The organism is Shewanella donghaensis (assembly GCF_007567505.1).
GTDB lineage: Bacteria > Pseudomonadota > Gammaproteobacteria > Enterobacterales > Shewanellaceae > Shewanella > Shewanella donghaensis.
Genome location: NZ_CP041783.1, coordinates 1,845,488 through 1,960,830, shown reverse-complemented (window position 1 = coordinate 1,960,830; position 115,343 = coordinate 1,845,488). Strand labels below are relative to the sequence as shown.

92 protein-coding genes and 8 tRNA genes (2 of these 100 running past the window's edge) are annotated in these 115,343 nt (G+C 40.2%); 66 read left to right on the top strand and 34 right to left on the bottom strand.

Annotated features, from left to right (window positions below; all coding sequences use genetic code 11):
* Nucleotides 1-141, top strand: the 3' end of a protein-coding gene (locus FPK91_RS08400; protein ID WP_144210408.1) for an alpha/beta fold hydrolase. 780 nt of this gene lie to the left of the window's left edge; 141 of the gene's 921 nt are visible here — the last part of the coding sequence; the start codon falls outside the window, past its left edge; the stop codon is at nt 139-141.
* A gap of 70 nt (nt 142-211) precedes the next feature.
* Here the strand turns inward: FPK91_RS08400 and FPK91_RS08395 are convergent, their stop codons facing one another.
* Nucleotides 212-2,587 (bottom strand): PilZ domain-containing protein, encoded by a 2,376-nt coding sequence (locus FPK91_RS08395; protein WP_144210407.1) that lies wholly within the window; start codon nt 2,585-2,587, stop codon nt 212-214.
* Nucleotides 2,588-2,773: 186 nt separating this feature from the next.
* On the opposite strand from FPK91_RS08395, the gene radA reads away from it, so the two are divergent.
* Together radA and FPK91_RS08385 are read left to right on the top strand one after the other, a co-directional pair.
* A complete protein-coding gene (radA, locus tag FPK91_RS08390) occupies nt 2,774-4,147 on the top strand; it encodes a DNA repair protein RadA (protein WP_144210400.1) in 1,374 nt (457 codons plus the stop codon).
* A 197-nt stretch (nt 4,148-4,344) separates the two neighbouring features.
* Nucleotides 4,345-5,154: a type 2 periplasmic-binding domain-containing protein gene (locus FPK91_RS08385; protein ID WP_144210398.1), complete on the top strand. Its 810-nt coding sequence runs from the start codon at nt 4,345-4,347 to the stop codon at nt 5,152-5,154.
* Between the two features lie 127 nt (nt 5,155-5,281).
* Here FPK91_RS08385 and FPK91_RS08380 read toward each other — a convergent pair whose 3' ends face one another.
* Complete coding sequence (locus FPK91_RS08380; protein ID WP_144210396.1) at nt 5,282-5,641, bottom strand: PilZ domain-containing protein; 360 nt, start codon at nt 5,639-5,641, stop codon at nt 5,282-5,284.
* A gap of 202 nt (nt 5,642-5,843) precedes the next feature.
* Complete coding sequence (locus tag FPK91_RS08375; protein WP_144214269.1) at nt 5,844-7,121, bottom strand: YjiH family protein; 1,278 nt, start codon at nt 7,119-7,121, stop codon at nt 5,844-5,846.
* A 509-nt stretch (nt 7,122-7,630) separates the two neighbouring features.
* Between FPK91_RS08375 and FPK91_RS08370 the strand changes: the two genes are divergently transcribed.
* The gene (locus FPK91_RS08370) at nt 7,631-8,344 is read left to right on the top strand and encodes a hypothetical protein (protein WP_144210394.1); all 714 of its coding nucleotides are present in this window, start codon (nt 7,631-7,633) and stop codon (nt 8,342-8,344) included.
* Here FPK91_RS08370 and FPK91_RS08365 read toward each other — a convergent pair.
* Together FPK91_RS08365 and ubiU are read right to left on the bottom strand one after the other, a co-directional pair.
* Nucleotides 8,341-9,222 carry a U32 family peptidase gene (locus tag FPK91_RS08365; RefSeq protein WP_144210392.1) on the bottom strand — a complete coding sequence of 294 codons (882 nt, stop codon included), beginning with the start codon at nt 9,220-9,222 and terminating at the stop codon, nt 8,341-8,343. The two genes, FPK91_RS08370 and FPK91_RS08365, sit on opposite strands and share 4 nt — an antisense overlap.
* Nucleotides 9,223-9,227: 5 nt before the next feature.
* Nucleotides 9,228-10,229, bottom strand: a complete 1,002-nt coding sequence (ubiU, locus tag FPK91_RS08360) for a ubiquinone anaerobic biosynthesis protein UbiU (protein ID WP_144210390.1) — start codon at nt 10,227-10,229, stop codon at nt 9,228-9,230.
* A 135-nt stretch (nt 10,230-10,364) separates the two neighbouring features.
* On the opposite strand from ubiU, the gene ubiT reads away from it, so the two are divergent.
* Nucleotides 10,365-10,886: a ubiquinone anaerobic biosynthesis accessory factor UbiT gene (gene ubiT / locus FPK91_RS08355; protein WP_144210388.1), complete on the top strand. Its 522-nt coding sequence runs from the start codon at nt 10,365-10,367 to the stop codon at nt 10,884-10,886.
* Nucleotides 10,887-10,990: 104 nt separating this feature from the next.
* On the opposite strand, the gene FPK91_RS08350 is transcribed toward ubiT, so the two are convergent.
* Complete coding sequence (locus FPK91_RS08350; RefSeq protein WP_144210386.1) at nt 10,991-11,242, bottom strand: YfhL family 4Fe-4S dicluster ferredoxin; 252 nt, start codon at nt 11,240-11,242, stop codon at nt 10,991-10,993.
* A gap of 4 nt (nt 11,243-11,246) precedes the next feature.
* The gene (trhP, locus tag FPK91_RS08345; RefSeq protein ID WP_144210384.1) at nt 11,247-12,638 is read right to left on the bottom strand and encodes a prephenate-dependent tRNA uridine(34) hydroxylase TrhP; all 1,392 of its coding nucleotides are present in this window, start codon (nt 12,636-12,638) and stop codon (nt 11,247-11,249) included.
* Between the two features lie 235 nt (nt 12,639-12,873).
* Between trhP and FPK91_RS08340 the strand changes: the two genes are divergently transcribed.
* Both FPK91_RS08340 and FPK91_RS08335 read left to right on the top strand, forming a co-directional pair.
* Nucleotides 12,874-13,716, top strand: a complete 843-nt coding sequence (locus FPK91_RS08340; RefSeq protein WP_144210382.1) for an HDOD domain-containing protein — start codon at nt 12,874-12,876, stop codon at nt 13,714-13,716.
* An 81-nt stretch (nt 13,717-13,797) separates the two neighbouring features.
* Nucleotides 13,798-15,291, top strand: a complete 1,494-nt coding sequence (locus tag FPK91_RS08335; RefSeq protein ID WP_144210380.1) for a putative bifunctional diguanylate cyclase/phosphodiesterase — start codon at nt 13,798-13,800, stop codon at nt 15,289-15,291.
* A gap of 112 nt (nt 15,292-15,403) precedes the next feature.
* On the opposite strand, the gene FPK91_RS08330 is transcribed toward FPK91_RS08335, so the two are convergent.
* From FPK91_RS08330 to ettA, 7 genes are all read right to left on the bottom strand, one after another.
* Nucleotides 15,404-15,853: a thioesterase family protein gene (locus FPK91_RS08330; protein ID WP_405127346.1), complete on the bottom strand. Its 450-nt coding sequence runs from the start codon at nt 15,851-15,853 to the stop codon at nt 15,404-15,406.
* A gap of 233 nt (nt 15,854-16,086) precedes the next feature.
* Nucleotides 16,087-19,860, bottom strand: coding sequence for an EAL domain-containing protein (locus tag FPK91_RS08325; protein WP_144210378.1), 3,774 nt, complete (start codon nt 19,858-19,860; stop codon nt 16,087-16,089).
* 395 nt (nt 19,861-20,255) lie between these two features.
* A complete protein-coding gene (locus FPK91_RS08320; RefSeq protein ID WP_144210376.1) occupies nt 20,256-20,729 on the bottom strand; it encodes a LabA-like NYN domain-containing protein in 474 nt (157 codons plus the stop codon).
* A gap of 26 nt (nt 20,730-20,755) precedes the next feature.
* Nucleotides 20,756-23,857: a multidrug efflux RND transporter permease subunit gene (locus tag FPK91_RS08315; RefSeq protein WP_144210374.1), complete on the bottom strand. Its 3,102-nt coding sequence runs from the start codon at nt 23,855-23,857 to the stop codon at nt 20,756-20,758.
* The gene (locus tag FPK91_RS08310) at nt 23,857-24,975 is read right to left on the bottom strand and encodes an efflux RND transporter periplasmic adaptor subunit (RefSeq protein ID WP_144210372.1); all 1,119 of its coding nucleotides are present in this window, start codon (nt 24,973-24,975) and stop codon (nt 23,857-23,859) included. The genes FPK91_RS08315 and FPK91_RS08310 overlap by 1 nt, the downstream gene beginning before the upstream one ends.
* A gap of 299 nt (nt 24,976-25,274) precedes the next feature.
* Nucleotides 25,275-26,420 carry a hypothetical protein gene (locus tag FPK91_RS08305; protein ID WP_144210370.1) on the bottom strand — a complete coding sequence of 382 codons (1,146 nt, stop codon included), beginning with the start codon at nt 26,418-26,420 and terminating at the stop codon, nt 25,275-25,277.
* Nucleotides 26,421-26,960: 540 nt separating this feature from the next.
* A complete protein-coding gene (gene ettA / locus FPK91_RS08300) occupies nt 26,961-28,628 on the bottom strand; it encodes an energy-dependent translational throttle protein EttA (protein WP_144210368.1) in 1,668 nt (555 codons plus the stop codon).
* A 188-nt stretch (nt 28,629-28,816) separates the two neighbouring features.
* Here ettA and glyA point away from each other — a divergent pair, with 188 nt between their 5' ends.
* The 9 genes from glyA (at nt 28,817) to FPK91_RS08255 (ending at nt 36,454) form a co-directional block, all read left to right on the top strand.
* Nucleotides 28,817-30,073: a serine hydroxymethyltransferase gene (glyA, locus tag FPK91_RS08295; RefSeq protein WP_144210366.1), complete on the top strand. Its 1,257-nt coding sequence runs from the start codon at nt 28,817-28,819 to the stop codon at nt 30,071-30,073.
* A gap of 155 nt (nt 30,074-30,228) precedes the next feature.
* Entirely contained in the window at nt 30,229-30,678 is a 450-nt protein-coding gene (nrdR, locus tag FPK91_RS08290; RefSeq protein WP_144210364.1) for a transcriptional regulator NrdR, read from the top strand.
* Nucleotides 30,679-30,798: 120 nt separating this feature from the next.
* Nucleotides 30,799-31,953: a bifunctional diaminohydroxyphosphoribosylaminopyrimidine deaminase/5-amino-6-(5-phosphoribosylamino)uracil reductase RibD gene (gene ribD, locus FPK91_RS08285; protein ID WP_144210362.1), complete on the top strand. Its 1,155-nt coding sequence runs from the start codon at nt 30,799-30,801 to the stop codon at nt 31,951-31,953.
* A 64-nt stretch (nt 31,954-32,017) separates the two neighbouring features.
* Nucleotides 32,018-32,674 carry a riboflavin synthase gene (locus FPK91_RS08280; RefSeq protein WP_144210360.1) on the top strand — a complete coding sequence of 219 codons (657 nt, stop codon included), beginning with the start codon at nt 32,018-32,020 and terminating at the stop codon, nt 32,672-32,674.
* A 117-nt stretch (nt 32,675-32,791) separates the two neighbouring features.
* Nucleotides 32,792-33,895: a bifunctional 3,4-dihydroxy-2-butanone-4-phosphate synthase/GTP cyclohydrolase II gene (gene ribBA, locus FPK91_RS08275; RefSeq protein WP_144210358.1), complete on the top strand. Its 1,104-nt coding sequence runs from the start codon at nt 32,792-32,794 to the stop codon at nt 33,893-33,895.
* A gap of 121 nt (nt 33,896-34,016) precedes the next feature.
* Nucleotides 34,017-34,496 (top strand): 6,7-dimethyl-8-ribityllumazine synthase, encoded by a 480-nt coding sequence (gene ribH / locus FPK91_RS08270; protein ID WP_144214265.1) that lies wholly within the window; start codon nt 34,017-34,019, stop codon nt 34,494-34,496.
* 14 nt (nt 34,497-34,510) lie between these two features.
* Entirely contained in the window at nt 34,511-34,915 is a 405-nt protein-coding gene (gene nusB, locus FPK91_RS08265) for a transcription antitermination factor NusB (protein WP_144210356.1), read from the top strand.
* A 91-nt stretch (nt 34,916-35,006) separates the two neighbouring features.
* On the top strand, nt 35,007-35,963 hold the full coding sequence (gene thiL / locus FPK91_RS08260) for a thiamine-phosphate kinase (RefSeq protein ID WP_144210354.1): 957 nt from the start codon (nt 35,007-35,009) through the stop codon (nt 35,961-35,963).
* On the top strand, nt 35,963-36,454 hold the full coding sequence (locus FPK91_RS08255) for a phosphatidylglycerophosphatase A family protein (protein WP_144210352.1): 492 nt from the start codon (nt 35,963-35,965) through the stop codon (nt 36,452-36,454). Before thiL ends, FPK91_RS08255 begins: the two co-directional genes overlap by 1 nt.
* A gap of 148 nt (nt 36,455-36,602) precedes the next feature.
* On the opposite strand, the gene recN is transcribed toward FPK91_RS08255, so the two are convergent.
* From recN to barA, 4 genes are all read right to left on the bottom strand, one after another.
* Entirely contained in the window at nt 36,603-38,264 is a 1,662-nt protein-coding gene (gene recN, locus FPK91_RS08250; RefSeq protein WP_144210350.1) for a DNA repair protein RecN, read from the bottom strand.
* Between the two features lie 127 nt (nt 38,265-38,391).
* A complete protein-coding gene (locus FPK91_RS08245; RefSeq protein ID WP_144210348.1) occupies nt 38,392-39,357 on the bottom strand; it encodes an AEC family transporter in 966 nt (321 codons plus the stop codon).
* 122 nt (nt 39,358-39,479) lie between these two features.
* A complete protein-coding gene (locus FPK91_RS08240; RefSeq protein WP_144210346.1) occupies nt 39,480-40,094 on the bottom strand; it encodes a YjaG family protein in 615 nt (204 codons plus the stop codon).
* A complete protein-coding gene (gene barA / locus FPK91_RS08235; protein WP_144210345.1) occupies nt 40,084-42,915 on the bottom strand; it encodes a two-component sensor histidine kinase BarA in 2,832 nt (943 codons plus the stop codon). The genes FPK91_RS08240 and barA overlap by 11 nt, the downstream gene beginning before the upstream one ends.
* Before the next feature lie 101 nt (nt 42,916-43,016).
* Between barA and rlmD the strand changes: the two genes are divergently transcribed.
* The 14 genes from rlmD to FPK91_RS08165 all read left to right on the top strand — a co-directional run bounded on the left by rlmD (nt 43,017) and on the right by FPK91_RS08165 (nt 57,955).
* Nucleotides 43,017-44,357, top strand: a complete 1,341-nt coding sequence (gene rlmD / locus FPK91_RS08230; RefSeq protein ID WP_144210343.1) for a 23S rRNA (uracil(1939)-C(5))-methyltransferase RlmD — start codon at nt 43,017-43,019, stop codon at nt 44,355-44,357.
* 304 nt (nt 44,358-44,661) lie between these two features.
* Complete coding sequence (gene relA / locus FPK91_RS08225; RefSeq protein ID WP_144210341.1) at nt 44,662-46,875, top strand: GTP diphosphokinase; 2,214 nt, start codon at nt 44,662-44,664, stop codon at nt 46,873-46,875.
* Nucleotides 46,876-46,988: 113 nt separating this feature from the next.
* On the top strand, nt 46,989-47,807 hold the full coding sequence (gene mazG, locus FPK91_RS08220) for a nucleoside triphosphate pyrophosphohydrolase (RefSeq protein WP_227006718.1): 819 nt from the start codon (nt 46,989-46,991) through the stop codon (nt 47,805-47,807).
* A gap of 223 nt (nt 47,808-48,030) precedes the next feature.
* Nucleotides 48,031-49,668, top strand: a complete 1,638-nt coding sequence (locus FPK91_RS08215) for a CTP synthase (protein ID WP_144210337.1) — start codon at nt 48,031-48,033, stop codon at nt 49,666-49,668.
* 232 nt (nt 49,669-49,900) lie between these two features.
* The gene (eno, locus tag FPK91_RS08210; protein WP_144210335.1) at nt 49,901-51,202 is read left to right on the top strand and encodes a phosphopyruvate hydratase; all 1,302 of its coding nucleotides are present in this window, start codon (nt 49,901-49,903) and stop codon (nt 51,200-51,202) included.
* Nucleotides 51,203-51,293: 91 nt separating this feature from the next.
* Complete coding sequence (ftsB, locus tag FPK91_RS08205) at nt 51,294-51,596, top strand: cell division protein FtsB (protein ID WP_144214263.1); 303 nt, start codon at nt 51,294-51,296, stop codon at nt 51,594-51,596.
* A gap of 6 nt (nt 51,597-51,602) precedes the next feature.
* Nucleotides 51,603-52,319 carry a 2-C-methyl-D-erythritol 4-phosphate cytidylyltransferase gene (gene ispD, locus FPK91_RS08200; protein WP_144210333.1) on the top strand — a complete coding sequence of 239 codons (717 nt, stop codon included), beginning with the start codon at nt 51,603-51,605 and terminating at the stop codon, nt 52,317-52,319.
* A 14-nt stretch (nt 52,320-52,333) separates the two neighbouring features.
* Nucleotides 52,334-52,813 carry a 2-C-methyl-D-erythritol 2,4-cyclodiphosphate synthase gene (ispF, locus tag FPK91_RS08195; protein WP_144214261.1) on the top strand — a complete coding sequence of 160 codons (480 nt, stop codon included), beginning with the start codon at nt 52,334-52,336 and terminating at the stop codon, nt 52,811-52,813.
* Between the two features lie 96 nt (nt 52,814-52,909).
* Nucleotides 52,910-54,028 carry a tRNA pseudouridine(13) synthase TruD gene (truD, locus tag FPK91_RS08190; RefSeq protein ID WP_144210331.1) on the top strand — a complete coding sequence of 373 codons (1,119 nt, stop codon included), beginning with the start codon at nt 52,910-52,912 and terminating at the stop codon, nt 54,026-54,028.
* A gap of 3 nt (nt 54,029-54,031) precedes the next feature.
* The gene (surE, locus tag FPK91_RS08185) at nt 54,032-54,781 is read left to right on the top strand and encodes a 5'/3'-nucleotidase SurE (protein WP_144210329.1); all 750 of its coding nucleotides are present in this window, start codon (nt 54,032-54,034) and stop codon (nt 54,779-54,781) included.
* Nucleotides 54,778-55,413: a protein-L-isoaspartate(D-aspartate) O-methyltransferase gene (locus FPK91_RS08180; RefSeq protein WP_144210327.1), complete on the top strand. Its 636-nt coding sequence runs from the start codon at nt 54,778-54,780 to the stop codon at nt 55,411-55,413. Before surE ends, FPK91_RS08180 begins: the two co-directional genes overlap by 4 nt.
* A gap of 59 nt (nt 55,414-55,472) precedes the next feature.
* A complete protein-coding gene (locus FPK91_RS08175) occupies nt 55,473-56,384 on the top strand; it encodes a peptidoglycan DD-metalloendopeptidase family protein (protein ID WP_227006717.1) in 912 nt (303 codons plus the stop codon).
* Nucleotides 56,385-56,460: 76 nt separating this feature from the next.
* Nucleotides 56,461-57,441: an RNA polymerase sigma factor RpoS gene (gene rpoS / locus FPK91_RS08170; RefSeq protein WP_144210322.1), complete on the top strand. Its 981-nt coding sequence runs from the start codon at nt 56,461-56,463 to the stop codon at nt 57,439-57,441.
* 106 nt (nt 57,442-57,547) lie between these two features.
* A complete protein-coding gene (locus tag FPK91_RS08165; protein WP_144210320.1) occupies nt 57,548-57,955 on the top strand; it encodes a hypothetical protein in 408 nt (135 codons plus the stop codon).
* 121 nt (nt 57,956-58,076) lie between these two features.
* Here FPK91_RS08165 and mutS read toward each other — a convergent pair whose 3' ends face one another.
* On the bottom strand, nt 58,077-60,656 hold the full coding sequence (mutS, locus tag FPK91_RS08160; protein ID WP_144210318.1) for a DNA mismatch repair protein MutS: 2,580 nt from the start codon (nt 60,654-60,656) through the stop codon (nt 58,077-58,079).
* Nucleotides 60,657-61,077: 421 nt separating this feature from the next.
* Between mutS and recA the strand changes: the two genes are divergently transcribed.
* The 17 genes from recA (at nt 61,078) to FPK91_RS08075 (ending at nt 76,053) form a co-directional block, all read left to right on the top strand.
* Nucleotides 61,078-62,139, top strand: coding sequence for a recombinase RecA (gene recA, locus FPK91_RS08155; protein ID WP_144210316.1), 1,062 nt, complete (start codon nt 61,078-61,080; stop codon nt 62,137-62,139).
* 465 nt (nt 62,140-62,604) lie between these two features.
* Nucleotides 62,605-65,229, top strand: coding sequence for an alanine--tRNA ligase (gene alaS, locus FPK91_RS08150; protein ID WP_144210314.1), 2,625 nt, complete (start codon nt 62,605-62,607; stop codon nt 65,227-65,229).
* A gap of 436 nt (nt 65,230-65,665) precedes the next feature.
* Nucleotides 65,666-65,869 (top strand): carbon storage regulator CsrA, encoded by a 204-nt coding sequence (csrA, locus tag FPK91_RS08145; RefSeq protein ID WP_144210312.1) that lies wholly within the window; start codon nt 65,666-65,668, stop codon nt 65,867-65,869.
* Between the two features lie 226 nt (nt 65,870-66,095).
* Nucleotides 66,096-66,187, top strand: a tRNA-Ser gene (locus FPK91_RS08140).
* Nucleotides 66,188-66,208: 21 nt separating this feature from the next.
* Nucleotides 66,209-66,285: transfer RNA gene (locus tag FPK91_RS08135), tRNA-Arg, on the top strand.
* A gap of 32 nt (nt 66,286-66,317) precedes the next feature.
* A tRNA-Arg gene (locus tag FPK91_RS08130) sits at nt 66,318-66,394 on the top strand.
* Nucleotides 66,395-66,427: 33 nt separating this feature from the next.
* A tRNA-Arg gene (locus tag FPK91_RS08125) sits at nt 66,428-66,504 on the top strand.
* A 21-nt stretch (nt 66,505-66,525) separates the two neighbouring features.
* Nucleotides 66,526-66,602 (top strand) — tRNA-Arg (locus FPK91_RS08120).
* A gap of 6 nt (nt 66,603-66,608) precedes the next feature.
* Nucleotides 66,609-66,700, top strand: a tRNA-Ser gene (locus FPK91_RS08115).
* A gap of 68 nt (nt 66,701-66,768) precedes the next feature.
* Nucleotides 66,769-66,845, top strand: a tRNA-Arg gene (locus tag FPK91_RS08110).
* Nucleotides 66,846-67,653: 808 nt separating this feature from the next.
* On the top strand, nt 67,654-67,893 hold the full coding sequence (locus FPK91_RS08105; protein WP_144210310.1) for an OadG family protein: 240 nt from the start codon (nt 67,654-67,656) through the stop codon (nt 67,891-67,893).
* A gap of 17 nt (nt 67,894-67,910) precedes the next feature.
* Entirely contained in the window at nt 67,911-69,689 is a 1,779-nt protein-coding gene (gene oadA, locus FPK91_RS08100) for a sodium-extruding oxaloacetate decarboxylase subunit alpha (RefSeq protein ID WP_144210308.1), read from the top strand.
* A gap of 8 nt (nt 69,690-69,697) precedes the next feature.
* Nucleotides 69,698-70,828 (top strand): sodium ion-translocating decarboxylase subunit beta, encoded by a 1,131-nt coding sequence (locus tag FPK91_RS08095; RefSeq protein WP_144210306.1) that lies wholly within the window; start codon nt 69,698-69,700, stop codon nt 70,826-70,828.
* A gap of 648 nt (nt 70,829-71,476) precedes the next feature.
* Nucleotides 71,477-72,793: a CmpA/NrtA family ABC transporter substrate-binding protein gene (locus FPK91_RS08090; protein ID WP_227006757.1), complete on the top strand. Its 1,317-nt coding sequence runs from the start codon at nt 71,477-71,479 to the stop codon at nt 72,791-72,793.
* Between the two features lie 89 nt (nt 72,794-72,882).
* Nucleotides 72,883-73,872, top strand: a complete 990-nt coding sequence (locus FPK91_RS08085; RefSeq protein ID WP_144210302.1) for an ABC transporter permease — start codon at nt 72,883-72,885, stop codon at nt 73,870-73,872.
* Between the two features lie 38 nt (nt 73,873-73,910).
* A complete protein-coding gene (locus FPK91_RS08080) occupies nt 73,911-74,753 on the top strand; it encodes an ABC transporter ATP-binding protein (RefSeq protein ID WP_144210300.1) in 843 nt (280 codons plus the stop codon).
* A gap of 46 nt (nt 74,754-74,799) precedes the next feature.
* On the top strand, nt 74,800-76,053 hold the full coding sequence (locus FPK91_RS08075) for an alginate export family protein (RefSeq protein ID WP_144214259.1): 1,254 nt from the start codon (nt 74,800-74,802) through the stop codon (nt 76,051-76,053).
* Nucleotides 76,054-76,175: 122 nt separating this feature from the next.
* Here the strand turns inward: FPK91_RS08075 and FPK91_RS08070 are convergent, their stop codons facing one another.
* Nucleotides 76,176-77,423 carry a dicarboxylate/amino acid:cation symporter gene (locus tag FPK91_RS08070; protein ID WP_144210298.1) on the bottom strand — a complete coding sequence of 416 codons (1,248 nt, stop codon included), beginning with the start codon at nt 77,421-77,423 and terminating at the stop codon, nt 76,176-76,178.
* 361 nt (nt 77,424-77,784) lie between these two features.
* Between FPK91_RS08070 and FPK91_RS08065 the strand changes: the two genes are divergently transcribed.
* The 6 genes from FPK91_RS08065 (at nt 77,785) to FPK91_RS21210 (ending at nt 85,711) form a co-directional block, all read left to right on the top strand.
* On the top strand, nt 77,785-78,207 hold the full coding sequence (locus FPK91_RS08065; RefSeq protein WP_144210296.1) for a YqaA family protein: 423 nt from the start codon (nt 77,785-77,787) through the stop codon (nt 78,205-78,207).
* Nucleotides 78,208-78,373: 166 nt separating this feature from the next.
* Entirely contained in the window at nt 78,374-81,217 is a 2,844-nt protein-coding gene (locus tag FPK91_RS08060; protein WP_144210294.1) for a M16 family metallopeptidase, read from the top strand.
* Between the two features lie 264 nt (nt 81,218-81,481).
* On the top strand, nt 81,482-83,074 hold the full coding sequence (gene gshA / locus FPK91_RS08055; RefSeq protein ID WP_144210292.1) for a glutamate--cysteine ligase: 1,593 nt from the start codon (nt 81,482-81,484) through the stop codon (nt 83,072-83,074).
* Complete coding sequence (locus FPK91_RS08050; RefSeq protein ID WP_144210289.1) at nt 83,074-83,502, top strand: hypothetical protein; 429 nt, start codon at nt 83,074-83,076, stop codon at nt 83,500-83,502. The genes gshA and FPK91_RS08050 overlap by 1 nt, the downstream gene beginning before the upstream one ends.
* A 156-nt stretch (nt 83,503-83,658) precedes the next feature.
* Complete coding sequence (locus tag FPK91_RS08045) at nt 83,659-84,276, top strand: transglycosylase SLT domain-containing protein (RefSeq protein WP_144210287.1); 618 nt, start codon at nt 83,659-83,661, stop codon at nt 84,274-84,276.
* Nucleotides 84,277-84,535: 259 nt separating this feature from the next.
* Nucleotides 84,536-85,711: a methyl-accepting chemotaxis protein gene (locus tag FPK91_RS21210; RefSeq protein ID WP_144210285.1), complete on the top strand. Its 1,176-nt coding sequence runs from the start codon at nt 84,536-84,538 to the stop codon at nt 85,709-85,711.
* Nucleotides 85,712-85,799: 88 nt separating this feature from the next.
* Here the strand turns inward: FPK91_RS21210 and purK are convergent, their stop codons facing one another.
* Nucleotides 85,800-86,915 (bottom strand): 5-(carboxyamino)imidazole ribonucleotide synthase, encoded by a 1,116-nt coding sequence (gene purK / locus FPK91_RS08035; RefSeq protein WP_144210283.1) that lies wholly within the window; start codon nt 86,913-86,915, stop codon nt 85,800-85,802.
* Nucleotides 86,915-87,406, bottom strand: a complete 492-nt coding sequence (gene purE, locus FPK91_RS08030) for a 5-(carboxyamino)imidazole ribonucleotide mutase (protein WP_144210281.1) — start codon at nt 87,404-87,406, stop codon at nt 86,915-86,917. The genes purK and purE overlap by 1 nt, the downstream gene beginning before the upstream one ends.
* Nucleotides 87,407-87,738: 332 nt before the next feature.
* Here purE and FPK91_RS08025 point away from each other — a divergent pair, with 332 nt between their 5' ends.
* The 6 genes from FPK91_RS08025 to FPK91_RS21255 all read left to right on the top strand — a co-directional run bounded on the left by FPK91_RS08025 (nt 87,739) and on the right by FPK91_RS21255 (nt 96,100).
* Nucleotides 87,739-88,488: a hypothetical protein gene (locus FPK91_RS08025; protein WP_144210279.1), complete on the top strand. Its 750-nt coding sequence runs from the start codon at nt 87,739-87,741 to the stop codon at nt 88,486-88,488.
* A 112-nt stretch (nt 88,489-88,600) separates the two neighbouring features.
* Complete coding sequence (locus tag FPK91_RS08020; RefSeq protein ID WP_144210277.1) at nt 88,601-89,878, top strand: YfbK domain-containing protein; 1,278 nt, start codon at nt 88,601-88,603, stop codon at nt 89,876-89,878.
* A 131-nt stretch (nt 89,879-90,009) separates the two neighbouring features.
* Complete coding sequence (locus FPK91_RS08015; RefSeq protein ID WP_144214256.1) at nt 90,010-90,573, top strand: sigma-70 family RNA polymerase sigma factor; 564 nt, start codon at nt 90,010-90,012, stop codon at nt 90,571-90,573.
* Nucleotides 90,566-91,453 carry a hypothetical protein gene (locus FPK91_RS08010; protein WP_144210275.1) on the top strand — a complete coding sequence of 296 codons (888 nt, stop codon included), beginning with the start codon at nt 90,566-90,568 and terminating at the stop codon, nt 91,451-91,453. Before FPK91_RS08015 ends, FPK91_RS08010 begins: the two co-directional genes overlap by 8 nt.
* 257 nt (nt 91,454-91,710) lie before the next feature.
* Nucleotides 91,711-94,992: a S41 family peptidase gene (locus FPK91_RS08005; protein ID WP_144210273.1), complete on the top strand. Its 3,282-nt coding sequence runs from the start codon at nt 91,711-91,713 to the stop codon at nt 94,990-94,992.
* A gap of 940 nt (nt 94,993-95,932) precedes the next feature.
* Nucleotides 95,933-96,100, top strand: a complete 168-nt coding sequence (locus tag FPK91_RS21255; protein ID WP_144210271.1) for a DUF1801 domain-containing protein — start codon at nt 95,933-95,935, stop codon at nt 96,098-96,100.
* Between the two features lie 92 nt (nt 96,101-96,192).
* On the opposite strand, the gene FPK91_RS07995 is transcribed toward FPK91_RS21255, so the two are convergent.
* The 5 genes from FPK91_RS07995 to rpsU all read right to left on the bottom strand — a co-directional run bounded on the left by FPK91_RS07995 (nt 96,193) and on the right by rpsU (nt 100,927).
* Nucleotides 96,193-96,269 (bottom strand) — tRNA-Ile (locus FPK91_RS07995).
* A 216-nt stretch (nt 96,270-96,485) separates the two neighbouring features.
* On the bottom strand, nt 96,486-98,306 hold the full coding sequence (rpoD, locus tag FPK91_RS07990; protein WP_144210269.1) for an RNA polymerase sigma factor RpoD: 1,821 nt from the start codon (nt 98,304-98,306) through the stop codon (nt 96,486-96,488).
* 142 nt (nt 98,307-98,448) lie between these two features.
* Nucleotides 98,449-100,176, bottom strand: a complete 1,728-nt coding sequence (gene dnaG, locus FPK91_RS07985; protein WP_144210267.1) for a DNA primase — start codon at nt 100,174-100,176, stop codon at nt 98,449-98,451.
* A gap of 84 nt (nt 100,177-100,260) precedes the next feature.
* Nucleotides 100,261-100,704 carry a GatB/YqeY domain-containing protein gene (locus tag FPK91_RS07980; protein WP_144210265.1) on the bottom strand — a complete coding sequence of 148 codons (444 nt, stop codon included), beginning with the start codon at nt 100,702-100,704 and terminating at the stop codon, nt 100,261-100,263.
* A 7-nt stretch (nt 100,705-100,711) separates the two neighbouring features.
* Nucleotides 100,712-100,927, bottom strand: coding sequence for a 30S ribosomal protein S21 (gene rpsU / locus FPK91_RS07975; protein ID WP_055024252.1), 216 nt, complete (start codon nt 100,925-100,927; stop codon nt 100,712-100,714).
* Nucleotides 100,928-101,208: 281 nt separating this feature from the next.
* Between rpsU and tsaD the strand changes: the two genes are divergently transcribed.
* Entirely contained in the window at nt 101,209-102,222 is a 1,014-nt protein-coding gene (gene tsaD, locus FPK91_RS07970; protein WP_144210263.1) for a tRNA (adenosine(37)-N6)-threonylcarbamoyltransferase complex transferase subunit TsaD, read from the top strand.
* Between the two features lie 112 nt (nt 102,223-102,334).
* Here the strand turns inward: tsaD and plsY are convergent, their stop codons facing one another.
* Nucleotides 102,335-102,943: a glycerol-3-phosphate 1-O-acyltransferase PlsY gene (plsY, locus tag FPK91_RS07965; protein ID WP_144210261.1), complete on the bottom strand. Its 609-nt coding sequence runs from the start codon at nt 102,941-102,943 to the stop codon at nt 102,335-102,337.
* A 239-nt stretch (nt 102,944-103,182) separates the two neighbouring features.
* On the opposite strand from plsY, the gene folB reads away from it, so the two are divergent.
* The 4 genes from folB to FPK91_RS07945 all read left to right on the top strand — a co-directional run bounded on the left by folB (nt 103,183) and on the right by FPK91_RS07945 (nt 105,908).
* On the top strand, nt 103,183-103,536 hold the full coding sequence (gene folB / locus FPK91_RS07960) for a dihydroneopterin aldolase (RefSeq protein ID WP_144210259.1): 354 nt from the start codon (nt 103,183-103,185) through the stop codon (nt 103,534-103,536).
* Between the two features lie 64 nt (nt 103,537-103,600).
* Nucleotides 103,601-104,116 (top strand): 2-amino-4-hydroxy-6-hydroxymethyldihydropteridine diphosphokinase, encoded by a 516-nt coding sequence (folK, locus tag FPK91_RS07955; RefSeq protein ID WP_144210257.1) that lies wholly within the window; start codon nt 103,601-103,603, stop codon nt 104,114-104,116.
* 31 nt (nt 104,117-104,147) lie between these two features.
* The gene (locus FPK91_RS07950) at nt 104,148-104,948 is read left to right on the top strand and encodes an undecaprenyl-diphosphate phosphatase (RefSeq protein ID WP_144210255.1); all 801 of its coding nucleotides are present in this window, start codon (nt 104,148-104,150) and stop codon (nt 104,946-104,948) included.
* Between the two features lie 129 nt (nt 104,949-105,077).
* Nucleotides 105,078-105,908 (top strand): methyltransferase domain-containing protein, encoded by an 831-nt coding sequence (locus FPK91_RS07945; protein WP_144210253.1) that lies wholly within the window; start codon nt 105,078-105,080, stop codon nt 105,906-105,908.
* A gap of 171 nt (nt 105,909-106,079) precedes the next feature.
* Here FPK91_RS07945 and FPK91_RS07940 read toward each other — a convergent pair whose 3' ends face one another.
* Both FPK91_RS07940 and FPK91_RS07935 read right to left on the bottom strand, forming a co-directional pair.
* Complete coding sequence (locus FPK91_RS07940) at nt 106,080-106,346, bottom strand: Lpp/OprI family alanine-zipper lipoprotein (RefSeq protein ID WP_144210251.1); 267 nt, start codon at nt 106,344-106,346, stop codon at nt 106,080-106,082.
* A gap of 261 nt (nt 106,347-106,607) precedes the next feature.
* On the bottom strand, nt 106,608-107,837 hold the full coding sequence (locus tag FPK91_RS07935) for a multifunctional CCA addition/repair protein (RefSeq protein WP_144210249.1): 1,230 nt from the start codon (nt 107,835-107,837) through the stop codon (nt 106,608-106,610).
* Nucleotides 107,838-107,964: 127 nt separating this feature from the next.
* Between FPK91_RS07935 and FPK91_RS07930 the strand changes: the two genes are divergently transcribed.
* Complete coding sequence (locus tag FPK91_RS07930) at nt 107,965-109,608, top strand: ExeA family protein (protein WP_144210247.1); 1,644 nt, start codon at nt 107,965-107,967, stop codon at nt 109,606-109,608.
* Nucleotides 109,608-110,777, top strand: coding sequence for a general secretion pathway protein GspB (locus FPK91_RS07925; protein WP_144210245.1), 1,170 nt, complete (start codon nt 109,608-109,610; stop codon nt 110,775-110,777). The genes FPK91_RS07930 and FPK91_RS07925 overlap by 1 nt, the downstream gene beginning before the upstream one ends.
* 91 nt (nt 110,778-110,868) lie before the next feature.
* On the opposite strand, the gene nhaD is transcribed toward FPK91_RS07925, so the two are convergent.
* The 4 genes from nhaD to FPK91_RS07905 form a co-directional block, all read right to left on the bottom strand.
* The gene (gene nhaD, locus FPK91_RS07920) at nt 110,869-112,116 is read right to left on the bottom strand and encodes a sodium:proton antiporter NhaD (RefSeq protein ID WP_144210243.1); all 1,248 of its coding nucleotides are present in this window, start codon (nt 112,114-112,116) and stop codon (nt 110,869-110,871) included.
* A 199-nt stretch (nt 112,117-112,315) separates the two neighbouring features.
* Complete coding sequence (hemL, locus tag FPK91_RS07915; RefSeq protein ID WP_144210241.1) at nt 112,316-113,608, bottom strand: glutamate-1-semialdehyde 2,1-aminomutase; 1,293 nt, start codon at nt 113,606-113,608, stop codon at nt 112,316-112,318.
* Between the two features lie 27 nt (nt 113,609-113,635).
* Nucleotides 113,636-114,655 carry an aspartate carbamoyltransferase gene (locus tag FPK91_RS07910; RefSeq protein ID WP_144210239.1) on the bottom strand — a complete coding sequence of 340 codons (1,020 nt, stop codon included), beginning with the start codon at nt 114,653-114,655 and terminating at the stop codon, nt 113,636-113,638.
* A 146-nt stretch (nt 114,656-114,801) separates the two neighbouring features.
* Nucleotides 114,802-115,343, bottom strand: the 3' portion of a protein-coding gene (locus tag FPK91_RS07905; protein ID WP_144210236.1) for a chloride channel protein. It continues 1,183 nt past the right edge of the window; 542 of the gene's 1,725 nt are visible here — the last part of the coding sequence; its start codon lies beyond the right edge, outside the window — the gene reads right to left on this strand; its stop codon occupies nt 114,802-114,804.

The window sequence follows — 115,343 nt, the reverse complement described above, 5'->3', positions numbered from 1 at the left end:
GCAAAACATAATGGCTTTAAACGTGATTATACCCATGCAGGAATGTTAACGGATAGCGTTGCTATTGATGACCATTTTCCATTAGTGAAACAGTGGTACAACAGCTTTAGCAATTCAAGTGAGGTTAGTGTAAATAAATAGTTTTATATCAACTTCTTAATTTTTTGAGGAAGAGGTTTGGTTACTAAAAAATACCGAGTACTAAAACTAATTAATGTAGTTCAGGAAATCTCACTTCAACTTCTGAAGTAATATCTAATAACTCTCCCGCGCCTATAACTCGCCAAAGTTGATCATCTAACTGTTTGGCTCTGTGGCTTGAGTGAATAGTGATATATTCCATTTCTCGGCGGATATAACTCATATCAGGCTTCTCGGTGGCACCATAATAAACACGTAACGCCATGAAGCGTCCAACTGCTTGTGCGTGGCGAACAAATTTAATTTGTGCAGCGCGGCTACTGAAATCACTAACTAAGCAGGATTGAATGTTAATAGCGCCTCGACCTTGACGAGAGACTTGCAGAAAAATTTCAAAATATTGCGTACCATCAATGGCTTTCATCGTCCGTACAGGGTCAATGATAAGCTGCTTGAATTGGCTCTCGTTAAATAATGGCGTCAGATTGTAATTTAGTGGCTTGGTGGAACCAGCCGCAAACAAGTGGCTTATTTCATCGTTTTTTACGCCAATGCCTAAACAGGCTAACTTAGCTGATTTAGTTGTTTTTTCAATGAAAAATGGCACGCTGACCAGCTGGCGTAATAACAGGTTTTTCATTCCATCAGCTAACTCTTTCAGTTCACCCTCATGGTCAGATAACTGTTCTAACTTATCTCTATTATGGTTAATGAGCTTATTAATAAACTCAACTCCCATGTGCGGGTCGTGACCGACCAGAGCTGATAGATGTAAGGTTTTGTCTTTATTCCGTGAACGGATCAACTGATACGGTAGCTGTGATAAGTTTGTTTTTCCTGCGATTGCTTGAAGCTTAGGGAAGCTTAACAGGACTTCGGCAGGACTAGAAAACACTGTTTCGTCATCGAGGGTGAATTGTAATCCTCTTGATGAAATATCATGTGTCACACCAGTACTTTTTTTGCCATTTTGTTCAATTTCAACAATGGTTTTAAATGCGTATCGCGCTTCTCGTCGCCTTTCACTAAAGGGCATAGATAAACGTTTAATTGAATTTTTTTTCAGTTTAGTTTGATTAAAAACTTTTAAGTCATTGAGGTTTTCTTCTTCATTAAACCAGGCTTTATAACCTAATTGTGCCTCTTCATTGGTCAAATCAATTAACTGTAATACATAGCTAAATCTTGCTAGTTGTTGCTCTGTTAATGGCGAGTAGTGGGACTCATCGCCTGGTAAAGTGGATGTTTTGTAGTTCAACTTATGGTCAATAGTTTGCTGGTTGACCTTAAAAATACGCCAGCTGTTTTTCGCAGCGCCAAAACCAAAGAATAATCGCATCGCATCATTTTGTTTTAATTCAAAAAGTGATGCTGAGAAAAATTGGGTTGTTCCTTTGGCCTGATAAGTAAAACAAAAGAACAAGCTATGATCAGTTTCTTGAGGGTGTTTAATCAAGTTGACTAAGCGATTATTAGTCAGCATTCCGCTAAGCTGACATATTTCTTTTTCGTCTTGAAAATATTGTAATGAAGGTTGATTTCCACGGCTCAGTAATAAGTGAGATATACATGGCTTGCCTTCATTCAAACTAATATAAAGAGGCAAATGAGTTAATAAAGGTAAGTAATGACGCTCAAAACCCAATCCTGTGGCATTAACAATTACATCGTTTACATCCACTTTATAACGAAATTTATAGCTACGTATAAGTTGAGTTAATACCTTATCTAATTCTTTACTATCCCCGATACGCCGTAATCGTAAAATGGCGTTATCATCTTTGTTTTGGATATCGACTATTTGATAATCTACGCCGTTTTGAAGATCTTCAAAAAAGAACTCTTCATTAAGTTCTAATAATTTTATTCGCAGTGGCTTATCTTGATCAAATCGAACTTTTGACGGCAAACGAACTCTAGCACCACCAACAGATAAGTCTAAACTAACACCATTGATTTGAGCGCCATCACGCTGAGATGCTTCGATACGAATGCTGTAATTCATTCGCTCTTCACTGCGGTTAAAATAACTGCCTAATACCACTCCATGAGTGATAAGTTCGGCTATATCAGTTGATTGTGTAGACTTATTTAAACGCAGTTGGTCTTTACGTTGTTTGTGTTCATTCAGAACATGTTCGTATACACCGACTGTGTATTTGTTTCTGAACAATTGCAGAGATTCAAGTAAAGATTGTTTAGCTGGGGGATCGAGAAAGTGTAATTGTTTTGAGACCTTAACCTCTTCGCATTCAAGCTCACTTTTATCACGTAAATCAATAATACGACTACACATTGCTGAAATGCGGTTCAATTCCATTTTTAATAGGAATCGAGTCGAGTTGGATTCATCAATGGTCAAATTTTCAAAGAGATCTTTGAAATCAGGTTCCATTAAAAGTGGTTTTAATTGCTCTATAAGCTGGCTATGATCTTCTAAACTCATCGTTTCTTTTCATTAAGGCTCTAGATTAAGGTGCTAATTACAAGTCCGACTGTTAATCTTATCGGCCTAGTTAAGGCTTACTTTATAGAAAAAAAAGTTATGTGTCTGTTAAAGCTGGCTATATGGCATATTATTTAATATTTTTAGTAAATCTACGATAATTAACTCTAATTTTACAAGTGATGTATGGCAAAAATTAAAACAGCGTATGTTTGTAGTGAGTGTGGACAAGATTTTCCTCGTTGGCAGGGACAGTGTAATGCGTGCCAAGAGTGGAATACTATTTCTGAAGTGCGTATTGCTGCGGTTAAACCATCAGCAACATCAGTTGGAGGCTATGCCGGCTCTGTTGGCGGAGGTTCAAAAAAGCTTGGTGAAGTTGAAGAGGTTGAAGCTCAAAAGATGCTCACCGGTATTGGTGAACTTGATCGCGTGTTATGTGGCGGCTTGACCACAGGATCGGTGAATATCATTTCAGGTGATCCCGGTGCTGGTAAAACCACGTTATTGTCAGATCTGATTGCCCGTATGTCACAAGTCATGCCTTCATTATATTGTACTGCTGAAGAATCATTGTCTCAGTTCAAAAACCGGGTAAATCGGTTGAATTTAACTTACAACGAAGACAATTTATATTTAATGGCAGAAACCAGCGTCGAAGCCATTATTGCTGAGCTTGAAACCAAGAAAATCAAGTTTGCGGTAATAGATTCGATTCAAGCCGTAGTATCTGAAAATGCTAATGGCAGCCCAGGTTCGCCATCACAAGTTAAAAGCAGCGCTCAGGCATTGACCCAGTATTGTAAGCAAAATAACGTCACCATGTTCTTAGTTGCACATGTTAATAAGAATAATGAGACCGCAGGTCCACAAACTCTGATTCATATTGTTGACTGTTTGACCCATATAGAATGTAACGATGGTCAAATTAGAACGCTTAGAGCCAATAAAAACCGTTTCGGCGATGTCGATACCGTCGGTATATTTAAAATGACTGAGCGGGGAATGATAAGCGTTGATAACCCAAGTGAAATATTCCTTTCAGGCTCTACTACTGAGTCTCCAGGCGCTGCGATTACCTGTATCCGCAAAGGTAATCGAAACTTATTGCTCGAAATTCAATGCTTAACCACAGAAACAGAAGGGGAGTTTCCTCAGCGTGTATGTGTTGGTTTGAATATGAATCGAATCAAGATGCTAACGGGGATTTTGCGTAAACATACCAGCACAAAAATATATCACGACACTTACTTTAACTTAGTCGGCGGGTTAAAGATCGATGAGTCAGAAACCTGCATAGATTTGGCTTTAGTCACTGCATTATTAAGTAGCCTCAATGACTTTGTGGTATCTAGAACGACTTGTATTATGGGGGAGTTAAGTTTAAATGGTGATGTCAGGCCAATAGATAGCGGCGTCCCAAGAGTGAAAGAAGCTGTTCAGCATGGGTTTACCGAAATTTATATCCCACATCGCAATTATCATAAGTCTATGGAAGGTTTAGGGGCTAAAATTCACCCCATAAAGACCATTCACGAGTTACTAGAACTTATTAACTAGCATCTTGTATATGCTGGCATTATTTATTGACGTTTATCTTTGATTGATTTTTACTCTTATTTAAATAACTCTGGGCAAAAGTGTACAAAAAACGATACCATCCCATTCAAAATTAATGATGTAGCTTTAGATGTATTTTGAATGGGAATATGACGCTGTTTAACGGATTCAAAACGAGCTGTTTGATTGTATTGTTATTGTTTATTGCTGATGTATCGGCAAGGACTTCTTCCACCCAGGTATTGCGCCTGTATCAGACTGAATTTAACTTTCAATATCATATTGAACTGCTTGAATTAGCACTGAATAAAACCGCTGAAGATTATCCTGATACCAGTCTCCAATTTACCGAGCAAGTGTCACCTGGCCGAGGCTTGAAAATGCTTGAGCGTGGTGAAGTTGACTTGGCATTCCTTGCTTCAAGCAAGCAAAGAGAAGAAACTTATATTCCGATTAAAATTCCATTATTAAAGGGATTATTGGGTTATCGGATTTTGCTTATTCATCAAGATAACATTGAAAAATTCACCACTATTTCAACTGCAGAGCAGTTAGGAAGAGCTTTTGTGGCAGGTTTTGGCTCACATTGGGCTGACCTTGATGTATTGAAGCAGAATCATTTACCGACTCAAGAAATTAGTACCTATGGTAGCCTTCCTAAAATGCTTGATGCTAAGCGTTTCGATTACTTTCCTCGTGGGATTAATGAGGTGTGGGAAGAAAAAGAACGGTTAAAATATACTTTACCTGATTTGACTATTGAGCCCAATATCGTCTTAGTTTATAACTTGCCTGTTTATATGTTTGTTAATAAAGGCAACCCTGACCTTGCTAAACGTTTAGAGGCAGGACTAAAAATAGCAACAGAAGATTTATCCTTTCAAATGCTCTTTTTGAAGTATTACAGTGAATCAATATTAAAGGCGAATTTAAGTAAAAGAAAAATGATTCTGTTGGACAGTAAAGATTATCCAATCAAAGAGATTGATACTAGTTGGTGGCTTTAGCGCTTATGATTAGCGCTTATGATTAGCGCTTATGATTAGAACTTTTGTTTAGCACTTTTACTCAGCAAAATAGTATCGGTTGCTCGCTGCTTAACGAGTCAATTCAGATTGTAAATAATCAGCCTGCTCAGCTTACAAATAGCTGACCCAACTCACGCTGTAGTAGTTCTGCATCACCCGTATTCAATTCCATGATTCGCTTCAGGTGAGTAATACTCTCTAGATCTATATGGCTACACTTGAGTCCCAATTGTTGCTCTTTTATATGCACTAAAAGTGTCTGCATACTTATCTCGATATCAGATTCAGATAATAACAGGCTTAGGTTAACTGCTTGACCTAATTCGCCAATCATTCCCTCTGGAGCAGAGACTAATGCCCCGTTTAGACTGAGATCTAAAATGTTGGTTTGGTAGATTTTCTGGTCGATGTGCAATGTCGCCTTAGCAGCAAACAGAGTGCGAGTGTATTTCCTTCTATCATCCATATAGCGACTCACTTATTCGATTTTAATCATTTATATTATTCAGAATACGTTATCTCATTAATAAAGCCAACAATCGACTTATAGCTGCCAGTTCAATGACGATTAGCTCACTGAACAAATAGCTAAATGCAGGCTATAGAACGAAAAACAACAAAGGAGCCATAGGCTCCTTTGTTGATTGAGATCTAGTATAAACAATGCTTTAAACGAGTAGATGACCACACAATGCGATAACAGGCAGGGTCACTAGGGTACGCAGTATAAATACCACGAATAACTCAAAGAAGTTGACCGGGATTTTACTACCAATAAGTAATGCGCCAACTTCACTCATATAGATTAATTGCGTCACAGAAAGCGCTGCAATTACAAAGCGGGTTAAATCAGATTCAATTGAACTGGCTAAAATTGAAGGTAAAAACATATCGGCAAATCCAACAACAATTGTTGTCGATGCAACATCAGCTTCTGGTATTTGTAGTAGTTCAAGCAAAGGAATAAATGGCATACCTAAGTAATCAAAAATAGGTGTGTTCTCAGCCAGTATCAAAGCAATAGTTCCTATCGCCATGACGACAGGAATAATCCCAAACACCATATCCACGACATTTTTAACGCCTTCAGTTAATACATGTTTAACGCCACCGGCACGGGAGGCTTTATTGATAGCTTGCTCGAAACCCCATGACATAACGCCATGCCCTTTTGGGATCATTTCATCATCAGGATGACGCGGCGTGTTATCAATATATAAATCTTTTTTCCATGAAAGAGGAGGTAGTTTAGGGACAATAATCGCAGCAACAAAACCTGCAAGACAGACGGTTAAGTAAAATGGCACGAATAAATGTTCAAGCTGCACCTGAGAAATAACCACCAAACTAAAAGTAATTGATACCGCAGAAAATGTGGTACCGATTACAGCTGCTTCTCTTTCAGTGTATAAACGCGTTTCGTACTGTTTATTGGTCATTAAGATACCAACACTGCCATCTCCTAACCATGATGCCATACAGTCGATAGCACTTCTGCCAGGAAGATTGAAGATCGGGCGCATTAACTTAGTTAACAAGGTGCCAAAAAATTCGAGTAATCCGAAGTTGAGTAATAGAGGGAGCAACATGCCTGCAAAGATGAACACCGAAAATAATACCGGTAATAAATCATTAAGAACGAGCGCCCCCGTATCAGCAGAATAGATAACTTCTGAGCCTATTTCTAAGTAAGTTAATACGATAAATACCGCACCGATAATACGCACGACTAACCAAAACGGAGATACATTTAATAACGTGTTTAGAAATGGGCTTTCGCGAACTAATTTGGGACTGAACAGCCTAGCCATTACGGATATGATTGCCATGAATACGACAATACATGTCACGATTAACGGCAGTACATCGACAAACTGGTTTTGGACAAACTTAGATACAATTGCAATCGGAATTGTAATAGCACCATCGTAGCTGATGGGGGTCATGAATAATAACAAACCGATAAGTGACGGAATGATAAAGGTAAGTATTGTTTTTATGTTGTGTTTTTGTTTTTCTTGAGTCACTTTTTATATGCCTTACCAATTGACCAAATAATTATGGTTGATTGAATCAAACCGTCCACTGGGGAAAATATTGAATGTCCATTCAGAGAAATTTTAAGCGGGGCAAGGTTACCTGCTTATCTAGCTTAAGTAAAACTATTCACTTAGGCGAATAGTTATGAACTTATTTTGCGTATCTATATTGTATCGTGTTCATTACTAAATGCACGTATTAATTTGTTTGTAATCAGTATGTTGCATCGCAGTTATTTTGTGATTATTCACTTGTTAGGAGGTTTGTGGGTTCAATATTAATAAATTGTAGCCTACTGTTTAGATCACAACGATAACTTTTAGTAAACTGAGTGCAAAACATTAGATGTTGATTGCGGTTTTATCCATCACGATTGAGTATGATAGAGCAGCATTTATAAGGAATTTTATACGTAGTGATTAAAAGCAAAACTGAAAAAATTGCTAGATTAGCCTACCTCTTTGGTTTGTTAGGCCTGCTGGGCCTTGCGCTTGGGATTGGGTTATCTGTGGTAATTGAGCACCTTAAAAGCAATGATAACTATAGTTTGCTTCAGTTCTCTATTAGTGAGTTAGGTACTTATAATAAATCTTCTTCTGCATTGCTTATCAATGGCGGACTATTTTTTGGTAGCTTAAGTCTCACTATGAGTGCTTTATTTGGCCTGCAAATGAGCCGTACTATTACAGGCTACTTTTTCTGGCTATCTCTTATCGTGACTTTTCTTGCACTTGCTGCTTCAGGCTTATTCCCACTCAACGTTTATCACCTGCATATTAAAGCCGTTTCAATTTTCATATATTTTGGTTTAATTAGTGGCTTACTTGGGATTATAGAAGCTATTTTCTTTAGACATGAAAAATATTGGGTGCCGCTGATTTTTGCTTGTTTGATGGTTATAATCCACGGCGCTATTCTAACTCGACCATTTTGGGGAGATAGCTTGGGTGAAAACCCACTCTCTGAAGGCTTACTATTTCAAGCGATAGTGTCTCAATCGCCAAAGCCGCACACATGGTGGTTATCAATATTGTTCTGGTCGAGCATTATGACAACCTGGTTATGGATGTTGAGCTTATGCCGGTGGTATTTTTTACCCCACCGACAAGTTGATGGCGCTCATCCCTAACGTTTAATCAGTCCAGCTTCGCCAAACCAGTAACCATTACATGAGTTAACGTCTGCTTTTTCAGCGTTTTCGTTAGCTGAGTTATGGTGCGGATCTGATATTTTGTTCACTAACCCATTCGCTAATTCAACACAATCAATATGGCTAGGGGACACCCTGAAGTAATCGACTCCCATATCATTCATATGTGTTATTTCAGACGACAAATCAGCAAAAGAGGCTGACTGAGTTTGAATGCCATTCAATCTCAGTAAATTTTGATTTTCTTGGGTTTGCGCTAGAATACCTTTTGGATGTTTTTGGCAGATTGTTTCGCAATTATCTTTACTTAAATTAAAGTGTTTTGCGGTAAAACAGCGTGCTGAATGGGCAAGGGGAATGTATCCATGACCCATGATTTCAATCTCAAATCCAGGCTTTTTTTCGCCAATAACAGTCTCTAGCCAAGTCTTTGAAAGCTCAAATGGCATCACAAAACGCTGCATCCCCATTTTATGTAAAATATCTAAACTTGCTCGATTGTAGTTATTGATTGTTGGACCGCAGATAAAAGGTAACTTGGCTTCTTTTGCCAATTGCACTGCTGCCATATCATTGGCTTCAATAATGAAATCGCCATTATCAATATACTTTTTTAGCTCGGTCAGTTCTGATTGAGCCTCAATCAATGCCATTGTAGATAACACCACATTTTTACCTGACTGTTTCAGTGTTTTGGCAAAAGTTAAATAATCTTGAAACTTGATGATGCGGCGTCTGCTGCAAACGGTTTCGCCCAAATATACGGTATCAACTTGGCTTTGCGCTGCTTTATCATAAAATTGCTCTACCGTTGCTTTATCCCAGCAGTAGTTGATAGCCCCTAACGATATTTTCATATTATTTATTGCCATTGACGTTCATATGCTCCCAATGTGGTGACTTGCCCTTCAGAGACTTTTGCTAAAGTGTCATTCCATCTGGCTTGCTCTTTAAATGCATCAGGATTGTTTTGATAGCTATCAATGGCTTCTCGCCAAACTCGAGTGACTTGTTCTACATAAGCTGGGCTGCGTTGACGGCCTTCAATCTTCAACGATTTAATACCGGCTTGAGCAAGCTGTGGTAATAAACTTAATGTGTTTAAGCTGGTGGGGGATTCAAGTAAGTAATCGGCTTTAGCTTCATCCTCGGCAATGTAGCGACCTTTACAAACGACCGGGTAACCGAGTTGTTCATTCATGCCAGTGGTATCAATTAACACCTCATTGAGTCTAGTTAGGCATTGATTGCCTTCTTCTTGCCATCTAACGTGTTTAGCGGGTGAACAAGAGCCGCCTGTATTCGGTGATTGACCAGTGACATAGGATGATAAATGACAGCGTCCTTCAGCCATGATGCACAAACTGCCAAAGGCAAAAACTTCTAATTCCACCGCGCTGCATTTTGCTAGGTCGCGCACTTGCTTCATTGATAACACTCTGGGTAGTACAGCGCGTTCAATATTAAAATTCTGATGATAAAAATCGAGTGCCGCTTGGTTGGTCGCACTTGCTTGAACAGAAAGGTGCAAGGGCAAGTGAGGGTAGCGGGTGTTAGCGTAATGCAGTAATGAAATATCGGCGGTAATTAATGCATCCATTTGCAATTGCGCTGCAAGATCAATTGCCTGATACCAGCGACTTTCTTCGCCTGGTTTTGGGTAGGTATTTAGGGTTAAAAATACCTTTCTACCTTGAGAATGTGCAAGTTTCGTTGCTTGTTTTAATTGTTCTGGCGTGAAATTTAAACCTGCAAATGAACGGGCATTAGTATCATCTTTCAAACCGAGGTAAACCGCATCCGCACCGGCTCTAAAAGCGGCTTTTAATGAAGCTAAATTTCCTGCTGGGCACAAGAGTTCCATATTCTCTCTCTCAAATTGCTATTGAAAGGGAGTGTAAAGTTGAATGACGTCACATGGTTTGATTTAAAACAGGTTTCAATTGATAAAATGTGAGTAAACTAGCTTAAATCCCAATCTAGTCAGTGTAGGAGTATCATGTCTCTTGGTTTTTCAGGAAAGCTTGCTAAAAACTTATTAAATTTAGCCCCTAAAGTTGCCACGCAATCACTTTCAGTGGTACCTGAAAAGGTGAAGCTAGATATTCTGGCTAAAATGTTATCGCTTTCGTTAAGTGAGCAAATTAAATTTGGTGAACTCGATTTTCTGAAAGGGAAATGGGTTGCTATTTGCGTCCAGGACATCGGCCTAAGCTTCGAAATTAGCTTTGATAAACAACTGTTACTTCGACCATTAACACAAGCAGATGTGACCTTTACTGCTAATGTACCTGAACTATTATTAGTTGCTGCGGCTAAAGAAGATCCTGACACGTTATTTTTTCAACGAAAGTTGCGTATTGAAGGCGATACCGAACTCGGCCTTGAAGTGAAAAACTTATTGCTGGGTATTGAACTTGATGCTTTACCTGTCGCGATGAAAGCCAGTATTGAGAAGTTAGCGATTACATTACAAACATTGCAGACTTATTCAAATGAGCAAAATGCAGCAACAGCATAATCGTTTGCATTGAGGTTATAATTGCAGGTATTAAAAAAGGCGCTACTATATTTTATAGGCGCCTTTTTTATTTTATTCGATTCAGGTTTGTTCAATAAACCAATCTATGCTTTACCCGTAATGACTTCATATTTATATTGCAACTCTTCAGGCGTTTCTGCGTGCTTAGGGTCTGGGTCAATACAATCAATAGGGCAAACTGACACACAGGTCGGTTTGGCATAATGACCCACACATTCTGTACATAATGCAGGATCTATTTCGTAGATCTCTTCGCCCATAGTAATAGCTTCATTTGGGCATTCTGGCTCACACATGTCGCAGTTGATACAGCTATCGTCAATTAATAATGCCATGTATTTACTCTGCAGGCTTATGAGGGTTACGGCTATCTTGCCCTTGTGGCAAGTTACGCATCAAAATCGCTTTATCCAGTTCAACTTCAGCAGGAACCTTTAAAAATACAAAGTGACCTGAACCTAGTCCAGCCTCAACAGATTCTCCTTTACGGTTAACCAGTTCTGATATGGTTAAGGTGATATTGCCTTGGGGTGTCATTAATTCAACGCTATCACCGACAGAAAATTTATTTTTAACGTCTATTTCAGCTGCACCAGCTTCATTACGTTTACCGGTAAACTCACCTACGAATTGCTGAGTATCACTGATTGAGTAACCGTAATCATAGTTTTGATATTCATCATGTACGTGACGACGTAAGAAACCTTCGGTATAACCACGATGTGCTAGACCTTCAAGGTTATGCATAAGTGTGCGGTCAAAATCATTACCCGCAACAGCGTCTTCAATAGCTTGGCGGTATAATTGAGCTGTTCTCGCTACGTAATAAAATGATTTAGTACGACCTTCAATTTTTAAAGAATCAACGCCCATTTTAGCTAAACGTTCAACATGTTGAATGGCACGTAAATCTTTTGAGTTCATAATGTAAGTACCATGCTCATCTTCATAAGCTGGCATATATTCACCTGGGCGACCGGGTTCTTGTAGTAACACCACTTCGTTTGATGGCTGACCAGCCCCTAATGTTGGTGGGGTTTCCATCTGTACACCGTGTTGATCAACAAGGCCTTGAGGGTTTACAGCAATGATATCGCCAGTTTCAGTTTGCTTGGCTTCATGCACATCGTATTTCCAGCGACATGAGTTTGTGCAGGTACCTTGGTTAGGGTCGCGCTTATTGATATAACCTGATAGTAAACAACGGCCAGAATAAGCCATACACAAAGCGCCGTGAACAAAGACTTCTAATTCGATATCGGGACATTGCTGACGAATTTCTTCAATTTCATCTAATGATAATTCGCGAGATAAAATGACCCGTTTAATGCCTTGTTGCTGCCAAAACTTCACAGATGCCCAGTTAATCGCATTGGCTTGAACAGACAAATGCACTATTTGATCGGGAAAGGCTTCTCTTACCATCATGATAAGACCTGGGTCTGACATAATGATTGCGTCAGGCTTCATTGCGACAACAGGTTCCATGTCGCGGATATAGGTTTTTAACTTGGCATTGTGCGGTGCAATGTTACTGACCACATACAATTTTTTATTAAGGGCATGCGCTTCCTGGATCCCCATCGCGAGGTTTTCCATTTTAAAGTCATTATTTCTGACACGTAAGCTATAGCGAGGTTGACCTGCGTATACCGCGTCTGCACCGTAGGCAAATGCGTAACGCATATTTTTAAGGGTTCCTGCTGGAGACAATAGCTCTGGTCTAAACATAATCATTCTCAATTTGGTGGAAAATCGCACGCAGCGCGGGGGGCGGCATTTTACTTAAGTATGGCTGCGAATTGCAAATAATTCCTCTGTGATTGTGGTCTTTGTCTAATTTAATCATCTCTAATTAAATTTATTTGTTTTATCGCTTTTTCGTTCTTTTTCTTTATTCAAATAAGTGACATAACTGATATAATATTTTTACAAAGCAATAATAATAAAATAACAGGCGGAATTGATGACCACTGAACACCAACTTCTAGTGGGCTTACTTAAAAAGCTTAAAGATGATTCGTTAGTACTGCCAACATTGCCTGAAGTTGCTATGAGGGTGCAAGAAGTCGTTTCTCAACCTGATACTAGCTTAAAACAAGTCGGTGAAATTATTGGCCAAGACGCTGCTATTTCAGCTCGAATTATCAAGGTCGCAAATAGCGCATTATACAGCCGTGGAAACAAGGCTGAGAACATTACTGCCGCAGTTAATCGTATTGGCTTAGTGCAAATTAAATCAATTGTGACTTCCGTTGCCTTAGAGCAGTTGTTTATTTCAACTAATGAAATGGTTTGGGAAGTGATGGATGAAGTTTGGCAAACCTCTATTGAAGTCACTGCAGCATCTGGTGCATTTCTGGCCATTTATAACAAGCGTAATCCGAGTAAAAAGTTGGATCCTGAAACATTAACGTTAGCAGGTTTAGTTCACAATATTGGTGCATTACCAGTACTTTCTGAAGCCGAGTTAAACCCTGACGCATTTAGTAGTATTGATCAACTGCGCGGTTTAGTCCGTAAAATGCAGGGCGCGATAGGCCGAGCCATTTTAAAAACATGGGATTTTGCTCCTGAAGTGATGGAAGTGGTTGAGCGTTGGGCTGATTTGCACTATGTCTCAGATAAAGTCACTTACTTGGATTTCATTCGTTCAGCTGCTTATTATTCTGGAGAGCTTCGAGCGGGTCCAGAACTGGAAGAGCGATTAGAGTTTTTTGCTTTGCGTGGCTTACCGGTCACCCCTGAAGATTTAGAAAGTGATGAGTTTATGGATGTTTATCATTCCATTAAACAAAGCTATCAATAACTGGCATTAAATGCTGTCAGCTAGGCCGAGCAATCTATAAATTGTAAAACAATCGAACCATTAACCGAGGAGTAATACTGAATGTTTAGTTATGAAGTTATCATCATATTGTTCATCGGTTTGGTATTGCTTCTGGGCATAGTGATCGGAGGCTATTTCCAGCAAGGTCGGTTTATTACTGAGCTGACTCAAACCTTAGAATTAAATAACAACACTCATTCTCCTTTAGCATTTAAGCACACGCCTCGTGCATTTAAGCCGCTTATACATAACCTCAATCTGTTGCAGAAAAATATCCCAAGCAGTGTTGATCGGGATAAATTGACTGGTTTATCCAATCGAGTCGGATTTAAAAGAAAGATGTTCGCCAAAATGCCGGCGACAAAAGGTATGTTAGTGCTTGTGGATATTCAACAGTTTCGGTTTGTGAATGATCTTTTTGGCTTTGTATTTGGTGACTTGCTGTTGCAATATTTTGCTGTTCGCATCAAAAAATTAAAAAATCCGCCTGCTTTTGTATCAAGAATGAACGGTAATGAGTTTTTACTTTTCTACCCTGAAAGTGTTTCTAATACTGAACTCAATAACATCAAACAGCATTTGCAAAAACCTTTCGATATTGAAACAACACCTATCAGTATTAAAGTTCAATTAGGCATTTTAGCCTTAAATGAACACCATGCTGATGTCAGCCTGATGTTAAGAAGGTTAGATTTAGCCCTTAAAAAGGCCAAATTAACACCCAACTCCATTGCTTTTTACAACCAAGATGACGATAAAGCGCAATATAGAGAGTTGTTGATTATTAGCAGTTTACCCAAAGGATTAAAAAACAATCAGCTATCAATGGTCTATCAACCTAAGCTTGATATTGTCACTGGCGCTTGTCATCAAGTAGAAGCATTGATCCGTTGGAAGCACGACACCTTAGGAGATATTTCTCCTACTGAGTTTATTCCTTTAGCTGAACATACGGGAATGATTGAGCAAATAAGTGAATGGGCCTTAGATCAAGTATTACAGCAACAGGTCATATGGCTTCAGCAAGGGCTCAATATCAAAATAGCCGTGAATCTCTCTACAAAAGACTTAGATAATCCACATTTACCTATCGATATAAGCAACAAGCTGACCCAATATAAAGTACCAGCCAAAAACTTGATGATTGAAATCACTGAAAGTGCCTTGATGATGGATTTAGCTGGCACCATTGAAACATTGAAAGCATTACGCAATATTGGCGTCACCATTGCTATTGATGATTTTGGTACTGGTCATTCTTCTTTGGCTTATTTACGCCATCTGCCCATAGATGAAGTCAAAATTGATAAAGCATTTTTAGATGATTTTAACTGTGATGTTCAAGCTAACCAAATTGTTAAAACCAGTATCGATTTAGCAAAAAACTTAGGTTTTGATGTCACTGTGGAAGGGGTAGAAACTAAAGATGTGTTTGATACCTTAATCGAATTCGGTACCGATACTATTCAAGGGGAATATTTTAGTAAACCCCTTTTAGCTAAAGAATTTGAGACACGTCTCTCTGAGTTAACCTACAGCACTAAGCTGGCTTAAACATCTTCGAGTTAGCTCTCTGTCATTTTACTCCCTGTAAGTAAAGCTCTGTAAAACTAAACTTTTGTTAGCAAGCTTCTATAACTAACCCTCTTGAACTAACCTTCTATAATTAAGCCTTGCTAAATTCAGCCTTGCTAAATTCAGCCTGGAGTTGCTTTATCAGTTCGACAGGCATGGGTGCCATTTGTCTTTGCTGATTCATACACACCATTTCAATGGTGGCTGTCACTGCTGGCTTTTTAGCATTTGGGCGCCAAATTTCCTGTAGCCATACTGTTCGGTATTTACTTTCAAAGTAATACTTAGTTCTCACATCAATAATATCTGCAAACTCCACTCCGTCATGACAGAGCATATCAGTGCGATATACCGCAAAACCCACCTGCTGCACCTGCCATAAACTATGAAGCACATCAGCGCCTATAACATGCTCTCTGGCGCGCTCGAAATACTTCAAAAAGTTTGGGTGGTATACAACCCCTGAAAAGTCAGTATCTTCGTAATAAATTTGCACAGGAAAGTTAAAGGTTGGGCTATATTCAATTATTTTTTGGCTCATTCTTGGCTCTTTTTGACTCACTGCGGAGCATCAGGGTGACAAACTGACAGTTATTATCGCTCATTTGATGGATTATAAATAGCCAATTAAACTTGGAAAATACTTAGCCTAATGGGTTGTCAGGTATTGCGTTAGCAGGTGTTAAAGCCGTTATACTAAAATGCATTTGAGTTGCGGTTTTTTTTAAGATTCTGATATTTAATAAAATAATGGGTTGGTATTGTATTCGTCAGCTAGCTGACTTTGTTCTTCATTGATTGTGGTAATAGTTTTATTGTTCCAGTTAACATTTGGTATGCAGTGTCTTTATTAACAGCAGGGCTAAAAATATAGCCTTGGCCAACATGGCATTGATACTGAATTAGCTTCATTAGCTGTAATTCCGTTTCTATACCTTCTGCAACAATTTGCATTTCTAAATCATTGCCGAGATTAATAATATTTTTTAATACGCAGCGTGCCGCTTTATTATCTAAGAAATTATCAATAAAGCCTTTATCGATTTTTAAGGTGCTTAAAGGAAAATGAGTCAGATAATTTAACGATGAATATCCCTTACCAAAATCATCTAAACTGATGCGGATATTGAGTTCATTCAACTGATTAAGTACTTTCTCAGCAGTTTCAAAGTTTTCAATTAATAACGATTCAGTGATTTCTAGTTCTAGTTTTTCAGCGGGGAAGCCCGTGTCGTCTAAAATAGCCTTAATTTGCTCGCAAATATCAGGTTGCGACAATTGTACAGGGGATATGTTAACGGAAATATTACCCGCTAATAACCCTTGTATATGCCATTGTTGTGCTGTGATGCAGGTCTGTTTTAGCACCCAATAACCAATTTCAATGATTTGGCCATTACTTTCGGCTTCGGGTATAAAACGAGCCGGTGGGATCATTCCTTCTGTAGGGTGAAACCAACGCAGTAACGCTTCAAAAGAACTAATTTTACCGCTATTTAGGCAAACCTTAGGTTGATAAAATACTTCAAATTCATCATTGATGAGTGCGAGCTGCAATTGTTGCCTGATGGTTATTTTTGCTTGCAGTGCGATAGATAATGACTCATTAAAAAAGTAGGCGCCATTGCGTCCTGCATGTTTTGCTGCATACATTGCTGTATCGGCATGTTTAAGGAGTGTTTTAGAGTCTTCGCCATCTTCAGGAAAGCACGCGACTCCGATACTGGCTGAACTCGTTATCCAGTGCTCTTTTATTTGATAACCGGTATTGATGGTTAATCGAATGCGTTCAATGATATTGACCAGTTGAGATAATTCACCCGGTTCACTAATGATAATGGCGAATTCATCACCGCCCAAACGAGCCAGTAAATCCTTATTTTTAAGGTTTGATTTTAAACGTTTACTCACCTGGATAATGAGTTCGTCACCAACATCATGACCCATAGAGTCGTTTACTTCCTTAAAGTAATCCAGATCAATAAAAACCACTGCAGCGCGATCTTCTTTTTGATTGACGATGAGTTCAAGTTTGCTATTAAAACGGAAACGATTAGATAAACCTGTCAGCACATCGTAGTTAGCACGTTTGCTCAGTTCGGTGATTTTTTGATACCGGGTTAACAAAAATAAGAACATCAAGAGTACACAGATGACGATAAGGCTTGCGATAGCGTAATACCACCATGCTTGATTTATCTTAAAGCTGAATGTTGCATTATGGGGACTCCAGTGGCCATCGCTATTGCTCCCCTGGACTATGAACCTGTATGTACCTACGTGTAAATTGGTATAAGAAGCGGAGGTGTTATTGCCAATATAAACCCAATCGTTATCAAATCCTTCTAGCATGTATCTATATTGATTTTTTCGAGGGGCACTAAAATCCAATGATGCAAAAGAAAAGTGAACATTATTTTGTTCATAATCGAGCGTTAATGCCGATTTTTGCTGGTTGTTGTTCAGGCCAATATATTCTTGATTAGCAATTAATGCCGAGGTGATGAGTACTTCCGGCTGGAATCTATTACTGATAATTTTATTGGTATCGATTCTAAATGCACCGTTATTGGTACCTAAAAATAAGACATCATCTTTGAAAGCGATAGCGGCATCAGTAAAGGAGCTGTCAATTTGATTAATGGCACTGGGGTATTGCACAATTTTATTGGTGGCGGTGTCCATTTTGGCGAATTTTGATTGTGATGTTATCCATAAATTGCCTTTGCCATCGCCTGTGACCCCCTTTAATGTATTAGAAGTCAAACCGTCTTCTTTGGTTATATATTCAATACTAATTGGATCTGCCCAGCGCTCCCCCATTTCTATTTTTGCGAGACCTAAGCCCTGGGTAGCAACCCATATTATATTGTTCTCATCTTGATATATTTTAACGGTACGGACATTTTGAGCCTCGTTTCCAAGGGGGAAATGCTTAACTTCATAAGTGTCAGGATTGACACGAAAAATAGCATTAGTTGTGGCCATCCACAGTTCACCATTATGGATGAATTGTTGATCAAACGTGAAGTTACCACCAGCCCTATAAAGATTATCATTATCTGTTAAAAGGTGTTTTATAATGCCTTTTTGAGGATTAAATTGTATTAAGCCTACATCAAAGTAACCATTAATCCATACATTGCCTTGATCGTCAGGAACGGCGAGGTAAAATTCACTGTTAGGAAATCCGCTTGGATTATTCTCGCCATTACTGAAATGCTTTAAATCACCAGTATCAATATTATATTGCGATAACCCATTATCACCGGCAATCCATAGGTTATTGTCTTTATCGCTTGTGGCGCTGTAAGTGTTTTTTATTTCTAAATTTGCAATGGGGGATAATGCTATTTTTTCGTTGTTAAATGGAAGTCTATCAATGCCTTTATTTGAAGTAATCCAGGTATTATTCTGGTTGTCAAAATTGAACCAATAAACGAGACTGCCAGAGAGTTCAGAGTTAAAGGGATGTGGGCGATATAATTTAGTACCTTGTTTGAAGTTTGAATAAAGCGCAGCACCATTTCCAGTCCCAAACCAAACCCCGTTAGAATGATCGACCATGATAAAAGGAATATAATCACTTGGCAGTGAATTGTTGTTGAATGCTTCGTGGGCGAGATGAGTAAACTCCATCGTATCGAGTAAAATTCTGGTTACGCCTGCATCATGGGCTACCCACAAGGTGTTGTTATCTTTAAACGCGATGTCATAAACTAAATTGGATAATAGTTGTTGTTTTGATGGGTTATTTTTATCAAAATTAAACACCTCGATAGTCAGTGTTTGTGGATTAAATTTAATCAGCCCCTGTTTATTACTGGTAATCCAAACATCGCCATTTTCAGCTTTATAAGCAAAACCGAGTGATTTCGATAAAATATCATTTGTTTGTTTATGTTTAAAATTTACTAATTCAATCTTTTGGTTATCTTGATTTACTTTGGCAATGCCAAAATCCGTAGTGGCCCAAATGGTATCATCATCATCTGCAAAAATGCCGCTAACAGAGGTTTCATAAGGCTCGTCATCTTCATAGAGAAAAAACGGCGTAAATTGTTGGGTTATCGGACTAAATTTACTGATCCCCGATCCCGTGCCAAACCAAAGATCACCATTGTCTGATTCAAATATTTGTAATATCCAACTGGAGCTCATGGTTTTATTCGTTGAAATCATATTGTGAATAATGATCTGATTATCTGTGGTTAACTGATTAAGGCCATCTTCAGTGGCAATCCAGATATTGCCCTGTGAATCTTCATGTATTTTGGAGATGTAATTATTCGATATATGGGTTTCATCGTTCACTGAAAATTGGAAGTTGGTGAATTTGACCCCATCATAACGACTTGCCCCAGCGTCGGTGCCAAACCATATTAAGCCATTACGTTGTTGGTACATTGTGGTAATGCTGGATGAAGGGAGACCATCACTGATAGTGAGCGTTTCTAACTGGAATTGTTCAGCTAAGATATTAGATGAAAATATAGTGCTTAAACCTATAACACACAAAGTGATTAGGTGTTTTATGGTATTAAACATCTATTCTCCTGCTCGTTATAGCGTTAAATTTATGAATTTAAATTACATATTTATATGACGTTTATAATGCGGTAAATTTTTATTACTTACTTGAAAGTTTATCGGCAGTTTTTGAATTTTATGAAGGCAGTTTTACACAGAATATTATGCTGATAATTTACAATATTAGACGAATTATAGTTACTAGCGCTATATTCTTCTGTTACCTATGCAACATAGCGGGAATTTTGCCCAATATGGAATAGTGACTAGAGTCCCAATTCCTGGTTTTTTAGTGGAAGTGAATTTATTTAAACCCTTGGCAATAGCAAGATGTCATTGAAATGAAGCTATGAATAAAGCTAATTAAAAATCTAATCAGAGCAATAGCTGCTTAAATTGAACTGGCTCAATAATTAAAGCAGCAAGTCGTTTCCTATAGGGATATGGCTCGCGGTGACATCTAGCAGTGATTTTGCTGTAAGTGTTTCAACACTAATAACCTGCGTATTACAGCCATACTTTTGCGCCACTTTGGCAATCAGCAAGTCAAAATCTCCGTCACCTGACATTAATATAACTTTATCGACATGTTCGCCAATATCGAGAATATCGATGGTGATCCCGACATCCCAGTCACCTTTAGCACTGCCATCACTGCGTTGAATATAGGGCTTAAGTTTGACCTCAAAACCTATATGCTTAAGTGCATCTTGAAACTTTCTTTGACCATCGTCAGCAGGGGCGATAGCGTAGGCAATTGCGTGTTCAATCTGATATTGCTGATTAAGTAATTTATATAGCGCTCGGTAATTGAATGAGCGCCCAAATGCTTGTTTACAGGTGTAATAAATGTTCTGAACATCGACAAAAACAGCAACTTTTTCCATTTTACACCTGCATCCAATTGTTAGTGTTAGGCCTGTTGTTTTTGCATCTCAATAGCATCATTGAGTTGTTGTTCAACATATCCTGGTGAATGTGTTGCCCCTGAAATGAGACGATACATTGCAGGAATAACCAATAAGGTCACTAGAGTAGCAAATGCCATCCCAAAGAACACTACTGTACCAACAGCAATTCGACTTTCTGATCCCGCTCCGGTTGACATAATTAGCGGAATTGCACCAATAAGCGTGGTAAAAGCGGTCATTAAAATGGGTCTTAAACGACGTGCTGAAGCATCGATAATAGCTTGTTCAATTTCAAGGCCTTTGTCGCGAAGTTGATTAGCAAATTCGACAATCAAGATACCATTTTTAGTGACCATACCAATCAACATGATCATGCCTATCTGGCTGTAAATATTAAGACCTTGACCCGTTAAATAAAGTCCTAAGAAACCGCCGAATATGCCCATGGGTACGGTAAACATCACCACTAACGGATTAATAAAGCTTTCAAATTGTGCCGCCAAAACCAAGTAGGCAACGAGCAGTGCTAAGCCAAATACGATGAATACACTACTTTGATTCTCTTTAAAATCTTTAGATTCACCGGTATAAGAAACGTTTATATCACTTGGCAACATTTCAATGGCTTTCTCGTCCAGAAAATCTAACGCCTCACCTAAGGTGTAGCCTGCGCCAAGATTGGCTTTTAACGTTATAGATTTTTGTTTATTTAAATGACTTAGTTTTTGCGCTGACGCGACTTCATCAATTTTTGTAATGGTATCTAGGGTGATAAGTTGACCTTTATCTGTGCGCATATAGATTTGGCTCAGATCGGTCACACTATTAAAGCTATTTTCATCACCACGTAAATATACGTCATATTCTTCACCGCGCTCAATGAAAGTGGTTTCACTTCGACCACCCAACATGATTTCAAGTGTGTCAGAGACTTCTGTCACACTGATCCCAAGCTCTGCAGCGCGTTCGCGATCGACGCTGACTAATAACTCAGGTGTTGTTTCTGCGTAATCTAAATCAGCGCCTTCTAGAATGGGGCTTAGATCGGCTTCAAGTTGTAATGCTTGTGACCATTTGAACAGTTCTTGGTAATCTGAACCGCCTAAAACAAATTGTACCGGTTCACTCGATTGTCCTCTAAAGCCTGGCAGCATCGGTCTTACCATGACATCGGGAATGCCGGCTAATGCCTTAGCAATAATGCCTAAGGATTGTTGCGCATTAATGTCTCGGTCTTGCCATTCTTCTAGCTGAATGATAACGAAGCCGGTTTGGTCGCCAGCGCGACCGCCAAAAGCTGGCGCCTGAACACTAAATGACTTAATTACACCTTCACCTAACATAGGCAATAGTCGTTGTTCGACAATATCCATATTGGCTGCCATACGGTTATAACTTGTGCCTTCTGCGCCCTTAATAAAGGCAAATACGACGCCGCGATCTTCTTGTGGTGCTAATTGAGCAGGGACTTGATTTAACAGCCAGCCACTACCTAAAACACAGGCAATGATCACGACAGGTGCACCGTATCGATATTTAACGGCTTTTGATACCACAGCTCGATAGCGCGACTCTAATCGCTCAAATATTTGGTCTACCCATATGTTGAAACGGTTTGGTTTTACATTGGCTTTAAGTAATTTGCTGCCAAGAACAGGTGTTAGGGTTAATGCGATTAAGGATGAAAATAACACTGACACTGCCAGCATGACTGAGAATTCGGTAAACAGTAATCCAACCATACCTTCCATGAAGGAAATAGGTAAAAACACCATCACGAGTACTGCAGTGGTTGCGATAACGGCAAAGCCGACTTCGCGAGCGCCTTTATAAGCCGCAAGCAGAGGAGGCTCACCTTTTTCGATATGATGGAAAATATTCTCTACCACGACAATGGCATCATCAACCACCAAGCCGATGGACAGGATCAGTGCCATTAGCGTGAGCAGGTTTATCGAAAAACCAAACGTGTTTGCGGCAATAAACGCAGCGATAAGTGAAACGGGAACCGTCACTGCAGGAATAAGGGTCGCTCTGACTTGGCCGATGAAAATGTATAACACCAAAATCACTAAAATCGCAGTGATAATGAGGGTGTTATAAACTTCATCAATAGAGCGCGAGATAAAAATAGTTGAATCATAGTCAACCACTAATGCAGTGCCGTCAGGCAAGAACTGTTGTATTTTGTCGACCTCTTGATGCACCAGCTTTGCTACATCAAGTGGGTTTGCATCTGACTGGGCAACGATGCCTAAACTAATATTAGGAACACCGTCACTTTTGAAGGTCGAATTTTCATTCTCTGCGCCAATAAATACATCTGCGACATCTTTTAAATAAATGGGCGTGCCATCGTCAGCGGTGCGGACAACAAGATAATCAAAATCATCAGGGTTATTATACAGTCGTGCTGTACGCACTGACATAACGGTGGTGTCATTTCGGACTTCACCACCTGGTGTTTCGACATTTTCAGCATTTAATGTTGCCACTATATCACTGGCAGACACGTTCCGTCCGGCCATCAGATCAGGCTTAAGCTGAACATACATGACCTTGTATAAGCCGCCAGTAATAGAAATAGAACTGACACCAGAAATTAGATTAAATCGGTCTTCAAGTACACGCTGGGAATAATCCGTCAGCTGTGTTCTATCCATAATTGTCGAACTTAAGTTGACATATATAGAGGGCTCGCCGGAACCATTGTCTTTCGATACCACTGGATCGTTTGCTTCATCGGGTAAACGCCTTTGCGCACGCGCCACGGCATCTCGAACGTCACTGACTCCTTCAGTTAAATTCCAGCCCAGTAAAAAAGTCACTGTAATACGCGACATACCATTACGCGTAATCGATGTTATTTCATCGATACCGCTAATGCCGGTGAGTTCATCTTCAAGGGTTGTGGTGATCTGACTTTCCATGATGGTGGCAGAGGCACCGTCATATGTGGTCATTACCGTCACGACAGGGCTTTCTACATCAGGCATTTCCCTTATTGATAACTTTGACAGTGAAACAACGCCAAAAACCACGAGTAGCAAACTTAATACAATCGCAACAACAGGGCGTTTAACTGATACATCCGAAAGCCACATTAACTTTTCTCCATTTCTGATGAGATGAGCTTACTGTCGTTTGCTAGCTGTCCAGTGGTTGATTTCGTTTCTAAAATATCGACACTCACGCCATCGCGCATGTTAACTAGGCCTTGAACAACCACGTTGTCTCCGATACTGAGGCCATTTGAGATAAGGACTTCATTGTCAATTCGAGCGCCAAGAGTGACTTCTGTGCGCTTAGCTATATTGTCATCGCCAACGATATAGACGAATCGTTTGGTTCCTGAGTATTCAATTGCTTGGACTGGGATTACAGGCTCTGCGATGGCAGGGAAGTTAAGCATAGCTGACATCATCATGCCCGGTTTAAGTAAGTACTCAGCATTATCAAATCTTACTCTTACGCGTAAATTTAGTGTGTCTTGATTGATACGAGAATCAATGGCAATGATTTCACCGATAAACGGCTTATCAGGCCAAGCCCTGCTAACCGCTTCGACTTTCATGCCGTTAGATAACATGGCTAAGTAATGTTCAGGCACTTGTAGATCAAGTCTCATGGTTGAAAGGTCATCAAAAGCCAGTAATTCAGTGCCAACCGAAATCATTTTACCTAGGCTAAAATCAACTAAACCGGCGGTACCAGAAAAAGGTGCATTCAATGAATGGTAGTTTAAATCTGCTTCTGAGGCTGAAAGCCTGGCCATTGCGATATCGACACTGGCTTGCTGTGCATCAATTTCGGTTTGTGTTATTGCATTACTTTTGATCAGCTTACGGAATTCTTTAAGTTTTCTTTTTTCGTCAGCAAGATAAGCTGCAGCTTCAGCAGTCGCCGCTTTTGCTTTGGTATCATCTAACTGCACCATTATTTGGCCAGCCTGAATGTCTTGATCTGGTTGAATATGTATTTGGCTAATTTTTCCGGCAACCTGCGAAGAGATATAAACCGATTGCTCAGCATCAAGCTTGCCAATTAAAGACAATGATTGTGACAGTTCATGTTGTTCAACCAGTCCAGTCACCACAGGAATTAACTTTTTTGATTGGCCTTTCGCCGATGGAGTCGCTTTAGTGGCTGCTGAAATACCACTAAAAGCAATAGCGGCAGCGAGCAAGCTACAAATGATAAGAATGGGAAGCAATTTTTTCATAATAAGGACTCTAAAACACGTTGCTGAATTAGGTTCTATTTTAATGAAATTTATCCATATAAGCGTAAATGAATGTAAAGCAATGCCCATAAGAGTGTAACGAAACATGCTAGTAACAATGATACTTACCGTACGTTTCTTAATCGTTAATAATTCAGGTGGCAATTAACGAGGTGGTAACATTGTTGTGGGGTGTAATGACTGATATTTTTCGAAGAGAATAAAAAAACCACTTAGTGAGTCACTAAATGGTTTTTTATGGTTTAATTTAATAGCTAATTACAAAACTGATTAAAGAACTAATCAAAATTCTTTTCTTGCTCTTTGTTAGAGGCTTCTATTCCCATAAAATATTCATAACCTTTAGCTTGAAGGCTCTTTTTTTCTTTATCTTGTGACTGGCTAGCTTGTTTAGGCTTCATCTTCATGGTTTGTTTTGTAGATTCTTTACCTGGTAAAGTCACTAAGTCATTTTGAACACTTCCAGCATTAAAGTTGTAATTAAATACACCATTACCTTGGATGAATTCTACACTCGACTTATCATGGGTTTGATATGACGCTAAAATACCATGTTGACCTAATGGCACTTCATGGAAAAGTTCTTTGCCTGTGCCAATTTTTACCCCATCAATAAACCACTCAGCAGCAACGTTACTGACTAAGGTAATCATCGCTGATTTTAGCCCAAGTTTTTCGTTAATCAGTGAGTCGATTTTACTGTTATAAGATGGTTTAAATGCCATTTTAATTTTGTAGTTTAAATTACCGCTCATGTTCATGCTGGCATCAATGACATCATATGAAAGCAACACACTTCGATCATTCAAAAATGGGTCTGTTTTAATGGTATTGGTAACGATGTAATTTTCAGAGTCTTTTAGGCAATCGTTAATAGATTGAAATTTAGAACATAAAGTCGAACCGTCTAAATCAACCGATTGAACAGTATCTGGTTTTGATACATCTGCGATTAAACGCTTAGTAATATCACTTTTAAGCGAGGCCAATTGCTCGTCTTTATCTGTGCGTTTACTATTAATCGTATCGTACTCAGCCATAATCATTTTGTACTCTCGACGTAATGACTTTCCGTCAATATCGTATTTAGTTTCAAAGCGATCAATTTTAAGTACCAAAGCCTCGATTTCTTCATAATAAGCACTGATATTTGAGCGAGATAATATTTTGGCTGGCAACTTTGATATGACATGGTCATATTCAGTTTTTTTGCTTTTGATTTCGACGCTTAATGCGTGGTAATCAGATTCTTTTTTCTTATGAGTCGATAACTTGTCATTTGCAGAAATAAGTAAGCTGTCAATGTTGTACTTTTGCTCAATTTCTTCAAGTGCTTTGGTTTCACTACTTGTGATGATCTCTAAACCAAATGAGCTGCTTGCATAAAAGCATAAAAACATAAAAGTAATTCGACTATATCTCACTGATTTCTCCGTTTTTATTTAATTTTCTGGTGAATAGCATCTGTGCTATTGCAAATGGTCAACAGTAAAATAATCCGTCAATAATTTTATAGTACTTAAGTTAATTTGTCTTTACAAATAGATTGTTGGTTTTGAGGTGTTTTTTGCACATAGTTAGTAGCTTTGTGATGTGCATTAGCATTGTTAAATTTTCGAATTAGGATGATTTTGACAAGGAGTTGATTAAGTGTCTGTTAATAATGCTTAAATGTCATATTTGATCATGGCTATACTTGCTGACAGATTAATTTTATTTGCCAGTTTTGAATGTATTAGTCAGATAAATAAAATAGAAAGTGAAATGCTTATTTAAGATTGTTTAATACTGTCATTTTTAGGGCGTTGGACATGAAAGAAGGTGGAATATACCTTGTCTTTATCACTCTAAAGGGGTTTGAATACCAAATCAATAATGCCCCTTTATAGAGTTTTCTAAGTTAAATAGGTTCTATAAAGAGGCATCAACTTTGCGAATTAATAATCTTAAAACCGCTTCAAAGATTATTTAGCGATACGTTTGTACTTCAAGCGATGTGGCTCAATAGCTTCTGCGCCAAGATTTTCTTTCATCCAGGCAGTGTATTCAGTGTAGTTACCTTCATAGAAGTTAACTTGGCCTTCATCGCGGTAATCTAGAATGTGTGTTGCCACTCTATCCAGGAACCAACGGTCATGAGAAATAACCATGGCACAACCTGGGAATTCTAATAAGGCTTCCTCTAGTGCTCGCAAAGTTTCAACATCCAAGTCATTGGTGGGCTCATCGAGTAATAGTACGTTGCCGCCAGCTTGTAATAGCTTAGCTAAATGAACACGATTACGTTCACCACCTGAAAGAGTGCCAATGATTTTTTGCTGATCGCCACCACGGAAATTAAAGCGGCCAACATAGGCACGACTTGGAATTTCAGTATTATTGATCCGCATGATGTCTTGACCATCGGAGATTTCTTGCCAGACAGTATTCTTATCATTCATTGAATCACGGAACTGTTCAACAGAGGCAATCTGAACTGATTCACCGATTTCAATGCTGCCAGAATCTGGTTGTTCTGCACCAGAAATCATCTTGAACAGTGTCGATTTACCCGCGCCGTTAGCACCAATAATGCCGACAATCGCGCCTTTAGGCACAGCGAAGGTGAGATTATCAATTAATACTCGGTCACCGTATGACTTAGTCAGGTTATTTACTTCAATAACCTTATCGCCTAAACGTGGTCCTGGTGGAATGAATAATTCATTGGTTTCATTTCGTTTTTGGTAGTCATTAGTGTTCAATTCTTCAAAGCGGGCCATACGTGCCTTGCCTTTAGATTGACGACCCTTTGCCCCTTGGCGAACCCATTCTAATTCTTTTTGAATGGTTTTTTGGCGTGCGCTTTCAGTAGATGATTCTTGTTGCAGGCGAGCATCTTTTTGCTCAAGCCATGAAGAGTAGTTACCTTCCCATGGAATACCTTCGCCACGGTCGAGCTCTAAAATCCAACCTGCTGCATTATCCAAGAAGTATCTATCATGGGTAATGGCAACAACGGTGCCAGTGTAATCTTGTAAGAAGCGTTCAAGCCAGGCAACAGATTCTGCATCCAAATGGTTGGTTGGTTCATCAAGCAGCAACATGTCTGGCTTTTCTAAAAGAAGACGGCATATTGCCACACGGCGGCGTTCACCACCTGAAAGCACTTCAATTTTTTCATCCCAATCAGGCAGGCGTAATGCGTTTGCAGCGCGCTCTAATACCATTTCAAGATTATGGGCATCTTGAGATTGGATGATGGCTTCTAGTTGACCTTGCTCTTTTGCTAAGGCGTCAAAGTCAGCATCAGGCTCAGCATAAAGTGCGTAGACTTCATCAAGACGGGTGAGGGCATTTTTAGCTTCACTAACCGCTTCTTCAATCGCTTCACGTACTGTTTGCGATTCATCAAGTTTAGGTTCTTGAGGAAGATAGCCGATTTTAAGGTCTTGCATCGGACGCGCTTCACCTTCAATTTCAGTATCTAAACCAGCCATGATACGAAGCAAGGTAGACTTACCTGAACCGTTTAAACCAAGCACACCAATTTTGGCGCCAGGGAAAAAACTCAGTGAAATATCTTTGAGGATTTGTTTCTTAGGCGGAACAATCTTTCCTACCCGCAGCATACTATAAACGAATTGAGCCATTTTTAATGTTCTTCAGTGACCAATGATGATGATAATTCTACTTTATTTTTCTTTGAACTCAAATTATGGATTAGCTTAATTAATGAGACTTGCCAAATAATTTCATGTTCTAAATGCTGGGATTGTGACTCAGAGCAGAGTAGAATACCGCGCAACCCTATAGATAAGAACTGATGTTGGAGACACCAATGCTAAAGAAAGCTATGAATATCGCGGATTACGATCCTCAACTGTTTCAAGCCATTCAAGATGAAACTCGTCGCCAAGAAGAGCATATCGAGTTAATTGCATCAGAAAACTATACCAGCCCGCGTGTTCTTGAAGCACAAGGTTCACAGTTAACCAATAAGTATGCTGAAGGTTATCCTGGAAAGCGTTATTACGGCGGTTGTGAGCATGTCGATATTGCTGAAGAATTAGCTATCTCTCGTGCAAAAGAATTATTTGGCGCAACATACGCTAACGTTCAACCACATTCAGGCTCTCAAGCAAACTCTGCAGTATTTATGGCGCTTTTAGAAGGTGGCGATACTGTTTTAGGTATGAGCTTAGCCCATGGCGGTCATTTAACTCATGGTTCACACGTGAGCTTTTCTGGTAAATTATACAATGCAGTTCAATACGGTATTGACGAAACGACGGGTAAAATTGATTACTCAGAAGTTGAACGTTTAGCTGTTGAACATAAGCCTAAAATGATTATTGCTGGCTTTAGTGCATATTCTGGCATCATTGATTGGGGCAAGTTCCGCGAAATCGCTGATAAAGTGGGTGCTTACTTATTCGTTGATATGGCACACGTTGCAGGCCTTGTGGCTGCGGGTATCTACCCGAACCCACTGCCACATGCACACGTTGTTACAACGACTACCCATAAAACACTTGCAGGTCCTCGTGGTGGTTTGATTCTGTCAGCTATCAATGACGAAGCTATTTACAAAAAGCTTAACTCAGCAGTATTCCCTGGTGGTCAAGGTGGCCCGTTAATGCACGTTATCGCTGCTAAAGCGGTTGCATTTAAAGAAGCATTAGACCCAGAGTTCACCACTTACCAAGAACAAGTCGTTGCTAATGCTAAAGTGATGGCGAAAACCTTCATTGAACGTGGCTATGACGTTGTTTCTGGTGGAACTGATAACCACTTATTCTTACTTGATTTAATCAGCAAGGATATGACGGGTAAAGATGCTGATGCTGCTTTAGGCAATGCAAATATCACTGTGAACAAAAACTCAGTACCTAATGATCCACGTTCTCCATTTGTTACTTCTGGTTTACGTATCGGTTCTCCTGCAATCACACGTCGTGGTTTCACTGAAGCTGAATCAATTGAGTTAACTCACTGGATGTGTGATGTATTAGATGATATTTCTAATGAAGCAACTATCGAACGTGTTAAGGCTCAAGTACTTGAATTATGCGCTAAGTTCCCTGTTTACGGTTAATGACATCGTAGATTGATGGCATAGCCAATTATCTATTTAACTAAACAGGATAATCTTTTCGATAAGGTTAACCTTATAAAGTAAATAGGATAAACTTAAATGGTCGTAAGTACTCAGTACTTACGACCATTTTGTTTTTATTTTCAGGAGCGGATATGCATTGCCCATTTTGTAGCGCGACAGATACGAAGGTTATTGATTCACGATTGGTGGCTGACGGCCATCAAGTGAGACGTCGTCGGGAATGTACCGAGTGTCATGAACGTTTTACCACTTTTGAAGGCGCTGAGTTAGTCATGCCTCGAGTGATTAAACAAGATGGCACTCGTCAGCCGTTTGATGAAGATAAATTGCGAGGCGGCATGTTACGTGCTGTTGAAAAACGCCCAGTTTCAATTGATCAAATTGAACAAGCGTTAACTAAAATCAAATCGACACTTCGAGCGACTGGTGAACGAGAAATTGATTCAGCCATGATCGGTAACCTGATGATGGACCAACTGATGATTTTAGATAAGGTTGCTTACATTCGTTTTGCATCGGTTTATCGTGCATTTGAAGATGTCTCCCAATTTGGTGAAGCTATTGCCAAACTGCAAAAGTAATCCTAGCTAAATTCTGACTGCTTATTGCCATTTTTCATTATCGTGCAGTCATCTGAATTTATTAACTGTTTTCAGCAGTGATGTATTAGCATTACTGCTTTTGAGTTTTAGAAGGTCTGTATGCCTCAATGGTCAACGTTTGATATTGAAATGATGAGCCTTGCGATTTCTTTAGCTGAAAAAGGTCGCTACACCACACGCCCAAATCCAAATGTGGGTTGTGTCATGGTCGTTGATGGTAAAATTATTGGGCAAGGTTTTCATATCAAAGCAGGCGGCCCTCATGCTGAAATCCATGCTTTACAAGATGTTGAAGCCCGTCAATTGCAGCACCTGCTCCCCAAAGCCACAGCCTATGTCACTCTTGAGCCTTGTAGTCACTTTGGACGAACGCCGCCATGTGCTAAAGCATTAATTGAAGCTAACGTTGCTCGTGTGGTTGTTTCGCAGATGGACGCTAACCCGCAAGTGTCGGGAAATGGTATTCGCATGCTTGAAGCTGCTGGTATTAAAGTTGATGTTGGGCTATTGACTGAATCAGCAAGTAAATTAAATATCGGCTTTATGAAGCGGATGACCACAGGATTTCCTGAGGTTACTGTGAAACTTGCGGCCAGTATTGATGGTAAAACGGCGTTATCTAATGGCGTATCAAAGTGGATTACAGGGCCTGAAGCTAGAGCTGATGTTCAAAAACTTAGGGCGCGTCATTGTGCTCTTGTTACCGGTGTAGAAACGATATTAGCCGATGACCCGTCACTCAATGTGCGCTATGAACAGCTGGGATGTTTAACTGACAAGTTATCATTCGAAGATGTTAAGCAACCTTTAAGAGTCGTGCTCGACAGCAGAGCAAGGCTTACTAGCAACTTTAAGTTGTTTAGTATTGAAACCCCCATTTTACTTGTTTCTTGTGTCGACTATCCGACTAAAGTGAGCCAAGAATTTAACAATCATGTTAGTTGTATCACTATTGGCGCAAATGCCGATGGACGAGTCGATTTACATGCGTTATTTAGTTACTTAGGTAAACAGTGTAACTCCGTTCTGATCGAAGCTGGCGCCTGTTTAGCGGGCAGTGTTATACAGAATAATTTGGCTGATAATCTTTATTTATACCAAGCAATGAAAATATTAGGTAGCCATGGTCGTAATTTGATGCAACTAGATGATTATCAAACTATGGAACAGATTCCTGATGTAGAATTAGTTGATTCGCGCAGGGTTGGTGCAGATCAACGCATGATTTTTAATCTTAATTCGCCAGCGAGTTAAGCTAACGCAATTCTGTCTATAAGTTAATGCTAAGCGTGGCTTATAAGATAACAAGTGAGTGAATATGTTTACCGGGATTATTGAAGCACTAGGATCATTGAGAAAGATTGAACGTAAAGGCGATGATATTCGTCTTACGGTTGCCAGTGGCAAGCTTGACTTATCTGATGTGAAATTGGGCGACAGCATTGCAACTAATGGTGTTTGTTTAACCGTGGTGCAATGCCTTGCTGATGGTTATGTCGCAGACGTATCGGCTGAAACTGTCGCATTGACGGGTTTTGCTAAATATAACGTTGGCCAGAAAGTAAACCTGGAAAAAGCGGTCATGCCTACGACGCGTTTGGGCGGACATATGGTTAGTGGCCATGTTGATGGTATCGCCACCGTTGAACAACGTTTGGTACGTGGGCAAGCTATTGAATTTTGGCTGGCAGCCCCTGCAGAATTATCTCGCTATATCGCTCACAAAGGCTCGATAACCATTGATGGTGTAAGCTTGACCGTTAACGAGGTTGATCATCATCGATTCAGACTAACGATTGTGCCGCACACCGCATCAGAAACCACTTTATTAGCTTTACAAGCGGGTCATAGCGTCAACATTGAAGTTGACCTTATTGCACGTTATTTAGAACGTTTAATGAAAGTAGAAGAAAAATCATCCTCGAAGGGTGGGGTCACAATGGAAATGTTGGCAAGCGCTGGATTTATGCGATAACTCTTTGTTTTTTTTAGAACGTGATTCCACAATATAAAAACTTAATTAGCACAATATTAACCAAGCATATTTACTCTATATCGCTGATATGGGCATAACAATATAAAGGTCTTTGCAATGGCATTACATACTATAGAAGAGATCATCGAAGATATTCGCCAAGGTAAGATGGTTATCTTGATGGACGATGAAGACAGAGAGAACGAAGGTGATCTTATCATGGCGGCTGATAAGGTCACGCCTGAAGCCATTAACTTTATGGCGACTTTTGGCCGTGGACTGATTTGCCAAACGATGACGAAAGAGCGTTGCCAGCAGTTAAATCTGCCTTTAATGGTGACCAATAACAATGCTCAGTTCTCAACTAATTTTACTATTTCAATTGAAGCTGCAACGGGTGTGACTACGGGTATATCTGCTCATGACCGCGCTGTAACAGTACAAGCCGCTGCAGCGAAAGATGCTAAAGCTTCTGATTTAGTGCAACCAGGTCATATCTTTCCACTGATGGCAAAAGATGGCGGAGTATTAACTCGCGCCGGTCATACAGAAGCGGGTTGTGACTTAGCGCGTTTAGCCGGTTGTGAGCCATCAGGTGTAATTGTTGAAATCTTAAATGATGATGGCACCATGGCGCGTTGCCCTGATTTAGAAATTTTCAGTAAAAAGCACGGCATTAAAATGGGCACAATTGCGGACTTAATTGAGTATCGCAATACCAAAGAAACCACCGTTGTGCGTGAAGCTGAATGCAAGCTACCTACTCGTTTCGGTGAGTTCAATATGGTGACCTTTAGAGACACTATTGATAACCAACTTCATTATGCTTTGGTTAAAGGTAACGTTGAAGCTGATTGCTTAGTGCGAGTGCATTTACAAAACACCTTTAATGACTTATTGCACTCTGAGCGCGACCAAAAACGCAGCTGGCCACTTGAAAAAGCAATGGAACGTATTGCCAATGATGGTGGTGTCTTAGTGCTATTGGGTAACAGAGAACACTCAAGTGATATGCTCGCAAAAGTGAAAGCTTTTGAAGCTGAAGACAATGGACAAGCTCCAGCATCAGCGAAGTGGGAAGGAACTTCTCGCCAAGTTGGCGTAGGTTCACAAATTCTTTCAAGTTTAGGTGTGAGCACCATGCGGTTACTAAGTTCGCCTAAGCGGTACCATTCTCTTTCAGGGTTTGGTTTAGAAGTAACTGATTATATTGCAGAATAATTCACTAACTTAGTGAAGTTAACATTTATCAATAATTGCACAGGACTCAGGGCATTTGGCTGTGGTATTATACCGCCACTTTTGCCCAGAGCCGGGTGCTTTAGCTAATTTAGGTAAGATAATGATCGTAGTTGAAGGTAATATCGAAGCAAAAAATGCCAAAGTGGCGATCGTAGTATCGCGTTTCAACAGTTTTCTTGTTGAGAGTCTGCTTGATGGCGCATTAGACACACTAAAACGTTTAGGTCAGGTAAATGACGACAACATTACTGTTGTTCGTGTTCCTGGCGCTGTTGAATTACCACTTGCTGCACGTCGAATTGCTGCTAGTGGAAAATTTGACGGTATTGTTGCACTTGGTGCAGTGATTCGTGGTGGTACTCCGCATTTTGATTTAGTTGCTGGTGAATGTAACAAGGGTCTTGCTCAAGTCGCTTTAGAGTTTGATATCCCAGTTTCATTTGGCGTTTTAACCACAGATACCATCGAGCAAGCAATTGAACGCTCTGGTACTAAAGCTGGTAACAAGGGCACAGAAGCTGCACTTGGTTTACTAGAAATGGTTAACGTTCTGCAAGAATTAGAACAACAGTTAGTATAGTAGTAGGAAAAGTAATGAAGCCTTCAGAGCGCCGCAAGGCACGCCGTTTAGCTGTTCAAGCTATTTATTCATGGCAGTTAAGCAAGAACAATGTTGCTGATGTTGAACATGAATTTTTAACTGAGCAAAACATTAACGGTGTTGATGTAGCTTATTTTCGTGAATTGCTATCAGGTGTAGCCTCGAAAGCAACTCAACTTGATGATCTGCTAAAGCCTCATTTAGATCGTGATATTGAAGATGTATCACCAGTTGAGAAAGCCATTGTGCGTTTATCAGCTTATGAATTAACGTATCGTAAAGATGTGCCTTTTAAAGTGGCCATCAATGAAGGTATCGAATTAGCGAAAGCGTTTGGTGCTGACGATAGTCATAAGTTTGTCAATGGTATGCTAGATAAGCTTGTTACTCGTAAGTAATGAATAAAAACGGTATCTTCGGATACCGTTTTTATTTGTAATGCTTTTTCTACCAAACAGTAGGTGGGCGGTTATCCGTACCAGATGTATTGTGAAAGAATTCCAACTTATCGAACAATTTTTCCGTGATAAAGGTCAACAGCGTCGAGATGTGCATTTAGGCATTGGCGATGATTGTGCATTAGTGCAACCAGCGGAAAATAAATCAATTGCTATATCTTGCGATACCCTCGTTGAAAATATCCATTTCCTTCCTACGATGCCTGCACATGAGCTCGGTTATAAATCAGTTGCGGTTAACTTATCTGATCTTGCCGCTATGGGCGCAGATCCAGCTTGGATGACACTGGCACTTACGTTACCTGATGTTGATAATGAATGGTTAGCAGAATTCAGCCAAGGCCTTTTTGAAGCTGCTGATTATTACAGTGTCAGCCTCATTGGTGGTGATACGACTCGCGGGCCTCGTTGTATTAATATTACTATTCATGGCCAAGTTCCGACAGGTAAAGCCTTAACCCGCAGTGGTGCTAAAATTGGTGATTGGATTTACGTCACTGGTACATTAGGTGATTCAGCATTAGGTCTGGATATCTTGTTAGGTAACAAGGTTGTTGATGCGCAATACAAAGAATTTTTAATCAATCGTCATTATCATCCCACTCCACGAATATTAGCAGGGCAAGCTTTACGCTCACTTGCGACCAGTGCGATTGATTTATCTGATGGTTTATATTCAGATATTAAACATGTTTTAAAAGCATCGAATGTTGGGGCTATTATTGATGTTAATGAGCTACCTATATCGACATCATTACGTGAGTCTGCTGACGTAGATGAAGCGATTAGCTACGCACTTACAGGTGGTGAAGATTATGAGCTATTATTTACCGTACCTGAATCTCAACGTGGTGCTTTAGATATTGCGTTAATTCATTCCGGCGTCAAGTTTGTCAAAATTGGTCAAATTTGTGCTGGTGATAAATTACGCCTTGTTTCTGCAGGCGCTCCTTATGAGTTAGATATTAACAGTTTTGAGCATTTCTAATGAAGTTTATTTCTACTGATCCAGCCGTCCATAAATTAAGCCTTAAAAATCCAGTGCACTTTTTAGCATTGGGATTTGGTAGTGGCTTAGCGGCAAAAGCGCCTGGCACCTTTGGTACATTGGCTGCAGTTCCACTTGTCTACTTGATGAGCTTTTTAAGTTTAGAACTATTTATTGCGATTACCGTTATAAGTACGCTAATTGGTTTTTATATCTGTGATAAAGCTGCAACAGATATGGGTGTTCATGATCATGGCGCTATTGTCTGGGATGAAGTTGCCGGGTTAATGATTACTATGATCGCCGCGCCAGCAGGTTTGGTTTGGATGGTGGTGGGTTTTGCACTATTTCGCTTTTTTGATATTTTAAAACCTTGGCCAATTCGTTGGTTAGATGCCAAAGTCCACGGTGGTTTTGGTATTATGATTGATGATGTCCTAGCCGGTATTTTTTCGTTAATTTGTCTACAGTTGCTAGTTTATTTTTTATAACCATCAGCCATCAGCCATCAGCATTAGTTATGAATCTTAGGGGATGAATCGTTAACCCATTATTAATCTGAGATTATTACATCAAAAGCCCACTATATTAGTGGGCTTTTTTGTGGCTTTTAATGGGTTGACTAACGTATATCACGGGTTAGTTTTGAAGTAACTCTCTTGCATTAGCAAGGGTGTTTTCTGTAATCACATCACCGGCTAATAGCCTCGCAAGTTCATTGACTCGCTCTTGTTTATCTAATGGCTTCATATTGGTTTCAGTACCACCACTTTTAGTAAACTTGTTTACCAGCATATGCTGATGGCCATTGCCTGCTACCTGAGGTAAATGGGTAACACAGATCACCTGTGTTGATTGCCCTAAGCTACGCAGCATTCTGCCTACTACTGCAGCAGTAGGCCCGGAAATACCCACATCGACTTCATCAAAAATAAGTGTTGGCGTTGAGACTTTCTTCGCGGTGATCACTTGAATACCTAAACCGATGCGAGAAAGCTCGCCACCAGATGCCACTTTAGCAATCGGTTGCATTGGTTGGCCTGGGTTAGTTGTTATTAAGAATTCAACTTGATCACAACCTGATACTGATTGCAGTTCAGGATTGAAATTCACTGCGATACTGAATTTACCTTTAGGCATATTCAGCTCTTGAATTGATTGAGTCACTAACTTATTAAGTTCTTTGGCATAACGGTTTCTGCTATGGCTCAACTTCTGTGCAGTAACAATATAAGCTTGTTTACTGTCATCGACTTGTTGCTGAATTTCATCGAGTCGGCTAGCGTCACTATTTAGCTCTTTAAGTTCAGCGGTTAGGCTTTGATGATGTGCAAACAGCTCTTCAGAGCTGACGTGGTGTTTTCTCGACAACTGCATTGCTTTAGATATGCGCTGCTCTAAATAAGCAAAGTGTTCAGGATCGAGTTCTAAGCGACTGAGATAATCCTGAATCTCACTGCTACTTTCCTGAACTTGAATTAACGCTTCATTGAGCATTTGAGGAATATGACTGAGCTGAGGATCAAACTCTTTTAAGTTGTCAGCAAGGCCAACAACGCGATTTAGCAGTGATTCAATATTTGCTTCATCATCTTCACTCAGTACGACTAAGCTGGATTGGCAGGTTTCAATTAACTCTGTACCGTTAGCCAAGCGTTTGTGCTCTTGCTCAATTTCTTCGAATTCACCCGCTTTAATATCAAACTCATCTAGCTCTTCAACTTGATATTGAACTAGCTGTTTTCTGGCAATTCGCTCTTGTTGATTCAGTTGTAACTGTTTAAGTTCATTTTCGATGAGTTTACAGCGTTGATAGCTTTTACTCACAGCATCAATGAGTATTTTATGATTCGCATAGCTATCTAATAAAGTAAGTTGATGCTCACTTTTTAGCATTGCATGATGTGCATGTTGACCATGAATACCAACAAATAATTGGCCTAATGATTTAAGCTGAGCTAAAGGTACTGGATTACCGTTGATGTAAGCACGAGAACGGCCATCGGCATTAATGGTTCTTCTGAGAATACATTCATCTTCAACATCAAGATCGTTGTCTTCAAGCCAGCGTTTAGCATAAGGGACGTCGTCTAGTGTGAAGCGAGCGCTAACTTCGGCTTTTGTTGCCCCAGGTCTTACGCTATTAGCATCTGAACGATTGCCTAAACATAAACCTAATGCATCTATAGCGATAGACTTACCGGCACCGGTTTCACCCGTTATGCTGGTCATGCCCGCTTTAAAGTCGAGTTCCAGAAAACGTACAATCGCGAAATTATTAATGCTCAATTGGCAAAGCATAATCAATCCTTGTGTGAATAATCATCAAACCACTGTATTTCCATACAGTTTACACTGTTTTTATATACAGTAAAGTACTGTTTATTTAAAAAGGACAGAGCTGTAAAAATATATATAAGATTAATTTTTAAGCGAATGAACTTAATAGCTTTTCTATTATGGGTAAGCTAATAAAGGTGGCAATAGTACTAATTAAAATGCACTTAGCACTTGATAGAGCGTAAGTTTGATAACGCTGAGCAAGTAAGTAAACACTCGCTGCGGTAGGTAATGCAGCAAGAATAACCCCCATTACGAGTAGTTGTTGTTCGACTTCAAAGTAAGTCAGCAGCCAGTATGCCAGTAGCGGGTGTATAACCAGCTTTAAAACATTCAGCACACTCATTTCTATAACGATGTTGTGCCTAACGACTTCAGGCTCAGTGCCGCCATGCATTGCTTTTGCAAGCACCATTCCAATGGCAAATAAGGCGCAGGGGCTTGATGTATTACCTATCAGTCGGAACATCATGCTGATGCTCTCAGGGACTGGAATCGTCAGTGCAGAAGCTATCACTCCGAGTAAGCAACCAATCACAATCGGATTTTTGATTAACGCATTTAACATGATTAATGCAGGGTGGCTTTTTTGGGTTTTATTGAGAGCAAGTTCCATGCTGACAAGTGCAAATGCAAACATGGTGACAGACAGTAGGCTTGCTATTGCGGCTGCGGTAATAGCATGGTTGTTACCAGGGTAAAGCATCATCATTAACGGAATGCCAATAAATGCCGTATTCCCAAAACTGGTGCTTAATCCTCTAATGGCAGCTAGGGCAGGTTGTTTCTTGTCAAAAATAGAGGAAATGACAACAGTAATGAAGTAGGTCGCTATCATGGCTAAGCCAAAGGCGAAAATAAAACCCCACTGTAATATTTCGTGAATATCAGTTTCAGCGAGTGCGATAAATAAAATAGCTGGGAAGGCCACGTAATAGACATATTCATTGATAGTAAAGTCAGTATCGTGGGGCAAGACTTTTAACTTTTGGACTATAAAGCCTAAAAGCATAATACCGAAAACGGCAATCAGAGGGGTTAGAATACTTGGCATCCCTCATTCCTTATATTAAAAGTGAATGAAAATGATTTAGCGGGTATTAAGTTATGAATAAGCCTGATGCAGCAAGGTCATTGAGTCAATCTTTTTGCATCAGGGGTAAGAAACTCTATTGTTTATTGCTGACTGCTAATACCAATATTTGATGCACCTGCATCGATAATTTCTTTACGTAGCTCTTTAATGAACTCAGGCGTTATCTTGGTTGTTTCTTCAATTACGTCTAATAACAGGCCTTGTATGTGTTTTTCTTCTTGCATTACAGGGTGATTAAAAACGAATTCTTCAACGGCATCTTCATTCATAATATTTTCGAGTTCTTCAACGCTTATGGCTTCAATGTAGTTAGCCACAGTACTCGAAGATAACTTGCTGACATTGGTAATATCTTCTTCTATTTTAGCTTGAATACCGCCTAATAGCGTTGATAAAGCCACTGCAGCATCCATAGCTGGATAAACACCGTAGGCTTCAAAATCGACAGGTTCTGGAGTATTTTCATCTAAACGTTGTAGATGGATATCATAATTAAACTTAAGCTTTTTGTCGTACTGTGATTGCCATAGTAAATCTAATACCGTACTTAAAACTTTAGGCTCACCAAATTCACATACTTCTGAAAAAAGTTGATAATTTGGCAACATACGCTGACATAGTGCAGTGGCAAAGAGTTGCTTTTGAGGTAAAGACAGCGCTTTTAAACGCTTAAAAAAACCGGGTTTATTGCTCATGGGGAACATCCGCTGATAACTGTGATATCACTTGATTTGCAGCTGATTCTACCTTAGTTAACTCGTCAAGTAACTCAAGTATTTCAGGTTCTAGGTCTTCAATGTTAGTTTTGTGCTTTAAAGACGATTCTATTTCTTGGCAAAGCTTTTGTGTATTCGGTACGCCGCAATAACAACTGGCGCCATGGAGCTTATGTAATGTTTGTAGCATAAGCTCACTATTGTTTGTTTTTAAAGCTTCATCAATGTTGGTAACACTCTCAGGCAAAGAGTCCACCAACATTTGTAGCATCTCTAGGGCTAAATCAGGTTTTTGATTAGTTTGCGCTAAACACAGCTCCCAATTAAGGGTATGCATATCAAAATGGGTAAATTTAGGTTTATTAATCCAACGATCAATAACCCCTTTTAGCGCAGCTTCATCGATTGGTTTTGGAAGGTATCCATCCATGCCACTGCCTAAAATTAATTCACGTTCTTCAGCGATAGCATGTGCTGTAACCGCAATAATGGGAGTATTGCGGTTTAATGAGTCCTTGCGGATAAGCTTCGTGGCCGTAATACCGTCCATTCCCGGCATTTGAATATCCATAAAGATGACATCAAATGCTTGTTGGTTAGCATATTTAACGGCTTCATCGCCATTATTGACCGAGATAACATTAATGACAATTTCTTTTAATAGCGTATCAATGAGCTTTAAGTTTGCCAAGTTATCATCGACCGCCAGCACGCTTAAATTTTTACGTTCATAAACCGCAGCAGGTAAAGATTCCGTTAGCAATGCTGTTTGAGTCGGTGGATGAATGAGCTGATTAGCCAGTTCATAATCACTGATGGGCATACTCAGTAATATGTCACTGTTTGGTCTCAGCGCATTGTTAAGAATTTCTTGTTGCTCAATACAGTCATGTAATAGCACTAAACAAGCAGTTTTTTGTCTAGCAAGTTTCAAATAACTAAGTAATTGTTCTTCATCATTGAAGCCATGGCAATTTAGTAAAATGTAATCGTAATGCACTTTATTTGATGCTATCGCCGAATCTAAATGGGCAATTTGTCCTACTGTGGTTAAGTGTAACCCCCAAGCTTCAAAACGACGATTAAGTGTATCGCGAGTTAGCTCTCTGGTTTCAAATAACAGGAGTGTTCTATCTCTTAATGATTCCAAGTGCAGTACTTCGCCAATGTGGAATTGGCTTAATTCAAGTGGCAACATGAACCAGAAGGTCGAGCCTTTGTTGGGTGTTGAAGTAAAACCAATCTGGCCGCCCATTTGATTAATCAGTCGTTTGGTAATCACTAAGCCTAAACCGGTACCACCAAATCGTCGTGAGATTGAAGAGTCAGCTTGGCCAAAAGCTTGGAATAAGTATTCTTGCTGGCTTTCATCAATGCCGATACCTGTATCAATAATTTCACATCTTAGGGTAATGTTTTCATCTTTTTGGCCAACCAGATGAATCTTAAGGATGACACTGCCTTGATCGGTAAACTTAATCGCATTACCCATTAAGTTAGTCATGATCTGGGCGACACGCATGGCATCACCGCTGACACTTTCTGGCACGTTGTCGTCAATATCAATCACTAGCTCAATATTCTTCTCTTGAGCAGCTCCAGCGACAATAGTAATGGTGTCGGATATGGTTTCACGCAGTGCAAATGGCATCTTCTCTAATACCATTTTTCCGGCTTCTAGTTTCGAGAAATCAAGAATATCGTTAATAATACCCAGTAAGTTAGTCGCACTGCGCTCAATAGTTTTTATGTAATCAAGCTGGCTCGAGTGCAACGGGGTTTTAATTAACTGCCTCGAAAACCCAATAACGCCGTTTAGTGGCGTTCTTAATTCATGGGACATGTTGGCCAAGAATTCAGATTTAATGCGACTGGCTTCAAGTGCACGCTTTTTCGCTAAATCGAGTTCAACGTTTTGAATCTCAATTTGCTCTAGGGTTTCACGTAAATCAGATGTCGCTTGGTCAATATTTTGCTGCATCTCATCATGGTATTCTGACAAGGAACTCGCCATGGCATTAATACCACGCTTAAGTAAATCAAGTTCGCCAATCAATTGTCCATCTAGGCGGGTATCCAATTTACCTTCTCGAATCTTTGCCACCACTCGAACCATCTCGGTGATAGGGTAGTTAACGTGTTTCACTAATCGGAAGGTGAAAAAGAGATTTAGTTGGACGCCAATTAATACAATTACAAAGGCGGCAATGGCAGCACGATGTTGTTCAAGAAGCGCGTTTTCTTTGTTCAGTAATATAGAGATGTAACCCAGTATTTGCTCACCTTCTGCATTGGTGATGATTTTATTACTGTCATAAGCAGGTGCAGCGGTTACGCTTTGACTGGGTTGTTGCTGATTAACACCGGTATACGAGATAATAGGTACACGAATAACCATACTATCTTCAATGGTTTCGTACTGACTCGCAGTGAGGGATTCAAGCGCTCTTTGATAGCGCATACTTTCAAAATCTTTGTGATAATGAGAGGTGACAAATAGTTGGTTCTCTACATTGAATATAGCAATTGAATGTATGAGTGAGGAATTATTTAATTGCGAGGCCGCTAATAATCTTTTACTGGCTTCTCTGTTCTCTGTGACTAGCCCAAACTCACTGGCGATAGCCAATGGCTCAACAATACTTCGGCCTTGATTGATTAAGGTTTCTTCTAGCTCATAAAAACGGTTTATGGTGAAGTAACTTCCAAGTAGAATACCCACCATGACAGTAGGAGCTAACGCAAGTACCAGTACCCATGAACGAAGGCTATATTTGGTCATGTTGTTAGCATTATTCATCGTGAAGTAATTATTCCTAAAGACTTTTTTCAATTATTGAGTCTAGATTGCCAGAAACAGAGCACTCTTGACCAGTAGTTTATTCAATACCTGAGGCCAAAATGGCACAATTTTTTAAAGCAAAACCAAACAAAACGAAACAACTTTCGGCCAAATTGAACCTAACGGTATCACAACTTGATCACCTAGGGGCGGGTATTGCACAACACGAAGGTAAAGTGGTGTTTGTTCCAGGTGCTTTACCGGGTGAAACTGTCACTGCGCAATTAATTGTGCAAAAGAAAAGATTTGCTAAAGCCAAATTACTAAAAGTACAAACACCTGCAGAAAATAGAGTCGCGACAAGATGTCCTCATTATCAGCAGTGTGGTGGTTGTGACTTACAGCATATGAGAATAGAAGCACAGCGTGAACATAAGCAAGATGCCTTAAAAACTTTAATGGGTAAGGTTGCGGTCAATATGGATGACAGTGTCATGACCGATAACGTTATCGGCGAGCAATGGCATTACCGCCGTAAAGCGCGTTTAGCGACATTATTCGATAAAAAAACAAAACACTTACAGTTAGGTTTTCGTGAATCGAGTACCAGTAACATTGTTGATATAAAACAGTGTGATGTATTAGCCAAAGCTTTGTCTGCTTTAATCACACCATTTTCTCAGGTACTAAATCAGTTACAAGCCAAGATGACATTAGGCCATCTTGAGTTAACTGAAGCTGAAAATGGTTTATTTGCAGTACTGAGAATAACCAAAGAGCTTAAACCTGCTGACGAAGAGCGTTTAAAAGAGTTCGCTTTGCAGCATAAGTTGCATTTGTTAGTACAAGATAATGAAGGCGAACTTCGATCGCTTGTTAATGAGGGCAACATTGATCTACCAAAGTACTCATTAGCCAATGATCAAGTTGCCTGTGAGTTTAGCCCTGGCAACTTTGTTCAAGTTAATGCCGACATTAATAAGCGCATGGTGGAGCAAGCTATCGATTGGTTAGCGCCGCAACAAGACGAACGTATTCTTGATTTGTTTTGTGGTGTGGGCAATTTCAGTCTGCCATTAGCAACTCAAGCTGCTGATGTTATCGGCGTTGAAGGTGTGCCTGAAATGGTGACTCAAGCGAAACAGAATGCAACTGATAATAATTTATCTAACCTCAGTTTCTTTCATGCCGACTTAAGCGCTGATTTATCTGAAGCGAGCTGGCTTGGGAAAATTGATAAGCTATTATTAGATCCTGCGAGAGCAGGCGCTTTTGAAAGTTTGCAGTGGTTATCAAAAATGAAACCTAAAAAAGTCGTTTACGTTTCATGTAATCCTGCCAGTTTGGCAAGAGACAGCCAAGTCTTGATTGATCAAGGTTATAAACTAAAAAAATTAACCATGCTAGATATGTTTCCGCAAACCCATCATATTGAAGCTATGGCTTTGTTTGAAATATAGTGAATAAATGTACTGCTTGAATAGCGGTAAATATGAGATGTTCAAGTGTTGCTTATGTAACATAACGACAATGTTTCTATTTGAAGTTAAGTATGCCCAATAACGACATGACTGATTGAAGAACACTATGTTGTTGAAGTTTTAAACTGAAACCGTTTTTTTAGGTAACATTTTGTAAATTGATTAATATTAATTTGACATAAATTACTTACAGCTCAAGATGAACGGTTTAAAGTGGACAACATCTCTGCATCGTTTTAGTTATTTGTTCTAGTAGAAGTAAGTTCCAATAAGGAAGTTAATTATGGTCTCAGTCCGAGAAGCACATTTCAATTCAGCCGATTTTAATATCGATGAGTGGGTAGTACGTTACATTGATAACGCTGAAGAAGCTCAAATGCTGCTGGAACTTATTCATCAACTAGATGCTTTGCCCACTAAAACCCCCGCCTTACATCGCGAGTTGCTTGAACGCGCCAGAGAAATGGTCGAAATCCTTGCACCATTAAACATGGACATCGAAACTCTACAGGCATCCTTGTTATTCATTATTCATGATGCTGGCATCTTATCTGTTGAAGAAATTACCGAAAAATTTGGCGCAAGTTTAGGCAGCCTGGTTGCCAGTGTTGTGACTATGGAAGCCATCGGTGCATTAAAGGTGAGTCAGGACTCTCGCGCTGCTGAACCACAAATCGACAATATTCGTAAAATGTTGTTGGCGATGGTGGAAGATGTTCGCGCAGTGGTGATTAAACTTGCTGAACGACTACGTTTGCTGCGTGAAGTTAAAAATGCCGACGAAGAAACGCGAGTTTTATTGGCTCGTGAGATTGCTGATATTTATGCACCATTGGCAAACCGTCTAGGTATTGGTCAACTAAAGTGGGAATTGGAAGATATTTCATTTCGCTACCTTCACCCTACAGTTTATAAAGATATTGCCAAACAACTTGATGGCAAACGTGTCGATAGAGAAGTGTTTGTAGACAAGTTTGTCAGCCAGTTGCAACAACGCCTCGATGACGATGAAATTCGCGCTAAAGTTTATGGCCGCCCAAAACACATTTACAGCATCTGGCGTAAGATGAAGGGCAAAGATCTTAAGTTTGATGAACTGTTTGATGTGCGTGCAGTCAGGATTGTCACTGACCGCCTGCAAGATTGTTATGGCGCATTGGGAGTGGTCCATACGCTTTGGCATCATATCCCCCGTGAGTTTGATGATTATGTGGCAAATCCAAAGCCTAATGGTTACCAATCTATTCATACCGTTGTTGTGGGTCCTGAAGGTAAAACAGTTGAAATTCAAATCCGTACAGAAGCGATGCACCAAGATGCAGAGCTCGGTGTGGCTGCTCACTGGAAGTACAAAGAAGGCACTGCGGGTGGCGCGACTAAACAAAGTGGCTATGAAGAAAAAATCAATTGGCTACGTAACATTTTACTTTGGCAAGAAGACGTTGCTGAAACGGGTAACTTAGTTGAAGAAGTTCGCAGCCAGGTATTTGAAGATCGCGTTTATGTGTTTACACCCAATGGCGAAGTTGTTGACTTACCATTAGGTTCAACAGTGCTAGATTTCGCTTACTATATCCATTCTCACGTCGGGCATAAATGTATTGGCGCTAAAGTGGATGGCAGAATTGTGCCATTTACTTATCAAGTTGAAACCGGTGAACGCATTGAGATTATTACTTCAAAGCATCCTAACCCTAAACGTGATTGGTTAAACCCAAATTTAGGCTATATAAAGTCATCACGTTCTCGTTCAAAAATACAACATTGGTTTAAGCAGCAAGACCGCGACAAAAACATGGCCGCAGGTAAAGAACTGCTTGAGGCTGAACTAGCCCGAGTCACGCTGACGATAAAAGATGCCAAGATCGCAGTTGAACGTTTTAACATGAACACAATGGATGACATGTTAGCGGCGATTGGTGGTGGCGATTTACGGTTAAACCAAGTGGTCAACTTTATTGAGACCAGCCTTCGCAAAGCAGAAAGTACTGAACAAGAGATTGTTGAGGAAATCATTAAGCGTTCCCATACTAAACCTGAGCGTAAAGGCAAAGGTCAGGTTGAAGTGAATGGTGTCGGTAATTTATTAAGCCATATTGCCAGTTGCTGCAAGCCTGTACCTGGTGATGAGATATTTGGTTATATCACTATGGGGCGCGGCGTATCAGTTCACCGCAGCGATTGTGCTCAAGTCAAAGAGTTGATGCGTGTTCACCCTGAAAGAAATGTAGAAGTTGTTTGGGGTGAAAATTACTCCGGTGGTTACCGCATTAAAGTGGTGGTTAACGCCCATGACCGTAGCGGATTGCTAAGGGATGTCACGACAGTACTTGCTGCTGAAAAGTCTAATGTCATGGCGATGAGTTCAAGTTCCGATGAGAAAAACCAGACGGCAGCAGTTCAGCTTGAACTTGAGCTATATAATCTAGACGGTCTTTCAAGAATTTTGGCAAAACTAAGCCAAGTCGAAGGCGTTATCGAAGCGAGAAGATTATAATTTAATATCGCTTAGCGCATTTGATGATTAAAAAAGGTGATAAATCGAAAGGTTTGTCGCCTTTGTTTTTAAGTTCTACTTGTATTTGAAAATGAGAAATGAGAAATGAGAATATGCCTTCAAAATCTAATGACGTAATGCAGCCATTATTAAATATCATGGAAAAACTGCGGGATCCTAAAACGGGTTGCCCATGGGACAAAGAGCAGACATTTGAAACGATAGTGCCATTCACTCTTGAAGAAGCATATGAAGTTGCCGATGCTATTGAGCAAGCTGATTTAGATTCATTACCGGATGAACTGGGAGATTTACTGTTCCAAGTGGTGTTTTATTGTCAACTGGGTAAAGAACAAGGCTTGTTCGATTTCTCCACGGTCGTTGATAAGATTTGTCACAAGTTAACCCGTCGTCACCCACATGTGTTCATCAGCGATGATCCTGCTGATAACGCTGAGCAGGTTAAACTTGCATGGGATGAAATCAAACAACAGGAAAGAGTACAGAAAAGCCAACTATCGCTACTTGACGATATTCCGGTGGCGTTACCGGCACTTAATCGCGCCATTAAAATTCAAAAGCGTGTGGCTAAGGTGGGTTTTGACTGGCCTGATTTAGCCCCTGTAGTTGCTAAAGTACATGAAGAAATCGATGAAGTATTAGTTGAAGCTAAGCATTTATCGACGAATAAAGAAGAGTACTTTCCCAAGGTTGTTGATGAAATGGGCGACTTACTCTTTGCTGTTGCTAACATGGCAAGACATTTAGGCGTAGATCCTGAGCAAGCCCTAAGACAAGCTAATCAAAAATTTGAACGTCGATTCAGAGGTGTTGAGCAACATGCTGCGCAAAGTAGCAAAGCTTTTGAAGAACATTCACTTGAAGAGCTTGATGCCTACTGGGATAAAGTTAAACTTACAGAAAGAAGTTAATAATTAAGATTGAGATGATGCTTATCATCTCTTCATTACGCATCATCTCAATTCCAAAGTGATGAGAATGATTGAGAATTATTATTCTGTAATCATGTGATGCTTAATATCAATTTAATGCGTTTATTGTTTGTTGTTAGCGCGCTATTTTGGTAGAATGTCGCCCCGTCCTAGTGCTTTCTTACAAGCACGTATTTTTCAAACTCACATTCTCAGGTTCAGCATGACTACAAGGTATATCTTCGTAACTGGTGGCGTTGTTTCATCACTAGGTAAAGGCATTGCAGCAGCGTCATTAGCAGCAATTTTAGAGGCTCGTGGCCTCAATGTAACCATTATGAAACTTGACCCATACATTAACGTTGATCCAGGCACCATGAGCCCGACTCAGCATGGTGAAGTATTCGTTACTGAAGATGGTGCTGAAACCGATTTAGATTTAGGTCATTACGAGCGTTTCATTAGAACCAAGATGAACCGTCGTAATAACTTCACTACAGGTCGTATTTACGAGCAAGTGCTTCGTAAAGAACGTCGTGGTGATTATTTAGGTGCAACAATTCAGGTTATTCCGCATATTACTAATGCGATTAAAGAAAAAGTACTTGAAGGTGGCGAAGGCCATGATGTTTGTATCGTTGAGATTGGCGGAACCGTTGGTGATATTGAATCACTGCCTTTCCTTGAGTCAATTCGTCAATTAGGTGCCGAGCTAGGACGTGACCGCACATTATTTATGCATCTTACGTTAGTGCCTTTCTTAGGTGCTGCTGGTGAAATCAAAACGAAACCAACACAACACTCTGTAAAAGAGTTACGTTCGATTGGTATCGCTCCAGACGTATTAGTATGTCGTGGTGACCGTGCTATTCCTGCCAATGAAAAAGCGAAAATTTCGCTATTTTGTAACGTAGTAGAAAAAGCGGTTATTTCACTGAAAGATGTTGACAGTATTTATAAAATCCCAGCTTTACTTCGTTCACAAGGTTTAGATGATTTAGTTATCAAACGTTTTGGTATCGATTGTAAAGAAGCTGATTTATCAGAGTGGGAAAATGTAATTTACCAAGAAGCTAACCCAACAGGTGAAGTCACCATTGGTATGGTGGGTAAATATATTGAACTGCCTGATGCTTATAAGTCAGTCAATGAAGCATTAAAGCATGCAGGCCTTAAAAACCGCGTAACAGTGAATATTCAATATGTTGATGCTCAAACTGTTGAAGCGAAAGGCGGCGAAGTACTCCAAGGCTTAGATGGTATTCTAGTACCAGGTGGTTTCGGTGAACGTGGTGTTGAAGGTAAGATTTTTGCAGCACAATATGCTCGCGAAAATAAAATCCCTTACTTCGGTATTTGTTTAGGTATGCAAGTGGCGCTTATCGAGTTTGCTCGAAATGTTGCTAAGCTTGAAGGTGCTCATTCAACAGAGTTTAATGCAGAAACTGAACATCCTGTTATTGGTCTGATTACTGAATGGATCAATGAAGAAGGTACCGTTGAGCAACGTCATGAAGAATCAGACTTAGGCGGCACAATGCGTTTAGGTGCTCAGCTATGTCATTTAGCGGATGGTACTAAAGCTGCTGCAGCTTACGATTCAAACACTTGTGTTGAACGTCACCGTCATCGCTTTGAAGTTAACAACAACTATGTTGATCGCTTAGAAAAAGCCGGTTTAGTATTCAGTGGTTTGTCTTCTGATCGTAAATTAGTGGAAATGATTGAGCTTCCAGATCATCCTTGGTTTGTCGCTGGTCAGTTCCACCCTGAATTCACTTCAACGCCTCGTGATGGACATCCATTATTTGAAGGTTTTGTTGCCGCAGCCGCTGCTCACCAAAAAGGTGACGCAGAGTAAAATAGAAAAGCCACTTGATGACAACATCAGTGGCTTTTTTTTATCGCTCAGGTGCCATATACAGGTAGTAGTTGCCGCTAAAAGAGAATAGGACTATGCTATGCCTCTTGTTGATACTTTATTACCAAACTGAAAGTGAAATACCAATAATTGCTAGCTGAATTATATATAGCAGCGATTTATTGGTATTGATTTTCTATTTTAATTTTAACTTACATATATCGAGGGAATTATGGCTAACATTATTAACGTCATTGGTCGTGAAATCATGGATTCACGCGGTAACCCAACTGTAGAAGCTGAAGTTCATCTTGCTGATGGCTCTATCGGCATGGCTGCAGCACCTTCTGGTGCATCAACGGGTTCTCGTGAAGCTTTAGAATTACGTGACGGAGATAAAGCACGCTACTTAGGTAAAGGTGTATTAAAAGCGGTTGCCGCTGTAAATGGCCCAATTGCTGAAGCGCTTAACGGTAAAGATGCATTGGCTCAAGCTGAACTTGACCAAATCATGATTGACTTAGATGGTACCGAAAATAAAGCTAAATTTGGCGCTAACGCTATTTTAGCCGTTTCGCTAGCTGCTGCTAAAGCGGCTGCAATCTCTAAGAAAGTGCCTTTATATGCACACATTGCTGACCTCAATGGTACGCCAGGTGTTTATTCTATGCCTCTTCCTATGATGAACATCATCAATGGTGGCGAGCATGCTGATAACAGTGTAGATATTCAAGAATTTATGATCCAACCTGTTGGCGCTGCTAACTTCCGTGAAGGTCTGCGTATGGGCGCTGAAGTATTCCATAGCCTAGCTAAAGTACTTAAAGCTGACGGTCATTCAACTGCAGTTGGTGATGAAGGTGGTTTCGCGCCAAATCTTGAGTCTAACGAAGCTGCACTTGCTGCAATTAAAGTTGCTGTTGCAAATGCGGGTTACGAGCTAGGTAAAGACATCACTTTAGCGATGGATTGTGCTGCATCTGAGTTTTACGACAAAGAAGCAAACATCTACGATCTTAAAGGTGAAGGTAAGAAATTTACTTCTGAAGAATTCAACTTCTTCTTACAGGATCTTACTAAGCAATACCCAATCGTTTCTATCGAAGACGGTCTTGACGAATCAGACTGGGATGGTTTCGCGCACCAAACTAAACTAATGGGTGACCAAATCCAATTAGTTGGTGACGATTTATTCGTAACAAACACTAAGATTCTTAAGCGTGGTATCGACAACGGTATTGCCAATTCAATCTTAATTAAGTTTAATCAAATCGGTTCATTAACTGAAACTTTAGCTGCTATCAAAATGGCTAAAGATGCTGGTTTCACTGTTGTTATCTCGCATCGCAGCGGCGAAACTGAAGATTCAACCATTGCTGACTTAGCGGTTGGTACAGCTGCAGGCCAAATCAAAACTGGCTCATTAAGCCGCTCTGATCGTGTTGCTAAGTACAACCAACTTCTTCGTATCGAAGAAGCGCTAGGTTCAAAAGCACCATACAATGGTCTTAAAGAAGTTAAAGGTCAGGGTTAATTTTCCCCTGAGTTAAAAAAAGGCCACCACTAGGTGGCCTTTTTTGTTGTACTATAGTGATACTATTCATTTATTCCACCACATTCGCCATATGAAAAGCCTATTATTATTACTTTTTATCTTAGTTGGTTTACTGCAGCTCCGACTTTGGCAGGGCGAGAATAATCTATCTCAATATATGAATCTGAAAAAGCAGATAGACAGTCAACAAGCCAGTAACGACAAACTCATCGCTCGAAATCAAATTTTAAAAGCTGAAATTATCGATTTAAAAAGTGGTACAGAAGCAATTGAAGAACGTGCTCGTAATGAACTGGGTATGGTGAAAGAAGGCGAAACCTTTTATCGCGTTGTTGGAAATAACCCCCGTAATAATGCTAGTTTTGGTCAATAATTTTTTATGAACTCAGATAATCAATCTGTTATCGCTATTGTTCCTGCAGCTGGTATTGGTGCAAGAATGGGCGCAACTATCCCCAAGCAGTATTTAGCTTTAGGTGAGCAAAGTATCCTAGCTCATACCTTAGACAGCTTAATTAGCCATAAAAACATCAAACAAGTCATCGTTGCTTTGCATCCTGATGATACTTTTTTTGGCTCCTTATCCCAAGCTAGCCATCCCAAAGTTAAGACCGTTATTGGCGGGGGGGAACGTGCAGATTCAGTTCTTTGTGCACTTAACTGTATAGACGAATCTAGCCATGAGTCTCCATGGGTATTAGTGCACGATGCGGCTCGGCCCTGCTTAACTCATGACGATATTGAAAAATTGCTCCACGCTCGTATTGAACATCCTCAAGGCGCTATTTTAGCGATGCCCGTTCGAGATACGATGAAACGCAGCAATGGTTCTAGCGATATTATTTCTGAGACGGTGTCCCGTGAAAACCTTTGGCATGCTTTAACACCTCAACTATTTCCATGTTCAAGTCTACAGCAACACCTAAGCGATGCACTTAAGCAAGGTGTTCAAATTACAGATGAGGCAAGTGCGATGGAATGGGCCGGTATTCAGCCGGGTTTAGTATCAGGTCGTGCGGATAACATTAAAGTCACTCATCCTGATGACTTACAATTAGCTTTACTATTTTTAACCCACATTCATTCTCTTAAATAGCGGTTTTTATCATGTTGAATATACGCATTGGTCACGGTTTTGACGTACACAAATTTGGTGGTGATAAGCCACTTATTCTTGGTGGTGTTACAGTTCCTTATGAGACAGGATTGATTGCTCATTCTGATGGTGATGTAGTTTTACACGCTATTTCAGATGCGATATTGGGTGCGATGGCACTAGGGGATATTGGCAAACATTTCCCCGACACTGACGCAGAGTTTGAAGGTGCTGACAGCAGAGTGTTATTAAGACATTGTTTTTCTTTAGCCCAACAAAAGCAATTTATGATCGGTAACTTAGATGTCACTATCATTGCCCAAGCGCCAAAAATGTTGCCGCATATTGAGTCAATAAGAACATGTCTTGCCGAAGACTTGATGACAGATATTGATAATATCAACGTCAAAGCGACAACAACTGAAAAACTGGGCTTTACTGGCCGAAAAGAAGGTATTGCAGTTGAGTCAGTTGTACTTATGGTGAGAGACTAGTTTTTTAGTAAATCATCTAAATTTGAAACAGCGATTTATACGTACAGCTCAAAACCGTTGTTAATTAATAACTCATTCGTTGATTCGAGAATAAACATGATCCCGTTACATTACTTGTTTGGTAAACCTGATTGCACCGCTGATTTACGTACTGTGAATAGCGATTTTATCGTCAAAGAGATGCTGCCTTTTAGCCCTACTGGCGAAGGTGAGCATCATATGATCCATATTCGTAAAGACGGATTAAATACCACACAAGTGGCGGAGATATTAGCCAAGTTTGCCAAAGTGCATCAAAAAGAAGTCACTTACGCAGGACAAAAAGATAGAAACGCAGTGACAGAACAATGGTTTGGTGTGCGTATCCCTGGTAAAGAAACCCCTAATTGGCAATCATTAACCGATGATCAATTAACGATCCTATCGAGTCAACGTCATAGTAAAAAATTACGAATTGGTGCATTACTAGGTAACCGATTTGAACTGACGTTACGTAACGTTTCTGATAAAGCGATACTTGAGCAGCGAATTAAACAAATTGCTGCAGCGGGCGTTCCCAATTATTTTGGTGAGCAGCGTTTTGGTCACAAAGGTAAGAATTTAATTTTCGGGCAGCAGATGCTTGCAGGAAAGAAAGTTAAAGACAGGAAAAAACGCAGTATGTATTTGTCTGCTGTTCGTTCAAACGTGTTTAATACCGCGGTGTCCTATCGATTACAGAAAAATGGTGTAGATCCCATCAATGGCGATTGTGTCATGTTGGCTGGTAGCAAAAGCTTTTTTGTTGCTGATAACTGGGATGAAACGACCGTTAAACGTCTAACGGATGATGACATTCAACTATCTGCGCCATTGTGGGGACGTGGCGAACTGCCAACTCAAGGTTTGGCTGCAGTACTTGAGCAAGCTTCATTGGCTGATTTAACTACAGATCTATCAGGGCTTGAAGAAGCCGGTTTAGAGCAAGAGCGTCGCTCACTATTATTAAAGCCTCAAGCACTTAAATATCGTTTTGAAGAAAATGATGTTTTAGTTATAGAGTTTATTTTACCAGCAGGAAGTTATGCTACATCGGTATTAAGAGAACTTGTAGAGTATCAAGATGTGCAAGAAGTTCAGCGACAACAGATGGTTGCAATGCAGCAACAGGCTCAAGCAGAGCAGTTTAACAATACAGTGACAAGCGATACCACTAATAACACTGATAAGGGTTAAGTGATGATTAACATACTAGTCAGTAATGATGATGGTGTTACTTCACCAGGAATTAAAGCATTAGCAGAAGAGTTAGCAGGCATTGGCAATATTTTAGTCGTTGCTCCGGATAGAAATTGTTCAGCGGCAAGTAATTCTTTGACCTTGACTAATCCATTAAGAATTAATAACTTAGATAATGGTTATATTGCGGTAAACGGCACACCGTCTGATTGCGTCCATTTAGCGATCAGAGAATTATGTACTGAAGAGCCTGACATAGTGGTATCAGGGATTAATGCTGGTGCCAATATGGGCGATGATACCTTATATTCAGGTACGGTTGCAGCTGCAATGGAAGGGCGCTTTTTAGGCTTACCGGCAATTGCCGTATCACTGGCAGGCAAAGAGCTGCGTCATTATAAAACTGCAGCTATTTATGCCGGAAAGATTGTCAAAGGCTTATTAGCACATCCTATTGATAATGATCAGATTTTGAATGTAAACGTACCAGATGTGCCAGTAGATGAGATTAAAGGCATTAAAATTACTCGTTTAGGCTCAAGGCATAAAGCCGAAGGTATGATTAAAACAAAAGATCCTGCTGGTAGAGATATTTATTGGCTAGGCCCACCAGGTAAAGAACAAGATGCTAGCGCTGATACGGACTTTGGTACAGTTGAACAAGGTTATGTGTCAATTACTCCGCTAACTGTCGACTTAACTGCTTATGGCCAGCTTGCTGGTTTAGAAAACTGGATAAATAAAATATGAGTCAGGTAGCTTCAACTGTTGCCCTCAACTTAGCTCGAAAGTTACATGAAACAGGGATCCGTAACCAAGCGGTATTACAAGCAGTATCCAATACCCCACGAGAAATTTTTCTTGATGGGGCTTTAGCGCATAAGGCCTATGAGAATACTGCTTTGCCTATTGGCCAAGGGCAAACTATTTCACAGCCTTATATTGTTGCCCGAATGACCGAGTTACTACTGCAACATAATCCAGAAAGAGTGTTAGAAATAGGCACAGGCTCTGGTTATCAAGCTGCTATTTTGGCGCAGCTTGTTCCTCAGCTTTGCACTATTGAGAGAATTAAAGCATTACAAATCCAAGCTCGTCAGCGATTGAAGCGCTTAGATTTACACAACGTTTCTTTTAAATACGGTGATGGCTGGAAAGGTTGGCCAAATAAAGGCCCTTTTGATGCGATCATGGTAACCGCTGCCGCTGCGTCAGTGCCTGAAGCATTGCTTGAACAGCTCGCAGAAAAGGGAGTGTTAGTTATCCCTGTAGGTGAAGATTCTCAACAGTTATTAAAAATCACTCGAACGCAAAATGAATTCCAATCTCAAATCATTGAAGCGGTAAAGTTTGTGCCGTTAATTAATGGCGAATTAGCTTAATATTTTCAAGAGGCGATATTTCAACATGTTTACTGGAGCAAGAATTGAACTGTCGTAATTTGATTTTTTTAGCCATTGTATGTCTATATCTTTCAGGCTGTAGTTTTCAAGCTCATTATCCTGCACCTGTTAGCAGCATTTCCTCTATTGCTGGACAAAAATATAATAAAGGGTCGATTAAGAGTGGCAGTTATCAAGTTAGAAAGGGTGATACCTTGTACTCTATATCGTGGGGGGCAGGGCAAGACTTTAATGACATCGCCAGATTTAATGGTTTAAAAGCGCCTTATACTATCTATCCTGGGCAGAATTTAAGGTTAACCAAACCTCAGAAGTCTACTGCTACAGCTATAGCGGCGACAAAACCGACAACCCAACCTGCTTCTAAACCTGTCATTGTAGCGAACAGCAAGCCTAAGTCTGTAAATAAAACAGTTGTAAAACAAACTTCAGCGCAAAAACAGCCTACAGCAACAGCAAAAAAAGATAGTACAAAAAAAGAGCTTGATCAGAAAGCTAAGCCTGCGTATTCTGTAAAAACTACCCAAGAGAAAACAGTTCAAGTAGCGAAAAATTCTGTTTCTACCTTGCCCAAGAAAGTCAGTCAGTGGAATTGGCCAACACAAGGTAAGATAGTAGGATATTTCTCTACAACGCAGCAAGGCAATCAAGGTATTAAGATCGCTGGTTCTAGAGGCGATATTATTAAAGCCGCTGCAGATGGAAGAGTTGTTTACGCAGGCAATGCACTTCGTGGTTATGGCAATTTAGTTATTATCAAACATAATGATGATTTTTTAAGTGCTTACGCTCATGCTGATGCAATTCTGGTCAAAGAAAAGCAATATGTAAATGCTGGACAGACAGTGGCGAAAATGGGTAGCACAGGGACAAATCAGGTGATGTTACATTTTGAAATTCGTCGCCATGGTAAGTCAGTAAACCCATTAAATTATTTACCTAAACGCTAACTGTTTAGTTCACATTCAAACGGAGGATAGTCAATTGCAGTAACTACTTAATTTACCAGGTTTGGGAGAGCACCATATGAGCAAGAAACAAAATGCTGCAGTAGCAGAAGAGCTTATAGATTTAGCTAAACAACCAAAAGAGGTTGCAGTAAAGGTTGGCAAGAAAGCCAAAGACGCACAGCAACCCGACATCGAACAACAAGTTCAAGATGATTTACAAAAGAATCTTGACGCCACTCAGCTATATTTAGGTGAGATCGGTTTTTCCCCTTTGCTTAGTGCAGAAGAAGAAGTCTTCTTTTCACGTAAAGCACTTAAAGGTTGTGGGAAGTCTCGCAATCGCATGATAGAAAGTAATTTACGACTAGTTGTTAAGATTGCCAGAAGGTATAACAATCGTGGATTAGCATTATTAGACCTTATCGAAGAAGGAAACTTAGGGCTTATTCGCGCTGTCGAAAAGTTTGATCCTGAAAGAGGTTTTCGTTTTTCAACATACGCTACTTGGTGGATTAGACAAACCATCGAAAGAGCGATCATGAATCAAACCCGCACCATTCGTTTACCTATCCATGTCGTTAAAGAGCTTAATGTATACTTGCGAACAGCAAGACAACTTGCTCAAAAACTAGACCATGAACCTACGGCTGAAGAAATCGCTGACAAATTAGATGTATCTACTAGCGATGTGAGTCGAATGCTCAAGTTAAACGAAAGAATCACTTCTGTTGATACGCCGTTAGGCGGGGATAATGATAAAGCATTATTAGATGTCATTGCAGATGACGATTCAGTTGGGCCTGATTACAAAGTACAAGATGAAGACTTATCTAATTCAATTGTAGGTTGGTTGAATGAGCTAAATACCAAACAACGTGAAGTGTTAGCGAGACGTTTTGGTTTATTAGGATACGAACCATCGACTTTAGAAAACGTAGGCGCTGAAATTGGTTTAACACGTGAACGTGTTCGCCAAATACAAGTTGAGGCATTGAAACGTTTGAAAGACGTACTGGGCGCGCAAGGTTTATCGGTTGAAGCATTATTTAGAAGTTAATAAACTATCAGCTTTTATTAGATATTATCGATAAATTGAAGGACATGGGATGTCCTTTTTTATTGTCTTTTTTTTGGTTTTTAATTATTTTTTTGTGGAGTTTATAATGAAAAAAATGATCCCGTTAAATTTATTTTTATTCGTAATATTAGCGTTGGTTGGCTGTCAAAGTACTCGTGATTATATGGTTGAGCAAGGATATCCATTAGCTTATGCAGATGGTTTTCAAGACGGCTGTGATAGTGGGAATAAAGCGGGTGGTAGTTTGTTCGACCAATTTAAGAAAGATGTCACTCGCTTTAATAGTGAAGCTGATTACGCTCAAGGTTGGTCAGATGGTTTTAGACAATGTGAAACTGAACAAGAAGCAACCCAACGTCAAGTGCGTATGAGTATAGAGCAGCAAAAGCTACAACAACAAAAAAAAGCTAATGATTTAGCTGAGCAACACGCTTTAGAAAAAGAAGTGATGAAAGGAGTCGATACCAGTTCGCTTAAAAGCTTAGAAAAATAACCTTCAGGTCTATGGCATAGAGACAGTGTCATTTAAACAGGACTGGCTTTACAGTCCTGTTTTACTTTTTTGATTGAATTAGTGTTAATAGCGAATAATAAGCGGTTTTCAGCTTAAACCATTATAAGTTCGACAGCCTTTTTAACTCATAAAGCATATCAAGGGCTTGCTTAGGGCTGTAATCATCAGGGTTTATCATGCTTAGCTTTTCAATTGCTGCACTTGTTTGAGGTTCAGGCATCGATAGATTCAACGCCTCCTGTATTGGCATTTGATTGCTATTCGCTATATCTCTGCTTTCGAGCATATGCAGTTTTTGTTTGGCAGCTTTTATAACATGAGCAGGAACTCCAGCTAAAGAAGCAACCTGTAAGCCATAGCTTTTACTTGCTGCGCCATCTTGCACTGCATGCATAAAGGCAATCGTATCACCATGTTCAATCGCATCTAAATGAACGTTGGCCGCTGCAGGGATTTGCTCAGGTAATTGAGTTAGTTCAAAGTAATGAGTGGCAAATAAGGTGAGTGCAGCGACTTTTTCAGCTAAGTACTCAGCAGCTGACCAGGCTAAAGATAAGCCATCATAGGTTGATGTTCCACGACCAATTTCATCCATAAGCACTAAGCTTTTTGCCGTTGCATTATGCAGAATATTGGCGGTTTCTGTCATTTCTACCATAAATGTAGAACGACCAGAAGCTAAGTCATCTGAGGCGCCTATACGCGTGAATATTCTATCAATTGGACCAATAACGGCTTTTTTAGCTGGAACAAAACTGCCGATATGTGCCATAAGAGTAATTAGTGCAACTTGTCGCATGTATGTTGATTTACCGCCCATATTCGGGCCTGTGACAACTAACATTCTTCTTGTTGGTGCCAACTGCACTGGGTTAGCAATAAAAGGAGTTTGGCTCACAAGCTCAACGACAGGATGACGACCCGCTTCAATATGTATGCCGATATCGTCGGTTATTTGTGGACAGTTGTAGCCAAGCGTTTCGGCTCGCTCTGCAAAATTACTTAATACATCTAATTCTGAGGCTGACTGAGCAAATAGCTGTAATTCATGTAGTTTTGGTAGTAATAAATCAAAAAGTTCTTCCCATAGTTTTTTCTCTATGGCCAGCGCTTTGCCCTGGCTGGAAAGTACTTTATCTTCGTATTCTTTTAATTCTGGCGTGATATAACGTTCGGTGTTTTTCAATGTTTGACGGCGTTGGTAACTGAGTGGTACTTGCGCTGACTGCAAGCGACTGACTTCAATGTAATAGCCGTGTACGCGGTTATAGCCCACTTTAAGGGTGTTAATACCGGTTTGCTCTTTTTCTCGCGCTTCCATCTGTACTAAGTAATCATTAGCCCCTTCACTTAAACCGCGCCATTCATCTAACTGGGCATTATATCCAGTTTTGATTACGCCGCCGTCACGGATAAGCATGGGTGGGTTATCAACAATCGCTGCGGCTAATAATTGTTGCTCGTGTGGAAACTCACCTAATTTACGCCCAAGGCTCTGAAGTTCTTCTTGTTGGCAGTGGCTAAGGGTTTGCTGGATTTCAGGAAGTAACTCTAAAGCCTGACGTAAACGGGCAAAATCTCGTGGTCTTGCACTTCGAATAGCAAGCCTTGCCATGATGCGTTCAATATCGCCAAGTGCTTTAAGTTGTTGGTGTAAATCTGCGTATAAACCACTTTCAATCAGTTCAGAGACGGCCTGATGGCGTTGGCTGATCTGTTGTTGGTTTCTTAAGGGCTGGTGGATCCAGCGCTGGAGCATACGGCTGCCCATTGGTGTTGCTGTCTTATCTAAAACCCAAGCAAGCGTATTATCACGATTACCGGATAAGTTTAATGTCAGCTCAAGATTACGTCTTGTTGCGGCATCTAAGATGATGGTGTCAGCTTGATTAAATAAGGTAATGCTATTGATATGTGGCAAAGCGGTTTTCTGAGTGTCTTTCACATATTGCATTAAACAACCAGCGGCTTGCAGTGATAAGCGTGCATCACTAATACCAAAACCGTGAAGATCTTTGGTGCCAAATTGCTCAAGCAATAATTGCATACTAGTGTCGTAATCAAATTCCCATTCAGGACGACGTCTAATACCTTTAATTTTTTCAATTAAATGAAGGTCGACTAAATCTTCGCTGTAAAGTAACTCAGCAGGGGTAGTACGTTGTAGTTCTGCTTCTAATGTTTCGGCATTCTCTAGTTCAACCACAACGAAGCGTCCTGACGACACATCTAAGGTTGAATAACCAAAACCATTTTTCCCTTGGTAAACTGCAGCAAGTAAATTGTCTTGGCGCTCTTGTAGCAAAGCTTCATCAGTTAAGGTGCCCGGTGTAACGATACGAACCACTTTACGTTCTACTGGACCTTTACTGGTTGCTGGGTCGCCTATTTGTTCGCAAATGGCTGCAGACTCACCAATTTGAACTAATTTAGCTAAATAACCTTCAACTGAATGATATGGGATCCCTGCCATTGGAATCGCATTACCGCCACTCTTCCCTCTTGCTGTAAGCGAAATACCTAAGAATTCAGAAGCAAGTTTGGCATCTTCATAAAATAATTCATAAAAGTCCCCCATTCGATAAAACAATAACATGTCTGGATTTTGCGCTTTTAGCGTCAAATATTGACGCATCATCGGGGTGTGCTTTTCTAAATTTGGGTTTTCAATTGAAGTCATTAATTTATTGCTCTAAATATGTCTTGGAAATCGGGAAAAGAGACCAATCGTCATCGGCGCTTATCTTAGCAATATTTGATTTGAATCCCAATAGAGTTACTGATTTAGACTAGGTTAGTGATGTTTTTATTTTAAGTGCTTGTCGAAGCTGGTTGCTTATTTACCCGTCATTAGAGTTTCTGAAACCACTGTATATACGGGGTTGTATATACAGTGGTTTAGCTATTATAAAAATATTTATATTATTAATCTATTGATTTGCCTGGTTTAATTAATGTAATTGTTATGGATTGATATTTTTTTTGTACGTAACTATTGATACTGTATGATTATACAGTATACTGAGCTCATATTAAGAAACAGACAAATTTATTCGTTACCAATCTCGCCAATGAGATAAGTTCGCTTAGAGGGCTACACAATGAAGAAAGCAGATCCAAATAAAGAGAAAGCACTGAATGCTGTGTTAGGTCAAATTGAGAAGCAATTTGGTAAAGGTTCCATCATGAAATTGGGCGCTGACCGCACAATGGATGTTGAAACTATTTCTACTGGCTCACTTTCTTTAGATGTTGCTTTAGGCGCTGGTGGTTTACCAATGGGTCGTATCGTAGAAATCTACGGTCCAGAATCATCTGGTAAAACAACACTAACATTAGAAGTTATTGCTGCCGCTCAGCGTGAAGGTAAAACCTGTGCATTTATCGATGCAGAGCATGCTCTTGACCCTATTTATGCGAAAAATCTGGGTGTGGATATTGATAACTTGCTTTGTTCACAGCCTGATACTGGCGAACAAGCACTTGAGATTTGTGATGCGCTAACGCGTTCTGGTGCTGTTGATATCATCGTTGTCGATTCAGTTGCAGCATTAACGCCAAAAGCTGAGATTGAAGGTGAAATTGGTGATTCTCATATGGGGCTTGCTGCTCGTATGATGAGCCAAGCCATGCGTAAACTTGCTGGTAACCTTAAGCAATCAAATACAATGTTAATCTTCATTAACCAAATTCGTATGAAAATTGGTGTAATGTTTGGTAACCCTGAAACCACAACTGGCGGTAACGCACTTAAGTTTTATGCTTCTGTTCGTTTAGATATTCGTCGTACGGGTGCCATTAAAGATGGTGACCAGGTTGTCGGTAACGAAACACGCGTTAAAGTTGTGAAAAATAAGATTGCAGCACCATTTAGACAAGCTGAATTCCAAATCCTATACGGCAAAGGTATTAACCGTACTGGAGAGCTTGTTGATTTAGGTGTTGCGAATAAACTTGTTGAAAAAGCGGGTGCTTGGTATAGCTATAAAGGTGGCAAGATTGGTCAAGGCCGTGCTAATGCCGGTAAATACCTAATCGAAAATCCTGAAGCAGCAAAAGAAATTGAAGCAGCGTTACGAGAGCTTTTATTGAGTAAAACTAAAGACACTGATTCAGCTAAACCAGATGAAAACATTGATTTAGAAACTGGTGAAGTGTTTTAAAAAAATAGCCTTTAAGCTATTTAGGTAAATTTATCGCGGTGAGCATTATGCTCGCCGCTTTTGTTTTAAGATTATTTCTTATTTCTTATTTCTTATTTCTTATTTCTTATTTCTTATTTCTTATTTCTTATTTCTTATTTCAAACTTCAATGCACTAAAACTCAGTTATCAAAACGATTTGATCGTTAAGTGAAATACATCACAAATTCTTATTTATACTGATTATTGCAGCACTCTACATTTCTTTCTTAGTCGCCTTATGCTTTCGTTAATAGCAAAATTAATGTCGTATTAGGTATTCAATCAAATATTCGATGAGTTAAATCGATAAATTCCCGCATAAAATGGCCAATCTAATGCGCTTGAGTGTCGCACCTACTGTTTGTTTAAGTATATAATGTTAGCAATTAAGCGCTGATAAACAGCTTCCTGATAAATAGTATTTATCCATTTTAGGGCGATTTCATGTTTCAAACTACCTCAGAACTAAGAAGTGCTTTCCTCGAGTATTTTCGTAATAACGAACATCAAGTTGTCGATAGCAGCTCGTTAGTCCCTCATAATGACCCAACGTTACTATTCACCAACGCCGGTATGAATCAGTTTAAAGACTGTTTTTTAGGTCAAGAGAAGCGTAGTTATACCCGTGCCACGTCATCACAACGTTGTGTGCGTGCTGGTGGGAAACATAATGACCTTGATAACGTGGGTTATACCGCTCGTCACCACACTTTCTTTGAAATGATGGGTAACTTCAGTTTTGGTGATTACTTTAAAGAAGAAGCAATTCACTATTCTTGGAATTTTCTGACTGAAACATTGAAACTCCCTAAAGAACGTCTTTGTGTCACCATTTATGAATCTGATGACGAAGCATTTGAGCTTTGGAATAAGAAAATTGGTGTAGCCGCTGAGAACATTATCCGTATTGGCGATAATAAAGGTGCACCTTACGCATCCGATAACTTCTGGCAAATGGGTGATACAGGTCCCTGTGGTCCTTGTTCTGAAATATTCTATGATCATGGCGAACACATCTGGGGCGGTCGTCCTGGTACACCTGAAGAAGATGGCGATCGCTTTATTGAGATTTGGAACATCGTATTCATGCAGTATAACCGTCAAGCAGATGGTGAGATGCTGCCTTTACCGAAGCCTTCAGTTGATACTGGTATGGGGATTGAGCGTATTGCAGCAATTATGCAAGGCGTTCACTCAAACTATGAAATTGATATCTTCAAAAAACTTATTGCTAAGACAGCAGAGATCATCAAGGTTGAAGATTTAGAGAATAAATCACTACGCGTTATTGCTGACCATATTCGTTCATGTTCATTCTTGATTGCTGATGGTGTAATGCCTTCAAATGAAGGTCGTGGTTATGTACTGCGCCGCATTATCCGCCGTGCTGTTCGTCATGGTAACAAGCTTGGTGCTACTGATACTTTCTTTTACAAATTAGTGCCAACCCTGATTGAAGTAATGGGTGATGCAGGTAAAGGACTTGTCGATGCTAAAGCTATCGTTGAGAAGTCTTTAAAAGCTGAAGAAGAACAGTTTGCAAGAACACTAGAGCGTGGCCTTGGTATTTTAGACAACGCACTAAACTCGCTTGAGTCTAATATTTTAGATGGTGAAACCGCATTTAAACTTTACGATACTTATGGTTTTCCTGTCGATCTGACTGCTGATGTATGCCGTGAGCGCGATATCACAGTCGATGAAGCAGGTTTTGAAACGGCAATGGCTGAGCAACGTAGCCGAGCGCAAGCTGCAGGTAATTTTGGTACTGACTATAATGCAGGCCTTAAAATTGAAGGTGAAACAGAGTTTTGCGGCTATACCGAGCTAAATGGTCAAGGTAAAGTTACTGCTATATATGTAGAAGGCCAGGCTGTTGATACATTAACAGCAAACCAAGAGGCGGTTATTGTTTTAGACAATACGCCTTTTTATGCTGAATCTGGTGGTCAAGTGGGTGATAAAGGCCATTTGACCATTAACGATGCTAATTTTGAAGTGACAGATACTCAGTTATTTACCCAAGCATTTGGCCATGAAGGTAAGTTAGTGACTGGCGAACTAAAAGTCGGTGACACTGTTACTGGACAAGTGAATGCTAATCTACGTGACCGTACTCAACTTAACCACTCGGTGACGCATCTATTACATGCCGCACTGCGTACTGTGTTAGGTACCCATGTTAATCAGAAAGGCTCATTAGTAAATCCTGAGCGTTTACGATTTGATTTTGCACACTTCGAAGCCGTAACTGCTGCAGAGCTTAAGCAAGTTGAAGACTTAGTTAATGAACAAATTCGTTGTAACCATGAGCTAAAAACTGCCGTGATGGATATTGACCAAGCTAAAGAGCAGGGCGCTATGGCTTTGTTTGGTGAGAAGTATGACAGCGAAGTACGTGTTGTGACCATGGGTGAATTTTCGATTGAGCTTTGTGGTGGTACGCATGTTGGCCGCACTGGTGACATAGGATTATTCAAAATCACTTCTGAAGGTGGTATCGCTGCCGGTATTCGTCGTATTGAGGCCGTAACGGGTGCAGCGGCAATGGAATACGTTGCTAACCAGCAATCAAAGCTTGATCAAGCTGCTGCTTTACTTAAGTCTGACTCAGCTTCTATTATTACTAAACTTAAAGCTCAGCTTGATAAAGTTAAGTCGCTTGAGAAAGAGATGTCACAGCTAAAAGATAAATTAGCTGCAGCTGCCAGTGCCGATATCGCTGGTGAAGCGATAGAGATGAATGGCATTAAAGTGTTAGTTAAAAAACTTGAAGGTGTTGACCCTAAATCCCTAAGAGGCTTGCAAGATGAGCTTAAGCAGAAGTTACCTTCATCTATTATCGTTTTAGGTATTGCTGGTGACGCCAAAGTTAACTTGATAGCTGGCGTGAGCAAAGACCTTATCGGAAAAGTCAAAGCAGGCGAGTTAGTTGCTATGGTGGCTCAACAAGTCGGCGGTAAAGGTGGCGGGCGTCCTGATATGGCGCAAGCTGGTGGTACTCAGCCTGAGAACCTTGATGCGGCATTAGCATTGGTTCAACCGTGGTTAAGTGAACGTTTAAGCTAAAATGTCAGTTGATTAGTGATCATTTAAGCCGCAAAGTAAATTTTGTGACCTTTACGGCTTGAGTGATCGTATTAGCTTTGGCATAGTAGTTTTGTTAGTGGTTGTTAAAGCATTATTGGACATGATTTTTTTGGATAAATTATGGTTCAAAGCACTATAATTTTATTTTGAATGGTTTTTTATGCTTATTTGAGTGTATAACCGACAAATAATCAAATTAACTGTTTTAGCTTTGTCTAAATAATGCTCTTTATATGTTACTAATTTGAAACAATCAGACCACAAAAATACGATTTTTCTTTTTTATTGGGTAAAAAGCTTAAATATTTTATAGATTTAGTGTCGTCACTAATTATTTGTATTAAGCTAACTATATTAAACGCGCATATTACGGATAGAAGCTTGTGTATGCTGATTGGACTAAAGGAGCAATCGAATGCTGATTTTGACTCGCCGTGTTGGCGAAACATTAATGATAGGTGATGAAGTTACAGTTACTGTACTAGGTGTTAAAGGTAACCAAGTACGTATCGGTGTAAACGCACCTAAAGAAGTATCAGTTCACCGCGAAGAAATTTATCAACGTATCCAGTCTGAAAAATCTGGTAATACGACACCTGAAGATGGTGGCAATTTCTGATAAATCAGACATTGTAAGTGCATTACTATCAAAGCCAGCGAAAGCTGGCTTTGTTGTTTTTGAACCCTGGTGATTGTTTGCCTCAATAAACACAAAATTTTTGTGGTGAATTTGTGATTATTGTGGCTTAACCCATCAATATGCTTAAAAACAGTTCAAATGAATATAAGATGCTGAAAAAGGTTTGACTTATTTTCGGCAAACAGTAATATGTGCGCCAAGAAACGGAGAGGTGGCCGAGTGGCCGAAGGCGCTCCCCTGCTAAGGGAGTATGGGCGTTAAATCCCATCGAGGGTTCGAATCCCTCCCTCTCCGCCATTTCTTAAAATAGTAAACGATGCGGATGTAGCTCAGCTGGATAGAGTACCTGGCTACGAACCAGGCGGTCGGAGGTTCGACTCCTCCCATCCGCACCATTTTCTATTTTTGTGTTTAGATTTTTTAATGAGCGGATGTAGCTCAGCTGGATAGAGTACCTGGCTACGAACCAGGCGGTCGGAGGTTCGACTCCTCCCATCCGCACCATTAAATCATTTAAAAGCTTCAAATTTTATATATGCGGATGTAGCTCAGCTGGATAGAGTACCTGGCTACGAACCAGGCGGTCGGAGGTTCGACTCCTCCCATCCGCACCATATAAAATTGTACCTAATTATGCGGATGTAGCTCAGCTGGATAGAGTACCTGGCTACGAACCAGGCGGTCGGAGGTTCGACTCCTCCCATCCGCACCATAATTAGGAGAGGTGGCCGAGTGGCCGAAGGCGCTCCCCTGCTAAGGGAGTATGGGCGTTAAATCCCATCGAGGGTTCGAATCCCTCCCTCTCCGCCATTATTTGCATATTTTAGATATGCAACTAAGCTCAATTAGCACTGAGTATAGCGTTATAGAAAAGTTTTGCGGATGTAGCTCAGCTGGATAGAGTACCTGGCTACGAACCAGGCGGTCGGAGGTTCGACTCCTCCCATCCGCACCAGCATTAGAGAATGCCCTGTAGTTATCTGCAGGGCATTTTTTATGCCTGTAATTTATGTCTGTCTCCAGTTTAGTTTTATCATTATGGAAGACATGGCTAGAATTAGATTACTCATGTCCTTGAATGGGTCGATTTAGTCATATATCGCATTAACCCCATACTTTTATAATGGATTATACGAATTCACTGCTTAAGCTCATTTTTAGCTTCTATAAATGCTATCTAGCTTCTATTCAACAGCAATAATTGACAGATAGTGCACCATTCTCTAGTACCTCCTACTCTCTATACAAAAATCAGACCTCGATTTAGTCATATTTTTTGAGTTTTGCTACATATTTATTCTAAAAGTAAGTTTTGCACTGCTTTGGGGAATTTAGCTGTTCTGAATTCTGATATCTCTTTTTAGATAGAAGCAGTCTTAATCTTGTCATTTTCGGACTAAAGTCATCATATTTAAATAATTCTCAGTAAATCGTTAATTTTTTTGAGATATTCTTACCTAGGTTCTGATTATATTATTATTTTTGGTCTGACCAATTTACAAAGTAATGGATAAATTGTTATAGATTAGTTATATTTTTCGTCGAAGAAGAATTTTAGACCACTTTTACAGTTGGCCTGATGGTTTTGTATTGTATAAAAATGCATATTGAACATTGAATAAATATTCTTTTTTATTGATATGAGACGATTTGCAATATATTGGTGCAAAACCTTTATGCACATAAAGAATACATCGACGTAGAGACATTAGAACTGATCCTGTGTGCAATCACTGATTGAACATAATGACAAGAGAGGATTTATGACATCAATATCTGAGCAATTATTGGATGCCCTAGGCGTGATGATAATGGGAATGAGCTTAGTATTTATATTTTTAAGCATGTTAATTATCGGCATTAACATTGTCGCCAGATTATGTAAGTCAGAAAGTCAGCCTGTTGTAGCAAATGTGCCTTCATCCGCACCGGCTTCAACTCTTGATCCTAAGTTGGTAGCAGCCATTACTTCTGCTATCCATCAGTATCGTGCCAAAGATTAAATAGTTTAGGAGTTATCATGAGCAAGCCTTTAGCGTTAACAGATGTAGTATTACGAGACGCCCATCAGTCTATTTTAGCCACACGCTTACGATTAGACGATATGTTACCTATCGCTCCTTTACTGGATAAAATTGGTTTTTGGTCTTTAGAATCATGGGGTGGAGCGACTTTTGATTCATGTATCCGTTATCTTGGTGAGGATCCGTGGGATCGCATCAGAGAACTTAAAAAAGCGATGCCAAATACACCGCAGCAAATGTTGCTACGTGGTCAGAATTTATTAGGTTACCGCCATTACGCTGATGATGTGGTAACTCGTTTTGTTGAGCGTGCTCATACTAACGGTGTCGATGTATTCCGAATTTTTGATGCTATGAACGATGTACGCAATCTAGAAACTGCGGTTAAAGCGGTTAAACAAGTTGGCGGCCACGCACAAGGCACTATCTCATTTACAAGCAGCCCAGTTCATACTGTTGATACTTGGGTTGATATGGCGAAAAACCTTGAAGACATGGGTTGTGATTCTTTATGTATTAAAGACATGGCAGGTTTACTTAAACCAATGCAAGCCTATGATCTTATTAGCCGTTTAAAATCTCAAACAGACTTAACCATATCAATGCATTGTCATGCGACGACAGGTTTAAGCACAGCTACGTATCAAAAAGCCATTGAAGCAGGTGTTGATGTCCTTGATACCGCAATTTCAACCATGAGTCAGACTTACGGTCATTCAGCGACAGAAACATTAGTGGCGATGGCAGAGGATTCAGGTCGTGACACTGGTTATGATATGGCTGCCTTAGAAGAGATTGCTGCGTACTTCAGAGAGGTTCGTAAGAAGTATGCACGTTTTGAAGGTGCCTTGAAGGGGATTGATTCACGCATCCTAAGAGCTCAAGTACCTGGTGGCATGTTAACCAACATGGAAAACCAGCTTAAAGAGCAAGGCGCAGCTGATAAAATGGATGAGGTTTTAGAAGAGATTCCTCGTGTTCGTGAAGATTTAGGTTTCTTACCATTGGTTACCCCAACATCACAAATTGTAGGCACTCAGTCTGTCATCAACGTGTTGATGGGCGAGCGTTATAAAACGCTCGCTAAAGAAACTGAAGGCGTACTTAAAGGCGAGTATGGTGCGACTCCAGCTCCCGTTAATGCAGAGCTTCAAGCACGAGTGTTAAATGGTGCTGAAGCGATTACTTGTCGTCCTGCGGACTTAATTGCCCCTGAGTTAGATAAGTTGCGCAAAGAGCTTGCTGAAATAGCGGCAAAAGACGGTATTAAGCTTGCTGCTGAAACTGATGACGATGTGATGACTTATGCGTTATTTAACCAAATTGGTCTTAAGTTTCTGACCAATCGTGGTAATGCAGATGCATTTGAACCTGTTCCTAGTGCAGACGATATGGTTGTGCCAGCCGCTAAAGCTGAGAAGGGCGCAGAAACCTACACGGTGAATGTTCAAGGACAAAGTTTTGTTGTTGAAGTCAGTGAAGGCGGTGACATCAGTCAAATTGTCCCTTCTTCAACGGCTGTAACATCGACTCCTGCAGCTGCACCTGTTAGCAATGAAATTAAAGCAACCATGAATGCACCACTGTCAGGTAATATTTTCAAAGTTTTAGTCAATGACGGTGATCATGTTAATGAAGGTGATGTTGTTATTATCCTTGAAGCAATGAAGATGGAAACAGAAGTCCGCGCTGAAACAACAGGTTTTATTAGAAATATTTCAGTTAAGCAAGGTGATGCTGTTTCAGTTGGTTCGCCATTGTTAGCGTTAGCGTAGGAGATAGCATGGAAGGATTACTGGCCTTTTGGTCTGAGACAGGTATTGCTAACTTCGCACCTGATCAAATATTTATGATGGCAATTGGCGGCTTGTTGCTTTTTTTAGCAATCGCCAAAGGTTTTGAGCCACTGTTGTTAATACCTATTGGGTTTGGCGCCATATTGGCTAACATACCTAATGCAGGTTTCACCGATGAAGGTGGTCTTTTATGGTATGCCTATCATGTAGGGATTGAGACTGGCATATTCCCATTACTTATCTTTATGGGAGTGGGAGCATTAACCGACTTTGGCGCATTGATTGCAAACCCAAAAACGTTATTGTTGGGTGCTGCGGCGCAGTTTGGTATTTTTGCCACATTGCTTGGTGCTATCGCACTTAATTTGGTACCAGGTTTTGAATTCAGTATGCAAGACGCTGCAGCCATTGCGATTATTGGTGGTGCAGATGGGCCAACAGCGATTTTCTTAGCATCAAAATTAGCGCCTGATTTATTAGGTGCGATTGCGGTCGCTGCATATTCATATATGGCGCTTGTACCGTTAATCCAGCCGCCAATAATGCGTCTATTAACCACTGAGTCAGAACGTAGTATTAAAATGGAACAGCTACGGGAAGTCAGTAAGAAAGAAAAAATCATCTTTCCTTTGATGGTTGTCGGTCTAACGATTTTGTTCCTACCAGCGGCATCGCCTTTAGTGGGTATGTTTTGTTTAGGTAACTTAATGCGTGAATCAGGAGTTGTTGATAGATTATCTTCAACAGCGCAAAATGAGCTAATTAATATTGTAACGATTTTCCTTGGTTTAGCGGTCGGTTCTAAGCTTCAAGCGGAAGAGTTTTTACGTATTGAAACTCTCGGTATTCTGTTACTGGGTGCAGTCGCATTTAGTATAGGTACTGCTGCTGGCGTATTGATGGCTAAATTAATGTCTAAAGTCACAGGTGGTAAGATTAATCCACTTATTGGTGCCGCAGGCGTCTCTGCAGTACCAATGGCTGCACGTGTGGTGAATAAAGTAGGTCTTGAGGCTAATCATCAAAACTTCTTGCTGATGCATGCTATGGGACCAAACGTTGCAGGTGTATTAGGTAGTGCTGTTGCTGCGGGTGTATTACTTGCTGTACTTGGCTGAATAAAGGGATTTTTATTATGGCGCTAAGTTTGTCCTAAAAAGTGTGTCCTGATTAAGTTTTCCATTTAAAACCACTTAACTTTTAGTTAAGTGGTTTTTTTATGTCTTGGGTTACTGACTCTACTGACATTCTCAAACCCTAGCATTTATTAATGGTTATTCTTATTAGCTTTTTGCCGTTAGCATTAAGGCAATTCATTTCTCATTTAACTGCAGGTTTCTATTGAGTTTGAGTATTCATATTTGTTAAGTAACCAAAAAAGTGCAATGACAAATAATGTTGCACCGATTGGATCTGTTACCTCAAATTGGTTATCCCTTAATATTATAATAAACTCATATATAACAGTGTTTTGCTTTTCTGGCATGGTTAATGAATAGTATTTAGTAACAAAAGGAGGTAGAGGTTATTGATTGCTCCTTTTTGAATAATTAATCAGTTGTAATTGTTCGAAGTACTAGCTCAATATTTAATTGAATTGTTAAATACATCAAATTCAAATTCAAAGCAAAGGCGCTTTAATTATTCCTTAACGGGTAATTAAGCGCCTTTTTTTTTACAAAATTTTTAAAACTTAAAAGGGATCAACGATGAATTGGAAAAAGTCATTTAAGCAGCTAGCTGTAACACTAAGTATTAGTGCTGTGATGCAAGTTAATGTTGCCACTGCAGAAGTAGGCTTTCCTGAAAAAGAAGAGCTGACATTTGGTTTTATTAAGTTAACCGATATGGCGCCTATCGCCATTGCTTATGAAAATGGTTATTTCGAAGAAGAAGGCTTATACGTCACTATCGAGGCTCAAGCTAACTGGAAAGTGTTATTGGACGGCGTTATCGACGGCCGTTTAGATGGGGCGCATATGCTAGCCGGCCAGCCGATTGCAGCCACCATTGGTTATGGCACCAAAGCCCATATCATTACGCCTTTTTCTATGGACTTAAACGGTAATGCCATTACCGTATCCAATGATATTTGGGCGCAAATGAAGCCTAATATCGCTAAAAATGCCGATGGTAAACCTGTTCACCCGATTAAGGCTGACTCGCTCAAACCTGTGGTAGACAAATATAACGAGCAAGGTAAGCCCTTTAAAATGGGCATGGTATTTCCGGTATCAACCCATAACTATGAACTACGTTATTGGTTAGCGGCTGGTGGTATTCACCCTGGTTTTTATGCACCTCACAAAGGTGATACTTCAGGACAACTCGACGCAGAAGCTTACTTATCTGTTACGCCGCCACCGCAAATGCCGTCAACCCTTGAAGCTGGCACCATCTATGGCTATTGCGTCGGTGAGCCTTGGAACCAGCAAGCGGTGTTTAAAGGCATCGGGGTGCCAGTGGTTACTGATTATGAAATTTGGAAAGACAACCCTGAAAAAGTATTTGGTATTACCGCAGAATTTGCTGAAAAGTATCCAAACACCACTATTCGCTTAACCAGAGCATTAATTAAAGCGGCTAAATGGTTAGACGAGAACAACAACGCTAATCGCCCAGCAGCTGTGAAAATTTTATCTCAATCTAACTATGTTGGCGCTGATTACGATGTGATTGCCAACAGTATGACTGGCACCTTTGAATATGAAAAAGGTGATAAGCGCGCGGTGCCTGATTTCAATGTGTTCTTTCGTTATAACGCAACCTACCCATATTACTCAGATGCGATTTGGTACTTAACCCAAATGCGTCGTTGGGGACAGATTTCAGATGATAAGCCTGATACTTGGTACAAAGAGATAGCAGCCAAGGTTTACCGTCCAGATATCTATGCAAAAGCCGCGCAATCGTTAATTGATGATAAAAGTATTGATGCCAAACACTTCCCTGACTTTGCTACTGAAACGGGCTTTAAAAAGCCGCAGCAACATTTCATTGATGACATTGTGTATGACGGTAGTGCCCCGAATGCGTATATCAACAAGTTCAGTATCGGATTAAAGCAAGGCGACAAACTTTAAGTCTGAGCTTACGTACTGTATGTCGAGCTTTATGTCGAGTTTGATTCAAGTTTTATGCAAGTAAGAGCTATCGAAGTGAGGATAGACCTATGACAACCATTGCAAGATTAGCGCAGAGACTCCCTATGGATAAGTCGGCTGTAACTTCGTTGTTGGCCAAATCAGCGGCGATGAGCAAAGCATTATTATTACCGCTCATTGGTATTACCGTGTTTTTAGTTTTTTGGTCAATTACAGCCAATAATATTAATACATCCCTAGGTAAGTTTCCTGGTCCTGTAGCTGTTGTAGCTCAGTTCGATGGGCTTTACCAAGAGCATAATGCAGAGCGGGAAAAGGCGGCTGCTTTTTATGAACGCCAACAAGTTCGCAATGATGCAAGGCTAGCAGCTGATCCTAGCTACCAAGCAAAAACGAGGAAGTACACAGGTAAGGAAACCTTCTTTGATCAGATAGTGACCTCACTTATTACGGTCATGTCAGGATTTATACTAGCCGCCATTATCGCTATCCCTATGGGTATCTGGATGGGGTTAAGCAAAACCGTTAATGCAGCGGTGAATCCGATAGTGCAAATATTCAAACCAGTATCACCACTGGCATGGCTGCCTTTGGTGACCATGGTCGTGAGCGCGTTATATGTGTCACCTGATCCGATGTTCTCTAAATCATTTATCAACTCCATGTTGACCGTCACCCTCTGTAGTTTGTGGCCCATGGTCATCAATACCTCAATTGGGGTGGCATCCATTGATTCTGACTTACTCAATGTCAGCCGGGTGCTGCGCTTATCACCGTTAACTCATGTACAAAAAATAGTACTACCAGCATCAATACCGTTGATTTTTACTGGTATGCGTTTATCCCTGAGTGTTGCATGGATGGTGTTAATTGCCGCTGAAATGTTGGCGCAAAACCCTGGGCTTGGAAAGTTTGTTTGGGATGAGTTTCAAAACGGCAGTTCTGAATCTCTTTCACGGATTATGGCAGCAGTGATTGTGATTGGCTTTATTGGCTTTTTATTAGATCGAGGCGTACTGGCACTACAGCGTTGGTTCTCCTGGGAAAAAAGTCACTAACTGGTTGAAGTGTTCGTTGAGGAATAAGGATAAATCTTATGAGTGTATTTTTAGATATTAGTAATATCGACATGGACTTCCCAACCCCAAATGGGCCATTTAAGGCACTAAAGGAAGTCAATTTAAAAATTAATAAAGGTGAGTTTGTCTCGCTTATTGGTCACTCTGGGTGTGGTAAATCAACCGTACTCAATATTGTGGCAGGGCTATATCAAGCCACCAAAGGTGGGGTGATTTTAAATAGTACTGAAGTCTCAGAGCCAGGGCCCGAGCGAGCTGTGGTATTTCAAAACCACTCTTTATTGCCTTGGTTAACCTCATATCAAAATGTCGAATTAGCAGTAAAGCAAGTGTTTAAAGGTGCTAAATCTAAAGCTGAAATGAAGCAATGGATTGAATACAACCTGAGCCTAGTACATATGGATCATGCGATGCACAAACTGCCCAGTGAAATATCAGGAGGTATGAAACAACGAGTGGGCATAGCGAGAGCCTTAGCGATGGAACCTGAAGTGTTATTGATGGATGAGCCTTTTGGGGCGCTCGATGCTTTGACCCGAGCCCATATGCAAGACTCGTTAATGGAAATCCAACTGGAGCTCAATAATACCGTCATCATGATCACCCATGACGTGGATGAAGCAGTATTACTGTCAGATAAAATTGTGATGATGACCAATGGCCCTGAAGCAACAGTGGGTGAAATTCTTGCAGTTGATTTACCCCGCCCAAGAGATCGTCTGGCGCTAGCAGAAGCTCCTGAATACAACCGTTTGCGGGCCGAAGTACTGAAGTTTCTTTATGAGAAACAGCGCAAAGTTGAGCCTATTAATATTAGTAAATCATTAACTACATCAGATGAACAGGCTGAAGCGGTTTAACACTGATGCATGGAACAATTTAGTTATAAATATAAAAGGAAAGATGATGAAACAGAACCAACTTGCTGCATTGATTAATAGCAAATTAACCAAATCGATAGTAAGCCTTGCGGCGCCGCTATCATTAACCTTGTTGGCCATGGGCTCGGCTCATGCTGAAACGACCAAGTCCGTTGCTGATGCGGTCACCCAAGGCAGTGTTAAGGTCGACTTGAATCTTCGCTATGAAATGGTTGAGCAAGATAACGCCTTAAAGGATGCTGATGGATTAACGCTTCGCACTCGACTGACTTATGCCACAGCTGATTACTATGGTTTTTCGTCAACGGTTGAATTCGAAGATTCTCGAGTCGTTGCCGGTGTAGACGACTATAACAACACCTTAGGTAAGAACCCTGAGTATTCGGTGATTGCCGATCCTGAAACAACCGAATTAGATCAGTTTTTTCTAAAGTATGATTACGAAGGGTTCAGTGCAAAAGCTGGCCGTCAAGTTATTACCTTCGATAACCAACGCTTTGTGGGTCATGTGGGCTGGCGTCAAGATAGGCAGACCTTCGATGGGGTGATGTTAGAGTACAAATTTAATGATGTATTTAAAATTGACTACGGCTATATCAGTCAACGTAATCGTATCTTTGCAGAAGAAAAAGATATCGATGCAAAAGATAACCTGATCAATGCGTCACTAAAAACGGGCTTTGGTACTTTAAGTGGTTATGGTTATTTATTAGAAGAAGATATAGAAACTTCAAATGGACTAGATACCTACGGTCTGCGTTTTGCGGGTAATACCGATGTTGGTGATATCAAGGTTTTATATACAGCGGAGTACGCCACCCAGGATTCAGATACAGCAGGGCAATCATATTCTGCTGATTATATGAGTATTGAAGGCGGAGTGGGCTTCTTCGGAATAACTTTCAAAGTGGGTTATGAAGTATTAGGTTCTGATGGCGGCGACTATGGTTTCCAAACCCCGTTAGCGACACTTCATGGTTTTAATGGTTGGTCAGATCAGTTTTTATCAACCCCTAAACAAGGCTTAGCCGATCTTTATGCGTCAATTGGCGGTAAGATTATTGGTGGTAAATGGGCGCTGGTTTATCACGAGTTTGAAGCGGATAAATCGAGTGCTTTGGTTGATGATTTAGGTTCTGAAATTGATGCAGTGTTCAGCGTACCAGTCACTAAAAATTATACTTTAGGGGTTAAATACGCTGCTTATTCAGCAGGTGATCTTGCTGCTGGTAAAGTGGATACTGATAAAGTGTGGTTGTGGGCTAATGCTAAGTTCTAATTAATAATAATCACATCACTAGCCGAAATATAGATAGCTAGTAAAATTAAAAAGCCAACTCAGTGAGTTGGCTTTTGTTTATCAGTATCTTCAATAAGACTGAGTTAGCTTTACCCAATTCGTTACGTTGTTTGCTCTACAATTTTTTCATCTGAGTAAAATTGTTGTTCATCAAATTGACCTTCACTCTTACCAATAACCACAGCCGTCATCATGTCACCTGTGACATTTGTCGCGGTGCGGATCATATCGATAACGCGATCAATCGCTGCAATAAAGGCGATTCCTTCAAGGGGTAAACCCACAACCCCCAAAGTGACTGATAGCATCACCATAGCACTACCTGGAACACCAGCTGTACCAACTGAAGCCACAGTAGCTGTGACTGCAATGAGCATGTAATCAGTCATATCCAGTGGGATACCATAAATTTGCGCAATAAAGATTGCGGCGATAGCAGGGTAAATACCACCACAACCGTCCATATTCATGGTAGCACCTAATGGCAATACAAAGGCGCTATAACGCTTTGATACACCCATAGACTCAGTACATTTGCTACTTGCTGGTAAGGTGCCAAAACTTGATGCGGTGCTAAATGCCACTAGTTGAGCAGGCATTGCTTTACGGAAAAATTGTACAGGGCTTAGGCCCGCTGCAAACTTAACTAAACCGCCATAAACAAAAATAATATGAATTAATGCAGCCACATAAATAGCCACAATAAACTTACCTAATGGCAGTAATGTTGACAGGCCATATTCACCAACAACCCAAGCCATTAAACCAAACACTCCGATAGGGGTGAGTTTTAATACCATGCGGGTTAATTCGAACATTACTTCAGCGCCTGCTTCAATGGTGTTCTTTAGTGGAGCTGCTTTTTCGCCTACAGCATTAATCGCGATGCCTACCAGTGCTGCAAACACAATAATTTGTAGTACTTTGCCTTCCGCTAAAGATGCAAAAGGGTTTACTGGGATCATGTTTAGTAATACTTGGGCAAAACCTGGTATATCACGGTCACGTACTTCAGTGGTGGCAAGCTCCAAGGTACCGCCCATATCAAATGAGCTACCAATGGCTAAGCCGATGAAGGAAGCCATGGTGCCAGTGAACATAAACATGCCCAAAGTTTTAAAGCTTAAACGCTTCAAATTAGCTTGTGAGCCTAATGAGGTAATGCTGACAACGATGGCGCAAAATACTAATGGTGCAACCAGCATCTTAATGGCGCTAATAAACAAATCGCCAAGGGGCTTTAGCATTATTGCACTTTCACCTAAAGCAATACCTGCTATGGTACCAAGCGCAAAGCCTGCTAATACTTTTTGCCAAAAAGGAATTCGTTTTAAGGTTTGAAAAATCATCAAGGTTCCAATTAATTATTATACTTGCCTGCAGTTATTCGCAGGGGGATTATTATTTCAATAACCTTATTCAAATTGGCTTAAGCCATCAGATAGTCATTGCTGGTATTCATTACGTTGGCGGTATTTACTTGGTTCAACCACTGACTTCAGACTATTTTAAGCAAGCCTAATTACAGTCTTTATGTAATATATTTTCGAATTGTATTGAGCGATTCACATCGGAACAAACCGTTTTTAATATAACTTATATCATTTTTTCGACTTGTTGATTGCATGTTGAAATTCAACAGCTTGTTAACTCATTTTTATGTTACGAGTTTAGCTAGTAAAACACTATAGATATCATTAGGTAAAGTAAATGACTGCATTGTGGTTAATGTTCAGCGGGGCTTTTTTAGCGGCAACTTTGTTACCAGGAGGTTCAGAAGTTTTACTTGTGGCCTTACTCACGGATCAACCAGAAACCTGGCTTGCACTGCTGGTGACTGCCAGTGTTGGTAATACCTTGGGGGGCATAAGCAGCTACTATTTAGGCTATTTAGGTCGCTTTGCTAAGACGCCAGAGGATTTAGCGTCTAAGAAATACCAACATGGATTAAAATTAATTGAAAAATATGGCTATTGGGCTTTGCTGCTTTCATGGCTGCCATTAATTGGTGATATTCTGTGTTTATTAGCAGGATGGTTAAAATTACCGATTATCCCGTCTACTATCATGATGTTAATTGGTAAAACGATTCGTTACTCATTAATAGTAGCTGCCTTTATGTTGGCATGGTAAAACAACTGTTCATGGTGGTAGTTTTTATCAAGCCTTATAAGTAGTCAACTTGATTAGTTGCCTGATTGGAGAGGGTCTTTTTATCTCCAATTGAACCAACAAGGGTTAAATTAACTCATAGCATCACATTTACCGATTTCATTGGCTATTTTTCTAGGAGTATTAAGTGAAAAAATGGATCTTATCAGTGGCGATCTCTATCGCAATTAGTGGCTGTGCTTATGAAGGAACGGGTTCAACAACCCATTCCTCAGCTTTACCTCAAGGTGTCACATTAGTTGACACAGTTGTTCAAAGTGATTCTGTGGGAATTCCTTATAAAAAGTATCAGCTAGAAAATGGCCTCACAGTGATTTTGCACCAAGATACCTCAGATCCTCTTGTTCATGTTGACGTAACTTATCATGTGGGCTCCGCTCGCGAAGTGGCGGGTCGCAGTGGCTTTGCTCATTTATTTGAGCACATGATGTTTCAGGGCTCACAAAATGTCGGTGATGAGCAACATTTCAAAGTGGTAACGGAAGCTGGCGGGACGCTAAACGGCACCACCAATACAGATAGAACCAATTATTTTGAGACTGTGCCGAGTAATCAACTGGAAAAAATGTTGTGGCTTGAGTCTGATCGGATGGGCTTTTTATTACCGGCATTGACCAGTGAAAAGTTTGAAGTCCAACGTGAGACCGTTAAAAATGAACGCGCTCAGCGAATTGATAATCAACCTTATGGTCGACTAAATGAACGTTTTAACCAAGCAATGTATCCTGCTGGGCATCCATATTCATGGCCTGTGATTGGTTGGCCGGATGATTTGGAACGTGCCAATGTTGACGACGTACGTAATTTCTTTAAGCGCTGGTATGGTCCAAATAACGCCACCTTAACTATTGGCGGAGATTTTGACGAAACTCAAACATTAGGCATGGTGAACAAGTACTTTGGTGAGCTTAAACGTGGCCCTGAAGTCAGCGGCGATCCTAAAACTCCAGTGGTATTAGATAAAACACGTTATATCTCAATGGAAGATAAAGTGCATTTACCACTATTGTATATGGGATTCCCAACAGTATACGCTCGTCATAAAGACGAAGCTGCACTGGATTTACTCGCCAATATCCTTGGTGGTGGTAAAACATCGCTGTTATATAAGAACTTAGTTAAAGATGGTTTTGCAGTGCAAGCTTCAGTGGGGCATCCATGCCAAGAGTTATCTTGTCGATTAACCTTATTTGCATTGGCAAATCCGGCATCAGGCGGAAATCTTGCAGGACTTGAGCAAAAAATTAATGAGTCTATTGATGAGTTTGAAGAGCGCGGTGTCACCGATGAGGACTTACAAAAGGTAAAAGTACAGTTTGAAGCTGATACCATTTTCGGCATGCAAAGTGTTAAAGGTAAAGTATCAACTCTTGCATATAATCAAACCTTCTTTGATAACCCTGACATGATAGCCAGTGATTTAGCACGCTATGCCAGTGTGACTAAAGATGATGTGATGCGGGTATTTAATACTTATATTAAAGATAAACCTATGGTCGTCATGAGCATTGTGCCAGAAGGCGCAAAAGAGTTGATTGCTGCAGAAGATAATTTTACCCCGACAATGCTACCTGTGGCTGAAGAAGCGGTGACTGGTGTTGATAACGTAAGACAGATCACCTCAAGTTTTGACCGCACCATCATGCCAAAGGTGGGCGCTGCTCCAGTACTAAAAGTGCCTGAGTTATGGAATGCTTCATTGCCAAATGGCATAGAGGTTATGGGGACTGAAAGTCACGAAACACCCACGGTTGAATTACTGGTTTATCTTGAAGGTGGCCATCGCGTTGCCCCAGAAGGTAAAGCGGGTGTGGCGTCATTAACAGCGTCAATGCTGAATGAATCAAGTGCAAAGCGTTCAACTGAAGAGTTAGCGGGTGCGCTGGAAATGCTGGGTAGTAGTGTGTCGTTTGGCGCATCAGGTTCGCAAAGCTACATTCAGCTTTCAAGCTTGACTGAAAACTTAGCGCCGACATTAGCTATTTTACAAGAGCGATTGTTTACGCCTGGTTTTGTCGAGGCGGATTTTGAACGCCTTAAGCAACAGCAATTACAGGGGCTTAAGCATCAAGAATCAGATCCTAACTTTTTAGCACGACAAGGCTTTTCAACATTATTATATGGTGAAAATAGTCCATTAAGTGTTAATGCTTCAGGAACGTTAGCAACGGTTGCCGCATTAACCCTTGAAGATGTTAAACAGTTCTATAAGCAGCAATATAAAGCCGGGAACGCCAAAATGGTGTTGGTGTCTGATTTGGGTCAACAGCAAGTGTTGCCGTTACTATCACCATTTGCTCAGTGGCAAGGTGATGCCAACGCAGCTTTTGTTTTACCTGAATTGCCTGAGCTAGCGGGTGGCACCATTTATATCATTGATAAACCGGGCGCCGCGCAATCTGTCATTAATATCGGTAAACGATCGCTAACTTACGATGCTACGGGTGATTACTTTAAATCCTATTTAATGAATTACCCATTAGGTGGCGCATTTAACAGTCGTATAAACCTAAACTTACGGGAAGACAAAGGTTATACCTATGGTGCACGTACCGGGTTTAGTGCTGATAATTTAGTGGGTCGCTTCATGGCTTCTGCCAGTGTAAGAACGGATGTCACGTCAGAATCATTAGTCGAATTTATTAACGAGATTAATGAATATCAGCAGCAAGGCATGACAGAAGATGAGTTAGCATTTTTACGTAGCTCAATTTCACAAGGTAAAGCATTAGACTACGAAACGCCTTACCAAAAAGCGGGCTTTATGCGGATGATTCAGCGTTACCAACTTGATGACAACTTTACTGAGCAACAAGCTAAAATTGTTGAACAGGTGTCACGTACCGAGTTGAATACATTGGCTGCTAAAGAGTTAGATTTATCGCAAATGGTGATGTTAATAGTGGGTGATAAAGCCGCTATAATGCCGAAACTACAAGCTTTGGACTATCCTATTAAAGAGATAAAATAAGCTTTACTATTGTTTTTACGATAAAAGACCCTATATAAGTGATATATAGGGTCTGATTATCCTTTAAAAATGCTAAAATTCAGACAAGAACGGTGACAATGAAGATGTTACCGTTTTTTGTTTTCAAAGCATTGATGCATAAGTTGTTGTGAAAATATCTTATGCTGAGTCAATTTTTAAATGCTTTTAAGAAATATTAATGCTAAATATCAGGTCTAGCAGTTTGAATGTCGCGAAAGCGAGCCACTATAAGAGAACAGCAAATTGAATTCATTCAATGAAATAGTCGATCAACTTTCTAATGCCCAAGGGCGTGAATCTTTACTCGGTATGTTAAGAGGTATAGAACGCGAAGCATTGCGGATAGAAAGTTCTGGCAAATTAGCGATGGATGGCCATCCTGAAAAGCTGGGTTCAGCACTAACTCATTCTCGTATTACCACTGATTATAGTGAGTCACTGCTAGAGTTTATCACCCCAGTCAATACTAACATTGATACTTTACTCGCTGGGTTAACACAAACTCACGCCTACAGTGTGAAAAATATGAATGGCCAAACATTATGGCCTGTCAGCATGCCTTGTTATGTTGGCGATGAAAAAGATATTCCTATTGCGCGTTATGGCAGCTCAAATAATGGCAAAATGAAAACCCTTTATCGCAAAGGGTTAACTCACCGATATGGCCCTTTAATGCAGATAATTGCAGGGGTTCACTTTAACTTTTCTGTGTCTGATAAATTATGGGACACCTTATATGAAAGTAGTGATAAGTCAGTCTCTCGCTGTGAGTTCATTTCAGAGTCTTATTTCGGCTTAATTCGTAACTATCGCCGTTTGGTATGGGTATTGCCATACTTCTTTGGATCATCACCAGCTCTGTGTGGATCGTTTATTAAAGATAAGCCTGTTGGATTTGATTTCAAGAAAACCGGTAAAGGCACACTATATCTGCCTTACGCCACGTCACTGCGTATGAGCGATTTAGGCTACACCAATAAAGAGCAAGAGCGATTAGATATTAGCTACAACTCGTTACCTGAATACCTTAAAGGGGTGGGTGAAGCGATCCGTATGCCATCAGCAAGCTTTGAGAAAATTGGCGTTAAAGTTGATGGTGATTACCGTCAGCTTAATAGTAATGTGCTGCAAATTGAAAATGAATTTTACTCTCCAATTCGAGCAAAAAGAGTCACTAAAGCGGGTGAGAAACCTTCAGAGGCATTGTCTCGAGCTGGTGTTGAGTATATTGAAGTTCGTGCATTAGACGTTAACCCTTACAGTCCAATTGGTATCGATGCGAGTCAGGTGAGATTCTTAGATTTGTTCTTACTGTATTGTCTACTTTCATCATCGGACAAGACTGATGCAGCTGCAGAAAAAGAGATTGCTGCTAATTTACAAGCGGTCGTTGTTGAGGGGCGTAAACCGGGTCTTGAGCTTAAAAAAGACGGTAAAAGCATCGAGCTAACTCAATGGCTGAATGACATTTTTGAGCCATTATTTCGTCTTGCTAAGTTATTGGATGGTGAATCTGGTAATGAATATCAACAAGCACTTTCGCAATGGCAGAAAGCCATTGACGATCCAAGTTTAACCTTGTCAGGTCGCGTATTAGAAGATGTGGTAAATCAAGGCCAAGATCACAGTGGTTGGGTTAAAAAACTTGCTCAAGATTACCATGCCTATTTAACTGACTACCCTTTGCCTGAAGCGGTAGAAGCAGGTTACGTTGATGAAGCTAAACAATCGTTGAAACAGCAACATGCAATAGAAGCTGAACCCGCGGCGAGTTTCGATGACTTTTTAACGGATTATTTTGCAGATTTATCAGAACCTGTAGCAGCGGTAAGTTAATGAAAAAATCGTTTTCATTTTTGATGATGCTGGCCTTAATGCAAGGCTGCGCAACATCAGTTGATAATGAATTTGTTTGTGGTTCGGTGGCGAGTTATTTAACGCCGCCGATTTCAGAAAGCCTTTACCGCGTTGTTGTTACCCATCTTGATGGCAAACCTGTCATATCTAGACCTTACTATAAACTTTCTGCAGGGCCCCATGAATTTACTGTTGCAGAGCTTATAGAATCACCCGAACTGAAAGTGAAATTGGCTGCCAGAACCCCTAAAACTATTCGAGTTGATGTGATCAATGAACAACGATTTCATTTAGCTGCTGAGTTTAATCTAGATAAGATTTATACCGGTGTTAATAAGGACTATTGGCAGCCCGTTGTTTGGCAGCAAGAGTCTCTTGAGTGTGAATTTTTAGATCTAACTCGTTAACAAAAACTGCTTATTTTTTCCCTTCTCCTCCTATAAATCAGCCAATAACCACAGTTTTATCTCTTTACCCTCTGAGCTGTTTGCATCTGCATTACTTTGATGTGAGAATCTAAGCGCTTATCTTTAATAAGTTATTAATTGTTTATAAGGGCAAATATGAAGTGGTTTTTTCGTGCATTAGGCACTGTTATTCTTTTACAGCTTGCAGGCTGTGCAACCCCTCCCCCTAAAGAGCCTGATAATTTATGCTCAATTTTTCAAGAAAATCGTTCTTGGTATAAATCTGCCGTCAAAACTCGTGATAAGTGGGGCGTGCCAGTACATATTCCATTGGCTATGATGTATCAAGAAAGCTCGTTTAAACATAACGCAGCGCCGCCAATGGAATACTTCTTAGGTTTTATCCCTACAGGCCGAGCAAGTGATGCCTATGGTTATGCTCAAGCTAAAACCATGACGTGGGATGACTACGTTCGAGAGACGGGAAACTCATGGTCGAGTCGCAGCAACTTTGATGATGCGATGGACTTTATGGGCTGGTTCATCTATAAAACCCATGCCATTAATGGCGTGTCAAAATGGGATGCTAAAAATCAGTATTTGAATTATCACGAAGGTTGGGGCGGCTATAAACGTGGCTCCTATAAAGCCAAAGCTTGGCTTGGACCTGTGGCTAATCGTGTAGATGCTCGTTCTAAAAACTATGCGAGACAGTATCAAACTTGCAAGGAAGATCTCGACTCGTCATGGTTATGGCGCTTATTTTTTGCTTAAGCAGTGATAGCCATTGATGAATAAATATTTGAGCCTCGCAATAGCGAGGCTTTTTTGTAGCTTAAATTGAACAGTAAAAATTAAACTTTTTCAGTGTTGTACCGATAGTAAATGTATGGATTATGTTAATTTGTATCAATAATAGCTTTTAGGCTTTATAAGCATGGTTAAGACGGAATCATTATAGATCGTGGAAACTAGAGCTAAAGCTAAAAATAAAATCAAAAATAATAATAACGATGACTTTTCGGAACTGTATATGCAATCCCATAATAATAAACTGCAAGCACAACTGCTTTACCCATTAATTACGCTGGTGGTATTAGCGCTATTAATCATCCTTATTCTGCCTAATGAAATTGATAAAACGACGGTATTATTAATAGTTGCGTCACTTGGCATTTCACAAACCATACTGGGTATTTATCTCTATAAAAGCTTACTGCAGTCTCGCTTACTGAAGTTGTCTGAATATTTGTCGCTAGTGATCAGTACTGAAACAGCGCCAGAGAAACCGTTAACAGATGATAGAGGCGACCAACTCGCATCGATCACCAATAATCTTAGTCACTTTATTGAAGATCTAAAGTCGGTATTGGATGACATAAGACACGATGCCAACAATTTCAGGTTAGGTTCTCAAGAGTTGGCGGAGCAAATGATTTCAGCGGAATCATCAGTGGATAAAAGCACCTCGGAAACTGAACAAATATCAGCGTCATTAGCTGAGATAGTGCAAACCGCAGATGAGCTCTCAAACAGCGCCGATGAACTCAAATCGACTTCAACTCAGGTGAAAGAGCTACTTGAGTTGGGCAATAGTGATGCTTTAAATAATCAAAATTCAATGACAACGTTTGCGAATGGCATTGAAAGTATGGTGTCTGATTTAGACCTGTTAAACGGTGACAGCCAGAAAATTGGTAATGTGCTTGAAGTGATTAAAAGTATTGCAGAGCAAACTAACCTACTGGCATTGAATGCTGCTATTGAAGCGGCGAGAGCGGGTGAGCAAGGGCGAGGCTTTGCTGTGGTGGCTGATGAAGTCCGCGCACTGGCGCATCGAACTCAAGAGTCGACAGTTGAGATTCAATCGATTGTATTAGAACTACAAGAGAAAGCAGGTAATGCAGTCAATGCTATTGGTGAAAGCCAACGGGTTACCCAAGAAAGTGTGCTGCAATGTCAACGAGTCACTCAAGCATTTAATGATATTGGCGGCGCATTTGAGCAGCTTGATAGCGTCGCCAGTAATATGACCTACAGTATTCAAGGTCAGCAATCATCAACAAGCAGCATTAATACCCGCGCCATTGAAATTGAACGCTTAAGTCATGATGTACAGCTAAGTTTGAAAACGATTTCAAACCGAGCTAATACACAAAAGTTGAGCTCTGAACATCTTGAAAAAGTTCTGACACGGGTATGTGTTTGATGACCAAGTGACTAACTTGATAGCGAACAAAAAAGGAGCCTAGGCTCCTTTTTTAATGTTAACTAATTAGTGGCTAATTAGCCGCTAATTAGTTAGCGCTAAACTCTTCAAGTATCCAGGCTAGCGGAGCTTGATATTGCTCTGGCATCCATTGCTGAAGCTTGTTAATACTGTCATTTAGCATCGCATTATTATGCACAGATAAGTTTAAGTGACCGACTTTACGACCGACTCTCACTTCTTTGTTATACCAGAATAATTCAGCATTCGGTAAGCTCAACCAGCGATCATCTTTATCAACACCGATTAAGTTCACCATGACACATTGATGGTTTACTTGAGGGGTATGCATTGGTAATTCGCATAAAGCGCGAAGATGCAGTTCAAACTGGTTTATGTGACAACCAGATTGTGTCCAATGGCCAGAGTTATGAACTCGAGGTGCTAATTCATTAACCAGTAAATCTTCACCAACACGGAAACATTCCATCGCCATTACGCCCACGTACTCAAGTTCATGCATTATTTTGCTAAGCATGCCTTCCGCTTGGGTTTGTAAATGGCTTAAACGGGCTAATGGCGCGATTGACGCCATTAAAATACCATCTTGATGCAGATTTAGTGTCAGTGGATAAAACAGACATTCACCTGATTTAGTGCGTACACCGACTAATGATATTTCTTCATCAAAATTGATTGCCTGTTCAGCAATCGCTTCATTGCGCCAATCAGCAGGAATCGAAGTCGACTCAGCTTGTTTTAGCCAATGCTGGCCTTTACCGTCATAACCGCCTGTGCGGCGCTTTAATAATACGCGTTCGCCATATTGCTGATGCAATTTAGCTGTCTGAGTATTATCGTCAACGAGTTCCCAAGGCGAAGTAGGAACCGCCAATTCATCAAGTAAACTTTTTTGGGTAAAACGATCAGCAAGACGGCCAAATACTGGTCCATTAATAAAGTGCTTATGTTCACTTAACTGTAGGCTCAGATTTGATTCAGGCCATTGCTCTCTTTCTGCAGTGATGACGTCATTATCACTCAGTGGTAACTGTTCATCTGATGGCGTCATAATATCCACTGGGCGGACATTGATTGCCAATGGTTGACCAGCATGAGATAGCATCGCACCTAATTGGCCATCGCCTAGCACCCAAACATTATGTTGTTTAGCTTGTGTCGGCTGAGAGTCTTGCTTAGGCATTAAGCTTCCCTCGGATCTGGATTTTCAAGAATAGTGTTAGTTTGTTCCTCGCGGAATGCATCCAAGCGAGCAGCAAGTTCACTATCTTCAATTGCTAAAATTTGGCTTGCTAGTAAGCCTGCATTGAATGCACCAGCAGTACCAATAGCCAAAGTACCTACGGCAATTCCTTTAGGCATTTGCACGATAGAAAGTAAGCTATCCATACCTGATAAAGCTTTGCTTTGTACCGGGACGCCCAGTACTGGCAAACGCGTTTTTGAAGCAATCATTCCGGGTAGATGTGCTGCACCACCCGCACCACCGATAATGACTTTGAAGCCTTTATCTACAGCAGTGCTTGCAAAATCCATTAGTTTGTCAGGAGTACGGTGCGCTGAGACGACTTCAACGTGATACGGCACTTGAAGCTTATCCATTATTTCAGCGGCTGCTTCCATGGTAGGCCAATCACTTTTAGATCCCATTACTACGGCAACAAGGGCTTGCATGATAACTCCTTAACACACTTATTATATTAGAATATTTTTACTTATACCTGCATAGGGTACAGGCATTATAGGCTGCATTTTTGCACCTATAAAAAAGGGGCTAGATAATATCATGTTGGCTAAGGTTTCGCTGCATTTCAGTGTTTTTTGCGGCTGAAACTCAGTTTCTGATTGCGAATGCTAAAACTCTGATCTAATGTTAGTGAAATAGGCTTTAAACTCGGGGTCAGACTATGACATTCCAAAGGTTAAAGACTAAGGGACTAGTTTTTTGTTTTTGTTCATGTTTTTTGTTAATACACCACACGACTTTTGCTGTTACACACGTTGTAATGCTGGCTGAAGTTGATGAAACCATTGTCGCTATTGAAGGTAATGATGAAATGGAAGCCATTTCATTGTTAACTGAGTTTAGTGATAATCAACTTACCTTTGAGCAACAGCAGGTCAGTATGACCCGTGGCTGGTTAGAATTAACCAAGCAGCAAAATAGCTGTATGTTCAATAAAATTAAAACTCCCGAACGATTAAGCGTAGCGAACTTTTCTCGTTTTCCTATTAGTATTTATCCTCCCATTAGATTAATTGTGCTCGACAAGAATCGTCATTTTTTCGAAGATGATTTTGATTTAGCGAATCTTCCTGAAAATACTCAAGGCCAAATCGGTATTGTTAAAGATCGTGCATATGGAGTGTATCTTGATAAGCAAATTGCGAAAGATCCACACCAGTTTTATATCCGTGGTGGCATGGACTCGTCAAATAAGCTCATTGAGATGCTTGAAGCGGAAAGGGTGTTAGGCATTATTGAATATACTGAAGTTTTTGATGCGTACTTAAGGGAGAAAAAACATCAGATGCCATTTCAATCAATCCCCATTCGCCATGTGGATGAACCCATTTATGGCTATATTGCTTGTTCAAAAGGCGACTTAGGCGACAATATTATCAACGAAATTAATAAAGTCATGCAGCAGCAAAGTTTCCAGGAGTCATTTATTCGAATGCACAGTGATTTTTTTGGAGAGCAGGAGAAAGTTATCTTGATCCCCGAATTAGAGAAAGTGTTTACGAGCAATTAATCATGCTTTTGGGATCACTTAAATTGATTAATTCACTTATTTTGAAAATAAATAACCCTTTTTAAGGTTATCTCCGTTAATAATAGTATTGCAGCTATTAATGGAGTGAATAATGAATACGCTAATCAAGTCTCAAGCTTACAATTTAGTATTACTGACGTTAGTCGGTTTTAACGTTATTGCTGCGGATAACCCTCCCGTTTCTGTTGAACCAATATCACAACCCGCAGTGGTTCAAGCTAGAGTCGATAATCCGACGGCAAACCCAATAAAGCCAAATTACCCGCCGATCAAACGAGGTTATAACACTCATCATCGTTTAGTGTTGGATGGACATGGCGGTAATATGGTGACAGGCGAAACGCCAGAGTCAAGGCTGACATTTAAAACTGATGATGACGACTATAGTTTGTTAAAGCAGTACCTTGAAAATAAAGAATTACCCGCGAAAAATATTATTCATAGCCAGTATTTACTCAATAGCTTTAAATACGATTTTGCAGATTATCAAACGCTGTCAAAGAATTATGCAATGTATACCGAGCTAGCGCCGTCACCTTACAACGCTGATACCTTGTTGTTATTGATTCAGATAAAGCTGACAGATAAGGCAAGTGATAAGGCCAAATTTAGTTTTCCATTTGTTCAAGCACAATTACGATTTAACCCAAAGCTGATTTCAGAGTACCGCTTAGTGGGCTTTGAACATGATTATTCAAATTATGCTAAGCAAAATAACGATAGTCGAGCCCAAAATATTCCAGTGAATCAATATGGACAATACACAGCACTGTATGAATTACGTCAAAATGAACATAATTCATACACTTTGGGTGAGCAAACTAATGATGAACAAGTTATTGATAAACGAACTAGTGATAAACAAAAAAGTACAGGTCGATACAGTGCAGGTCGATATATTGAAGGTCAATTGAGTGCCGATAGCCTTGCAGAGTTGTCCTTGCAAGATGCACGTTCTAGTTCAACACAGCAGTTTGTGAGCAATATAACCATTGGCATGGCTCTAAAAGATAAGTTCTTTGAGCAAGCCACTGATAATTTTCGTTTTGCAGCAGCGGTAGCAGGTTTAGGGCAACTCATTAATGCGAATAACTACGTACACCAGTTCAATTATAATGATGTTATCTCTATTGCAATTGAGTCAAAGGGTGAAGATTTACAAGGTCAGCGCGAAGAGTTCGTTAGTATAGCTAAACAGGCATTTGAGGTGTCGAGCACTCAACCGATAAATAAATTAAAACCACATCAGCGCGAACCTTATCCAATGCCAAAACCTATTTATGATAAAAAGCCAAAAACGGGTTATCCCATAGGTGATAAACCAACACCAATACCGCCTAAATCAGCGCTAAAGTCACTATTAAATTAATCGGTTAAGCGGGTATTTAGTAGACATTGTCATTATCGCTGGGCACACTGTTTAAAGTGACTTAAACAGTAAACATACCAAGGCTGCCTGCAGTGAATGACAAAACGACAGTATTATCTGATGAGCAATTAATGTTGAACTATCAACAAGGTGACTCGGTTGCTTTTGAGCAATTGTATACCAAGCATAAAGGCCCTTTATATCGATACTTTGTTAGGCAAGTGAGTGACAATCAGTTAGCTGAAGATCTTTACCAAGATACTTGGGGCAAAGTCATCAAGGCTGCTAGCAGCTATCAAGTTACGGCAAAGTTTACTACCTGGGTATATCGAATTGCGCATAATTTATTGATTGACCATGTACGGGCGGTAAAGCCTCTCGATAAGCTTGAAGATACCGCCGAAGAGGGGATGGACAGTTTTGAGGAAAGTGCGACAGGTTCAGCGAATCACAGCCGACCAGATGAGCAACTTATTGATGAGCAAAAAAGCATGTTGCTAAAAACCTGTATAAGCAAATTACCGCAATTACAGAAAGAAGCATTTTTACTCAATATAGAGTTAGGCTTAACAGCAGCTGCAATAAGCGACATTGCTGATGTCACATTAGAGGCAACTAAAAGCCGTATTCGCTATGCGTATCAAAGTATTAAACAATGTGTAGCGAATAAGTGGCAAGGGGCGGATCATGAGTGATACAACAGATAATGATGGTTCAAAACCAGTTAATAATGAATCGGTTAACGAAATGACCGATGAAAACTTCGCCGTTTTGCAGCAAGAAATTAAAGCATTGTATCAACAGCAACATTTAGAAAGACCACCAGAAGCGATCGATGCGGCAATTTTAGCTCAAGCAAAACTCAGTGCTAAGCATGCTAAAACGAGCAATATTTACCGCGCTAGCGCGCAAGCTGAAGTCGTCAAAGTTAATTTCTGGAACAAGCACCGAGTCGGCCTATCAACAGCCGCATCTGTGATGATAGTTGCCAGTGTTATGTTACTTAACCCAAGTTTCAACCAGCACGCTATTATCGATGCTGATGACAGTATTCCATTGTTGCCAGCGTCAGATCAGCCGATGCCTATGTCCGTGACTTCAGATTTAACACCACCTGCTGAATTGATTCCTGAAAATGAATCAGCTCCTGCCACTGCATCTAAATCTGAGCAAGTTGCGCCAATGTCTGTTCAACCAGCAGCCGAGTTTCAGCAAAAGGCCGAACAGATGAATCCAAGCTCGATGCCTTTATCACGCTCAGGTTTTGATGATCCAGCCGTTGATGCAACGCCTGATAATGTTTCAAATAGTTCGCAATATAAACCACTAGAACGAAGTCAGGTGAAAATACAGGCCGCTAAAGTGGAAAGTGATTTTTTTACCGCTCCTATAATGGAGCATGATTCAGCGCCCAAAGCGATAGCGCATTTAGCTGAGCTGGTGGAGAGTAATCAACTTGTACAAGCTGAGCATTATCTGATGACTATTGAACAGAGATTTCCAAACATTGTGAATCTTGACCATCCACAGCACCAGCAATATCAACAGCTAAAACAGCGATTAACCACCCAGTAATAGCTGCGTGATTACTGGGATAATTACAGGAATAGTGACTTAACGTTGAGTCACTCATTTCGAAATAAGCTCAAAATCTACTTCACTAAAGGTAACAACGCATTGTTGTTACCTTTTTTATTGCACTTAAAAGATTAATTGTTACAAAATCATCTATTTTAATCGTCATAAATTCCATCTTGTATGCTGCTAAATGGCTGTAATTTTGCTAGTTTGATTGCTTGGAAATAATAATATTTACAAGGATTTTTCTGATTATGAAACTTCGTCATTCTGTTAGCGCGTGCTTGCTGGCGCTTGGGCTATTAAGCACATCAGCCTTAGCGGCCAATTCTGATCATCAAGGTTATTACCGCGCACCAGCGCTTCATGATCAAACCCTGGTATTTACCGCCGAAGGGGACCTTTGGTTAAGTCAGTTAAATCAATCATCAGCCACAAGGTTAACCACCCAAGCAGCAGAAGAAATTGATGCAACCATTTCAAAAGATGGTAACTGGGTCGCTTATAGCGCTAATTATGACGGCGCAACAGAAGTCTATGTGATGCCAATTACGGGTGGCGTCGCCAAGCGAGTCAGCTTTGAAAACAGTCGAGTTAGATTACAAGGTTGGACCGCTACAGGTGAGATTTTATATGCCACCGATAATGCCCATGGTCCCGCCAATTATTGGGTGCTTAAAACGGTTAACCCACAGACGTTAGCCTTAACTAATCTGCCACTTGCAGACGCAATAGAAGGTGTGATTGATGATGCCGGAGAGTATGTATACTTTACTCAGTTTGGCCTGCAAACCAGTGGTGATAATGCCAAAGTGTATCGCGGCGGTGCGTTAGGGGAGATCTGGCGATTCAAATTAGGCAGTAAACAAGAAGCGCAAAAACTAACAGCAAGTCATCAAGGTTCTGTAAGACTGCCAATGTTATGGCAAAAGCGTGTTTACTTTATCAGCGACCAATCGGGTAACGACAATATTTGGTCAATGGGTCTTGATGGAAATGGAATAAAGCAACATACCGAATTTAGCGATTGGAAAGTCCGTGATGCGCAACTTAATGATGGTCGAGTGGTATTCCAGCATGGCGCCGATATCAAAGTTTTTAGCATCAATGATGACAGTACGGCACTACTTGATATCAACTTAACGTCTGATTACCCTCATCGACGCGAACATTGGGTAAAAGATCCAATGACGTTTGCTACTTCAATTGAGTTAGCAGCCACAGGTGATAAAGCCGTTATTACAGCCAGAAGTCATGTGGCTGTTGCCAGCCATGACGGAAGTCGCCTTGTTCAAATCCAATCACCAGCTAATGCACGCATTAGAAATGCATCCTTAAGTGTTGATGGAAATTGGGTCTACGGCATCAGTGATGCCTCTGGCGAGCAAGAAATCTGGCAATTCCCTGCTGATGGTAGCGCTGGCGCTAAACAGCTCACTAAAGATGGCAGCACACTTAGAACTAGCATTCATTTATCGCCAGATGGCCGTTTCATTGCTCATGATGACTATGACGGTAACGTGTGGTTGCTTGATATAAAGAAATCTAAAAATACAAAAATTATTACCAATGGTGAAGGCCTTGGTGAATATCCTGATATCGTTTGGTCTGGTGATAGCCAGTTTATTGCCCTGACTAAATTTGAAATGGGTCAACAGCGTCCGCAAATCGTACTTTACTCGGTTGCTGGCGATAAAGCTCAAGCCATTACCACTGATAAATACGAGTCCTACTCACCGAGCTTTAGTCCTGACGGGCAATGGCTGTATTTCTTGTCTTCACGTCACTTTGACGCCACACCGGGTTCGCCTTGGGGTGACAGAAACATGGGACCTATTTTTGATAAACGCACTCAAGTGTTTGCCATTGCGCTAACAGACAAAGCAGTCTTCCCTTTTGTTAAACCGACTGAGCTTAACAGCAGCATGATTGCGGATGCTAAAGAGTTCAGCAGTAATGCCAGTAAAGATCAGAAAGTGAAAGTCGATTGGAACAATATCAGTCTAAGGCTGTGGCAAGTTCCTGTGAGTTCAGGTAACTTTTCAAGCTTATCGGTTGCTAAAGATAAGCTGTATTTGTTGGATAAGACTGCAGATAAAAGCAGTTTGAAATTAATTAAATTTGATCGTCTCTCACCAGAAATTAGCGAGTTTTCAGCTGATATCAGTGCTTATCAATTATCTGCTGATGGTGAGAATTTACTATTGCGAAAACAGTCAAACCCTAATGAACTTCATATCGTTGCCGCTGGCGATAAAATTCCTGCAGAGCTTAAAAATACCAAGCTTGATACCGCACAATGGCAGTTGGCAATCTCACCAATGCAAGAGTGGCAGCAGATATTTGAGGATGCCTGGTTAATGCACCGAGACTCATTCTTCGATAAGGATATGCGTGGTGTCGATTGGCGTGAAGTTAAGCAAAAGTATCAACCATTACTGGCACGCCTAACGGATAGAAATGAGCTAAATGATATCTTTAAGCAAATGATGGGTGAGCTTAATTCTTTGCATTCTCAAGTACGTGGTGGTGACATTGCTAAAAATGAGACGGCGAAAGGAGCAAGTCTAGGTGCGCGTTTATCACAAACCTCAAAAGGCATTGTGATCAAGCATATTTACCGCAATGATCCAGAGCTTCCAACGCAAACATCACCGTTAGCACGTATCGAAGTCGATGCGGTTGAGGGAGATATTATCGAAGCGATTAACGGACTGCCCATCACCAATATTGCTCAAGTTACTCAGTTGCTGCGTAATCAGACCAATAAACAAGTTTTGCTTGATCTCAAGCGTGGTAAAGAGCGTCATCAAACGATTGTCGTTCCTCACGATAATCGCACTGATGCCAAGTTACGTTATCTTGATTGGGTTACTACCAATGCTGATAAAGTGACTGAAGCCAGCAAAGGCAATATCGGTTACTTGCATCTGTATGCCATGGGCTCAGGTGATATTGAAAGCTTTGCCCGTGAGTTTTATGCCAATTATGACAAAGATGGTTTAATCATCGATGTTCGTCGTAACCGCGGTGGTAATATTGATAGTTGGATTATTGAAAAGTTATTGCGCCGAGCATGGGCATTTTGGCAACCCACTCATGGTTCTGCTAACACCAATATGCAGCAAACTTTTAGAGGCCACTTAGTGGTGCTAACAGATCAAATGACTTATTCAGATGGTGAAACTTTCGCTGCAGGTATCAAAGCGTTAGGTTTAGCGCCGTTAATCGGTAAGCAAACTGCCGGAGCGGGTGTATGGCTTTCTGGTCGAAATAGTTTGACGGATAAGGGCATGGCGAGAGTTGCAGAATACCCTCAATATGCGATTGATGGCAGTTGGATAGTTGAAGGGCATGGGGTTGAGCCTGACATTGAAGTGAATAACTTACCGTTTGCGACCTTCTCTGGAAAAGATGCCCAGCTTGAAACTGCCATTAGCTATTTAAAAGATGAAATGGCGCAAAAACCTATCGCGCCTTTAAAAGCTAAGCCTATTGCTGCAACAGGTTTTGCAGCAGATACTAAAGCGCAATAAGTGATTATTAGCCTGAATCATTAGCCTGAATTATTAGCGCACTTAGTTAATCTTTTTTTAGTAGTTAAATAAGCCGATGTCGAATTAATAGTCGACATCGGTTTATTTTTTAGTGTAATTTACCTGTATTAAGAGCCTGTTAGTGATTCAATGGATGACGAAAAGGCGGGGCCAAATTATTTATTTGCAATAAATATTTCAGTATAAAAATATTAGGCAGGTAAGCCTCACATGAGAGTGTATTTAGTTATCTAGGGATGGATATTAATGATTCTGTACAGAAAGTTTGGGCATGAAAATGTTCAGAATTATTAAAGTTAACTTTTGAGTACTCCTATTTGGTTCAAATTTGATAATAGTGACAAATTCTCTTTTTAAAAAATTGGGATTCTGGCTACATTTCAAATCTTTTCTAAGAGCTGTAGTTATTTTAACGCTTGAGATTTTTCTAAAGAGTTTGAATTTCTTCAATCAAAGCCTGATTAAATCAATATCTCTTATCTGTACGTTTCCAATTCTCATCAAGCTGACCAATTAAAATATAAAGTTTTTACTGTTCGTTGCTAATTAAACGATCTGCTAACAAATCTAAAACTTCATTTAGCTTTTATTTTGTAAACCATTTGAAACTCATTCGATCTCTGTTTTATCAGCAGTTCGGATATGTTTCATTCCTAAATACTAAGGTCGCCCTCTATGAACACCAACAAGCCCTGTATTGTCGTCAACACTCACTAGAGTATGTTCAATACCTGAGTCTTCAATATTGATAGGCATTGTTTTACTGCATTTACTTTGACGATACCGCCAACATCAATCTTTACATCTGGTGTCGTAAAGTGAGCACTCTGCTTATACTTATTTAATACGACAGTGGCAAAGAAGGTGAGTCCTGTGTCGCGGGCTTTCACCACGGAAACAACATTTGGTGTTATACATCATGCCAGGTTTTTTGGAAATCCAAGATTTACTCGAAAAGATGGGCAAATATAAAACGGGAAGTTCTTGTTTATATATTAAAAAATTAGCGGATATCGATTTAGATGTACTACAACAAGTTATAAAAGAGTCTGGAAGTGAGATCCAGGAAAAGTACACTTGTCGTTAAGGCGAGAGGTTTATGTGGAAGATTAAATAAGGTGTTATTGAGCTTTAGATATGAAAAAGCCGCTTGAATAAATTCAAGCGGCTTATCAAAATTGGTGGCCCCTCCGTGACTCGAACACGGGACCTGACGATTATGAGTCGTATGCTCTAACCAACTGAGCTAAGGGGCCGACTTAAGATAGTCGTCACTATCGAAAGCGGAAAGAAGTATACGAAGTTTTTTCACGGTTGTCACCCGCCAATTGCATAGAAATGGCCCTGTTAGATTCAATTGCTTATCTGTTAAGCAATCTGACTGATTTTATTACAGGCAAAGCTAAATTAAAGGCAAAAAAAAGCCCGAATAAACGGACTTTTAATCTTTGCGTTAACTTCGCGTTGCAGTTCTATTCGTCTAAGAAAGACTTCAAAATTTCTGAACGAGAAGGATGGCGCAATTTACGTAATGCTTTAGCTTCGATTTGACGAATACGCTCACGAGTAACGTCAAACTGCTTACCCACTTCTTCAAGTGTATGGTCGGTATTCATATCAATACCAAAACGCATACGTAACACTTTCGCTTCACGAGCTGTTAAGCCTGCAAGTACTTCATGAGTGGCATTTTTAAGACTTTCGCTGGTTGCTGAGTCTAATGGTAGCTCAAGAGTGTTATCTTCAATGAAGTCACCTAAGTGCGAATCTTCATCATCACCAATAGGTGTTTCCATTGAAATTGGTTCTTTAGCGATTTTCAACACTTTTAGAATCTTATCTTCAGGCATTAACATGCGTTCTGATAATTCTTCAGGTGTTGGTTCGCGACCCATTTCTTGTAACATTTGACGTGAAATACGATTAAGTTTGTTAATCGTTTCAATCATATGTACTGGAATACGAATGGTACGTGCTTGGTCAGCAATAGAACGTGTAATCGCCTGACGGATCCACCAGGTTGCATAAGTTGAGAACTTATAACCACGACGATATTCGAACTTATCTACAGCTTTCATCAAACCAATGTTACCTTCTTGAATCAAATCCAAGAACTGTAAACCACGGTTGGTGTATTTTTTAGCAATAGAAATTACTAGACGTAAGTTCGCTTCAACCATTTCTTTCTTCGCACGGCGAGCTCTTGCTTCACCAATTGACATACGACGGTTGATGTCTTTAATTGCACGAATGATTAAACCTGTCTCTTTTTCGATTGCTGCAAGTTTATTGCTACAACGAGTGACATCAAATTTAACTAAACGTAAGCCTTCAGCGTAAGGCTTATTACTGTTCATTTCAGCTTCAAACCAAGCTAGATCAGTTTCATTACCGGTGAAGAACTTAACAAAGTTTTTCTTCGGCATTTTTGCTTGATCAACACAAAGTTTTAAAATTAAACGCTCTTGTACACGTACGCGGTCCATCATGGTGCGCATGCTTTTTACTAAGCGGTCAAATTGCTTTGGTATCAAACGGAATTCTTTGAAAAGCTCGCCAATGACAAACAAAGCACCAATGGCTTCAGGATGATCACGACCTTTTTTCTCAATTACCGCTAGGCCTTTTTCATAGACTGTACGTAATTCAGTAAACTTCTCTTTGGCTTCTTCAGGATCCGGACCTTTAGGACCTTCCTCTTCTTCTTCGTCATCGTCTGAATCTGCTAACTCTTTGTCTGATAACTCAGAACCAACGTGTGTTGCTGTTGGTGCTACGTCATCGTCATCAGGGTTAACGAAACCTGCAATGATGTCAGTTAAGCGTAATTCGTCAGCTTCATACTTATCAAATTGTTCAAGAATCATCGCAATGGCTTGCGGGTATTCAGAAACAGAACTTTGAACGGTATTAATACCTTCTTCAATACGTTTTGCTATGACGATTTCGCCTTCGCGGGTCAATAGCTCAACAGTACCCATTTCACGCATGTACATACGTACTGGATCTGTTGTGCGACCTAATTCACTCTCTACCGTTGCAAGTGCTGCAGCAGCTTCTTCTGCTGCATCTTCATCGGTGTTGTCCTCAGACATCATCATGTCATCGGCATCAGGAGCTTGTTCAAACACTCGGATGCCCATGTCATTGATCATCTGGACAATATCTTCAATCTGATCTGCATCGACCATGTCAGCTGGCAAGTGGTCATTGACTTCAGCATAGGTTAAGTAACCTTGCTCTTTACCTTTAGCAAGCAACAATTTAAGTTGCGACTGCGGAGTATGCTCCATAGATATCATCCAAGTTGGGTAACTGAAATAACGACTGGACACCTGCCGAAGCATCAGTGTCAAGCAAATCGTCAATTATAGCTGTATGAACTAAAGTACGCTAGTCCATGGCATTGCTTAACCAAACATTTTAAATAAAATGTTAGCTAGAAATGCCTTTCATTATCGAAATAAGCTTCGTTAGCTGAATTTTTTCAGCTTTAGTTAGAGTTTGTTTAAGACTCAGTTCCTGATAACGTTGTTCAATATATTGATTGTTCAACCATATCAGGGTTTGTTTAAACTCTTGAATCAAGTTCTCATCCGCCACTTGGTGGTCCCATTGGGCCAATTTTATCAAGGCATTTTTTTGTTCATGCTCGCGATAAATCTCAAGTAGTTGTGCGCTGTTAAACTTTTTTTCTCGAGTTAAATTCAACAAATCAATTAGCAAATTAATGCCTGCAATCTGTAAATGTGCAAGAGCAGGTTGCGCAGTTAAGCCAAAACCTAACTCAGGTCGTTGTACTAACAATGCAATGGCTAATCGCAATGGGGTACCGCGTCCTTGTAATCCTTTTTTATTCATAGGTTGTTGCTGTTTGACAGTAAAACCTAGTTTTTTCTTTAAATCATCTGCGCTATTCATACCGATTTTATGCGCTAGATTTTCTAATAATAAATTCTGTAAAACAGTATCTTGGACTCGTTCAATAAGCTTCATTGCTTGTTTGGCTAATGCGCTTTTGTCGGTACCGTATTGCGTTGTTAATGTCTCAAATAAGAATGCCGGTAAATCGAGGGCATCGAGCATTAACTTTTCAAATCCATCTTTACCAACTTGACGAACCATTGTATCTGGGTCTTCGCCTTGTGGTAAAAACATAAACCTTACAACATCGCCAGGCTTTAATAAGGGTAGTGCGGTTTCTAATGCACGCCAAGCGGCTTCTTTTCCTGCTCTGTCACCGTCATAACAACAAACCACTTCTTTTGCACTACGTACTAATAACTGAAATTGTTCAGCCGTTGTCGCTGTGCCCAGAGAAGCTACGGCATAATCAACACCAAATTGGGCAAGTGCCACAACATCCATATAGCCTTCAACAATTAAAACCTGTTGAGGATCTCTATGTGTTTGCTTGAGTTCGTAAAGACCGTAAAGCTCATTTCCCTTATGAAATATGGGCGTTTCTGGAGAATTCAAGTACTTTGGTGTTCCATCGCCTAAAACTCGACCACCGAAGCCAACAACTCTGCCTCTTCGATCTCGAATTGGGAACATTAACCGATCTCTAAATCGGTCATATCGCTTACCGTTATCGTTTGCGATTAACATGCCGGCGGTAAGCAATTTGTCTTGTGCAGCGGGGTTTTGACGGTATCGACCTAACAATCCATCCCAACCATCGGGCGCAAAACCAATTCCAAAGTGCTCTACTACATCAGTAGAAAGACCTCTGAAATCTAAATAATCTATTACTTTCTGTTTGTCGTTATGTTGACGCAATTGATTTTGATAATAAAGATTAGCTTCTTCCATCAATTGGTATAAGTCACGGCTTAAACCTTGATCTTTTTTAGGACCTGTACCTTGCTCTCTTGGTACATCTAACCCTAACTTACCAGCAAGTTCTTCAATGGCGTCGACAAATTCTAATCGATCATATTCCATGATGAAATCAATGGCATTGCCATGAGCACCACAACCAAAGCAGTGGTAAAATTGCTTGTCTTGACTGACTGTAAAAGAAGGCGATTTTTCGCTATGAAAAGGACAACATGCAGAGTGATTTTTCCCTGCTTTTTTCAAAGGTACACGATGATCTATTAGATCAACAATGTCTGTTCTTGCTATAAGCTCATTGATAAAATCACGAGGTATCGCCATAAATGCTATAGGTCTCGCATTACCAAATAGATAAAACAAACAAGCCGTGCAAGGTGCACGGCTTATTCACACATTAATAATCTTTTAATTTAATTTAGCACGAATTTGACTGCCAATGGCACCCATATCAGCACGGCCTTGAACCTTAGATTTTAATGCTCCCATTACTTTACCCATATCCGCCATGGTTGATGCACCTACCTGAGAGATAGCTTCATCAATGATTGCGGCAACTTCTTCTTCTGTTAAAGGAGAAGGCAAGAAAGTTTCAATTACTTGAATCTCTGCTGCTTCAGTTGCGGCTAACTCCGGGCGATTTGCTGACTCATATTGAGTTATAGAATCGCGACGTTGTTTTACCATTTTGGTTAAAACGGCTATTGTCTGTTCGTCGGTCAGATTTTCGCGGGTATCCACTTCAATCTGTTTAACGGCAGACAGTGCCATACGAATAGTCCCCAAGCGCACCTTATCTTTGGCACGCATGGCTGCTTTCATTTGGTCTTTTAGCTGTTCAATTAGGCTCATAGTGAGATTAATATAAACGTACGCGACGTGCGTTTTCGCGAGAAAGCTTCTTAGCTAGACGCTTAACAGCGGCAGCTTTAGCGCGCTTACGTGCAGAAGTAGGCTTCTCGTAAAATTCACGAGCGCGAACGTCAGCTAAGATACCTGCTTTTTCACAAGAGCGCTTGAAACGACGAAGTGCTACGTCGAATGGTTCGTTTTCACGTACTTTAATTATTGGCATACGCCATCACCCCTTAGGTGTAGTTAATTTGGGTCTACCTGTTTTAGTAGATTAACCAAGGCTATTTAAAATGGTGCGGAATTTTACACCGAGAACGATGCTTTTGTAAACCCCTTTTGTTATCAGCTAAGCGTAAACAAGCTGTCTTTATTTTTAAAGGTAAAAAATAGTCGCTGATAAATATTTTAGATAATTTATAAAGGCTGCTTGTTACCTGCTGGAATAATATCTGCTCAGCAGGTAGAATTGCCGCCCTTACAAATTTACCAAGATGAGATGCTATGCGGGTTTTAGGTATTGAAACATCATGTGATGAAACTGGAATCGCAGTATACGATGATGAACAAGGGTTGTTATCCCATGCTTTATATAGCCAAGTCAAATTACATGCTGATTATGGCGGTGTAGTACCTGAATTAGCATCTCGTGATCATGTTCGTAAAATTATTCCATTAATTAAGCAGGCGTTGAAAGATGCAAATTCAACCGTTGATGATATTGACGGAATTGCATACACCAAAGGCCCAGGCTTAATCGGTGCATTGCTAGTCGGTGCATGTGTTGGTCGTTCATTAGCCTACTCTTGGGATAAACCCGCTATTGGTGTTCATCATATGGAAGGACATCTATTAGCGCCGATGCTTGAAGATGATGCGCCAGCGTTTCCTTTTCTTGCATTGCTAGTCTCTGGTGGCCATTCAATGCTGGTTCAGGTTGAAGGTATCGGCCGCTATCAAGTTTTAGGCGAGTCTGTGGATGATGCCGCAGGTGAAGCGTTTGATAAGACTGCGAAGCTTTTAGGGCTTGATTATCCAGGTGGGCCGCGTCTAGCTAAATTGGCTGAAAAAGGCTTGGACGTGGGTTATAAGTTTCCAAGACCTATGACAGACAAACCAGGGCTAAATTTTAGCTTTTCAGGACTTAAAACAGCCACTGCGAATACCATTGCTAAAGAACCTGATGATGAACAAACGCGAGCTAATATTGCTAGAGCTTTTGAAGAAGCTGTGGTTGATACATTGGCGATTAAGTGTCAACGAGCGTTAAAGCAAACTGGTTATAATCGATTAGTGGTTGCCGGTGGTGTCAGTGCAAACACCCGCTTAAGAGAAAACTTAGCCGCAATGATGACTAAGTTAAATGGTGAAGTATTTTATCCTCGAGGGGAATTTTGTACTGATAATGGTGCAATGATTGCTTTTGCTGGACTACAGCGTTTGAAAGTAGGCCAAACTGAATCATTAGAAGTAGAAGGTAAACCTCGCTGGCCATTGGATACCTTGTCAGCAGTCTAAGTCTTCAAACTTAATAAAACCTAAGCCATTGCTTAGGTTTTTTTATGGATAACTTTTGAGGAATAAAATTGTAAGTGTTTTTGATGAACAGTTAAGCAAGTCATCGCGGATATTAATTCTTTGGTTTCTTCTTGCGAGACAGCTTACTTTCTTCACCAATTCTTAGTCGTTTTATATTGTCTTTATGCCTGATGACGATTAATAGCGATAACATGGCAACGGGAATAATAAATCTATCGTCTAACCACCAGGTGTAGATGGGGGCAAGAACCGCCGTTAAAATCGCTGCCAATGATGAGTAGCGGGTTATACAGACAAAAACTATCCAAGTCACAAATAAACAAGCAGCTAAATCACCGCCAATAGGGGCCATTGCACCAAATGCTGTCGCAACGCCTTTACCACCTTTGAAGTTAAAGAAAATGGGGTATATGTGTCCAAGACAAGCCGCAAGAGCAATTAAGCCAAGAGACACGGCATCTTGCCCCAGCAAGTAACTGCAATAACTGGGCGCAGCACCTTTAAGCATGTCAAAAAATAACACTAATGCAGCAGAACTTGCTCCGCCTATACGAAGTACATTAGTTGCGCCAGGATTGCCTGAACCCTCGGTGCGGGGATCGGGTAAACCTCTTAATTTGCATACAAGAATAGCGCTTGAAATTGAACCGGCTAAGTAGGCGGTTATAATCATCAATATTGTGATTGTAACAGCGCTCAAATTGGTGTCCTTACTCTTCTTAGGGTATCATCGCCCATTAATTAATTTCACTTGAGATTAATCGTTACTAAAGGGTTAAAAAGCACTTTTAGAATAGAGTCTATTCATAAATGCAGCCGCTATCCTACTGCTTTAATTGCTCAGGAAAAAGGCTAAAACCATAATAACTGCTAATTGATGTCATTTTCAGCCTTTTTCAGTTGAATTTAAAGAAAAAAGTTCTATAGCGTGGAGTCCACATGGATAAAGTATTAATTCGTGAATTGAAAGTTGAAACCGTTATCGGTATTTACGAGTGGGAAAAGCAAATACATCAAACGTTATTGATTGATTTAGATATGGCTTGGGATAATAAATTAGCTGCCGCAAGCGATGATTATCAGCATGCACTTTGCTATGAAACTGTGTCTAATCGTTTAACCGCTTTAATTACTGAAAAGCCGATTGAGTTAATTGAAACCATTGCTGAAATGGTCGCTAATTGCTTAATGAGTGAATTTAATGTTCTTTGGGTAAAAGTTGCTGTGATGAAACCTGGTGCAGTATCCACCGCAAAGTCTGTTGGCGTAGTGATTGAGCGTGGCAGTATTTAATTAAATTTCTGTATCAATTTAATCATCTTTTCATATTTGTTTTTTATATTACAAGAGTGAGTTAATGGCACGTATTTATATCAGTTTAGGCACTAATATCGATCCTGTGGCTCATATGCAGGCAGGGTTAATTGATCTGCAGCAACAATTTGGTCAGTTACAATTATCAAGTATGTTTGAAAGTGAAGCGGTAGGTTTTCAGGGAACTAACTTTTTAAATATGGTCGCTGCAGCAGACACTGAAATGAGCATCACCGAAGTCGTCGCGACATTCAAACGCATTGAAAAAGAAAATGGTCGAATTCGAGGGGAAAAGAAGTTTAGCCCTCGAAGTTTAGATATTGATCTATTGCTTTATGATGACGTTATTTGTCATGAGCCGGTAGAGCTTCCTCGAGGTGAGGTGCTATATAACGCTTTTGTGTTGTGGCCATTAGCTGAAATAGCAGCTCAACTTATGCACCCAATTGAGAAAAAAACATACCAAACTATTTGGGGGGATTATGATCAATCAAGCCAAAATATTTGGCCTATTGATTTTGAGTTTCCAGCAGTACTTACACGTAAATCAACATGTTAAATCGAAACGTAATCATATTTAAAGGAACATCATGGAAACCATTCAGGTTATTTTTCTGGCCCTCATTCAAGGTTTAACAGAATTTTTACCCATTTCAAGTTCGGCTCATCTGATTTTGCCGTCACAGATTTTAGGTTGGGAAGATCAAGGCCTGTTTTTTGATGTAGCAGTGCATATAGGCTCATTACTAGCAGTGGTGATTTATTTCAGAAAAGAAATCTGGTTAATGCTAAATGCCTGGGTTGCCAGTATGTTTAAAGGTGTTCATACCCAAGATAGTAAGCTCGCTTGGTGGATAATCTTAGCAACACTGCCTGCAGTGTTCTTTGGCTTTATGGCGAAAGATTTAATTGAAACTTATCTTCGTGGCCCTGGTGTGATTGCTATCACCACTGTTATTTTTGGTTTATTACTTTGGGTTGGCGATAAAATGTCCCGCAACGAGCTAACTGAGTACCAAACTGGTTGGAGAAAAGCCTTATTAATTGGTTTTGCTCAAGCGCTTGCCATTATTCCTGGAACCTCTCGTTCAGGTATCACCATCACCGCAGCACTAATGTTGGGCCTTAATAAAGAAGCGGCTGCGCGATTCTCATTTTTAATGTCAATTCCTGTGATTTTAGGTGCGGCAATATTGCTGACGAAAGATGCTGTGTCAGCGGATTTAGCGATAAACTATGGCGAAGTCTTCCTAGGTATTATCGTTTCATTTGTTGCTGCTTATACCTGTATATTCTTCTTCTTAAAAATAATTAGCAAAATGGGTATGACACCATTTGTTCTGTATCGCTTAATGCTCGGCGCGGTATTATGTGGCTTTATATTCCTGTAATATAAGCTACCATTAATCAGTTATCCCTTAGTATTTATACTGGGGTGATTGATGAAATAAATAACGGGTGATAGTGCCCGTTTTTTGTTCCTTAAATTTAGCTTCAAGCCCTAGGATGTTATCTCTGTCATGAATTCAATTCTGATTTGCCCTAAATGTGCGACCTCATTGCATTACCATCAGGACTCACAAGGTTTCTATTGTGATAATAAACATCATATTGATAAACATGCTCAAGGTTATTGGTCATTTATTACTTCGACTAAATTTAAAGGGGCAATTGAGTCTCGTCAGCAACTGCGCTCGAAGCGGTTTTTAATGGCTTCAGGGTTATTTGAACCTTTATTAGATAGATTAACGAGTTCATTTAACCAACTCACTAACGGCCAGTTAGCGGTACAACATTTGAATTTTAGTTGCACAGACGGTCTATATTTGAGGCATCTTGCAGAGAATAACAATGCGGAAGGTTTAACCCATTGGGGCGTTTCAGAAGCAGAAAATAGTTTATTTGCCGCCAATAAAGACAATACGCCAGCAAACTTAATCTTAACGCCATATAAGAAATTACCTTTTGCGGATAAGAGTCTTGATATCGTGTCATTATTTGATGTGGCATTAAAAGGGAAGGAATGTTTGCGGGTATTAAAGGATAGCGGTCATTTATTAATGCTCGTTCCTGGCCCTAGACATTTGTGGCAACTCAAGCAAAAAATTTATGACAACTTAGTAGAAAAGTCTTTAATACTTAATTTACCTAAAGACATTGAGGTTGTTAATAGTGAAGCTATTACATTTACTGGAGATGTTACTGGTGAACAAGCAATGACATTATTAGAAATGAATAATCTTGCTTGGCGAATAAATGACCAACTTAAGCATGAGATAAAGAGTCATTCAGTTTCTGGTTTGGAGTTTGATTATTTGTTGATTACAGCTAAATTGGCAAATTTGAAGTAACCGTAAATTTTAATTGGTTGAATTTAAATAAGGCTAGAAGTGGTGGAGTAAAATTCGATTTATAACACTGCAGATACAATTAAGGCTTGAAATGGTAAAAGACCAAAGTCTATTTACTATTATCAAGCCTTAATAATCAACCTATATAAATAAGCTAATTTTCATGGTTTCTTACTTTTTGTAAGAAGAAGCCATGTTATCGATGCGGTCATTTGCACGCTTAGCTTCTGCTTGAGCGTCCATAGATGCAGCTTTAGAATCTTTGATGTCAGCAGACATTTTGCTGTGATCAGATTTTAATGAGCTAACTTCTGAAGATAGTTGGTCAACTTTGTTGCCTAGGTTAGCAACGCTTTCTTCTAGAGCAGTAGTGTTTGCACAACCACCTAAAAGAGCAGTCATAGCAACACCAGCAATCATTAGTACTTTCTTGTTCATGGAAAATCCCTTAATTATAGGTTGTAATAAATTGCCGAGGCATAATACCCAGCAGCCCATCAATTATGTCACAGCTATTAAAATTTGCTATATAAAATCTAATAAAATTGATAAAAAACAGCGTAAAGCTGATGGGTTGGAGTAAATTTACTCGTTGAGTAATTGATAAATACACAATCAACTGTCTTAAGTTTAGGTTTAATCCTAGTAAAGGTTTATCAACTCAAAGGATGATATATAAAATAAAAATAGAGCTAACATCTAATGAGAATATGATTGTTTAAACTCTTTTATTGCTTCAGCTCTGCGAATAGATAATTGCTGCTTTATTTCTGCACCTCTAAATCCGTCAGTAATAACCTGTTGTACATCGACATCTTTGGCAATAATAAAACACTGTTGTAAGTAGTGACTTTGTGGATATTCGCTGTCTTCAAAACCGGTTCGACCTTGTAGGTCTGCCTGACAACATATCAATAAATCGTCAAGTCGCTGAGGTTTGCGCCAAAAATCGGCTTTATCAAATATTTTAATAATGGTTTCTGGGCGTAATTCAAATGCATTGTGTATGTTTTGATGTTGGTCGCTGCATAATAATGCTAATTCTTTATATTCATTAGGGGCTTTAATTCTTTGAGCCAGTTTTTTGATTATCGGTAAACCCTTTTGGCCATGTCCATGGTGCTTAGGCCAAAGCGCTTCAGGGGTAATAGCTTTGCCTAAATCGTGAACCAAGGCGGCAAAGCGTGTGGTTTTTTTATCGGTGAGCTTAGCTGCGGCTTGCAATACCATCATGGTATGAATGCCTGAATCAATTTCAGGGTGCCATTTTTCAGGTTGTGGCACTCCAAATAAGCTGTCAATTTCTGGGAATAAGACTTTCAAAGCTCCACAGCAGCGTAATTGTTCAAAAAATATTTCAGGATTTTGTGTCGCTAATGCTTTATCTAACTCTTGAAACACACGCTCAGGGGTTAAATGATCGAGTTCGCCTGATCCACTGATACTCTGCATCAGTTCAATGGTCTCTTTGGCGATGGTAAAACCAAGATGGGCAAAGCGTGCTGCAAATCTGGCAACTCGCAATACTCTCAATGGATCTTCGATGAATGCATCAGATACATGACGTAGGACTCTATTTTCAAGATCTGTCATGCCGCCATAAGGATCGTATAAATTACCTTGTTCATCCTGAGCCATGGCATTAATGGTTAGATCGCGTCGTAACAAGTCTTGTTCAAGAGTGACATCTTTATTGGCATCACAACTAAAGCCTGAATAGCCCTGACCACTTTTTCTTTCAGTCCGTGCTAAGGCATATTCTTGTTGATTTTTAGGATGCAAAAAAACCGGAAAATCACGACCTACTTGGCTGTATCCAAGATCGAACATTTCCTCTATTGAACCACCTACCACAACCCAATCTTTATCTTTTATGGGGAGTGATAAAAAACTGTCTCGAACAGCGCCACCAACTAAATAGATTTTCATATATGTCTTTACCAAAGTATCTTGAGCTAAATCTTAGCATGACTAGCATTTCTGCTGCTAAATTTTGACAAGTACCACTGCAAGTTATAACTTGAGCCGTCAGTTTTAAATAAGGATTTTTGGCCAGATGTATAAAGCATTTTATGGATTAAATGATAATCCATTTTCAATCGCACCAAACCCGCATTATTTGTTCTTAAGCGATCGCCATAGAGAGGCTTTGGCCCATTTAACCTATGGACTGGGTGAAACGGGTGGTTTTGTATTATTAACCGGCGAAGTTGGGACCGGTAAAACAACTGTATCACGTTGTTTGTTAAAGCAGCTTCCTGATCATACCGATACAGCCTTTATCCTTAATCCTTCTTTAACTGAGCAAGAATTACTGGCGACATTGTGTGATGAGTTGGCCATTAGCTACGGTGAAAATCCATCGATTAAACAACTTACCGATTTAATTAGTCAGTATTTATTGAATAATCATCAAAATGGCCGTAATACGGTGTTAATTATTGATGAAGCCCAGCATTTGCGACCTGAAGTGTTAGAACAGTTACGCTTACTCACTAATCTTGAAACAGATACTAAAAAGCTACTGCAAGTGATTTTGATTGGTCAGCCTGAATTACAGCAATTACTAAAACGCCAAGAATTAAGACAGTTAGCACAACGTATCACCGCGAGATATCATCTTTTACCTTTGACAGTGGAAGAAATAGTTTTGTATGTGCAACATCGTCTGCAAGTTGCGGGACGTTTTGAACCGCTATTCTCTAAAAAAGCCTGCAAAGCATTACACAAGTACAGTGGCGGTATTCCAAGGTTAACTAATTTATTGTGTGAAAGAGCATTAATGGCGGGTTATGGTCAGTCTAAGGTGCCTATCGATCACCATATGGTCAAACAAGCTGCGGCAGAAGTATTAGGCGAAATACCCGTTGAGAGTCGTTCACATTGGCCATTAACGATTGCCGCGACCTTAGTCGTTGCTTTTGGTGTGTCTTTTTATGCCTTTTTTCCGAAGCAAGATGGCGTTGCTACAACGTATACATCCAGTTTTCCCGCTGCTAGCGAGTCGCAAACTGGACTCATGCCAAAGAAACAAAGTAATTCGAGCACTATTAATTCAGCTGCTAACGCTAACAAAGAGAGTGGCAGTCAAAGCATTGTCCGAGCCGCGATGGCGCAAAGCCGCAGTATTGATAATGCCTTTGCTGGATTATTTGCGCTGTGGGATAAGCAGCCTATTATTGGTTTATCTTCTTGCCAAGCTGCGACGCAGCAAGGCCTGCTATGCCATCAACAACAAGGTAATTGGAACAGCATTGCGCGCTTGAATTATCCTGCAGTGGTCTATCTAGAGGACCAGCAAGCGAATCAATTCTATGGTGTTGTTGTCGCCCGAGAAGGTGAGCAAGTATTACTGCAATTAAGTGAGCAACAACTTTGGGTTAATAAGGATTGGTTTAATCGTCATTTTAGTGGGACGTTTGAAATTTTATGGCAAACTGATGGTGTTATGCCAAGAGAGATTGGTCAGACTTCAAGTTTGTCTCAAATTCAGTGGTTAGAAAATAGTTTAGCAAGCGTTCAAAACCGATCTGCCCGATTGCTTTCGAATTTTGATTCAACATTAGAACAAGATTTAATGGCTTTCCAACGATTACATGGTCTTAAATCTGATGGCATTGCAGGCAGCCAAACGCTGGTGCAATTAAATCTTTATTTAAGTCAGCTGGGTCCTAGATTAAATAAAGCAGGGCGTAGCTAATGTCTATTTTATTAGATGCGGTAACCAAAGGTAAGCAACAGCAGATGGGTGAACTTCCAGATGCTGTGTTAACCCCGAGAGCTCCTTATAAAGCGGCTAATACTGGAGGTTGGTTGTCTCAGTTATGGGGCAAAATACTGGTATTAATCTTTGTTGTTCTATTTGGAGTGCTACTAGCCTGGGGGTTATCAACATTATTTCAACCTGCTGCACTTCAATCTGCAGTAATTAAACCGATAGCAGTACAAACTAGCGCTGATTTAGCCGTTCAGCAACCCGTAAGTCAGGGGACTGGGTCTACTTCAAGGGTTAATCGCGACAGTACCTCTCGAGTGAATGACAGCCCTGAGTTTAGGATTGCTAATAAAGTCGCACTTCCGATAGCGAAAGCGCAAAATTCAATTAACAGTTCAATTAACACCTCAACTCGCAATGCATCACGAAATGAACCTGTAAATGAACAACAGTATGAGTATCGCTTGAATGAAAGCAATCGCGGCCAGGTTAGCTCGTTAGCTGCATCTCAAACTAAACAAGATTCAGAACAGCTAACGGTTCCCCAAACACCAAATGCCAACTCAAATATTTCGACTAGATCAGCAGGGAACAATACCAGCAACAAGGAAAGACAGCTCACTGCGGAAGAGTTAAAGGCATTATATGGTGATGACGCCATCATACTTGGGGCTAACTCTAACTATAAGAAAGCTTCAGACTTAAATGCTTTGCAGATGAAAGTAACCGCTGCCGCTGAGAATGTTAATTTTGAGCAAGAAAATAATCAAACACCTCAAGTGGCTAATCAGTTAAACCAAGACCAGTCTAATAATTTGCTTGCTGCTTTTGAAGCTGCACTTAAAGATGTTGAGTATGAATCATCGGCTAACCAGTCGGTCACTGAGCCAAGCTTAGATCCAATACCTAAGACCAAGAAAGATGACATACCTAAATATGGTGAGTTACCAGCAAGTGTACAGTTGCAGGTGCCTGAGTTTAATATCCAAGCTCATGTTTACTCATCTGATGCGACAAATCGCTGGCTAAACGTCGATGGCGCCGAGTTACAAGAAGGCGACATGATTAGTGGCAAACTCAAAATCATTGAGATTAGACCAAGGGATGTCGTATTAGAAATTGATGGTTCGGAGTTTAAAGTACCTGCAATCTAAATGGGTAGTGCTAAGTAAGTTAAAGTACGAATGACAACTAAGGCACCAAAAATTGGTGCCTTAGTTGTATTTGAGTCGCAGATAAAATTCTTTAGTTGTGAATTTGGTTTGCTAGCAAAATAGTTAAACCATAGCCAACCGAGTAGCAAAGTAGTAATGCTGGAAAGTATTTCAAATAACTCACAAAAGTGAGCTCTTTTACTTTGCTCATAGCAATAATGCCTGCAGCAGAGCCAATCACCAGTAATGAGCCGCCAACGCCAACTGAGTAGGTTAATCCAAGCCATTGAGCAGTGGTCAGTATTGGGTCTGCTTTTAGTAAAGCTGCTGTGAGAGGGACGTTATCTAAGATCGCTGAACCAACGCCTGCAAAATAATTGGATATAGCTGGGTTATAAAGCCCATAAACCTCAGTCAGTAGCTCTAATGTTCCTATCTCCTTAAGCATTCCTACCAGTAATAAAATCCCCAAAAAGAACAACAAAGTATCAAATTCAACTTGGCGAATATATTCTAATATTTGGACTTCTTCTTTATTGGTGTGGCTTGTATGTCCCACTAAAAACATCACTGATAAACCGCCAAGAAATGTCAGTACCGGAGGAATATCGAATAAGACATTGAAAACCATTGTCATGACTATCGTCACTAAGAAGATTAAGCCAATAACAATATCGATAGTTTTAACGTTTTGTTTAATTGGTGTGGTGCTGACATGGCCTTCTGCCTTTAATGAAAAAAGTACCGCTAGCAACATCACGCTGATCCCTGCTGGTACGAACAATATCAATAACTGCGACATCTGCACTTTTCCCCCAAGAAATATCATTAAGGTTGTTACATCACCGGTTATAAGTGCTACTCCCCCAGAGTTAACCGCAAAGATAATCAATACCGCCATGCGTCGGCGCATTTGGCTATTTAAATTAAACGTGGTCAATAACCCAAGGGAAACCAAGGTCGCAGTGACATTGTCACAAAATGTCGATAAGACGAGTGAAAATAAGCCGACTTGTAGCATTAACATTCGCACGGATACCTGCTGGGGAAATATCTTCTGCACCAGCAGTTGAATCATGCCTTTGGCATTGAGGTAAGCAACGAATGTCATGGTAGACATGAGAAATAACCATAAGGTGGCAATCTCTAACAAATTTTCGTTTAACTCCGCCGCAATGATTTGAGTGTGGTTTGTACCTGCGGCTGAGATGAATAAGGTTATCCATGCAAGACAGCCCAGGAATAGGGTAGATTTGGCTTTATTGATATGGGTGACTTCTTCAAAAACAATACTTAACAAGGCAAGTATTGCTAATGATATTAGAAAGGCTTCTAACATAATGATATTCCACTGCTACTTAGCAAAAAGGGGATTGCTAAAAATGAAAGTAAACAAAGCTAAATTAAGTTTCAATTAAGGTTTGTTATAACGCGCGGATTTCATCACATAAAGTAGGGGGTTGCAACTTAGATCACGTTTTTTAGATGCAAAAAAGGGCTGATAGCAAGCTATCAACCCTTTTTGAAATTTGACTTAATTACATCGCTTTTAAAGCAGCAAAAGCTTTATCTGCAGCAACAAGAGTCATTGCAAGTTCTTCTTCACCATGAGCCATAGATAAGAAGCCTGCTTCATAAGCACTTGGTGCCATGTAAACGCCTTCATCTAACATTAGGTGATAGAAGTTACGGAAGTGATCCATGTTACACTTAGTGACCTGATCGAAGCTCGTAATCGGGCTGGTATCTTCAGTGAAGAAGAAACCGAACATGCCACCAACGTAGTTGATATTTAATGGAATACCGTGCTTATCTGCAGCAGCTTTAAAGCCTAATGCAATACGCTTAGTTTTTGCTGCTAGCTCTTCATAAAGGCCTTCTTTACAAAGGGCTTCCATTTGAGCAAGACCCGCAGTCATAGCAATAGGGTTGCCTGATAAAGTACCTGCTTGGTAAACTGGCCCTGTTGGTGCAATAAACTGCATCACATCTTTACGGCCACCAAAAGCACCGACTGGCATACCGCCACCGATAACTTTACCTAGAGTCGTTAGATCAGGTTTCACATTGTAGTGACCTTGTGCGCCGCTTTTTGAAACGCGAAAACCTGTCATCACTTCATCAATGATCATTAATGCGCCGAACTCATCACAAATAGCGCGCAGACCTTCAAGGAAGCCTTCAACTGGAGGGATACAGTTCATGTTACCGGCAACAGGCTCAAGAATAATACAAGAGATCGTGTCTGGCTGTTGCTCGAAAATAGCGCGAACAGAATCTAGGTCGTTAAATACTGCTGTTAATGTATGCTTAGCAAAATCTTCAGGGATACCTGGTGAACTTGGTTGACCTAGCGTCAATGCACCAGAACCTGCTTTAACTAACAAACAGTCAGCGTGACCATGATAACAACCTTCAAATTTGAGGATTTTGTCACGGTTAGTGAAACCACGTGCTAAACGAATAGCACTCATCGTCGCTTCAGTACCTGAACTTACCATACGAACTTGTTCGATTGATGGCACCATTTCAATAACTTTTTCAGCCATTGTGACTTCAAGCTCAGTTGGTGCACCAAATGAAAGACCATTTTCTACAGCATCTAATACAGCTTGACGAATTTGTGGGTTGTTATGGCCTAAAATCATAGGGCCCCAAGAACCAACATAATCAATGTATTTCTTGCCGTCAGCATCAAAGATATATGCGCCGTCTGCTTTTTCGATGAAAAGCGGCGAGCCACCAACACCGTTAAATGCACGTACTGGAGAGTTAACGCCACCAGGAATTGTTTTTTTAGCCTGTTCAAATAGAGCTTCAGAGCGAGTCATGTATCATCCTTTTAAATCGTTAGCCAATTATCTATCGGCTTTACGTGAATACCAATTAACTGGGCACTCATGCTGTTGTAGTTGATCTTCAACACCAAGTGTTAGAGCAAAAAGCGCCATTCTTATAAGTAAGCCATTATCTGCTTGTCTGAAAACTGCCAGACTTGGATGGCTATTTAAATCATTGTCTAATTCATTAGCTTGAGCGCGAGAGTCTCTAGGTAATGGATGCATAATCACAGTGTTAGATTTACAGTGCTTTGTGTAAATACTGTGATTTAAGCGAAATTTACCGCGATATTTATCCGCTTCATCTTGAGAAGGGAATCGCTCTTCCTGAATTCGAGTCAAATAGAGTATATCAGCTTGATGTAAATTGCCTTCGAGCTGGTCTGTAATTGTGATCTTATGACCAGCATTTTCAATGTCATTGATCACATAGTCAGGCATTGATAGCTCAGCTGGTGAAATTAATGTGAACTTCACATCTTTATACATGCATAACAAGCGAGATAAAGAGTGGACAGTACGACCATGTTTTAAGTCGCCCACCATCGCAATATGCATGCCGCTAATATCTTGGCCATGATGACTAAGCTCTTTTTGAATGGTAAATAAATCCAATAAAGCTTGAGTCGGGTGTTCATTTGAACCATCACCGCCATTAATCACTGGCACACGACTGCCTTCAGCAAATTCCTTAACTGAAAACTTTTCAGGGTGACGCATGGCGATTACATCTGAATATGTCGAGAGTACACGAGCGGTATCGTATAGAGATTCACCTTTAGATAATGACGAAGATGCCATTCCTGTGGTTTCTCTTACGTTGCCGCCTAAAAGGTTAAACGCACAACCGAAGCTGACTCGGGTACGTGTACTAGGCTCGAAAAACAAATTACCTAAAATCGCACCTTCAAGCACTTTTGTTCGCTTTTCACGAAGTGCATAAGGGGTCATTTTATCGGCAACATTAAAAATAGTGTTGATAGCATCAATATCCAGTTGGTTAACTGAAAGGATGTGAGAACCTGTAAACTGTGTCATCAGCCTGAATTTCCAATTATTAGGAGAGTAAATAGAACTATTTACCCTGTATTTGAGTAGGGTGGCTGAGAAGAGATTTTAACAGAGAGTGGCGCAATATTAAATCATGCTAATGATTATTTATCGTATTTTCTAACTGGCGCTAATTAAACTTGTCCAGAACGCAGCTCTTGCCATAAATTAGACCAACTGATCACACCAACAATATTGTTGATATTATTACGATAAATATAAACTTCACCACTGCGCTTAATGGATAATATCTCGTAAACTTCACTTAAGGTCGCCGTATCGGGAACCCCTTGCATTAAATGGCGAGAAAGAGTGGTGTTATCTTCAAATGACTGCATTTCAAGACTGAGCATTTCAATTTGAGACTCGGCATTACGTACCATGACAGGTCGTCCTTCGGCGCGTTTCATGACTTCCAATAAGAGTTCATTGTCATCATTAACCACCACAAAACGTTTATCCATTAATGCACGAACGCCTTTCTTTTGTAAGCCAAGATTTACAGGAGGGATCTTATAACCCAATCCCATAATTTCAAGTTGTTTAAGAAACACTGAGCTGGTATTAAAACCTTGGTAAGCGATCAAGAAAGCAGGAATGGTAACGAACATTGCAGGCAAAATAATTGAAGCATCATTGGTGAGTTCTAATAATGCCACCAACGCGGCGAGCGGCG

Excerpts from the sequence above, each read along its gene's own strand:
- FPK91_RS08395 (WP_144210407.1), bottom strand. The coding sequence starts at position 2,587 with ATGAGTTTAGAAGATCATAGCCAGCTTATAGAGCAATTAAAACCACTT.
- radA (WP_144210400.1), top strand. The coding sequence starts at position 2,774 with ATGGCAAAAATTAAAACAGCGTATGTTTGTAGTGAGTGTGGACAAGAT.
- FPK91_RS08380 (WP_144210396.1), bottom strand. The coding sequence starts at position 5,641 with ATGGATGATAGAAGGAAATACACTCGCACTCTGTTTGCTGCTAAGGCG.
- FPK91_RS08375 (WP_144214269.1), bottom strand. The coding sequence starts at position 7,121 with ATGACCCCCATCAGCTACGATGGTGCTATTACAATTCCGATTGCAATT.
- FPK91_RS08365 (WP_144210392.1), bottom strand. The coding sequence starts at position 9,222 with ATGAAAATATCGTTAGGGGCTATCAACTACTGCTGGGATAAAGCAACG.
- ubiU (WP_144210390.1), bottom strand. The coding sequence starts at position 10,229 with ATGGAACTCTTGTGCCCAGCAGGAAATTTAGCTTCATTAAAAGCCGCT.
- ubiT (WP_144210388.1), top strand. The coding sequence starts at position 10,365 with ATGTCTCTTGGTTTTTCAGGAAAGCTTGCTAAAAACTTATTAAATTTA.
- FPK91_RS08350 (WP_144210386.1), bottom strand. The coding sequence starts at position 11,242 with ATGGCATTATTAATTGACGATAGCTGTATCAACTGCGACATGTGTGAG.
- trhP (WP_144210384.1), bottom strand. The coding sequence starts at position 12,638 with ATGTTTAGACCAGAGCTATTGTCTCCAGCAGGAACCCTTAAAAATATG.
- FPK91_RS08340 (WP_144210382.1), top strand. The coding sequence starts at position 12,874 with ATGACCACTGAACACCAACTTCTAGTGGGCTTACTTAAAAAGCTTAAA.
- FPK91_RS08335 (WP_144210380.1), top strand. The coding sequence starts at position 13,798 with ATGTTTAGTTATGAAGTTATCATCATATTGTTCATCGGTTTGGTATTG.
- FPK91_RS08330 (WP_405127346.1), bottom strand. The coding sequence starts at position 15,853 with ATGAGCCAAAAAATAATTGAATATAGCCCAACCTTTAACTTTCCTGTG.
- FPK91_RS08325 (WP_144210378.1), bottom strand. The coding sequence starts at position 19,860 with ATGTTTAATACCATAAAACACCTAATCACTTTGTGTGTTATAGGTTTA.
- FPK91_RS08320 (WP_144210376.1), bottom strand. The coding sequence starts at position 20,729 with ATGGAAAAAGTTGCTGTTTTTGTCGATGTTCAGAACATTTATTACACC.
- FPK91_RS08315 (WP_144210374.1), bottom strand. The coding sequence starts at position 23,857 with ATGTGGCTTTCGGATGTATCAGTTAAACGCCCTGTTGTTGCGATTGTA.
- FPK91_RS08310 (WP_144210372.1), bottom strand. The coding sequence starts at position 24,975 with ATGAAAAAATTGCTTCCCATTCTTATCATTTGTAGCTTGCTCGCTGCC.
- ettA (WP_144210368.1), bottom strand. The coding sequence starts at position 28,628 with ATGGCTCAATTCGTTTATAGTATGCTGCGGGTAGGAAAGATTGTTCCG.
- glyA (WP_144210366.1), top strand. The coding sequence starts at position 28,817 with ATGCTAAAGAAAGCTATGAATATCGCGGATTACGATCCTCAACTGTTT.
- nrdR (WP_144210364.1), top strand. The coding sequence starts at position 30,229 with ATGCATTGCCCATTTTGTAGCGCGACAGATACGAAGGTTATTGATTCA.
- ribD (WP_144210362.1), top strand. The coding sequence starts at position 30,799 with ATGCCTCAATGGTCAACGTTTGATATTGAAATGATGAGCCTTGCGATT.
- FPK91_RS08280 (WP_144210360.1), top strand. The coding sequence starts at position 32,018 with ATGTTTACCGGGATTATTGAAGCACTAGGATCATTGAGAAAGATTGAA.
- ribBA (WP_144210358.1), top strand. The coding sequence starts at position 32,792 with ATGGCATTACATACTATAGAAGAGATCATCGAAGATATTCGCCAAGGT.
- ribH (WP_144214265.1), top strand. The coding sequence starts at position 34,017 with ATGATCGTAGTTGAAGGTAATATCGAAGCAAAAAATGCCAAAGTGGCG.
- nusB (WP_144210356.1), top strand. The coding sequence starts at position 34,511 with ATGAAGCCTTCAGAGCGCCGCAAGGCACGCCGTTTAGCTGTTCAAGCT.
- FPK91_RS08255 (WP_144210352.1), top strand. The coding sequence starts at position 35,963 with ATGAAGTTTATTTCTACTGATCCAGCCGTCCATAAATTAAGCCTTAAA.
- recN (WP_144210350.1), bottom strand. The coding sequence starts at position 38,264 with ATGCTTTGCCAATTGAGCATTAATAATTTCGCGATTGTACGTTTTCTG.
- FPK91_RS08245 (WP_144210348.1), bottom strand. The coding sequence starts at position 39,357 with ATGCCAAGTATTCTAACCCCTCTGATTGCCGTTTTCGGTATTATGCTT.
- FPK91_RS08240 (WP_144210346.1), bottom strand. The coding sequence starts at position 40,094 with ATGAGCAATAAACCCGGTTTTTTTAAGCGTTTAAAAGCGCTGTCTTTA.
- barA (WP_144210345.1), bottom strand. The coding sequence starts at position 42,915 with ATGAATAATGCTAACAACATGACCAAATATAGCCTTCGTTCATGGGTA.
- rlmD (WP_144210343.1), top strand. The coding sequence starts at position 43,017 with ATGGCACAATTTTTTAAAGCAAAACCAAACAAAACGAAACAACTTTCG.
- relA (WP_144210341.1), top strand. The coding sequence starts at position 44,662 with ATGGTCTCAGTCCGAGAAGCACATTTCAATTCAGCCGATTTTAATATC.
- mazG (WP_227006718.1), top strand. The coding sequence starts at position 46,989 with ATGCCTTCAAAATCTAATGACGTAATGCAGCCATTATTAAATATCATG.
- FPK91_RS08215 (WP_144210337.1), top strand. The coding sequence starts at position 48,031 with ATGACTACAAGGTATATCTTCGTAACTGGTGGCGTTGTTTCATCACTA.
- eno (WP_144210335.1), top strand. The coding sequence starts at position 49,901 with ATGGCTAACATTATTAACGTCATTGGTCGTGAAATCATGGATTCACGC.
- ftsB (WP_144214263.1), top strand. The coding sequence starts at position 51,294 with ATGAAAAGCCTATTATTATTACTTTTTATCTTAGTTGGTTTACTGCAG.
- ispD (WP_144210333.1), top strand. The coding sequence starts at position 51,603 with ATGAACTCAGATAATCAATCTGTTATCGCTATTGTTCCTGCAGCTGGT.
- truD (WP_144210331.1), top strand. The coding sequence starts at position 52,910 with ATGATCCCGTTACATTACTTGTTTGGTAAACCTGATTGCACCGCTGAT.
- surE (WP_144210329.1), top strand. The coding sequence starts at position 54,032 with ATGATTAACATACTAGTCAGTAATGATGATGGTGTTACTTCACCAGGA.
- FPK91_RS08180 (WP_144210327.1), top strand. The coding sequence starts at position 54,778 with ATGAGTCAGGTAGCTTCAACTGTTGCCCTCAACTTAGCTCGAAAGTTA.
- rpoS (WP_144210322.1), top strand. The coding sequence starts at position 56,461 with ATGAGCAAGAAACAAAATGCTGCAGTAGCAGAAGAGCTTATAGATTTA.
- FPK91_RS08165 (WP_144210320.1), top strand. The coding sequence starts at position 57,548 with ATGAAAAAAATGATCCCGTTAAATTTATTTTTATTCGTAATATTAGCG.
- mutS (WP_144210318.1), bottom strand. The coding sequence starts at position 60,656 with ATGACTTCAATTGAAAACCCAAATTTAGAAAAGCACACCCCGATGATG.
- recA (WP_144210316.1), top strand. The coding sequence starts at position 61,078 with ATGAAGAAAGCAGATCCAAATAAAGAGAAAGCACTGAATGCTGTGTTA.
- alaS (WP_144210314.1), top strand. The coding sequence starts at position 62,605 with ATGTTTCAAACTACCTCAGAACTAAGAAGTGCTTTCCTCGAGTATTTT.
- csrA (WP_144210312.1), top strand. The coding sequence starts at position 65,666 with ATGCTGATTTTGACTCGCCGTGTTGGCGAAACATTAATGATAGGTGAT.
- FPK91_RS08105 (WP_144210310.1), top strand. The coding sequence starts at position 67,654 with ATGACATCAATATCTGAGCAATTATTGGATGCCCTAGGCGTGATGATA.
- oadA (WP_144210308.1), top strand. The coding sequence starts at position 67,911 with ATGAGCAAGCCTTTAGCGTTAACAGATGTAGTATTACGAGACGCCCAT.
- FPK91_RS08095 (WP_144210306.1), top strand. The coding sequence starts at position 69,698 with ATGGAAGGATTACTGGCCTTTTGGTCTGAGACAGGTATTGCTAACTTC.
- FPK91_RS08090 (WP_227006757.1), top strand. The coding sequence starts at position 71,477 with ATGCAAGTTAATGTTGCCACTGCAGAAGTAGGCTTTCCTGAAAAAGAA.
- FPK91_RS08085 (WP_144210302.1), top strand. The coding sequence starts at position 72,883 with ATGACAACCATTGCAAGATTAGCGCAGAGACTCCCTATGGATAAGTCG.
- FPK91_RS08080 (WP_144210300.1), top strand. The coding sequence starts at position 73,911 with ATGAGTGTATTTTTAGATATTAGTAATATCGACATGGACTTCCCAACC.
- FPK91_RS08075 (WP_144214259.1), top strand. The coding sequence starts at position 74,800 with ATGAAACAGAACCAACTTGCTGCATTGATTAATAGCAAATTAACCAAA.
- FPK91_RS08070 (WP_144210298.1), bottom strand. The coding sequence starts at position 77,423 with ATGATTTTTCAAACCTTAAAACGAATTCCTTTTTGGCAAAAAGTATTA.
- FPK91_RS08065 (WP_144210296.1), top strand. The coding sequence starts at position 77,785 with ATGACTGCATTGTGGTTAATGTTCAGCGGGGCTTTTTTAGCGGCAACT.
- FPK91_RS08050 (WP_144210289.1), top strand. The coding sequence starts at position 83,074 with ATGAAAAAATCGTTTTCATTTTTGATGATGCTGGCCTTAATGCAAGGC.
- FPK91_RS08045 (WP_144210287.1), top strand. The coding sequence starts at position 83,659 with ATGAAGTGGTTTTTTCGTGCATTAGGCACTGTTATTCTTTTACAGCTT.
- FPK91_RS21210 (WP_144210285.1), top strand. The coding sequence starts at position 84,536 with ATGCAATCCCATAATAATAAACTGCAAGCACAACTGCTTTACCCATTA.
- purK (WP_144210283.1), bottom strand. The coding sequence starts at position 86,915 with ATGCCTAAGCAAGACTCTCAGCCGACACAAGCTAAACAACATAATGTT.
- purE (WP_144210281.1), bottom strand. The coding sequence starts at position 87,406 with ATGCAAGCCCTTGTTGCCGTAGTAATGGGATCTAAAAGTGATTGGCCT.
- FPK91_RS08025 (WP_144210279.1), top strand. The coding sequence starts at position 87,739 with ATGCTGGCTGAAGTTGATGAAACCATTGTCGCTATTGAAGGTAATGAT.
- FPK91_RS08020 (WP_144210277.1), top strand. The coding sequence starts at position 88,601 with ATGAATACGCTAATCAAGTCTCAAGCTTACAATTTAGTATTACTGACG.
- FPK91_RS08015 (WP_144214256.1), top strand. The coding sequence starts at position 90,010 with ATGTTGAACTATCAACAAGGTGACTCGGTTGCTTTTGAGCAATTGTAT.
- FPK91_RS08010 (WP_144210275.1), top strand. The coding sequence starts at position 90,566 with ATGAGTGATACAACAGATAATGATGGTTCAAAACCAGTTAATAATGAA.
- FPK91_RS08005 (WP_144210273.1), top strand. The coding sequence starts at position 91,711 with ATGAAACTTCGTCATTCTGTTAGCGCGTGCTTGCTGGCGCTTGGGCTA.
- FPK91_RS21255 (WP_144210271.1), top strand. The coding sequence starts at position 95,933 with ATGCCAGGTTTTTTGGAAATCCAAGATTTACTCGAAAAGATGGGCAAA.
- rpoD (WP_144210269.1), bottom strand. The coding sequence starts at position 98,306 with ATGGAGCATACTCCGCAGTCGCAACTTAAATTGTTGCTTGCTAAAGGT.
- dnaG (WP_144210267.1), bottom strand. The coding sequence starts at position 100,176 with ATGGCGATACCTCGTGATTTTATCAATGAGCTTATAGCAAGAACAGAC.
- FPK91_RS07980 (WP_144210265.1), bottom strand. The coding sequence starts at position 100,704 with ATGAGCCTAATTGAACAGCTAAAAGACCAAATGAAAGCAGCCATGCGT.
- rpsU (WP_055024252.1), bottom strand. The coding sequence starts at position 100,927 with ATGCCAATAATTAAAGTACGTGAAAACGAACCATTCGACGTAGCACTT.
- tsaD (WP_144210263.1), top strand. The coding sequence starts at position 101,209 with ATGCGGGTTTTAGGTATTGAAACATCATGTGATGAAACTGGAATCGCA.
- folB (WP_144210259.1), top strand. The coding sequence starts at position 103,183 with ATGGATAAAGTATTAATTCGTGAATTGAAAGTTGAAACCGTTATCGGT.
- folK (WP_144210257.1), top strand. The coding sequence starts at position 103,601 with ATGGCACGTATTTATATCAGTTTAGGCACTAATATCGATCCTGTGGCT.
- FPK91_RS07950 (WP_144210255.1), top strand. The coding sequence starts at position 104,148 with ATGGAAACCATTCAGGTTATTTTTCTGGCCCTCATTCAAGGTTTAACA.
- FPK91_RS07945 (WP_144210253.1), top strand. The coding sequence starts at position 105,078 with ATGAATTCAATTCTGATTTGCCCTAAATGTGCGACCTCATTGCATTAC.
- FPK91_RS07940 (WP_144210251.1), bottom strand. The coding sequence starts at position 106,346 with ATGAACAAGAAAGTACTAATGATTGCTGGTGTTGCTATGACTGCTCTT.
- FPK91_RS07935 (WP_144210249.1), bottom strand. The coding sequence starts at position 107,837 with ATGAAAATCTATTTAGTTGGTGGCGCTGTTCGAGACAGTTTTTTATCA.
- FPK91_RS07930 (WP_144210247.1), top strand. The coding sequence starts at position 107,965 with ATGTATAAAGCATTTTATGGATTAAATGATAATCCATTTTCAATCGCA.
- FPK91_RS07925 (WP_144210245.1), top strand. The coding sequence starts at position 109,608 with ATGTCTATTTTATTAGATGCGGTAACCAAAGGTAAGCAACAGCAGATG.
- nhaD (WP_144210243.1), bottom strand. The coding sequence starts at position 112,116 with ATGTTAGAAGCCTTTCTAATATCATTAGCAATACTTGCCTTGTTAAGT.
- hemL (WP_144210241.1), bottom strand. The coding sequence starts at position 113,608 with ATGACTCGCTCTGAAGCTCTATTTGAACAGGCTAAAAAAACAATTCCT.
- FPK91_RS07910 (WP_144210239.1), bottom strand. The coding sequence starts at position 114,655 with ATGACACAGTTTACAGGTTCTCACATCCTTTCAGTTAACCAACTGGAT.